The 111,304-nt window shown below is 68.6% G+C and carries 109 protein-coding genes, 1 tRNA gene and 1 pseudogene (1 of these 111 only partly in view); 60 read left to right on the top strand and 51 right to left on the bottom strand.

The annotated features are described in order from the left end of the window. The 4 genes and pseudogenes from E3O60_RS18460 to E3O60_RS18455 all read left to right on the top strand — a co-directional run. Window positions 1-457 (top strand): annotated as a pseudogene (locus E3O60_RS18460) (hypothetical protein); the annotation flags it as partial. A 46-nt stretch (window positions 458-503) separates the two neighbouring features. Continuing rightward, a tRNA-Ala gene (locus tag E3O60_RS06445) sits at window positions 504-579 on the top strand. A gap of 156 nt (window positions 580-735) precedes the next feature. Further along, entirely contained in the window at window positions 736-1,149 is a 414-nt protein-coding gene (locus tag E3O60_RS06440; RefSeq protein ID WP_134481302.1) for an ankyrin repeat domain-containing protein, read from the top strand. 120 nt (window positions 1,150-1,269) lie between these two features. Then, a complete protein-coding gene (locus E3O60_RS18455) occupies window positions 1,270-2,049 on the top strand; it encodes a hypothetical protein (protein ID WP_088456995.1) in 780 nt (259 codons plus the stop codon). On the opposite strand, the gene E3O60_RS06425 is transcribed toward E3O60_RS18455, so the two are convergent. Both E3O60_RS06425 and E3O60_RS06420 read right to left on the bottom strand, forming a co-directional pair. Continuing rightward, window positions 2,046-3,050, bottom strand: a complete 1,005-nt coding sequence (locus tag E3O60_RS06425; protein WP_088456994.1) for a hypothetical protein — start codon at window positions 3,048-3,050, stop codon at window positions 2,046-2,048. The two genes, E3O60_RS18455 and E3O60_RS06425, sit on opposite strands and share 4 nt — an antisense overlap. After that, on the bottom strand, window positions 3,035-3,238 hold the full coding sequence (locus E3O60_RS06420; protein ID WP_134497529.1) for a hypothetical protein: 204 nt from the start codon (window positions 3,236-3,238) through the stop codon (window positions 3,035-3,037). The genes E3O60_RS06425 and E3O60_RS06420 overlap by 16 nt, the downstream gene beginning before the upstream one ends. Window positions 3,239-3,431: 193 nt before the next feature. Here E3O60_RS06420 and E3O60_RS06415 point away from each other — a divergent pair, with 193 nt between their 5' ends. Further along, entirely contained in the window at window positions 3,432-4,568 is a 1,137-nt protein-coding gene (locus E3O60_RS06415) for a hypothetical protein (protein WP_088456992.1), read from the top strand. Between the two features lie 427 nt (window positions 4,569-4,995). Then, entirely contained in the window at window positions 4,996-5,241 is a 246-nt protein-coding gene (locus tag E3O60_RS06410) for a hypothetical protein (RefSeq protein ID WP_088456990.1), read from the top strand. Between the two features lie 57 nt (window positions 5,242-5,298). Here the strand turns inward: E3O60_RS06410 and E3O60_RS06405 are convergent, their stop codons facing one another. The 3 genes from E3O60_RS06405 to E3O60_RS06395 form a co-directional block, all read right to left on the bottom strand. Further along, on the bottom strand, window positions 5,299-6,834 hold the full coding sequence (locus E3O60_RS06405; RefSeq protein ID WP_166788863.1) for a threonine/serine exporter ThrE family protein: 1,536 nt from the start codon (window positions 6,832-6,834) through the stop codon (window positions 5,299-5,301). A 67-nt stretch (window positions 6,835-6,901) separates the two neighbouring features. After that, window positions 6,902-8,044 carry an acyl-CoA dehydrogenase family protein gene (locus E3O60_RS06400; protein WP_174845051.1) on the bottom strand — a complete coding sequence of 381 codons (1,143 nt, stop codon included), beginning with the start codon at window positions 8,042-8,044 and terminating at the stop codon, window positions 6,902-6,904. Window positions 8,045-8,102: 58 nt separating this feature from the next. Then, on the bottom strand, window positions 8,103-9,047 hold the full coding sequence (locus tag E3O60_RS06395) for a DUF4349 domain-containing protein (protein ID WP_166788960.1): 945 nt from the start codon (window positions 9,045-9,047) through the stop codon (window positions 8,103-8,105). A 163-nt stretch (window positions 9,048-9,210) separates the two neighbouring features. On the opposite strand from E3O60_RS06395, the gene E3O60_RS06390 reads away from it, so the two are divergent. The 3 genes from E3O60_RS06390 to E3O60_RS06380 are packed head-to-tail and all read left to right on the top strand — an operon-like array spanning window position 9,211 to window position 11,352. Continuing rightward, complete coding sequence (locus E3O60_RS06390; protein ID WP_088456986.1) at window positions 9,211-9,423, top strand: hypothetical protein; 213 nt, start codon at window positions 9,211-9,213, stop codon at window positions 9,421-9,423. A gap of 23 nt (window positions 9,424-9,446) precedes the next feature. Then, window positions 9,447-10,319 (top strand): alpha/beta fold hydrolase, encoded by an 873-nt coding sequence (locus E3O60_RS06385; RefSeq protein ID WP_198415695.1) that lies wholly within the window; start codon window positions 9,447-9,449, stop codon window positions 10,317-10,319. A 46-nt stretch (window positions 10,320-10,365) separates the two neighbouring features. Continuing rightward, window positions 10,366-11,352, top strand: a complete 987-nt coding sequence (locus tag E3O60_RS06380; RefSeq protein WP_088456985.1) for an aldo/keto reductase — start codon at window positions 10,366-10,368, stop codon at window positions 11,350-11,352. 72 nt (window positions 11,353-11,424) lie between these two features. Here E3O60_RS06380 and E3O60_RS06375 read toward each other — a convergent pair whose 3' ends face one another. After that, window positions 11,425-12,243, bottom strand: coding sequence for an aldo/keto reductase (locus E3O60_RS06375; protein ID WP_174776716.1), 819 nt, complete (start codon window positions 12,241-12,243; stop codon window positions 11,425-11,427). A gap of 124 nt (window positions 12,244-12,367) precedes the next feature. Here E3O60_RS06375 and E3O60_RS06370 point away from each other — a divergent pair, with 124 nt between their 5' ends. Continuing rightward, window positions 12,368-13,288, top strand: coding sequence for an SDR family oxidoreductase (locus E3O60_RS06370; protein WP_088456983.1), 921 nt, complete (start codon window positions 12,368-12,370; stop codon window positions 13,286-13,288). A 68-nt stretch (window positions 13,289-13,356) separates the two neighbouring features. Here the strand turns inward: E3O60_RS06370 and E3O60_RS06365 are convergent, their stop codons facing one another. After that, complete coding sequence (locus tag E3O60_RS06365; protein ID WP_134497525.1) at window positions 13,357-14,565, bottom strand: MFS transporter; 1,209 nt, start codon at window positions 14,563-14,565, stop codon at window positions 13,357-13,359. Window positions 14,566-14,636: 71 nt separating this feature from the next. Between E3O60_RS06365 and E3O60_RS06360 the strand changes: the two genes are divergently transcribed. After that, the gene (locus tag E3O60_RS06360) at window positions 14,637-15,524 is read left to right on the top strand and encodes a sulfurtransferase (RefSeq protein ID WP_088456981.1); all 888 of its coding nucleotides are present in this window, start codon (window positions 14,637-14,639) and stop codon (window positions 15,522-15,524) included. Window positions 15,525-15,727: 203 nt separating this feature from the next. Here E3O60_RS06360 and E3O60_RS06355 read toward each other — a convergent pair whose 3' ends face one another. Next, window positions 15,728-16,594, bottom strand: a complete 867-nt coding sequence (locus tag E3O60_RS06355) for a PhzF family phenazine biosynthesis protein (protein ID WP_134497523.1) — start codon at window positions 16,592-16,594, stop codon at window positions 15,728-15,730. Window positions 16,595-16,650: 56 nt separating this feature from the next. Between E3O60_RS06355 and E3O60_RS06350 the strand changes: the two genes are divergently transcribed. From E3O60_RS06350 to E3O60_RS06315, 8 genes are all read left to right on the top strand, one after another. After that, on the top strand, window positions 16,651-17,730 hold the full coding sequence (locus E3O60_RS06350; RefSeq protein WP_088456979.1) for an iron ABC transporter permease: 1,080 nt from the start codon (window positions 16,651-16,653) through the stop codon (window positions 17,728-17,730). After that, the gene (locus E3O60_RS06345) at window positions 17,727-18,794 is read left to right on the top strand and encodes an iron chelate uptake ABC transporter family permease subunit (RefSeq protein ID WP_240632250.1); all 1,068 of its coding nucleotides are present in this window, start codon (window positions 17,727-17,729) and stop codon (window positions 18,792-18,794) included. Before E3O60_RS06350 ends, E3O60_RS06345 begins: the two co-directional genes overlap by 4 nt. Then, entirely contained in the window at window positions 18,794-19,660 is an 867-nt protein-coding gene (locus E3O60_RS06340) for an ABC transporter ATP-binding protein (protein ID WP_088456978.1), read from the top strand. Before E3O60_RS06345 ends, E3O60_RS06340 begins: the two co-directional genes overlap by 1 nt. 69 nt (window positions 19,661-19,729) lie before the next feature. Next, window positions 19,730-20,758: an iron-siderophore ABC transporter substrate-binding protein gene (locus E3O60_RS06335; RefSeq protein ID WP_134497521.1), complete on the top strand. Its 1,029-nt coding sequence runs from the start codon at window positions 19,730-19,732 to the stop codon at window positions 20,756-20,758. A 226-nt stretch (window positions 20,759-20,984) separates the two neighbouring features. Next, window positions 20,985-21,881, top strand: coding sequence for an ABC transporter substrate-binding protein (locus E3O60_RS06330; RefSeq protein WP_134497519.1), 897 nt, complete (start codon window positions 20,985-20,987; stop codon window positions 21,879-21,881). Window positions 21,882-22,099: 218 nt separating this feature from the next. Beyond that, complete coding sequence (locus E3O60_RS06325) at window positions 22,100-22,996, top strand: ABC transporter substrate-binding protein (RefSeq protein ID WP_088456975.1); 897 nt, start codon at window positions 22,100-22,102, stop codon at window positions 22,994-22,996. Window positions 22,997-22,999: 3 nt separating this feature from the next. Then, window positions 23,000-24,040 carry an amino acid ABC transporter permease gene (locus E3O60_RS06320; protein WP_088456974.1) on the top strand — a complete coding sequence of 347 codons (1,041 nt, stop codon included), beginning with the start codon at window positions 23,000-23,002 and terminating at the stop codon, window positions 24,038-24,040. Window positions 24,041-24,081: 41 nt separating this feature from the next. Then, window positions 24,082-24,834 carry an amino acid ABC transporter ATP-binding protein gene (locus E3O60_RS06315; RefSeq protein ID WP_133159708.1) on the top strand — a complete coding sequence of 251 codons (753 nt, stop codon included), beginning with the start codon at window positions 24,082-24,084 and terminating at the stop codon, window positions 24,832-24,834. Between the two features lie 67 nt (window positions 24,835-24,901). Here E3O60_RS06315 and E3O60_RS06310 read toward each other — a convergent pair whose 3' ends face one another. After that, on the bottom strand, window positions 24,902-25,279 hold the full coding sequence (locus tag E3O60_RS06310; protein ID WP_088456972.1) for a DoxX family protein: 378 nt from the start codon (window positions 25,277-25,279) through the stop codon (window positions 24,902-24,904). Between the two features lie 128 nt (window positions 25,280-25,407). Here E3O60_RS06310 and E3O60_RS06305 point away from each other — a divergent pair, with 128 nt between their 5' ends. After that, the gene (locus E3O60_RS06305; protein WP_088456971.1) at window positions 25,408-25,887 is read left to right on the top strand and encodes a MarR family winged helix-turn-helix transcriptional regulator; all 480 of its coding nucleotides are present in this window, start codon (window positions 25,408-25,410) and stop codon (window positions 25,885-25,887) included. 185 nt (window positions 25,888-26,072) lie between these two features. Here E3O60_RS06305 and hrpA read toward each other — a convergent pair whose 3' ends face one another. Continuing rightward, window positions 26,073-30,062 carry an ATP-dependent RNA helicase HrpA gene (gene hrpA / locus E3O60_RS06300; protein WP_134497517.1) on the bottom strand — a complete coding sequence of 1,330 codons (3,990 nt, stop codon included), beginning with the start codon at window positions 30,060-30,062 and terminating at the stop codon, window positions 26,073-26,075. Window positions 30,063-30,216: 154 nt separating this feature from the next. Between hrpA and E3O60_RS06295 the strand changes: the two genes are divergently transcribed. From E3O60_RS06295 to pnuC, 7 genes are all read left to right on the top strand, one after another. Next, window positions 30,217-30,804 (top strand): hypothetical protein, encoded by a 588-nt coding sequence (locus E3O60_RS06295; protein ID WP_134497515.1) that lies wholly within the window; start codon window positions 30,217-30,219, stop codon window positions 30,802-30,804. Continuing rightward, window positions 30,804-31,100, top strand: a complete 297-nt coding sequence (locus tag E3O60_RS06290; protein WP_088456968.1) for a transcriptional regulator — start codon at window positions 30,804-30,806, stop codon at window positions 31,098-31,100. The genes E3O60_RS06295 and E3O60_RS06290 overlap by 1 nt, the downstream gene beginning before the upstream one ends. Continuing rightward, on the top strand, window positions 31,097-32,011 hold the full coding sequence (locus tag E3O60_RS06285) for an ABC transporter ATP-binding protein (protein WP_088456967.1): 915 nt from the start codon (window positions 31,097-31,099) through the stop codon (window positions 32,009-32,011). Before E3O60_RS06290 ends, E3O60_RS06285 begins: the two co-directional genes overlap by 4 nt. Then, on the top strand, window positions 32,008-32,835 hold the full coding sequence (locus tag E3O60_RS06280; protein ID WP_240632249.1) for an ABC transporter permease: 828 nt from the start codon (window positions 32,008-32,010) through the stop codon (window positions 32,833-32,835). Before E3O60_RS06285 ends, E3O60_RS06280 begins: the two co-directional genes overlap by 4 nt. 89 nt (window positions 32,836-32,924) lie before the next feature. Continuing rightward, on the top strand, window positions 32,925-33,758 hold the full coding sequence (locus E3O60_RS06275) for an aldo/keto reductase (RefSeq protein WP_088456966.1): 834 nt from the start codon (window positions 32,925-32,927) through the stop codon (window positions 33,756-33,758). Window positions 33,759-34,009: 251 nt separating this feature from the next. Beyond that, window positions 34,010-34,591, top strand: coding sequence for an FMN reductase (gene msuE / locus E3O60_RS06270; RefSeq protein ID WP_088456965.1), 582 nt, complete (start codon window positions 34,010-34,012; stop codon window positions 34,589-34,591). Window positions 34,592-34,680: 89 nt separating this feature from the next. Beyond that, window positions 34,681-35,346, top strand: coding sequence for a nicotinamide riboside transporter PnuC (gene pnuC, locus E3O60_RS06265; RefSeq protein WP_088456964.1), 666 nt, complete (start codon window positions 34,681-34,683; stop codon window positions 35,344-35,346). Between the two features lie 197 nt (window positions 35,347-35,543). Here the strand turns inward: pnuC and E3O60_RS06260 are convergent, their stop codons facing one another. Both E3O60_RS06260 and E3O60_RS18450 read right to left on the bottom strand, forming a co-directional pair. Next, the gene (locus tag E3O60_RS06260) at window positions 35,544-36,272 is read right to left on the bottom strand and encodes a hypothetical protein (RefSeq protein WP_134497513.1); all 729 of its coding nucleotides are present in this window, start codon (window positions 36,270-36,272) and stop codon (window positions 35,544-35,546) included. A 60-nt stretch (window positions 36,273-36,332) separates the two neighbouring features. Next, the gene (locus tag E3O60_RS18450) at window positions 36,333-36,494 is read right to left on the bottom strand and encodes a PLDc N-terminal domain-containing protein (RefSeq protein ID WP_166788959.1); all 162 of its coding nucleotides are present in this window, start codon (window positions 36,492-36,494) and stop codon (window positions 36,333-36,335) included. A gap of 231 nt (window positions 36,495-36,725) precedes the next feature. On the opposite strand from E3O60_RS18450, the gene E3O60_RS06250 reads away from it, so the two are divergent. Together E3O60_RS06250 and E3O60_RS06245 are read left to right on the top strand one after the other, a co-directional pair. Next, entirely contained in the window at window positions 36,726-38,603 is a 1,878-nt protein-coding gene (locus E3O60_RS06250; protein ID WP_134497509.1) for a thioredoxin domain-containing protein, read from the top strand. Between the two features lie 467 nt (window positions 38,604-39,070). Next, entirely contained in the window at window positions 39,071-40,888 is a 1,818-nt protein-coding gene (locus tag E3O60_RS06245) for a stealth family protein (RefSeq protein ID WP_134497507.1), read from the top strand. Here the strand turns inward: E3O60_RS06245 and E3O60_RS06240 are convergent. Both E3O60_RS06240 and E3O60_RS06235 read right to left on the bottom strand, forming a co-directional pair. Further along, window positions 40,818-41,756: a phosphodiesterase gene (locus E3O60_RS06240; RefSeq protein ID WP_103478597.1), complete on the bottom strand. Its 939-nt coding sequence runs from the start codon at window positions 41,754-41,756 to the stop codon at window positions 40,818-40,820. The genes E3O60_RS06245 and E3O60_RS06240 overlap by 71 nt on opposite strands. Before the next feature lie 157 nt (window positions 41,757-41,913). Next, on the bottom strand, window positions 41,914-42,123 hold the full coding sequence (locus tag E3O60_RS06235) for a hypothetical protein (RefSeq protein ID WP_088456958.1): 210 nt from the start codon (window positions 42,121-42,123) through the stop codon (window positions 41,914-41,916). A 125-nt stretch (window positions 42,124-42,248) separates the two neighbouring features. Here E3O60_RS06235 and E3O60_RS06230 point away from each other — a divergent pair, with 125 nt between their 5' ends. The 7 genes from E3O60_RS06230 (at window position 42,249) to E3O60_RS06200 (ending at window position 50,381) form a co-directional block, all read left to right on the top strand. Beyond that, window positions 42,249-43,085: a phosphatase PAP2 family protein gene (locus E3O60_RS06230; protein ID WP_134497505.1), complete on the top strand. Its 837-nt coding sequence runs from the start codon at window positions 42,249-42,251 to the stop codon at window positions 43,083-43,085. 109 nt (window positions 43,086-43,194) lie between these two features. Then, window positions 43,195-44,451, top strand: a complete 1,257-nt coding sequence (locus E3O60_RS06225) for a type III polyketide synthase (protein WP_241980243.1) — start codon at window positions 43,195-43,197, stop codon at window positions 44,449-44,451. Window positions 44,452-44,454: 3 nt separating this feature from the next. Beyond that, complete coding sequence (locus E3O60_RS06220; protein WP_241993215.1) at window positions 44,455-45,222, top strand: class I SAM-dependent methyltransferase; 768 nt, start codon at window positions 44,455-44,457, stop codon at window positions 45,220-45,222. After that, entirely contained in the window at window positions 45,215-46,381 is a 1,167-nt protein-coding gene (locus tag E3O60_RS06215) for an NAD(P)/FAD-dependent oxidoreductase (RefSeq protein WP_134497503.1), read from the top strand. Before E3O60_RS06220 ends, E3O60_RS06215 begins: the two co-directional genes overlap by 8 nt. A gap of 134 nt (window positions 46,382-46,515) precedes the next feature. Then, window positions 46,516-48,147 carry a methyltransferase gene (locus tag E3O60_RS06210; RefSeq protein ID WP_241993214.1) on the top strand — a complete coding sequence of 544 codons (1,632 nt, stop codon included), beginning with the start codon at window positions 46,516-46,518 and terminating at the stop codon, window positions 48,145-48,147. 250 nt (window positions 48,148-48,397) lie between these two features. Next, complete coding sequence (locus E3O60_RS06205; protein WP_134497501.1) at window positions 48,398-49,834, top strand: NAD(P)/FAD-dependent oxidoreductase; 1,437 nt, start codon at window positions 48,398-48,400, stop codon at window positions 49,832-49,834. 277 nt (window positions 49,835-50,111) lie between these two features. Further along, complete coding sequence (locus E3O60_RS06200; protein ID WP_104162633.1) at window positions 50,112-50,381, top strand: hypothetical protein; 270 nt, start codon at window positions 50,112-50,114, stop codon at window positions 50,379-50,381. A gap of 25 nt (window positions 50,382-50,406) precedes the next feature. On the opposite strand, the gene E3O60_RS06195 is transcribed toward E3O60_RS06200, so the two are convergent. Next, entirely contained in the window at window positions 50,407-51,177 is a 771-nt protein-coding gene (locus tag E3O60_RS06195) for a Pr6Pr family membrane protein (RefSeq protein WP_134408068.1), read from the bottom strand. 61 nt (window positions 51,178-51,238) lie between these two features. Then, window positions 51,239-51,508, bottom strand: coding sequence for an acylphosphatase (locus tag E3O60_RS06190; protein WP_370028157.1), 270 nt, complete (start codon window positions 51,506-51,508; stop codon window positions 51,239-51,241). 171 nt (window positions 51,509-51,679) lie between these two features. Between E3O60_RS06190 and E3O60_RS06185 the strand changes: the two genes are divergently transcribed. Further along, entirely contained in the window at window positions 51,680-52,243 is a 564-nt protein-coding gene (locus E3O60_RS06185; protein ID WP_134408067.1) for a hypothetical protein, read from the top strand. A 93-nt stretch (window positions 52,244-52,336) separates the two neighbouring features. Here the strand turns inward: E3O60_RS06185 and E3O60_RS06180 are convergent, their stop codons facing one another. Then, window positions 52,337-53,359, bottom strand: a complete 1,023-nt coding sequence (locus E3O60_RS06180) for a LacI family DNA-binding transcriptional regulator (RefSeq protein ID WP_134497499.1) — start codon at window positions 53,357-53,359, stop codon at window positions 52,337-52,339. 138 nt (window positions 53,360-53,497) lie between these two features. Here E3O60_RS06180 and E3O60_RS06175 point away from each other — a divergent pair, with 138 nt between their 5' ends. From E3O60_RS06175 to E3O60_RS06150, 6 genes are all read left to right on the top strand, one after another. Then, the gene (locus E3O60_RS06175; protein WP_134497497.1) at window positions 53,498-55,561 is read left to right on the top strand and encodes a beta-galactosidase; all 2,064 of its coding nucleotides are present in this window, start codon (window positions 53,498-53,500) and stop codon (window positions 55,559-55,561) included. Beyond that, the gene (locus E3O60_RS06170; protein WP_088456948.1) at window positions 55,558-56,499 is read left to right on the top strand and encodes a carbohydrate ABC transporter permease; all 942 of its coding nucleotides are present in this window, start codon (window positions 55,558-55,560) and stop codon (window positions 56,497-56,499) included. The genes E3O60_RS06175 and E3O60_RS06170 overlap by 4 nt, the downstream gene beginning before the upstream one ends. Then, window positions 56,496-57,410, top strand: a complete 915-nt coding sequence (locus tag E3O60_RS06165; RefSeq protein WP_165787860.1) for a carbohydrate ABC transporter permease — start codon at window positions 56,496-56,498, stop codon at window positions 57,408-57,410. Before E3O60_RS06170 ends, E3O60_RS06165 begins: the two co-directional genes overlap by 4 nt. Before the next feature lie 100 nt (window positions 57,411-57,510). Then, on the top strand, window positions 57,511-58,842 hold the full coding sequence (locus tag E3O60_RS06160) for an ABC transporter substrate-binding protein (protein WP_134497495.1): 1,332 nt from the start codon (window positions 57,511-57,513) through the stop codon (window positions 58,840-58,842). 261 nt (window positions 58,843-59,103) lie between these two features. Next, window positions 59,104-61,203 (top strand): alpha-galactosidase, encoded by a 2,100-nt coding sequence (locus tag E3O60_RS06155; RefSeq protein WP_134497493.1) that lies wholly within the window; start codon window positions 59,104-59,106, stop codon window positions 61,201-61,203. A 208-nt stretch (window positions 61,204-61,411) separates the two neighbouring features. Further along, complete coding sequence (locus tag E3O60_RS06150) at window positions 61,412-62,527, top strand: NmrA family NAD(P)-binding protein (protein WP_166788775.1); 1,116 nt, start codon at window positions 61,412-61,414, stop codon at window positions 62,525-62,527. A 19-nt stretch (window positions 62,528-62,546) separates the two neighbouring features. Here E3O60_RS06150 and E3O60_RS18700 read toward each other — a convergent pair whose 3' ends face one another. The 3 genes from E3O60_RS18700 to E3O60_RS06130 all read right to left on the bottom strand — a co-directional run bounded on the left by E3O60_RS18700 (window position 62,547) and on the right by E3O60_RS06130 (window position 65,322). Further along, window positions 62,547-63,206, bottom strand: coding sequence for a PepSY domain-containing protein (locus tag E3O60_RS18700; RefSeq protein ID WP_194087777.1), 660 nt, complete (start codon window positions 63,204-63,206; stop codon window positions 62,547-62,549). A gap of 111 nt (window positions 63,207-63,317) precedes the next feature. Beyond that, window positions 63,318-64,652, bottom strand: a complete 1,335-nt coding sequence (locus tag E3O60_RS06135; RefSeq protein ID WP_241993213.1) for a cell wall metabolism sensor histidine kinase WalK — start codon at window positions 64,650-64,652, stop codon at window positions 63,318-63,320. Continuing rightward, window positions 64,645-65,322, bottom strand: coding sequence for a response regulator transcription factor (locus E3O60_RS06130; protein WP_088456943.1), 678 nt, complete (start codon window positions 65,320-65,322; stop codon window positions 64,645-64,647). Before E3O60_RS06130 ends, E3O60_RS06135 begins: the two co-directional genes overlap by 8 nt. A gap of 299 nt (window positions 65,323-65,621) precedes the next feature. Here E3O60_RS06130 and E3O60_RS06125 point away from each other — a divergent pair, with 299 nt between their 5' ends. Beyond that, window positions 65,622-66,545, top strand: coding sequence for an ABC transporter ATP-binding protein (locus tag E3O60_RS06125; protein ID WP_241993212.1), 924 nt, complete (start codon window positions 65,622-65,624; stop codon window positions 66,543-66,545). 1 nt (window position 66,546) lies between these two features. Further along, window positions 66,547-67,788 (top strand): ABC transporter permease, encoded by a 1,242-nt coding sequence (locus E3O60_RS06120; protein ID WP_134497491.1) that lies wholly within the window; start codon window positions 66,547-66,549, stop codon window positions 67,786-67,788. A gap of 73 nt (window positions 67,789-67,861) precedes the next feature. Here the strand turns inward: E3O60_RS06120 and E3O60_RS06115 are convergent, their stop codons facing one another. Beyond that, on the bottom strand, window positions 67,862-69,298 hold the full coding sequence (locus tag E3O60_RS06115; protein WP_241979968.1) for a PLP-dependent aminotransferase family protein: 1,437 nt from the start codon (window positions 69,296-69,298) through the stop codon (window positions 67,862-67,864). A gap of 111 nt (window positions 69,299-69,409) precedes the next feature. Between E3O60_RS06115 and E3O60_RS06110 the strand changes: the two genes are divergently transcribed. Together E3O60_RS06110 and arsM are read left to right on the top strand one after the other, a co-directional pair. Then, the gene (locus tag E3O60_RS06110) at window positions 69,410-70,249 is read left to right on the top strand and encodes a pyridoxamine 5'-phosphate oxidase family protein (protein WP_198415694.1); all 840 of its coding nucleotides are present in this window, start codon (window positions 69,410-69,412) and stop codon (window positions 70,247-70,249) included. A gap of 226 nt (window positions 70,250-70,475) precedes the next feature. Then, entirely contained in the window at window positions 70,476-71,240 is a 765-nt protein-coding gene (gene arsM, locus E3O60_RS06105) for an arsenite methyltransferase (RefSeq protein ID WP_134497489.1), read from the top strand. 144 nt (window positions 71,241-71,384) lie between these two features. Here arsM and E3O60_RS06100 read toward each other — a convergent pair whose 3' ends face one another. The 4 genes from E3O60_RS06100 to E3O60_RS06085 form a co-directional block, all read right to left on the bottom strand. Then, on the bottom strand, window positions 71,385-72,173 hold the full coding sequence (locus tag E3O60_RS06100; RefSeq protein ID WP_088456939.1) for an alpha/beta fold hydrolase: 789 nt from the start codon (window positions 72,171-72,173) through the stop codon (window positions 71,385-71,387). A gap of 32 nt (window positions 72,174-72,205) precedes the next feature. Beyond that, complete coding sequence (locus E3O60_RS06095; RefSeq protein WP_134497487.1) at window positions 72,206-73,900, bottom strand: alpha-amylase family protein; 1,695 nt, start codon at window positions 73,898-73,900, stop codon at window positions 72,206-72,208. Continuing rightward, window positions 73,897-74,877, bottom strand: coding sequence for a TIGR03885 family FMN-dependent LLM class oxidoreductase (locus E3O60_RS06090; RefSeq protein ID WP_134497485.1), 981 nt, complete (start codon window positions 74,875-74,877; stop codon window positions 73,897-73,899). Before E3O60_RS06090 ends, E3O60_RS06095 begins: the two co-directional genes overlap by 4 nt. A 240-nt stretch (window positions 74,878-75,117) precedes the next feature. Continuing rightward, window positions 75,118-76,326 (bottom strand): MFS transporter, encoded by a 1,209-nt coding sequence (locus E3O60_RS06085; protein ID WP_088456936.1) that lies wholly within the window; start codon window positions 76,324-76,326, stop codon window positions 75,118-75,120. Window positions 76,327-76,734: 408 nt separating this feature from the next. On the opposite strand from E3O60_RS06085, the gene E3O60_RS06080 reads away from it, so the two are divergent. After that, complete coding sequence (locus E3O60_RS06080; protein WP_133159700.1) at window positions 76,735-77,535, top strand: nuclease-related domain-containing protein; 801 nt, start codon at window positions 76,735-76,737, stop codon at window positions 77,533-77,535. A gap of 93 nt (window positions 77,536-77,628) precedes the next feature. Here the strand turns inward: E3O60_RS06080 and E3O60_RS06075 are convergent, their stop codons facing one another. Further along, window positions 77,629-78,114, bottom strand: coding sequence for a DUF2809 domain-containing protein (locus tag E3O60_RS06075; protein WP_088456935.1), 486 nt, complete (start codon window positions 78,112-78,114; stop codon window positions 77,629-77,631). 121 nt (window positions 78,115-78,235) lie between these two features. On the opposite strand from E3O60_RS06075, the gene E3O60_RS06070 reads away from it, so the two are divergent. Next, window positions 78,236-78,811: a dihydrofolate reductase family protein gene (locus tag E3O60_RS06070; protein WP_088456934.1), complete on the top strand. Its 576-nt coding sequence runs from the start codon at window positions 78,236-78,238 to the stop codon at window positions 78,809-78,811. A gap of 127 nt (window positions 78,812-78,938) precedes the next feature. Here E3O60_RS06070 and E3O60_RS06065 read toward each other — a convergent pair whose 3' ends face one another. The 5 genes from E3O60_RS06065 to E3O60_RS06045 all read right to left on the bottom strand — a co-directional run bounded on the left by E3O60_RS06065 (window position 78,939) and on the right by E3O60_RS06045 (window position 84,320). Next, window positions 78,939-81,251 (bottom strand): bifunctional diguanylate cyclase/phosphodiesterase, encoded by a 2,313-nt coding sequence (locus tag E3O60_RS06065; RefSeq protein WP_166788958.1) that lies wholly within the window; start codon window positions 81,249-81,251, stop codon window positions 78,939-78,941. A 257-nt stretch (window positions 81,252-81,508) separates the two neighbouring features. Next, window positions 81,509-82,489 (bottom strand): hypothetical protein, encoded by a 981-nt coding sequence (locus E3O60_RS06060; RefSeq protein ID WP_134497481.1) that lies wholly within the window; start codon window positions 82,487-82,489, stop codon window positions 81,509-81,511. A gap of 2 nt (window positions 82,490-82,491) precedes the next feature. Continuing rightward, window positions 82,492-82,842, bottom strand: coding sequence for a GntR family transcriptional regulator (locus E3O60_RS06055; RefSeq protein ID WP_134497479.1), 351 nt, complete (start codon window positions 82,840-82,842; stop codon window positions 82,492-82,494). A gap of 138 nt (window positions 82,843-82,980) precedes the next feature. Next, window positions 82,981-83,280: a CDGSH iron-sulfur domain-containing protein gene (locus E3O60_RS06050; protein WP_134497477.1), complete on the bottom strand. Its 300-nt coding sequence runs from the start codon at window positions 83,278-83,280 to the stop codon at window positions 82,981-82,983. Beyond that, entirely contained in the window at window positions 83,277-84,320 is a 1,044-nt protein-coding gene (locus E3O60_RS06045; RefSeq protein WP_241983581.1) for an iron-containing redox enzyme family protein, read from the bottom strand. Before E3O60_RS06045 ends, E3O60_RS06050 begins: the two co-directional genes overlap by 4 nt. A gap of 293 nt (window positions 84,321-84,613) precedes the next feature. Here E3O60_RS06045 and E3O60_RS18730 point away from each other — a divergent pair, with 293 nt between their 5' ends. Continuing rightward, the gene (locus E3O60_RS18730) at window positions 84,614-85,507 is read left to right on the top strand and encodes a MerR family transcriptional regulator (protein WP_134408057.1); all 894 of its coding nucleotides are present in this window, start codon (window positions 84,614-84,616) and stop codon (window positions 85,505-85,507) included. Between the two features lie 162 nt (window positions 85,508-85,669). Here the strand turns inward: E3O60_RS18730 and E3O60_RS06035 are convergent, their stop codons facing one another. Genes E3O60_RS06035 through E3O60_RS06020 form a run of 4 tightly spaced genes read right to left on the bottom strand, consistent with a single transcriptional unit; the run spans window position 85,670 to window position 89,602 of the window. Continuing rightward, window positions 85,670-86,479, bottom strand: a complete 810-nt coding sequence (locus E3O60_RS06035; RefSeq protein WP_103461775.1) for an ABC transporter ATP-binding protein — start codon at window positions 86,477-86,479, stop codon at window positions 85,670-85,672. Then, a complete protein-coding gene (locus tag E3O60_RS06030; RefSeq protein WP_134408056.1) occupies window positions 86,476-87,531 on the bottom strand; it encodes an iron chelate uptake ABC transporter family permease subunit in 1,056 nt (351 codons plus the stop codon). The genes E3O60_RS06035 and E3O60_RS06030 overlap by 4 nt, the downstream gene beginning before the upstream one ends. Next, window positions 87,528-88,529 (bottom strand): iron ABC transporter permease, encoded by a 1,002-nt coding sequence (locus tag E3O60_RS06025; RefSeq protein ID WP_241993211.1) that lies wholly within the window; start codon window positions 88,527-88,529, stop codon window positions 87,528-87,530. The genes E3O60_RS06030 and E3O60_RS06025 overlap by 4 nt, the downstream gene beginning before the upstream one ends. 44 nt (window positions 88,530-88,573) lie before the next feature. Beyond that, the gene (locus E3O60_RS06020; RefSeq protein WP_134497473.1) at window positions 88,574-89,602 is read right to left on the bottom strand and encodes an iron-siderophore ABC transporter substrate-binding protein; all 1,029 of its coding nucleotides are present in this window, start codon (window positions 89,600-89,602) and stop codon (window positions 88,574-88,576) included. A gap of 243 nt (window positions 89,603-89,845) precedes the next feature. On the opposite strand from E3O60_RS06020, the gene E3O60_RS06015 reads away from it, so the two are divergent. From E3O60_RS06015 to E3O60_RS06000, 4 genes are read left to right on the top strand one after another with little or no spacing between them, the layout of a single operon-like run. Continuing rightward, window positions 89,846-90,814, top strand: a complete 969-nt coding sequence (locus E3O60_RS06015) for a hypothetical protein (protein WP_134497471.1) — start codon at window positions 89,846-89,848, stop codon at window positions 90,812-90,814. Continuing rightward, window positions 90,811-91,194: a GntR family transcriptional regulator gene (locus tag E3O60_RS06010; protein ID WP_103430130.1), complete on the top strand. Its 384-nt coding sequence runs from the start codon at window positions 90,811-90,813 to the stop codon at window positions 91,192-91,194. Before E3O60_RS06015 ends, E3O60_RS06010 begins: the two co-directional genes overlap by 4 nt. Window positions 91,195-91,203: 9 nt before the next feature. Continuing rightward, window positions 91,204-92,169, top strand: a complete 966-nt coding sequence (locus tag E3O60_RS06005; protein WP_134497469.1) for a TIGR03557 family F420-dependent LLM class oxidoreductase — start codon at window positions 91,204-91,206, stop codon at window positions 92,167-92,169. Then, on the top strand, window positions 92,166-92,843 hold the full coding sequence (locus E3O60_RS06000) for an HAD family hydrolase (protein ID WP_088456920.1): 678 nt from the start codon (window positions 92,166-92,168) through the stop codon (window positions 92,841-92,843). The genes E3O60_RS06005 and E3O60_RS06000 overlap by 4 nt, the downstream gene beginning before the upstream one ends. A 97-nt stretch (window positions 92,844-92,940) precedes the next feature. Here the strand turns inward: E3O60_RS06000 and E3O60_RS05995 are convergent, their stop codons facing one another. From E3O60_RS05995 to E3O60_RS05990, 3 genes are all read right to left on the bottom strand, one after another. Beyond that, the gene (locus E3O60_RS05995) at window positions 92,941-93,438 is read right to left on the bottom strand and encodes a hypothetical protein (RefSeq protein WP_198415693.1); all 498 of its coding nucleotides are present in this window, start codon (window positions 93,436-93,438) and stop codon (window positions 92,941-92,943) included. Window positions 93,439-93,644: 206 nt separating this feature from the next. Next, the gene (locus E3O60_RS18440; RefSeq protein ID WP_166788957.1) at window positions 93,645-93,782 is read right to left on the bottom strand and encodes a hypothetical protein; all 138 of its coding nucleotides are present in this window, start codon (window positions 93,780-93,782) and stop codon (window positions 93,645-93,647) included. Window positions 93,783-93,786: 4 nt separating this feature from the next. Further along, a complete protein-coding gene (locus E3O60_RS05990; RefSeq protein ID WP_134497467.1) occupies window positions 93,787-94,338 on the bottom strand; it encodes a hypothetical protein in 552 nt (183 codons plus the stop codon). Between the two features lie 47 nt (window positions 94,339-94,385). Between E3O60_RS05990 and E3O60_RS05985 the strand changes: the two genes are divergently transcribed. Both E3O60_RS05985 and E3O60_RS05980 read left to right on the top strand, forming a co-directional pair. Continuing rightward, window positions 94,386-94,976, top strand: a complete 591-nt coding sequence (locus E3O60_RS05985; RefSeq protein WP_134497465.1) for a MarR family winged helix-turn-helix transcriptional regulator — start codon at window positions 94,386-94,388, stop codon at window positions 94,974-94,976. Beyond that, complete coding sequence (locus E3O60_RS05980) at window positions 94,973-95,902, top strand: NmrA family NAD(P)-binding protein (RefSeq protein ID WP_088456917.1); 930 nt, start codon at window positions 94,973-94,975, stop codon at window positions 95,900-95,902. Before E3O60_RS05985 ends, E3O60_RS05980 begins: the two co-directional genes overlap by 4 nt. A gap of 68 nt (window positions 95,903-95,970) precedes the next feature. On the opposite strand, the gene E3O60_RS05975 is transcribed toward E3O60_RS05980, so the two are convergent. The 3 genes from E3O60_RS05975 to E3O60_RS05965 form a co-directional block, all read right to left on the bottom strand. Then, entirely contained in the window at window positions 95,971-96,588 is a 618-nt protein-coding gene (locus tag E3O60_RS05975; protein WP_088456916.1) for a hypothetical protein, read from the bottom strand. 88 nt (window positions 96,589-96,676) lie between these two features. After that, window positions 96,677-97,459 (bottom strand): DUF4386 family protein, encoded by a 783-nt coding sequence (locus E3O60_RS05970; protein ID WP_166788956.1) that lies wholly within the window; start codon window positions 97,457-97,459, stop codon window positions 96,677-96,679. Window positions 97,460-97,563: 104 nt separating this feature from the next. Then, window positions 97,564-98,304 carry an alpha/beta fold hydrolase gene (locus tag E3O60_RS05965; protein ID WP_134497461.1) on the bottom strand — a complete coding sequence of 247 codons (741 nt, stop codon included), beginning with the start codon at window positions 98,302-98,304 and terminating at the stop codon, window positions 97,564-97,566. A gap of 73 nt (window positions 98,305-98,377) precedes the next feature. Here E3O60_RS05965 and E3O60_RS05960 point away from each other — a divergent pair, with 73 nt between their 5' ends. Then, on the top strand, window positions 98,378-99,073 hold the full coding sequence (locus E3O60_RS05960; RefSeq protein ID WP_134497459.1) for a YafY family protein: 696 nt from the start codon (window positions 98,378-98,380) through the stop codon (window positions 99,071-99,073). An 89-nt stretch (window positions 99,074-99,162) separates the two neighbouring features. Here the strand turns inward: E3O60_RS05960 and E3O60_RS05955 are convergent, their stop codons facing one another. From E3O60_RS05955 to E3O60_RS05930, 6 genes are all read right to left on the bottom strand, one after another. Then, entirely contained in the window at window positions 99,163-99,951 is a 789-nt protein-coding gene (locus tag E3O60_RS05955; protein ID WP_134497457.1) for a class I SAM-dependent methyltransferase, read from the bottom strand. Between the two features lie 9 nt (window positions 99,952-99,960). Then, window positions 99,961-101,499 carry a bifunctional diguanylate cyclase/phosphodiesterase gene (locus E3O60_RS05950; protein ID WP_134497455.1) on the bottom strand — a complete coding sequence of 513 codons (1,539 nt, stop codon included), beginning with the start codon at window positions 101,497-101,499 and terminating at the stop codon, window positions 99,961-99,963. Between the two features lie 39 nt (window positions 101,500-101,538). After that, entirely contained in the window at window positions 101,539-101,910 is a 372-nt protein-coding gene (locus E3O60_RS05945) for an STAS/SEC14 domain-containing protein (RefSeq protein ID WP_134497453.1), read from the bottom strand. A 398-nt stretch (window positions 101,911-102,308) separates the two neighbouring features. Beyond that, entirely contained in the window at window positions 102,309-102,677 is a 369-nt protein-coding gene (locus E3O60_RS05940; RefSeq protein WP_134497451.1) for an HNH endonuclease, read from the bottom strand. A 114-nt stretch (window positions 102,678-102,791) separates the two neighbouring features. Continuing rightward, a complete protein-coding gene (locus E3O60_RS05935; protein ID WP_088456908.1) occupies window positions 102,792-103,850 on the bottom strand; it encodes a magnesium and cobalt transport protein CorA in 1,059 nt (352 codons plus the stop codon). Between the two features lie 335 nt (window positions 103,851-104,185). Continuing rightward, entirely contained in the window at window positions 104,186-104,866 is a 681-nt protein-coding gene (locus E3O60_RS05930) for a TetR/AcrR family transcriptional regulator (RefSeq protein WP_134497449.1), read from the bottom strand. Between the two features lie 134 nt (window positions 104,867-105,000). On the opposite strand from E3O60_RS05930, the gene E3O60_RS05925 reads away from it, so the two are divergent. Continuing rightward, entirely contained in the window at window positions 105,001-105,498 is a 498-nt protein-coding gene (locus tag E3O60_RS05925) for a DUF6326 family protein (protein WP_134497447.1), read from the top strand. Window positions 105,499-105,610: 112 nt separating this feature from the next. Here E3O60_RS05925 and E3O60_RS05920 read toward each other — a convergent pair whose 3' ends face one another. The 3 genes from E3O60_RS05920 to E3O60_RS05910 all read right to left on the bottom strand — a co-directional run bounded on the left by E3O60_RS05920 (window position 105,611) and on the right by E3O60_RS05910 (window position 107,689). Further along, window positions 105,611-106,264 (bottom strand): class I SAM-dependent methyltransferase, encoded by a 654-nt coding sequence (locus E3O60_RS05920; RefSeq protein ID WP_134497445.1) that lies wholly within the window; start codon window positions 106,262-106,264, stop codon window positions 105,611-105,613. A gap of 94 nt (window positions 106,265-106,358) precedes the next feature. Further along, on the bottom strand, window positions 106,359-107,159 hold the full coding sequence (locus E3O60_RS05915; RefSeq protein WP_134497443.1) for a hypothetical protein: 801 nt from the start codon (window positions 107,157-107,159) through the stop codon (window positions 106,359-106,361). Between the two features lie 236 nt (window positions 107,160-107,395). Then, entirely contained in the window at window positions 107,396-107,689 is a 294-nt protein-coding gene (locus E3O60_RS05910; protein ID WP_134497441.1) for a DUF4287 domain-containing protein, read from the bottom strand. 391 nt (window positions 107,690-108,080) lie between these two features. On the opposite strand from E3O60_RS05910, the gene E3O60_RS05905 reads away from it, so the two are divergent. Together E3O60_RS05905 and E3O60_RS05900 are read left to right on the top strand one after the other, a co-directional pair. Beyond that, the gene (locus tag E3O60_RS05905) at window positions 108,081-108,401 is read left to right on the top strand and encodes a nucleotide pyrophosphohydrolase (protein WP_134408020.1); all 321 of its coding nucleotides are present in this window, start codon (window positions 108,081-108,083) and stop codon (window positions 108,399-108,401) included. A gap of 76 nt (window positions 108,402-108,477) precedes the next feature. Then, the gene (locus E3O60_RS05900; protein ID WP_370448634.1) at window positions 108,478-110,169 is read left to right on the top strand and encodes a DNA/RNA helicase domain-containing protein; all 1,692 of its coding nucleotides are present in this window, start codon (window positions 108,478-108,480) and stop codon (window positions 110,167-110,169) included. Window positions 110,170-110,321: 152 nt separating this feature from the next. Here the strand turns inward: E3O60_RS05900 and E3O60_RS05895 are convergent, their stop codons facing one another. After that, on the bottom strand, window positions 110,322-111,304 hold the 3' portion of the coding sequence (locus tag E3O60_RS05895; RefSeq protein ID WP_134497437.1) for a DNA cytosine methyltransferase. The gene runs 115 nt beyond the window's last position; 983 of the gene's 1,098 nt are visible here — the last part of the coding sequence; the start codon falls outside the window, past its right edge; the stop codon is at window positions 110,322-110,324.

Here is a 111,304-nt window from a genome sequence, read left to right as displayed (position 1 = left end):
CCCGCGCGCTGCAGCGGATGCCGACGCCGCTGCCGCCGGCCGTCGCGCGCCCGCCGGCGCCCGCGGCCAGCGTTTCGAGCCCGTGCATTTCGTCGACGAGGCCCCCGTCGTCCAGCCCAGCCCGTGGACCCCGCGGCCGCTGCCCAAGCCCCTGCACCTGTCGCCGGGCTCGATCGCCCAGGCCGCGATGGCGTCGGTGGATGCCGCCGCCCAACTGCGCCAGGCCGCCGCCGAAGCCGAACTGCAGCGTCGCGCGCTGGCCATGGCCGAGGCCATCGCCCCGTCCGAGGTCACCCCGATCACCCGCCCGGTGGTGGCCCGTGGCAGCGCCCCCGCCGCCAAGACCGCCCCGCAGGCGGCGCCGAGCCGGTTCGCCAAGATGGGCATCATCGGTGACACCGAACCCGGCATGACCGACCTTGACGCGGTGCTCCGCCGCCGCCGCGCCGTCGGCTGACGGTTCGAAGGCGCCGCACTCGCGTGATATTGTAAATACGCAGTCTGGGGCTATGGCGCAGTTGGTAGCGCGTCTCGTTCGCAATGAGAAGGTCAGGAGTTCGAATCTCCTTAGCTCCACCACTGAAACAGAAGGACCGCGGCCCCCGGGCTGCGGTCCTTCTGTGTTGGTGTCAGCATCCGCGGCAGTGTGCCGCGCCGTTAGAATTGGGCACTGCCGGGACCGGCCGAGCCGCAGGGGCCCGGCGGTTCCTGTGTCTGAGACGACCGGAGACGACCATGACAGCCCAGCAGGACCAGCCGGCGGCCCAGCCGCCCGCAGCCGTCGTTGAAGGCGTCTTCGAGCTGGCCCGGGACGGCCGCACCGGCCCGCTGGGCGAGATGCTCGACGCCGGCGTGCCCCTCGACCTGGTCAACGGTCGAGGCGACAGCCTGCTGATCGTGGCCGCGTACGGGCAACACGGTGAGACTGTGCGGGAGCTGCTGCGACGCGGCGCCGACACCGCCGTGGTGAACACAATGGGACAGACGGCACTGGCCTGCGCCGTGTTCCGGGGCAACGAGCCGATTCTGCTCGACCTGCTGCAGGCCGGCGCCGACCCGGATCTCGGCAGCCATTCGGGCATCCAGATCGCCGACCAGTTCGCACTGCCGCGGATGCGCGCGGTCATCGAAGCGCACACCGGCGCCTGACTCGGCCACCACGCTCCCGCAACTCAACGCGCCCCTCGCCCGGGGAGGCGCCGCCGCCGCTGTCGGTCGTCGTTGCTACCGTGACGGTCAACGACACGAGAGCGGAAGCCGGGCAACGGGATGAATGAGGAAGCGACACCGGCGGGAACCACCGTGCGGTTCCACTGCGGGCACGGCGCGGATGCGGCCGAGGCGCGCGTCACCCTGCAGCGGCAGTGCCCGCTGTGCATGCTGCTCGCGGAGACCCGGCGCTCCCGGGACCAGCTGCTGCACCGGGTGGCCCCGAACGGACGGGCCGCCCTGGCGCGGGAAACCCGCATCGGGGCAAGCTACGAGTGGATCTGCAGCCGCGGGCACTCCCGGTACCAGGCCAGCGTGCGGGAGACCCTGACCGGCCCTGGCTGCCCCAAGTGCGCCCGGAATGCGCGGGCCCCGGCAGCCCGGTACGAGGGCGGCGTGCCGTTCATGAAGCCCGGGCTGAAGACGCGCACGTCGCAGGCGGAACAGAAGCTGCGGATGCTGCTGGGTGAGCGCATCGCTCTGCCGCACCGGGTGAACGCGATTCGGATCAACCGCACCTTCTACGGCAAGCCGGAGGTGTGGCCGGACATCATCATCCCCGCCGTCAAGGTCGCGATCGAGTACGACTCACCCGGCCGCGACAAGACCGCGCACCGCGGCCTCAAAGTGGTCTCCGACCGGGAGAAGGACGCGGCTCTGGAGGAGGTGGGCTGGGCGGTGATCCGAGTGCGTGCCGACGGCCTGGAGTCGCTCGGCCCGCACAGCATCGTCACGGCGGGGGTGACAGCGGCACTCGTCGACGAGATCCTCGTGATGCTCGCCCTGATCCGTGGCGAGGGCGCGGTGGCTGCGCTGCAGAACCAGGGACCGGGAGGCTAGCCCGAGCCGGTCTGGGTCGACCAGTACGTGTTCAGTGCCTTCAGGAGACGGATGGTCTCCGGCGTCTCATCGGACCTCGTCTGCTCGAAACGATCCGACCCGGCAGCGGCTGTCACCGTGAAGAGCTCGGGCTGATCGAAGACCTCGATCGGGGTACTCGAGGTCTTCCAGAGGCCACCGGCAATGACCGCGTCCACGATCTGCCGCCCGGCTTCCTCGTCGTAGTTCACGGGTCCGAACCCCAGGATACCGCCGCTCCCAGCACTGACCGAGATTTTGTCGTCTTCGGCTCGCGTGGCGTTGGCGGCGAACATCGCTTCCGCTGTACTGATCTGAGCGTCCACCGTGCCGTCACCGTTGAGGTACACGGATGCCCAGTCGTGGCCGACCCGGATCTCCTCGATGAAACCGGGTCGGGGTTCGGCATCGATCGTTGCCACTATCGAGCGGAACAGCGCGGGGTCGGAGACGCCGACCAGGATGACGTTGTCCGCCACCGAGTAGGAGGCCACGCCGGCCGTGGCGTCGAATAGGGCGAACAGCGGATCCAACTGAGGGGTGTCGGCGGTGACGGAGTATGGCGAGCCGTCCTCGGTCTCGACGCTGAACTCGATCGCGGAGTACCGGGGATCGGAGGCCAGCTGCTGGATCCGGGCGACCATCGCGTCCATGCTCGTGTCGTCGGTGACCAGCACCTGCAGTTTCGTGCACAGTCCCAGTCGGATCGAGGTGATAAGGGGATCCGGCAGGAGCCTGTCGAATTCGGCGAGCAGCGCAGCCGAGTTGTCGCACTGCTCTGATCCCTCGTCGATCATGAAATAGGACGTGTCAGCGTCATCCCCGGCATCGGCGCGGAGGGTGAGCGGACGATCCGGGGTGCCCGCGTACTCCTCGAACAGCGTCGTGACGTCGGCCTTCGATCCGTACAGGGTGGCGAACGACCGATTGACGTAGGCGGTGGACACCCGGTCGTCGTCGAATGCGGTCAGGGCCAGGTCCACCAGGTGGGACGTCTGGCGGAATCGCGGATGGTCCCCTCGACCTCCGGATCACACATCGCGGAGCATCCGGTCAGGGAGATGTCCGAGGACTCGATGATCTGGCTTTTGCTGAGCCATCTCTCGGCAGCGTTGCCCTGGATGGAGCATCCGGTGAGGCCAACGGCTGCCAGCGCCACCAGGGCGACCATGGTTGTGAGTGTGGTGCGATTTCGAGTGCGGATGGAGCCCCCTTGTTCATGCGCGCGAGTCAACGGTATCGCCAGCGATCGCAGTCCGCTGACACCCTTATGGGAAGTCAACCGAGTGGTTAGAGTGGCCGGAGAAGAGGCTCACGGTCGAGCGGGGGCGGCACGTGGGCACCCGGATCAAAGGAGCCCATTCGTGCTGCACACCGACATACCCACCCGAGACGACGTCGACACCCTCGCAACGGTGCGCAAACATCCGTGCGTCTCGATCTACCTCAGCACCAGCCCGCTGCCCCAGGAGTCCGAAAAGGCCAGGATGGAGCTGAAAAACCGGCTGACGGAGGCCGTGCAACAGCTGCGCGATGCCGGCACCGACAAGGGACCCATCGAGGAACTGCAGGAAACCCTCGACGACCTCATCCAGGACTCGGATTTCTGGCGGTCACTGTCGTACAGCCTGGCGATCTTCGCCACCCCGGACAGCGTGCGGACCTTCCGGCTGCCAAACCGGCTCGGCGGGGCGCTGGAGGTCTCGGACCGGTTCTACGTCAAGCCGCTGCTGCGCGCGGTCACGTTCCCGCAGGCCGCTTTTGTGCTCGCCCTCGCGCAGAACTCCGTGCGGTTGCTGGAGATCAGCGCGGAAAGCCCGGTCTACGCGGTTTCGGTGCCCGGGCTGCCCAGCGACGTCGCCGACGCGGTCGGCTTGCCCTCGATCAACGGCCGCACTCAGGACAGCCACATCATGGGCGGCCGCATCCAGGGCGCCGAAGGGCAGAAGGTGCGGATGCGCCAATACGCGCGGGCGATCGACCGGGCGCTGCGGCCGGTGCTCAGCGGCGTGGACCTGCCATTGATCCTCGCCGCCGCCGAACCCCTGGCCGGCATCTACCGCTCGGTGAACAGCTACCCCAACCTCACCGAGGCGATCATCCCCGGCAACCCCGAAGAGACCCCGGACGAGGAGCTGGGGCGGGCGGCGCGCGGCATCCTGGACGACCTCTACGCGGCGGAGCTGGACGGACTCAAGGACCGCATGGCCCGCCGGGCCGCGCACGGCCGGGCCGTCACCGACCTCAGCGACGTGGCGCGAGCCGCTACCTACGGCGCGGTCGACACTCTGTTCGTGGACATCGACCAGAGCGTGCCGGGGCTGGTCGACGAGGAAACCGGGGCGGTCACCCTGAGCGCGGAGGACGACGCCATCACCTACGGTGTCGTCGACGAGATCCTGCGGCGGGCGCTGCTGTCGGGGGCGGAGATCTTCGCGGTGCGGGCTGATGACATGCCCGGCGGCGGTGCTGTCGCCGCGGGGGTGCGTTTCATGGTCTGACGCACACGAAACCGGTGCCGCCTGCAGGCAGGCGACACCGGTGAGGTTCGTGCGCCGGGCGCGTTGCGCCCGGCCGGAGACGAATTAGCGCTTGCGGGCTTTTTCGGTCTCAGCGGACTTGAGCTGCTTGTCGGCGCGCTTTTCCTTCAGGGACTTGCCGGCGACCTTCTTGGTCGCATCCTTCTTGGGTGATTTGTCAGCCATGTGTACTCCTTCGACCTGAACCTGGGCGGCACGGATGATCTGACCCTACGCGGGTTCGGCACAAAGGGCATCTTGAGACGAGGGCGTGCCTGAACGCCGCCCCCGACGCGGCCCGATTGGGGGCCCCTGCGGGGCCTGTGCCTTTGGAGGGTGTCGACGTAGGCTGTCTGCGATGAGGCTCCTCGTCGCTGGGACGAGAAGTCGTACGGAGAGCCGGGAGATCATGAGCGCACAGGAAACGTACAAAGCAGTGCTATTCGGTCCGAACGTGATCGGGTCCGGCACCGAGATTGAACTGCATTTCGCCAACGGGGAATACCAGGACGTGGTGGTGCTCGAAGCCGTCGAAAACGGCCAGACAATCACCCGCACCTACCGCAAGGGCCGGGAGACCGAGGAACCCATCCCGTACCGATTCGTCGACGAAGACGTGTCTGATGAGACCGCGGTGGGGGATGTGCCCAACTAGCCGGTCGGACCTGCACACCGGGAGCAGCGCGGGAAGCGCTGCCGCCGGTGTGCCGGGCTAGATGCGGGCGCCCGGCTTGGAGCTGCGGCTCAGCCGCACGGGCAGTGCCATCAGCGGACCCACGAAACGACGTTGCAGGCTGCGGCCGGGGCCCCACACGTACTGCACGATCAGCTGAGCCAGGATGGCGCTGGCCGCCAGGGCTACCGCGATCGCACCGGCGGTGAGCAGGTTGAGCAGCCCGTTGATATCGCCGTCGGCCATCTGCAGCAGCCCGCGGAACAACGCCAGGCCAGGCACCAGGGGAACCAGGGCGCAGACGACGATCACCAGGGGAGGGGTGCGCACGAGGCGTGCCCCGACGGCCGCCAGGAGCCCGGCACCCATCGCCGCCGCGCCGGAGGACCAGACCAGGCCGAACCCGGCATTGCTGGCGGCCAGGTAAACCGCCTCGGCCACGGCGCCGAGCAGGCAGACGACCCAGAACGCCCGCCACGGCACCTGGGTACCCAGGGCGAAGCCCGCCACGATGACCACCGCGGCGACCAACTGGATTGCCACGACACCCAGGGAGGCGGGCACATCCGCGCTGATCCCCAGGTCGAGGCCGAACCGGGCCAGGACCAGCGAGGAGCCGGCCACACCGGCGACCAGACCACCGGTGATGAGGAGGGCCTCGATGAGCCGCGCCGTGCCGGTGAGGTAGAACCCCGACAGGGTGTCGTGCACCGCGCCGAAGGTGGTCACGCCGGCCAGGAGCATGATGATGGTGGCGACCACGACGAGGGACGGACTGGCGCCGGGATCGATCAGGGGCACGATTGCGGCGAAGATCGGACCGATGGCCCCGCCGACGACGGTTTGGTAGAACAACGGCACCCGCCGTTTGTCGAGCGCGGTGGTGAGGAAGTCGATCACGAATCCGGCGACGAACGCGGCAATGATCACGACCGGGCTGCCACCGAAGAGCGCGGCGGCGCCGGCGCCGACGAGACTCCAGCCGATCCGACGGTACAGCAGCGTCACCTGCGGCTTCGACGAGACGATCGTGGCCAGGCGTTTGCGGGCCTCCGGAACATCCGTGGGCTCTTCGATCAGGTCGGCGATGAGCTCCGACGTGGCGGTGAGCTTGGCGTAGTTGAGGGTGCGGTACTTGACGTCCCGGCTGCGGGAGATGGATTCGTGGGTGGACTGGTCTTCGTGGGTGAGCGTGATGATCGTGTGGGTGATGTTCGCCTCGGTGCCGCGCAGCCCGTACGCGCGAGTCAGCGCGAGCATGGCCGCCGTGGCGTCTTCCGCTCCGGCGCCGGACGCGAAGATCACCTCGGCCAGCCGCATGGTGAGGTCAAGCACCGACCGGGTGTACGCGGCGATGTCGATGACCGGGACCGCGACGGTGGAGGTGCTCGGCGCATCCTCGTAGGCGCGCACGGCGGCGATGCCCGTGGCATCGGCGCGCAGGATCGGGATGCTGGTGGTGACCGGGCGCGGGGTGGTGGGGTGCGGCGCCCGGTAGGGCTGCTTGGGGATGGGTGCGGTCGTCGCGGCGACGGGCACCGGTTTGGTGTTCGTGGGGAGAGAGGAGGGGGGCACGGCAGTCAACTGGACAACTTCAACACTTCGAGGATCGGTGATGCGGGGAGGGAATGTGCGCGGCTGCTCAGTCATCGAGCGGGCCGAGCCAGGCGGTGGCGACGGTGGCGTGGGCGGAATCAGCGGTCGAGGGGTGGAACAGCCCGGCCAGCACGTCGCGGTACAGCCGGCCGAGTTCGTCGCCGGTGAAGTAGCTGGCGCCGCCGTTCACCCGCAGCATCAGGTCCACGACCTCCTTGGCGCTCTCCACACTGCGGTGCTTGAGGCCGGCGAGCCTGGCGAACCAGAACGGGCCGTGGTCGACGAGGGTGTCGACGTCGCGGGCCAGCGTCTGAATCTGGGGGTATACGGCATCCAGCAGCAGGGCCGCCTCGGCGATACGGCGACGGATGTCCGGATCCTGCGCGAGAGGTCGACCGTTGTTCTTGGCCGAGCGGCGCCGTTTCACTGCCGCAACCCCGAGTTCCAGCGCCCGCTGGGCGATGCCGGTGTACACGCTCGAGAGCAGAATCTCGAAGGTGGCGAAGATACCGAAAATCAGCGGGTCGTTGACCGGTCCGGGCGGGAGGGTGCGCACCACCCGGTCGGCAGGGGCGGAAGCCCCGTCCAGCAGGGTGGTCTGGCTCTGGCTGCCGCGCATGCCGAGGGTGTCCCAGTCGTCCTTCCGGGTGATGCCGGGGTCGGCGCGGTCGAGGAACGCCCACACGATCAGCGGCCGGGCCGGATCGGAGCTGTCCAGGCCCATGGTGCCCAGCTGGGTCCAGACCGGGGAGAGGGAGGTGAAGATTTTGGTGCCGGTGAACCTGTAGCCACCGCCTTGCTGCGGTGCGGCATCCGTCGACGAGCCGAACAGCACCAGGTCGTTGCCGGGTTCGCTGACCCCGAAGCCGAAGATCGCGCCCTGCGCGGCCTCGATGAGGACGAACTCGAGGGCGGTGTCGCCCCTGTCGTGCATGGCCTTGGCGACACCGGTCCAGACCAGGTGCATGTTCACCGCGAGGGCGGTGGCCGGGGCGTGCGCGGCCAGCCGGGACTGCTCGGCAGCCAGCTGCGGCAGGGTGAGGCCCAGGCCGCCGAAGCGGGTGGGCACCAGGGCACGCAGGTAGCCGGCGGCGGCGAGTTCGGCGACGTCGTCGAACGGGAAGGTGTTGGCGGCGTCGTGCGCTGCGGCACGGGAGCGGATGCGGCCGAGTAGGGCGACGTCGAGCACCGCGCCGGAGGCGGGGGAGGTCGGTGCGGGGCGGGAAGATTCGGTCACACCTGCAAGCCTACGTAGCCTTTTCCTTTCGCGTGGCCAGACGCACGATGAGAAAGACGATCCCGCCGGCCACCGCCAGGATGGCGAGCCAGGGCAGGGCGAATCCGACGCCGACGAGGAGGGCGCCGAGCGCCGTCACCAGGGTGTTCCAGCCGGCCACGACGCCGGTCCAGAAATTATCGGGGGCGCCGGGGGCGACGGTGCCGGTGGAGTACAGCTCGAGGCCGATGGTGGAGTACTCGATCTGGTCGGTGAGGTAGTCGCGCTGGGACTGCATGCCCTCCAGCTCGGCCTGGCGGGATGAGAGTTCGCTCTCGATGGCGATCAGGTCGGTGGTGGTCGTCGCCTGCGACATGAGGGCCAGCAGCCTGTCGACGGAGGTGCGCAGCGCCGTGATCCGGGCGTCCAGATCCTGGCTCTGTTGAGTGACGTCGGAGGAATTCAGGGACACGTAGTTCACGGTGCCGAGGGCCCGGAGCGCGTCGAGGGTGCGGTCGAGGTCGCCGACGGGGATGCGCAGCGACAGGTTTGCGCTGGCGGACTGGTTCTCCGTTTCGGGGGTTTCGGTGCGGCTGTCGACGCGGCCGCCGGCCTCTTCGACGATCATCGCGGCGTTCTCGGCCGACCGGATCGGGTCGGCCACGGTGAGTGACACCGATCCCGTCGTGATCACCGAGCGATCGGCGGTGGTGGCCTCGCCCGCGGCATCCTCCACGACATCCCCTGCGACGACCTCGCCCGGCGCGGGCAGTTGGCCGGGCACGGTGCCGGAATCCATCGACTCGGAGCGGTAGCCGGAGTCGCTGGCACTCTGCGAACCGAGGGAGGTGCAGCCGGCCAGGAGCAGCCCGATGATGGCCAGGCCGCCGGTCACGCCGACCCATGTTCTCAGGCGGCGGGGCCGCCGTGCCTGGACGCCCTGCGCCACACCCTGGGTCTCCGTGCTGTTGCTCATGGGCCAACTGTAGGGTCGGGCCGTATCCGCTATCTGGATGGTTTCTGGGAGTCGGATCACAATCGAGTCTCGACCTTGGGCCGCGTCGTACGCTCGAAGTGGCGCCGGTTTCTGCGGCGCCGTTGTACGAAAAGACTGTTCAGTTCTCGCTCTAGGAGGAACCATGGGATTCGCAGACGACGCCAAAGACGCCCTCGCGGCCACCGGCCAGAAGATCGGACGCGCGGCGGAAGACACCAAGGAGCGCGTCTCAGACAAGCTCGACGAAGCCAAGGCCGACGCCGAGGTGAAGAAGGCCGAGGCCGAGGTCAAGCACGCCGAGGCCGAGCGGGACTCCACCAAGGCCAAGAACGACTACAAGGAAGGCCTGCGCTAGCCGCGGCCGCCGGGGGCGGCGCCGTGGCCGCGGGCCGCGGACGCTGGGCGGCGCTGACGGATGCGTTCCGTCGGCGCCGCGCTCCGCACCTGTTCATCCAGACGGACACCGGCAGCGGACCCGTCGTGATCCTGGTGCACGGCATCGCGTCCACCGCGGTGACCTTCCGCAAAGTCGTGCCGATGCTGGCCCCCGGGCACCGGGTCATCGCCGTGGACATCCTCGGCCACGGCGCCTCGCCGGCGCCCCCGGACTGCGAGTACACCCTCGACGACCATGTCGCGGCGCTCGCCGCGACCATCCGGGCGCTGAACCTGCGGGAGCCCTTCGTGCTGGTCGGGCATTCGCTCGGCAGCTTGATCGCCACCCGGTACGCCGCCGAGCTCCGCTGGTACACCCGACCAGGCCTGCGGGTCTCCCGCCTGGTGCTCGTCGGGCCGCCGATTTATCTCTCGCCCGCCGACATCGGCGACCCGTGGGTGCGCGCCAGGGTCACCGCGTACCTCCGGGCCTACGAGTTCCTGCGGTCGAACAAGGACTTCACCCTCGCCAACGCGGCGGTGCTCGGCCGGCTGCTGCCCAAGGGCATCCTGGAACTCACCGAGGACACCTGGACCCCGTTCGTGAAGTCGCTGGAGCAATGCATCGAATCGCAGACCATGGTGAGCGACATCGCCGGCCTGCGCATCCCCGTCGACCTGATCTACGGAGCGCTGGACGCCTTCGTGGCGCCGGGCAGCCTGCGGGTGGTGGAGCGGATGCGGCACGTCACCACCCACCGCGTGGAGGCCAACGATCACATCGTGCGCCGCCGCATCGCGAAGGTGCTGGTGAGGGTGATCGACGGTTTCGGTGCACCCGCGGCGGAACCGGCAGCAACCAGAGTGACGCGCTGACCTGCGGCCTCCCGGCAACGCCGAAGCGCGTGGTTAGGCTTGACATATGGATACACGAACACTGGGCAGAACCGGCCGTACCGTCTCCGTCATCGGACTGGGCACCTGGCAGCTGGGTGCCGACTGGGGCGACGTCACCGAGGCCGACGCCACCGCCGTGCTCGCCGCCTCCGTTGAGGCCGGCGTCACCTTCTTCGACACCGCGGACGTCTATGGCGACGGGCGGAGCGAGCAGATCATCGGGCACTTCCTCGAGCACGGCGCCCCCGGCGTTGACATCACCGTGGCCACCAAGATGGGCCGTCGGGCCGAGCAGCTGCCGGAGAACTACGTGCTCGCGAACTTCCGCGAGTGGACCGAGCGGTCCCGCCGAAACCTCGGCACCGAGACCCTCGACCTGGTGCAGCTGCACTGCCCGCCGAGCGCGGTCGTCGAATCCGGCGAGGTTTACGACGCACTGGACACCCTCGTCGACGAGGGCGTGATCGCCAACTACGGCGTGAGCGTGGAAACCTGCGAGCAGGCGCTCGCAGCCATCGCCCGGCCCGGCATCGCCACCGTGCAGATCATCCTCAACGCGTTCAGGCTCAAGCCTCTCGACGAGGTTGTGCCGGCCGCCCGCGCCGCCGGGGTGGGCATCATCGCCCGGGTGCCGCTGGCCAGCGGGCTGCTCACCGGCAAGTACACCCGGGAGACCACCTTCGCCGAGAACGACCACCGCAATTACAACCGCGACGGCAGCGCATTCGACGTGGGCGAGACCTTCTCCGGCGTCGACTACGAGACCGGCCTGATCGCCGCGACCGAGTTCGCCGCGCTGGTGCCGGAGGGCCTCACGCCCGCTCAGGCCGCGCTGGCCTGGGTGGCGCAGATCGACGGGGTGTCCTCGGTGATCCCCGGTGCCCGGTCGGTGTCGCAGGCGCAGGGCAACGCGGCCGCCGGCGCGGTGCCGCAGCTGCCCGACGAGTTCATGGTCGGCGTGCAGTCGATCTACGACCGCCTCCTGCGCGAGTCCATCCACGAGCGCTGGTAGGTCCCGTCCGCGAACTATGAGCTAAGCACCTTCCCACGCGCTGGGAGGGTGCTTTTCTCAAAGTTCGCGGGCTTAGCCGAGGTCGTCGGGGTCTTTTCCGGTGCGTTCGCCCGCGTCCAGGGCCGCGATGGCGGCGTGGTCGGCGGCATCCAGGGTGAAATCGAAGACGTCGAGGTTCTCGCGGATGCGCGACGGGGTCACCGATTTGGGGATCACCACGTCGCCGAGGTCGAGGTGCCAGCGCAGCACCACCTGCGCGGCGGACTTGCCGTGCCGGGCACCGATGGCGTCGAGGGTGTTGTTGCCGATCGCGCGACCGCGGGCCAACGGCGACCAGTCCTCGGTGAGGATGCCGTGCGCGGCGTTGTACGCGCGTACCTCGGTCTGCTGCAGCCACGGATGCAGCTCCACCTGATTGACGGCCGGCACGATGTCGGTCTCGGCCAACAACCGGTCCAGGTGGTGGGTGTGGAAGTTCGACACCCCGATCGAGCGGGCGCGACCGTCGGCCTTGATCGTCTCCAGGGCGCGGTAGGCGTCGACGTAGCGGTCCTGCCGCGGCGCCGGCCAGTGGATCAGGTACAGGTCGACGTAGTCCAGGCCGAGCTTGGCCAGGCTCTCATCGAACGCGCGTAGCGTCTCGTCGTAGCCGTGCCGGTCGTTCCAGACCTTGGTGGTGACGAAGACCTCGGCGCGGGGGAGGGCGGCGCGGGCCAGTCCCTCGCCGACGCCGCGTTCGTTCTCGTACAACGCCGCGGTGTCGACGTGCCGGTATCCCGCTTCCAATGCGATCTGCACGGTGCCCGCCGCCAAGGCATCCGGGATCTTGTAGACCCCGAGCCCGAGTTGGGGGATGGTGTGGCCGTCGTTCATCAGAAGCGTGTGGTCCATGCCTTTCATTAAACCCCGTGGCCCGCCCGGCCCGCCCCTCGCGAATTGTGAGCTGAGCCTCGAAAGTCTCGGAAACGTGGTGCTGACTCACGGCTCGCGGGCTGGCGGGGCCTAGTCTCGGGGGATGGAACCCGCACTGCACGGTAGGACGGCGCTCGTGACCGGGGTGTCGCGGCGCAAGGGCATCGGGTACGCGGTGGCGGTGCGGCTGGCCGAGCTGGGCGCCAGCGTCTTCGTGCAACACTTCGCTCCGCACGACGACGCGCAGCCCTGGGGCGGTGACGACCTCGACGCGGTGCGGGCCGGTATCCGTTCGGCGCTGACCGAGGGCGCCGTGTTCGGTGACGTGAGCGCCGACCTGGCCGAGCCGGATGCCGCGACGCTGGTCATGGGCGCGGCCGTCGGCCTCACCGGGCGGGTCGACATCCTCGTGGCCAACCACGCCCGCAGCGGCGGCGACGGCTCCATCTTCGATATGACCGCCACGATGCTCGATGGGCACTGGCAGGTCAACGCTCGCTCCACGTTGCTGCTCACCCGTGCCTTCGCCGAGCAGTTCGGCCTCACGGCCCGCCCGGATGCTGCCGGGTCGGATGCGGCCGGCCCGGTCGGTGCGGCTCAGACGCCGCGGCGTCCCGGCGAACGCGGCGATCCGGCCGCCGCCGCCATCGACGAGTTCGCCACGGGGCGGGTGATCTGGCTGACCTCAGGTCAGATCCACGGGCCGATGCCGGGCGAGGTCGCGTACGCGGCCAGCAAGGCGGTTCTGGCCGGGCTCACTCCCACCGTGGCCAGCGAGCTGCTGGTCCGCGGCATCCTGCTCAACACCGTCAATCCCGGTCCGGTGAACACCGGCTATCTCGATCCGGAGACCACCGACCGGCCGCTGGACGGCATGCTCGAGTACCTGCGCACCCTCCCGTTCGGCCGTTTCGGCGAGCCCACCGATCCCGCCCGCCTGATCGCGTGGTTGTGCACCACGGAGGCCCGCTGGCTGGTCGGCCAGGTTCTCACCAGCGACGGCGGTTTCAGCCTCGCGAACTGAGAGAAAAGCCCCAGGAACTCGAGTCTCTAGGGGCTCAAATCACAGTTCGCGAGGGAGGGAGAGGGAGGTCAGGAGACCTGGATGCTGATCGGCTCGGTGTCGGGGATCGGGCTCGCGTCGCGTCCGCGCAGGTCGGGGTGCCAGCGGCGGCCGAGCGCGGGGATGATCGTACCCAGCGCCGCGAACCCGGCGGCCACGTAGATGGCCGCAGCCGCCCCGGAGTGGTCGATCGCGAACCCGGCCAGGGCCGAGCCGAGTGCCGCGCCGATGAGCTGGCCGGTGCCGATCCAGCCGTACGCCTCGGCGGTGTCGCTGAACTTCACGCTCGCCGAGACGATGCCGAACAGCACCGCGAACGCGGGCGCGATGCCGATGCCGGCCAGGACGAGGGCCCCGGAGAGCCACCAGAAGTTCATCCACAGGCTGGCCAGGGCCAGGCCGCAGGTGACGATGAGCATCCGCGATGCCAGCGCCCACGGCCCGATCGGCAGGTGGCCCAGGGCGAGACCGCCGATGAGCGACCCGATGGCGAAGATGCCGAGCACCCAGCCGGCGTTGGCGCTGCCGTGGCCGAAGACGGCCACCACCCCCGCCTCCAGGGCGGAGCAGGCCGCGAGGAGCATGAAGCCGACGATGGTGCTCAGCAGCACCGCCGGCTTCTTGAGCACAACGCCGAGCTTGCGCCGGCTGCGGGGGATGCGCACCCGTCCGACCTCGGGCAGGACCACGAACCAGATGCCCCCGGCCACGAGGAAGAACGCGGCCAGCAGGATGCCCGCTATGCTGCTGACCTGGATGGACACGAAGGTGGCGATGACGGGGCCGAGCACCCAGATGATCTCCTGCGCGGAAGCATCCAGGGAGAACAGCGGCGTGAGCTGGCGGGAGTTGACCACCTTGGGGTAAATGGTGCGCACGGCGGGCTGGATGGGTGGCATCGACAGCCCGGCGATGAAGCCGACGATCATCAGCCCCACCACGGGCAGTGGCACCAGGGCCATCGTGACGATCGCGGCGGTGCAGATCACCATGGTGGTGATCAGGACCGGGCGCATGCCCAGGCGGCCCATCAGCCGGGACGTGAGCGGGCCGGCGATGCCCTGGCCGATGCTCATGGCGGCCAGAACCAGGCCGGCGGCGGCGTAGGAGTCGAAGAGTTTTTCGATGTGGATGAGGAACGCCAGCGAGAGCATCCCGAACGGGAATCGGGCGGTGAGCTGGGCTGCGATGAGTCGGGCCACGCCGGGGGTTTTCAGAAGGGTCCAGTAGCTGCTCACAACCGTCTAGTCTATGGCCGAGGCGAGCTTCCCAGCGCAGCGGGGGTTATCCGCCCGGCTAACGTGAACGGGTGCACACATTGATTTCGGCGGCCGATCTGGCCGCGTTCCTCGTCGTCGGCCCGGCTCCACGTATCCTCGACGTGCGGTGGAAGCTCGGCGGCCCTCCAGGCCGTGCCGAGTTCCGCCGTGGGCACCTGCCCGGCGCCGTGTATGTGGACCTGGACTCCGAATTGGCGGGACACGGCGAGCCGGCCGACGGCCGGCATCCGCTGCCCGCACCGGCCGACCTGCAGGCCGCCGCGCGCGGCTGGGGTCTGAATGACGGCGACACCGTCGTGGTGTACGACGACCTGGGCAACATGTCGGCCGCCCGCGCCTGGTGGCTGCTGCGCCACGCCGGGGTGCGTGACGTGCGTCTGCTCGACGGCGGCCTGGCCGCCTGGCGCGCCGCCGGGCTACCGGTGGTGGCGGGGGAGGAGCCGGTGCCGGCCGGTTCGGTGACACTGACCCTCGGCGCCCTGCCTGTGCTCGACGCCGATGCCGCGGCCGCGCTCGCGCAGGACGGCGTGCTGCTGGACGCACGGGCCGCCGAACGCTACCGGGGCGACATCGAACCGATCGACCCGCGCGCCGGCCACATCCCGGGCGCGGTGAGCGCTCCGACGGGCGGCAACCTGGATGCTGAGGGGCGGTTCCTGCCGGCGGCGGAGCTGCGGGCCCGGTTCGAGGCGCTCGGGGTGCCCGGCCGGGAGGCTGGCGGTGGACCGGAGACGCCCGGCTACGACGTGGGCGTGTACTGCGGCTCCGGCGTGACGGCCGCGCACCAGGCGGTGGCGCTCACCCTCGCCGGGTTCACTCCGGCGCTCTACCCCGGCTCCTGGTCGCAGTGGTCGAACCTGCCCGGCCGGCCGGTTGCGACCGGGGACGCGCCCGGCGGGACATCCGCCCGCGGGTAGATCCCTCTCGCCGGTTCGGCAGCGTCGCGGCCCGGTTTGGTCCTGGCGGCCCGCAGTACCTCCGGCGGCACGTGTTACACCGCGTGCCGCCGGGGCTGGCGCGTGCCGCGAGGGCTGGCGCGTGCCGCGAGGGCTGGCGCGTGCCGCGAGGGCTGGCGCGTGCTGCGAGGGCTGGCGCGTGCCGGGGCTGTCCCGCCGCGCGGCTAGGCGATCCGGGTCGCGGTACCGCTCACCACGATGCCGCCGGCGACGGGCACGTCCACGAGCAGCAGGCTCGGCCGGTTCACGTGCCGGCCCTGGTGGATGACCACCCGCGCCGGCGGCATCACCAGCCCGAGCTCGCGCAGGTAGCCGCCCACCGCGGCGGCGGCCGAGCCGGTGGCCGGGTCTTCGCTGAGAGTGCCGACCGGGAACAGGTTGCGTGCCTCGAACTCGCCGACGCCCAGAACCGACAGGGTGGTGACGGTGCCCGCCCAGCCGTGGGCATCCATCAGACGGCGCATGGCCGCCGGGTCGAAGGTGAAGGCGTCGAACCCGGCCTGATCGGCGAAGACCAGCACCGGATGCCAGTTGCCCGCGAAGGCCTGCAACGGCGGGTACTCCGGATGCAGCGCCGCAACCGAGACGCCGAGCAGCCCGAGCAGTTCGGTCAGCACCTCGGGCGCGATGGCCCGCACCTCGGGCTCAACGCTGGTGAAGGATGCGGCCAGGCCGGCATCCGTGGTGCGGGTCTCGATGATGATGGTGCCGACGCTGGTGTCGAACGTGAACGGGCCGACACCGTCCCGGCCGGCCAGCGCCACGGCCGTGGCGATGGTCGCGTGCCCGCAGAACGGCACCTCGGCGACGGGGGAGAAGTAGCGCAGCCGGCTTCTGCGCGGATCGCCGTCCACCCCCGGCACCGTGATGAACGCGGTTTCGGCGTAGCCGACCTCGGCGGCGGCGGCCTGCATCGCCGCGTCGTCGAGGCCGCTCGCGTCGAGCACGATGCCGGCCGGATTTCCCCCGCCCGCCGCATGGGTGAGGGTCGGATCGGTGAAGGCGGCGAAACGCAGCACGGGCACGGTCATGGGTTCATACTGCCAGCGTCGGTGACTGCTCAGGTCGAGGCTGTCATACTTAGGTAATGCTTACCTCAGCGGCTCCGGGGGCGGGTGCGCCTGCCCGCGGCTCTGTCGTGCCCGCGGCCGGGAACGAGCTGCGGGTACCGCGCCGCCGTCAGCTCGTCGGACTGGGCATTGCCGTGCTCCTGTTGGCACTCGCCGTGGCCGCCTCCCTCGTGGTGGGCAGCCGGTCGATCCCGCTGGGCACCGTGCTCGAGGCGCTGCTGCGCCCCGACCTCGGCATCACCGACCACACCGTGGTGCTCGACCTGCGGGTGCCACGCACCGCCATCGGCCTACTCGCCGGCCTCGCACTGGGCCTGGCCGGCGCCCTCATGCAGGGCATCACCCGCAACCCGCTCGCCGACCCCGGCCTTCTCGGCGTCAACGCCGGCGCCTCGCTCTTCGTCGTCGCCGGAATCGCCTGGTTCGGCGTCACCTCGGCGCTCGGCTACGTCTGGTTCGCCTTCGCCGGCGCGTTCGTGGCTGCCGTGATCGTCTACGTGGTCGGCTCGCTCGGCCGCGAGGGCGCCACCCCGGTCAAACTGGCGCTGGCCGGCACCGCGCTCACAGCCTCACTCACCTCGCTGATCACCATCGTGCTGCTCAGCGACCCGGCCGCCTTCGACAAGTACCGGTTCTGGTCGGCCGGCTCCCTCGTGGCCCGCGACCTCGGCTCCACCCTGCAGCTGGCCCCGTTCATCGGCCTCGGGGTGCTGCTCTGCCTGCTGGCCGGGCGGATGCTCAACGCGCTCGCCCTGGGCGACGACCTGGCCCGCGGGCTCGGCCAGAACCTCGTAGCGGCCCGCATCGTCTGCGCCGTCGCCGTGGTGCTGCTTTGCGGCTCCGCCACCGCCATGGCCGGACCGATCGTGTTCGTGGGCCTGGCCGTGCCGCACATCGCCCGCCGTTTCACCGGCCCGGACTACCGCTGGATCCTGCTCTACTCCGCGGTGCTCGGCCCGGTGCTGTTGCTGGCCGCCGATGTGCTCGGCCGGGTCATCGCCCGGCCCGGCGAGATCGAGGCCGGCCTGGTCGTCGCGTTCCTCGGCGCCCCGATGCTCATCGCCCTGGTGCGCCGCGTGAAGCTGGCCGGTCTGTGAGCGCCACCGTGACGACATCCACCCGGGCCGTAGCGGATGCCGCCCCGCTCGCGCTGGCCCGCACCCTGCGGCACCGCCGGGAACGCCGCATCGTGCTGGTCCTGGCCGTGCTGGTACTGCTGGTCGCCGCGATGAGCCTGATGGTGGGCGCATACAACCTCAGCGTGCCCGACCTGCTGCGCACCCTGGTGGGCCAGGGGTCCAGCAGCGAGAACTTCATAGTGTTCAAGCTGCGGCTGCCTCGGCTGACCCTGGCGGTCCTCGTCGGCGTGGCCTTCGCGATCTCCGGCGGGCTGTTCCAGACGGTGCTACGCAACCCCCTGGCCAGCCCCGACATCATCGGCGTCACCGGTGGTGCCAGCGCCGCGGCCGTGTTCGGCATGCTCGTGCTGGGCCTGGGCAGTGTCGCCACCTCGTTCATGGCGTTCGCCGGCGCCATGGTCGTGGCCGCCGCCATCTACCTGCTCGCCTGGCGCGGCGGCGTCGTCGGCTACAGGTTCGTGCTCATCGGTGTGGGCGTCGCGTTCATGGTGCAGGGCCTGCTCGGCTACCTGCTCTCCCGAGCCGACCTCCGCAACGCGCAGGACGCCCTCACCTGGCTGGTCGGCAGCGTCAGCGGCGCCCGCTGGTCCGAGATCGCGGTCCTCGCCGGGTTCCTGGCGGTGCTGCTGCCGGCCATCGGGCTGCTCGCCGGGCGGATGCGGATGCTGCAGCTGGGCGACGACACCGCCAGCAGCCTCGGCGTGCGCGCCGAACGCTCCCGGCTGGCCCTGCTCGTAACGGCCGTGGCCCTCGCGGCCCTCGCCACCGCGTTCGTGGGTCCGCTCGCGTTCATCGCCTTCGTCTCGGCACCCATCGCCCGACGCCTCGTCGGCACCGGCAGTCTGGCCCTGCTACCGGCGGCCCTGATCGGCGTGCTGATCACCACCGTCGCGGACTTCACCGCCCAGCACCTGCTGCCGGGCTCACTCGAACTGCCGGCCGGCATCATCACCGGCGCGATCGGCGCCCCCTACCTGCTCTGGCTGCTCGCCACCCAGAACCGAATCGGAAAGGGCGCCTGATGCCCCAGCCCACCGGCCAGCCCATCGCTCAGCCCGCCGCCCCGCACGCCGCCGAGTCGGCCGCATCCGCTCGCCACGCCCTCACCGCCACCGGCCTCAGCCTCGGCTACGACGGCACCCGCATCGTAGACAACCTCGACCTCGCCATCGAACCCGGCGCGATCACCGTGATCGTCGGCGCCAACGCGTCCGGCAAGTCCACGCTGCTGCGCGGCCTCGCCCGGCTGCTGCCGCCGCAGGCCGGCACCGTCACCCTCGACGGCCGGAACATCGCCGGCCTGCCCAGCCGTCAGGTCGCCACCGTCGTGGGCCTGCTGCCCCAGCAGCCCATCGCCCCGGAGGGCATCGGCGTGGCCGACCTCGTCGGCCGCGGCCGGTACCCGCACCAGGGCTGGTTCCGGCACTGGTCGAGCACCGACGACGCCATCGTCGCCCAGGCCATGGCCGCCACCCAGACCCTCGAGCTGGCCTCCCGGCGCATGGAGGAACTCTCCGGCGGGCAGCGTCAACGCGTCTGGATCGCCATGGCGCTCGCGCAGAAACCCGACATCCTGCTGCTGGACGAACCCACCACCTTCCTCGACGTCACCCACCAGGTGGAGGTGCTCGACCTGCTGCACGAGCTCAACCACGAGCAGGGCACCACGGTGGTGATGGTGCTGCACGATCTGAACCTGGCCGCCCGATACGCCGACAGGCTTGTCGTCATGCGGCACGGGCGCATCATCGCCGAGGGCCCCCCGGCCGAAGTGCTCACCGAGGCGGTCGTGCTCGAGGCCTTCGGGCTCACCGCCCACGTCATCGCCGACCCGGTCTGCGGCTCACCCCTGGTTGTGCCCATCGGACGGTTCCACGGAAGCGTCTGACCCGCTATATTAGGTGAGGCTACCCTAAACATCGGCGGTCATTTCCGCCCCTCAGAACCGGAGTTACCTGTGCCCAGACGTCTGACCACCGTGCTCGCCGCCACCGCGGCCATCGCCGCCCTCACGCTCAGCGGATGCTCCGCCTCCGACTCCGACGGCGACGCCGGTTCGGATGCCGCGGCCGGCGGCGCGTTCCCCGTCACCATCGAGCACGCCTTCGGTGAGACCACCATCGACGCCGAGCCCACCCGCGTGGTCACCTGGGGCTGGGGTAGCGCCGACGACGCCATCGCCCTGGGCGTCGTGCCCGTCGCCATCCCCTTCCAGGCCTACGGCGGCGACGAGAACGGTGTGCTGCCGTGGATCGCCGACGCCCTGGACGAGCAGGGCGCAGACGTTCCCACCGTGCTCTCCGACTCCACCGAACCCCCCTTCGAGGAGATCGCGGCCGCCGCGCCCGACGTGATCCTCGCCGCGTACTCCGGCATCACCGAGGAACAGTACGAACTGCTCAGCGACATCGCCCCGGTCGTGGCCTACCCCGACGAGCCCTGGTCCACCGACTGGCGCGAGCTGATCGAGATCACCGGCACGGCCCTGGGCAAGTCCGACGAGGCCACCACCCTGCTCGCCGACATCGACGACACGATCGCCGAGAAGGCCGCGGCGCATCCGGAGTTCGACGGCAAGACCGTCGCCCTGACCTCCGACACCGCCGGCGTGTTCTACGTCTACACGGATGCTGACCCGCGCGTGACCTTCGCCACCGAGCTCGGCTTTGAGAGCGCCCCCAGCGTCGCCGAACTCGCCAACGGCGAGTCCGACTTCTTCTACACGATCAGCTACGAGCAGCTCGACAAGCTCACCAGCGACGTGATCGTCAACTTCGCCGCCACCCAGGAGGAATCCGACGCGTTCCTGAACGCCGGCTACGCGCAGGTCATGCCGCAGGTGCAGAACAAGGCAGTGGCGTCGCCGGTCGGCGCGGCCTTCGTCGCCTCGGTCTCCCCGCCCACCGGTCTCTCGCTCACCTGGGGCATCGACGACTACGTCGCCCAGCTCTCGGTGGCCGCGTTGGCCGCCGACGCCGCGAAGTAATCGCGGACGGTAGCGAGGGCGACCGGGAGCGAGGGCAGCCTGGAGCACGGGCTGTCCGGAGCACGGTAACCTTGACCTGCCTCCGTTTCGACTGATTTCGAAGCCGAGATCGTACGAGCCGTACCCCAGCGCAGGGGTGTCTCAGGTTCACTCCAGTCGTACAATCCACGGAGCGCTCAGTCGACTCGATCCTGTGAAGCGTCGAGACCCAGGAAAAGGTTGTGCCATGCGCGCTAGATACGTATTCCCCGCCCTCGCTGCCGTGGCGGCACTGATGCTCACCGGATGCGTCGACAATTCGACTCCGGCGGAGTCCGGGTCACCCGAGGGCAGTGCCGCTGCGATCACGAAAGACGACGCGGCAGCGGCACTGGTCCCGGCTGAGGTGGCCGATCGTGGCACCCTGCTCATCGGAACCGAACCGACCTACGCGCCGAACGAGTTCAAGAACGAGGCCGGCGACCCGATCGGCTGGGACATCGAGCTCGCCGCCGGCATCGCCGCCAAGCTCGGCCTGACGCCGACGTTCCAGGTCGCGAAGTTCGACAACATCATCCCGAGCGTGGCCGGCGGCAAGGCCGACATCGGAGCATCCTCGTTCACCTACACCCCGGAGCGCGCGGAGCAGGTCGACTTCGTCACCTACTACAACGCCGGCATCCAGTGGGCGTCGGTGACGGGCACTGACGTCGACCCTGACAACGCCTGCGGCCTGAAGGTGGCCGTGCAGACCGCCACCTTCGAGGACACCGATGAGGTGCCCGCCAAGAGCGAGGCCTGCGTTGCCGCCGGCAAGCCGCCGATCGACAAGCTGAAGTTCGACACCCAGGCCGACGTCGCCAACGCTGTCGTGCTCGGCCAGGCCGACGCACTCAGCGCCGACTCCCCGGTCTCGCTGTACGCGATCGCCCAGACCGGCGACAAGTTGCAGCCGGCCGGCGTCACCTTCGATGAGGCCCCGTACGGCATGGTCGTCGCCAAGGGTTCCGAACTCACCGCCGCCGTGCAGTCCGCCCTGCAGTCGATGGTGGATGACGGCAGCTACACGGCCATCCTCGATGCCTGGGGTGTCACGGACGGTGGCGTGGACGAGATCACGATCAACGCAGCCGCGAACGGCTGATCCCCTAAGTTCTCGCTGACCTGGGGCATCGACGACTCCGCCGGAGTGCCACTGCGCAGGACCCACTAGCCTTGACAGGCGTCGTTTGGGCTGTTCCCGAACCGATATCGCCAGGCCGTTCCCCCAGCGCAGGGGTGTATTAGGCTCACAGCAGTCGTACCGTCCACTGCCATTCAGTCGATCCGACACCTCGACGCCCCAATGAAGAAGGTCGTGCCATGCGCGCTAGATACGTACTTCCCGCCCTCGCCGCCGCCGCCGCGCTGATGCTGACCGGCTGCGTTGACAACTCGACGCCCGCGACCAGCGGCTCCGACGCCAGCAGCGCTCCCACGCTCGAGGTCGACGACGCGGCCGCAGCCCTGGTGCCCGCCGAGGTCGCCGACACCGGCACCCTCGTCATCGGCACCGACCCGACCTACGCGCCGAACGAGTTCAAGAACGAGGCCGGCGAGCCGATCGGCTGGGGTGTGGAAATCGCCAGTGGCATCGCCGCCAAGCTCGGCCTCGAGCCGGAGTTCCAGGTCGCCAAGTTCGACAACATCATCCCGAGCGTCACCGGCGGCAAGGCCGACATCGGTTCGTCCTCGTTCACCGACACCGTCGAGCGGCAGCAGCAGGTCGACTTCGTCAACTACTACACCGCGGGCATCCAGTGGGCCTCTGCGGCGGGTAAGGATGTCGACCCCAACAACGCCTGCGGCCTGAAGGTCGCCGTGCAGGCCACCACCTTCGAGGACACCGACGAGGTGCCCGCCAAGAGCGACGCCTGCGTGGCCGCCGGCAAGCCCCCGATCGACAAGCTCAAGTTCGACACCCAGGATGCCGCGACCAACGCGGTCGTGCTCGGCCAGGCCGACGCGCTCAGTGCCGACTCCCCGGTCACCCTGTACGCGATCTCCCAGACCGACGGCAAGCTGCAGCTGGCCGGCGAGACCTTCGATGTGGCCCCGTACGGCATGGTCGTGGCCAAGGGCTCCGAGCTCACCGTGGCCGTGCAGGCCGCGCTGCAGTCCATGGTCGACGACGGCAGCTATCAGGCGATCCTCGACGAGTGGGGCGTTGCCGACGGCGGCATCGATGAAATCACAATCAACGCAGGCGCGAACGGATAACCCATGAGTACCACGCACCCGTCCGGCCCGGCGGCGGGCTCGAGCCCGCCGCCGCGAGACGCCGTATCCACCTCGGAGCCGATCAAGGCCATCCGGCTGCGACACCCGTGGCGTGTGGTGTTCGCCGTGTTGCTTATGGCGATCTTCGCTCTTTTCGTCATCGACGCGGCGTTCCGCCCGGCGTACGACTGGCCGGCGGTGGGCAAGTACCTCTTCGACCGGCGCATCTCGATGGCCGCCCTGGTGACGATCCAGCTGACGGTGTTCTCGATGGTGATCGCGATCATCCTCGGCGTGATCCTGGCCGTGATGCGGCTCTCACCCAACCCGGTGGTCAAGAGCGTGGCCTGGTTCTACCTGTGGATCTTCCGCGGCACCCCGGTTTACGTGCAGCTGACCATCTGGGGCCTGATCTCGCTGATCTACACGAGCATCGATATCGGTATTCCCTTCATGGACCCCTGGGTCTCGTTCAGCACCAACGCAGCACTGAACACCTTCACCCTGGCCATCATCGGGCTGGCGTTGAACGAAGCCGCGTACATGGCCGAGATCGTGCGCGCCGGCCTGCTCTCGGTCGACAAGGGCCAGGAAGAGGCCTCGATCGCTCTCGGTATGAGCTGGTCGCAGACGATGACCAGGGTCATCCTGCCGCAGTCGATGCGGGTGATCATCCCGCCGACCGGCAATGAGGTCATCTCGATGCTGAAGACCACCTCCCTGGTCACGGCGGTGCCGTTCAGCCTGGAACTGTTCACGAGGTCGCGAGACATCTCGGCGGAGACCTTCAACCCGATCCCACTGCTGATCGTCGCGTCGATCTGGTATCTGTTCTTCACCTCGATCCTGATGGTCGGCCAGTACTTCCTCGAGAAGCGCTTCTCCCGCGGAGTGGGCGACCGGCAGACCGACAAGAGCGACCCGGCGCCCAGCACGGGCGCGATCACCGGTGTGGTACCCGTGATCGGGTCGGGCCAGCCCACCGTGGTGCTGCCGCCGAAGACGGATGCGTCGGGCACGATCGGCGACGGAGGAGCACGATGAGCGCGACGACAGTGGGGCCCGCGACAACCGTTGACGTGCCGATGGTGCTGGCCGAGCAGGTCACCAAGAGCTTCGGCTCGAATGAGGTGCTCAAGGGCATTACCCTCGAGGTCAAGCGCGGCGAGGTGATGTGCCTGGTCGGGCCGAGTGGTTCGGGCAAGTCCACGTTCCTGCGCTGCATCAACCACCTCGAGGTGCTTTCGGCCGGTCGGCTGAGCGTGGACGGTGAGCTGATCGGCTACCGCGAGTCCAACGGCAAGCTTTACGAGATGGCGCCCAAGGAAGCATCGAAGCAGCGCCGGGACATCGGCATGGTGTTCCAGCGGTTCAACCTGTTCCCGCACATGACTGCGCTGCAGAACGTGATGGAAGCGCCGCTGCGGGTCAAGGGACTGCCCAAGGCGAAGGTGGAGTCGACCGCGCGCGACCTGCTGGCCCGGGTGGGCCTGGCCGACCGCGCCGACTACTACCCCGCGCACCTCTCCGGTGGCCAGCAGCAGCGGGTGGCGATCGCCAGGGCGCTGGCGATGGAGCCCAAGCTGATGCTCTTCGACGAGCCCACCAGCGCGCTGGACCCGGAGCTCGTCGGCGAGGTGCTCGACGTGATGAAGGGCCTGGCCAAGGAAGGCATGACCATGATCGTGGTGACCCACGAGATGGGCTTTGCCCGCGAGGTCGCCGACTCCCTGGTCTTCATGGACGCCGGTGTCGTGGTCGAGTCCGGTCTCCCGTCGGAGGTCCTGGCCAACCCGCGGCACGCCCGCACCCAGGCGTTCCTCTCCAAGGTGCTCTAGCCTCCCCGAACCGTGAGAAAGGCCCCAGAATCTCGACGATTCTGGGGCCTTTCTCACAGGTCGCGGGCTAAAAAGCGTAGGGGCCGAAGCGGGTGATGGCCACGACGAGAGCGAGGATACCGAGGATCACGCTGGGCATGGTCTCCTTGGCGCCGTCGCCGGCACGCACATGCCAAACCACGGCACCGATCATGATCACGGTCAGGCCGGCCGCGGCGATCGGCACCAGGATCGGGGCGATGCCGGTGACCGCGGGCAGGATCAGGCCGAGGCCGCCGAGCAGCTCGGCGAGACCGACGAGCTTGACGCCGGCATCCGAGTAGTCGTTGGTCCACGCCATGCCGTTGGCGGCCAGCTTGGCGCGCGGTTGTGCGACCTTCATGAGGCCGGCACCGATGAAGGCGACGACGATGACGACGGTGATGATCCAGATGGCGATATTCATGGGAACTCCAGGGTTGGCGTCGGGCCGGAAGCGCCGAACGACGGTTGTTGCGGGGGAAGTAGTTGCTGTGTCAAATAAACTAGCGTGAACTACTTTCGGCGTCAAGTAAATCTGGGTAGAGTGGGCGGATGGACGAACCGGAATGGTTGAACGCTGAGGAGCTGACCGCATGGAAGGCCTTGGCGGAGGTGCTCTTCCTGCTGCCCGCGGCTTTGGAATCGCAGCTCCAGCGGGATGCTGACCTCGCGATGGCGGACTACATGGTGCTGGTGATGCTCTCGGAACGGGACGACCACTGCATGCGCATGAGCGAGCTCGCGGCATCGGCCAGCACCTCGCAATCGCGGCTGTCGCGCATCGTGGCGCGCCTGGAGGCGGCGGGTTACGTCACCCGCGAGATGGCGCCGGATGACCGCCGTGCCGTGCTGGCCACCCTGACGGAGTCGGGTCTGGCCAAACTCGTGGCGGCCGCGCCCGGCCACGTGGCCCAGGTGCGCCGCCTGGTCTTCGACCGGCTGACGCCCGCCCAGGTGCTTTCGCTCACCGACATCGCCCGGGCCCTCGCCCACCCCGACGACCACGCGGCTTGCGACGGCCCGCCTCGCTGAACGAGCTTGTCTGTGGAACGCCCCGCCTCGCTGATCGAGCTTGTCGAGATCCCGTGAGCTGGAGTCTGAACGCAGGTATTGTCACCAGGTCTCGACAAGCTCGACCGGCGGATGGCGCGGGACGCGTGGGCGTCGCGGGGTCTCGACAAGCTCGACCGACGGTGGGGTGCGACTGCGAGACGGCGTTAGGAGGCGAGGACCTTCTGGATGCGCTGGAGGGAGACCGACTCCGCCGCGCGCAGCTCCTGGGCGAAGAGACTGATGCGCAACTCCTCGATCATCCATCTCGCCCGAACCAGGTTGGCCGCTGAGTCGGCGGGCAACGGGATGCGTCCGCCTGCGTCCGCGAAGCGGGCCGTGGCGGACTGCACCTCGTTCATCCAGACCCTGTCGCGGTTGGGGTTGTCCAGCAGCTTGTCGATGCGCGCGCTGATGCCGCCGAGGTAGCGCGGCAGATGCCGCAGCTGGGCCAGGCCGGTTGCGCTGACAAAACCGGGGTAGACCAGCCCGTTCAGCTGCTCGCGGGCATCCGTGAGCGCGGCAAGCAGGGCCATGCTGGTGGAGGCCTTGAGCGCTTTGTCCGCGGCGCGGGACGCCGTGAGGATGCGGGCGACGAGCCCGACGGTCTCGAACATCGAGTCCATCACCACGCCGGAGACCCTGTCGCGGATGGTGTCGAACTCGGCCTTCATGAAGACCTGGCCGTCGGGCCGCACCCTGTAGAGCACGTCGTCGACGGCGGCCGCGAGGCAGTCGTCGAACAGGGCCTGGGTGGAGCGGTAGGGGCTGGTGGCCAGCGAGAGCTTCTCGCCGCCCTTGAGGTGCTGCTGCACGTACGCCACCGGCGACGCGGTCGCCAACAGCAGCAGCCGGCGCACCCCGCCGGGCAGGGTGCGGGCCTGCTCCTCGGCGGTGCTCATCATGCGGATGCTCACTGACGTGCCGTCGTCGATCAGGGTGGGGTAGCCGCGAATGGTGTTGTCACCCTGCTTGGTGTCGATGAACCGGGGCAGTTCGATGAAGTCCCAGGTGGTGAGGCCGCTGCGTTCGATGGCGTTCTTGGGTGTGGCGGCCGAGGCCTTGGCCACGGACTCGCGCACCTTGTTGCCCAGGCGCCGCTGGAGCTCGGTGAGGTCCTTGCCGGAGGCGACGGAGCGGCCGCGCTCGTCGACGACCCTGAAGGTCATCCGCAGGTGCGCGGGCACCCTGGAGAGGTCGAAGTCGCGCACGGTGACGGGCACGTAGGTGAGGCGCTGGATGAGGGCGGCGAGGGTTTCGGCGAAGGAGGGGTCGGCGTCCTGGTCGCGATTCGAGGCATGTCCCGGGGTCTCGACAAGCTCGACCGAGGATCGAACCACGCCGGGGGCGGGGGGCAGCTCGGCGAGGAGGCGCACGGCCCAGTCGGCGGCGGGCACCACATTGCGGCGGATGGCCTTGGGCAGCGACCTGATCAGCGAGGTGACCAGGTCGGCGCGGAGGCCCGGCACCTGCCAGTCGAAGCCGGTGGGGGAGACCCGGGCGAGGAGCGCGAGGGGTACCTGCACGGTCACGCCGTCGTCCTCCTCGCCGGGCTCGAACCGGTAACTCAGTGCAAAACGCTGGTCCCGCTGCTGCCAGGCCGGCGGGAAGAGCGATTCGTCGATCTCCGGCGCATCCTCGGGTACGAGCGCCTCGGCGGTCATGGTGAGCAGGTCCGGCGTCTCGGCGCGGGCGACGCGCCACCAGGTTTCGAAGGTGCGGGTGCTGTGCACGTCGGCGGGGATGCGGCGGTGGTAGAACTCGAAGACGGCCTCGTCGTCGAAGAGGATGTCGCGGCGCCGGGTGCGCTCCTCGAGCTCGGCGAGCTCCTTGCGGAGCGCGGTGTTGGCGCGGTCGAACGCGGTGACCCGCTGGTCGACCCGGTCCAGGTCCCACTCGCCGTCGACGAGGGCGTGCCGGATGAACAGCTCGCGGGCGTAGGCCGGGTCCACGCGGGAGAACTGCACGCGGCGGCGCGGCACAATCGGCACCCCGTACAGGGTGACCCGCTCGTAGGCGACCACGGCGCCCTGCTTCTTCTCCCAGTGCGGCTCGGAGTAGCTGCGCTTGCAGAGGTCGCCGGCGAGCTGTTCCGCCCAGGCCGGGTCGACGACGGCGTTCATCCGGGCGAATAGCCGGCTGGTCTCCACCAGCTCGGCGCTCATCACGGCGTTGGGCTGCTTCTTGGCCAGCGCAGAGCCGGGGAACAGCACGAAGCGCTGCTGCCGGGCGCCGATGTAGTCCTTCTTCGCCACGTCCTTCAGGCCGATGTGCGAGAGCAGGCCGGAGAGCATCGACCGGTGGATACCGTCGGGGTTCACACTGGGGTCGCCGATGTGCAGGCCGAGCGGCTTGGCCAGCTGGCGGAGCTGCTTGTAGACGTCCTGCCACTCGCGCACCCGAAGGTAGTTGAGGTACTCGTTCTTGCACAAACGCCGAAAAGCGCTCGAGCCGAGCTCCTTCTGCTGGTTCTCCAGGTAGTTCCAGAGGTTCAGCAGCGACAGGAAATCGCTGGTGGGGTCCGCGAACCGGGCGTGCTTCTCGTCGGCGGACCCGCGGCGCTCCAGCGGTCGCTCGCGCACGTCCTGGATGGTGAGGCCGGCGACGATGGCCATCACCTCGCGGCTGGTGCCCTGCACCTTGGACTCGATCACCATGCGGCCGAACCGGGGATCGATGGGCAACTGGGCGAGCTGCTGGCCCACCCTGGTGAGGGTGTGCGTTCCGGCCGTGACGGCCATCCGCCCGCCCTGCGGCCCACGACCGCCGCGCCCGCGGCCACCATCGCGGCCACTGGAGCGGCCGCCGGCCTGGCTCGGGTCTTCGGTGGGGGTGCCCGTGGGCGCCACGGTGGCCTTGACCGCGCCGAGCTCGGTGAGCAGGTCGAGGCCGTCCTTGATGTTGCGGGAGTCCGGCGGGGTGAGGAACGGGAACTGCGCGATGTCGCCCAGGCCCAGCGAGATCATCTGCAGGATCACCGCGGCGAGGTTGGTGCGCAGGATCTCCGGCTCGGTGTACTCCGGGCGCCGGGTGAAGTCCTCTTCGCTGTACAGCCGGATGGCGATGCCGTCGCTGGTGCGGCCGCTGCGGCCGGAGCGCTGGTTGGCGGAGGCCTGCGCGATGGCCTCGATCGGCAGCCGCTGCACCTTCGAGCGCACGCTGTACCGGCTGATCCGGGCGGTGCCGGCGTCGATGACGTAGCGGATGCCCGGCACGGTGAGGCTGGTCTCGGCCACGTTGGTGGCCAGCACGATGCGGCGCCGCACGCCGGCCACTGTGGAGGGCTGGAACACCCTGTGCTGGTCGGCCGACGAGAGCCGGCCGTACAGCGGCAGCACCTCGGTGGGGCTGGTGCGGTCGCGGGAAGCGAACTTGCCCTGCAGGGCATCGGCCGCGTCGCGGATCTCGGTCTCGCCGGAGAGGAACACCAGCACGTCGCCGTTGGACTCCTGCTCGAGCTCGTCGAGCGCGGCGGAGATGCCCTCGATGTAGTCGCGGTCCACGCTGGGCGCGGCATCCGTGATCTCGTCGTCGTCGTCGATCGCGGCCTCGGCCACCAGCGGGCGATAGCGGATCTCGACAGGGTAGGTGCGGCCGGATACCTCGATGATGGGCGCCGGGGTGCCGTCGGCGGCCGCGAAATGCTTGGCGAAGCTGGCCGGGTCGATGGTGGCGCTGGTGATGATCAGCTTGAGCTCGGGGCGCTGGGGGAGCAGCTGCTGCAGATAGCCGAGCAGGAAGTCGATGTTGAGGCTGCGCTCGTGCGCCTCGTCGATGATGATGGTGTCGTACTTGCGCAGCATCCGGTCGCGGTGGATCTCGTTGAGCAGGATGCCGTCGGTCATCAGCTTGATGCGGGTGTCCGCGCCGACCCGGTCGGTGAACCGCACCTGGTAGCCGACGAGCTCGCCGACCTCCTGGCCGAGCTCCTCGGCGATGCGCTCGGCGATCGTGCGCGCGGCGAGCCGGCGCGGCTGGGTGTGGCCGATCGACTCCCGGCCCAGCTCCAAGCAGATCTTGGGCAGCTGGGTGGTCTTCCCCGATCCGGTCGACCCCGCCACGATCACGACCTGGTTGTCGCGGATGGCGCGCGCGATGTCGTCGCGGCGCTGGCTGATCGGCAACTCGGGCGGGAAGGTGATTTTCACGGGAATCATTAGCCCTCCATAGTATTGCGTCGCGGGGGTACCCCACTTCGGGTCGAACCGTTGTGGAGCAAACTACTTTGTGTTACAAAGTAGACATGGATGACAACAGGACGCCCGTCACCGCCCTCGATGAGCCCCTGGGGACCCGCGCGAGATGCTCGCGATGCTCGAAGAACAACAGCGGCGGGTGGCGGATTCACAGATTGCGCCCGTCGTCTGGCTGTACTTCATCTGGGGGGTCGCCTGGTTCGTTGGCTTCCTTGCCCTCTGGTCGGGCGATGTGGATGGCAACCCGTGGTTCACGATTCCCGCGGGCGTGGCCACGCCGCTGTTCATCGTGCTGCTGGTGATCTCGATCGTGTCCTCCGCCGTGATCGGCCTGCGCATCAACCGCGGCGTTCGCGGCATGTCCAGCTTCTCCGGCGCCGTCTACGGGCTGTCCTGGTCGGTCTGCGGCACCGCCTTCGGGCTGCTCGGCACCGCCCTGATCAGCCACGGCATGTCCACCGACCTCGCCAACCTGTTCTTCCCGTCCGGCTTCGCGCTGATGTGCGGCACCATTTATCTCGGTGGCGCCGCGCTCTGGCGGGACAAATCGCAGCTGGTCCTCGGTCTGGTCATGCTGGTCGTCGGTGCGGCGGCCCCCTTCGCCGGGTCGCCCGGCAACGACCTGGTCTTTGCGCTCGTCGGTGGTGGCGCCTTCCTCGTCACGGCCGCCGTCATGGCCGCGCGCCTGCGCCGGAACCGCTGATGGACGAACTCGACCCGGTGATCCACGCATCCGCCCGGCTGAAGATCACCGCCACCCTGGCGACCCTCGAGGTGGGCGACCAGATCGCCTTTCCCCGGCTGCAGGAGCTGCTCGGTATGACCGCCGGCAACCTGTCCACCCACCTGCGGAAGCTCGAGGACGCGGGCTATGTTGACGTCGTCAAGTCCCACCAGGGCCGCAGCCCGGTCACCTACCTGGCCCTGTCGCGCACCGGCCGGCGCGCGTTCGAAGACTACCGAGAAGCCCTGCGCGGGCTGTTAGGGGAATCCTCATGAGCGTTCTCGCCCGGCTCGATCACGTGACGCGGCGTTTCGGCGACGTGCTCGCCGTCGACGACGTGAGCCTGGACATCCACTCGGGCAGCATCCTGGGCCTGCTCGGGCCCAACGGCGCCGGCAAATCCACCGTGCTCACCATGCTGCAGGGGCTGCGAAGGCCCAGCAGCGGCACGGTGTCGTTGTTCGGTGGGTCGCCGGGCGACTACCGGATGCGCCAGAAGCTCGGTGGCACCCCGCAGGAGACCGCGCTGCCGCCCACGCTGCGGGTGGGTGAGGTGATCGACTTCGTGGGCCGGCACTTCGAGACCCCGCTGTCCACCGCGGCCGTGGCCGAGGAGTTCGGGTTGGCGGAGCTGCTGAAACGGCAGACCGGCGCCCTGTCCGGCGGCCAGAAGCGCCGGCTCAGTGTGGCCCTCGCGTTTGTGGGGCAGCCGCGCCTGGTGCTGCTGGACGAACCGACCACGGGCCTGGACGTGGATGCCCGCCGCACCCTGTGGGACGCCGTGCGACGCCAGCACGAGCGCGGCGCCACCGTGGTGGTGACCAGCCACTACCTCGAGGAGATCGAGGCGCTCGCCGAACGGGTGGTGGTGATGGGGCACGGCCGGGTGATCGCCGACGACACCGTGACCGCCGTGATCAACCAGGTCTCGCTGCGTCAGGTGCGCCTGGTCACCGACCAGCCAGACCGGGTCAACGGGCTGCCCGGAGTGGTGGGCCACGAGCAGGCCGACGACGGCGCGACCACCTTCTACGCGAGCGACAGCGACCGGCTGATCGTGGAACTCGTGCGCTCCGGCATTCCGTTCTCCGGCCTCACCGTTCGTGGCGCCACCCTCGAAGAGGCGTTCCTCACCCTCACCGGGGCGACGGATGCCCCCACCGCCCAGAAGGAGATGAACCGATGAGCACCCACATCCCCGCTCCGGTCGGCGCCACTCCCGGCACGCCCGGCCGCACCCCGGTTCTGGGCGGCCGTACGGGCATCCTTGCCCTCACGCTGCTGCACGCCCGCATCATCCTCGTCGAGACGTTCCGCATCCCGGCCGCCCTGATCGGGTCACTCGTGTTTCCCGGGCTGTCGCTGCTGTTCTTCGTGGTGCCGCAACGCGCCATCGCCGACAACCCGGAGTTCGCCACCCAGGCGGTGATCGCGCTGAGCGTGTTCGCCTTGATGTCGAACTCGCTCTTCAGCTTCGGCCTGAACATCTCGGCCAACCGGGAGCAGCCGTGGGACCCGTACCTGCGCACCTTGCCGGTACCGGGCGTCTCCCGCGTGCTCGGGCAGATCTGCTCGACCGGGCTGATGGGCCTTGCGTCGATCCTGCCGGTGATCGCGATCGGCGCTCTGTTCACCGCGGCGGAGGCATCCATACTGGGCGTTCTCGCGGGGATCGTGGCGCTGGGCATCTCGGCGCTGCCGTTCATGTTCATCGGCATCTCGATCGGCTACTCGATGTCGTCCAAGGCCGCGATCGCCGTGGTGCAGATCGTGATGTTCGGCCTGGCGTTCGCGGGTGGGTTGTTTCTGCCGCCGTACCTCTTCGCGGACTGGCTCGACACCCTGTCGATGTTCCTGCCGTCGCGGCAGGCCCGGGAGTTCGTGATCTGGGCCGTGCAGGGCGGCGAGCTGGAGCCGTGGGTGTGGATCGGCATCCTGGTCTGGACCGCGGGCACCTTCGCCCTGGCCCTGCTGCTCTTCCGCCGCGACGAAGGCCGCCGCTACCACTGAGTCGCAACAGTCAGCCCCGGAGAGCGCGCTGATTACGCTCTCGGCGTGCGTGACGTGCGCGGGCGGTGGCGGTTCCCTAGGCTCAGTGGATGACGAATTCCGTACCCACCATCACCCTGAACGACGGCCACACCATCCCGCAGCTCGGCTTCGGGGTCTTCAAGGTCGATCCGACCGAGACCACCCGCATCGTCACCGACGCCCTCGAGGTGGGCTACCGGCACATCGACACCGCCGCCGTCTACGGCAACGAGGAGGGTGTCGGGCAGGCGCTGGCGTCGTCAGGTATCGACCGCTCGGAACTGTTCGTGACCACGAAGCTGTGGAACGACAAGCAGGGCACCCAGTCGGCGCTGGATGCGTTCGATGAGAGCCTGGAGAAGCTCGGCCTGGACTACGTCGACCTGTACCTCATCCACTGGCCGGCACCGGCGAACGACAAGTTCGTGGAGAGCTGGAAGACGCTCGCGAAGATCCGCGAGTCCGGCCGGGCCCGCTCCATCGGCGTCTCGAACTTCCTCGTGCCGCACCTGGAGCGACTGATCACCGAGACCGACGTCGTGCCGGCGGTCAACCAGATCGAGCTGCACCCCGCCTACCAGCAGACCGAGATCACGGCGTTCGCCCGCGAGCACGGCATCCACATCGAGGCCTGGGGCCCGCTCGGCCAGGGCAAGTACCCGTTGCTCGATGAGGGCGTGGTCACTACCGCGGCCGAGGCGCACGGCAAGACGCCCGCCCAGGTGATCATCCGCTGGCACCTGCAGACCGGCAACATCGTCTTCCCCAAGTCCAACCGCCGCGAGCGGATGGCGGAGAACTTCGACGTCTTCGACTTCGAACTCAGCCACACCGAGCTCGCCACCATCTCGGCGCTCGAGCGCGGCGGCCGCGTCAGCGCGCACCCCAACGAGGTCAACTAGCCTCACCGGGCTCCGCTGACGTGCCGCAAACGGCCCCTTATGCTCGTCGGAGGCGGCCGTTTGCGGCATCTCAGCGGATGACCCTGCGCCCACTTGCGAGAAAGTGCCCCTGTGCAGCGTCCGAAGGGACACTTTGCGGCAACTCGGCACGCACGCGTTGCTTCGCGGGCGGCGGATGCGCACCGGCTCGCGTCTTACGCCGTGTGTCAGCGCGGCTGGCGGCATCCGGCGGCGGCATTTAGCGTCGGAACATGTCGTACACCCTGAACGTCGTCGCCGTTTCCGGCAGCCTGCACGCTCCCTCGAAGACCACCGCCCTGGTGCGGGCGATCCTCGACGCGCTCGAACGCGAGCTCTCGATCCACGTGCACCTGATCGAGCTGAGCCGGGTCGGCCGCGAGTTCAGCGGGGCGCTTCGCCGGGACGAGCTCTCCGCCGCGGCCGAGGACGACCTGCGACGCATCGAGGGCGCCGACCTGCTCATCGTGGCGTCGCCGGTGTACCGGGCCTCCTTCACCGGACTCTTCAAGCACGTCTTCGACTTCGTCGAGCAGTACTCGCTCGTGGACAAGCCGGTGCTGCTGGCCGCGACCGGTGGCAGCGACCGGCACGCGCTGATCCTCGAGCACCAGTTCCGGCCGTTGTTCAGCTTCTTCCAGGCGCTCACCCTGCCGTTGGGGGTGTACGCCAAGGACTCCGACTTCACCGACTACCGGGTGACCAACGCCGAGCTCAACGAGCGCATCGATCAGGCGATTCACCGCGGGCTGCCGCTGGTGCGGGCCAGCCTGCCGGCCAACCTCTCGGCTGATTCGGCCGCCATCGTCTGGTGACGCTCCGGGCGGCCGCGGAATAGACCCGCGCGCAAACGCCTTACATTGGGACGTGCACGGATGCGACCCATCCGGGAGAGAAGTGTCCTGTGTCCCTGATCGATTGGCTCTTTGACGCCCAGCTGCAGATCGGCAGCCAGACCATTCTCTGGCGCGAGATCATCGGCAACGTCTTCGGCATCGCCAGCGCCGTCGGCGGGATGCGCCGCAAGATCTGGGCCTGGCCGGTGGGCATCGTCGGCAACGCCCTGCTGTTCACGGTGTTCCTCGGCGCCGTCTTCGGCACACCCAACCCGGTGAACCTGCTCGGTCAAGCCGGCCGGCAGGTGATGTTCATCATCGTCTCGATCTACGGCTGGGTGCAGTGGTCGCGCAGCCGCTCGGTCGGCACCGTCGCCGTCGCCCCGCACTGGGCCGGCACCCGGGCGCGGGTGGGCCTGGGCATCGGCCTCGTCGCCGGCACGCTAGTGCTCACCCCGATCTTCCGGGCGCTGGGCTCGTTCGAACCAGTCTGGGCCGACGCCTGGATCTTCACCGGGTCGCTGCTGGCCACCTACGGCATGGCCCGCGGTTGGACGGAATTCTGGCTGATCTGGGTGGCCGTGGACATCGTCGGCGTGCCCCTGCTGATCAGCGCCGGCTACTACGCCTCCGCGATCCTTTACCTCTTTTATGGCGCATTCACCATCACCGGCTTCGTGATCTGGACCCGGGTGCAACGCCGCCGCGCGCTCGTGGAGCGGGCCCTGGCCTGATCCCACCCTGCAGCGCCCGCGAGAGCGGCCCTGTGGTTGCCTGGCTCGGCTGAGGTAGCCAGAACGTCGCTTTCGCGAGGTCGTCCATCCGCGAAAGCGGCCGTGTGGTTGCCTCGGCCGGGGCGAAGTGACCACATGGCCGCTTTCGCGAGGTCGTCCTTCGAGCGCATGCGGGTGCTCGGGCGCCGTGGGGACGGTCAGCCGGCGGGGCGGGGCGGGGCGGACGACCGGCGCCGGAGCTGCTTGGGCCGGCCGAGGGCCACCAGGCCCAGCACCGGCGCGATGAGCAGCTGCAGCGCCACGAGGGGACCGAACGAGGCGAACACCACGGTGAGCACTGCCGTCGCGGTGCCCAGGATCAACACGATCACCAAAAAGACGGTGCGTCCGGTGCGGGCGAAGGCGACGGATGCCAGTCCCAGCGGCACCAGCCGCAGCCACAGGTCCGCCTGGGACTGGGGCAGCGGCCCGCCGATGACCGAGATCGTGGCAGCCAGCGCGTACAGCGCCGTCCACACCCAGAACAGCCATGGACCGGCGGGCTGCACCGGCTGGTACGGCTCGTCGGCCGCCCAGCCCGGCGGCGTACCCGTGGCAGGTCCCCGGCCGGTCCCGGCCCACTCCCCGCCCGAGCCGAAACTCGAGCCGGAGCCCGCCCCTTCGCCGGTCGGCCGGGGTCCGGCGGATCCGGGGGAGCGGCGCATCCGCTCGGCCTCGACCTCACGCAGCACGGCCCGGGCCTGGGTGAACCTGTCGAACCGGGCGGCCGCCGCGGCCAACTCGGCGGGTGTTGCGGCGGTCAACAGGTCGGGATGCGAGCGCTGGGCCTGGTACCGGAACGCCCGCTCCACCTGCTCCAGCTCGGCATCGACCGCAACCTCGAGGAGTGCCGCCGCCTCGACGGGGGTCATCGTGCGTTCGGTCATGTCGCGCAGACGGTCACGGGACGGCGGCGGGTGCTCATAGGCCGATGGGCGGATGCCCGGTCAGCGGCGAGGCCGTTCGGGCGCGGGTACTGGTGGGTGACCGGTCGGAGCGCCGATCCGGCGGCGAAACGGGACCTGGCCCCAGGACAGCCAGACGAAGGCGCCCAGGATCGGGAAGGCCAGGATGATCAGCACCCAGAGCGCGCATCCGGTGCCAGACATCGGGGTGCGAAAGAGCGAGCCGAAACCAGGAGAACGGCGACGGCGACCAGGGCAATCGTGCCAATGCCCAGCAGCAGCGCCCACAGATCCATCGTGCCCCTTCGTCGCATCCAGTCTCACAGCAGCCCTCCGACTCGGCAACCCTCTCCGCGTCCAGAAGTGCGGTGCCCGCCGGCGTTCGGATATCGCCGCGACCAGCCGGAACGGAGGTTGCCGGGTCACAATGGAGCCATGCCGAATCGCCTCGCCGACGCCATCAGCCCGTACCTGCGCTCGCACGCCGAGAACCCGGTCGACTGGCATCCGTGGGGTGTGGCCGCCTTCGCCGAGGCCCGCCGGCGCGACGTGCCGGTCCTGGTGTCGATCGGCTACGCCACCTGCCACTGGTGCCATGTGATGGCCCGCGAGAGCTTCAGCGATCCGGCGCTGGCCGCCTATCTCAACGAGCATTTCGTGAGCGTCAAGGTCGACCGGGAGGAGCATCCGGATGTCGATGCCAGCTACCTCGCCGCGGCCGGCGCGTTCACCCAGAACCTCGGCTGGCCGCTGAATGTGTTCGTCACCCCGGCCGGCCGGCCCTTCTTCGCCGGCACCTATTCGCCGCCCACGCCGATGCCGGGGCATCCGGCGTTCCGTGAGGTGCTCAACGCCGTCACGGATGCCTGGACCAACCGCCGGGACGCCGTCGAAGACAGTGCCGCGGGCCTGGCCGAGGCGCTCGCCCAGGCGGCGCCCGCGGCGGTGGGGGAGATGCCGGACCAGGCCAGAGTCGCCGACACCGTCGCCCGGCTGGCCACGGCGGAGGATCCCGTCTACGGCGGTTTCGGCGGTGCTCCCAAGTTTCCCGCCGCGCCGACCCTGGGCCTGCTGCTCGACCGGGCCGACGGCCGGGAGCTGGCGCTGCGCACCCTCAAGCGGATGGGTGCGTCGCCGCTCCGGGACCCCGTCGAGGGCGGTTTCTTCCGCTACGCCGTCAACCGCGATTGGAGCGACCCGCACTACGAACGGATGCTTTACGACAACGCGCAACTTCTCGAGCTGTACACCCGGGCGTGGATGCTCACCGGTGAACGCTGGGCCCGCATCGTGGCCGAGGGCCTCGTCGGGTTTCTCGGCGCGGTGCTTCAGCTACCCGATGGCGGTTTCGCCAGCGCCCAGGACTCGGAGAGCACCGTCGACGGGGTGCGGGTGGAGGGCGGCTACTACGCCCTCGACGAAGACGCCCGCCGCGGCCAGGCCCCGCCGGCCCTGGACGCCAAGGTGCTCACCGGCTGGAACGGCCTGGCGATCGGCGCCCTCGCACTGGCCGGGCACGCGTTCGCCGACGATGCCGCGCTGCACCTGGCCCGACGTGCGGCCGACAGGCTGCTCCAGGCGCACCGCCGCGCCGATGGCGCCCTGGTGCGGGCCTCCATCGACGGTCGCCTCTCGGCCGCGGTCGCGACACTGGAGGACTACGGCATGTTCGCCGGCGGCCTCCTCGAGCTCGCCACCGCCACCGGAGAGGTACGGTACGCGGTCGTGGCCGGGGAACTCATCGACCGGACCATGCCCGGCGACGGTTCGACGGCCGGCCGTGAACCCGGAATGACCTTCGCCGCCCCGGAGGGCGCCGATCCGGTGCTCACGGCGCAGGGACTCGACCTCGCCACCGACCCCTCCGAGGGCGCCTACCCATCCGGACTCACGGCCATCGCCAGCGCGGCCTGGCGGCTGCACCTGCTCACCGGCGCCGGCCGCTATCGCGACGCGGCCACGGCCGGGATGGTGCGGCTGGTCGGATCCGGCGACATCAACCCGCTCGCGTTCGGCGCCGCCCTCCGGCTGGTCAACGGGCTCACCACGCCGGTGGAGCAACTCGTCGTCGTCACCCCTGACGGAGCCTCGGAACGGCCCGTCACCGCAACGGCCGGTTCGGCTCTGCTGGACGCGGCCCGGCGTCGCACCGGGGTCGTCGCCGTGGTCACCGAACGGCAGGGCGCCGCCTTCGCCGCCGCCGGTTTCGAGCTGTTCGCCGACCGCACCACCCGCGACGGCCTGCCCACCGCATACCTCTGCCACGACTTCGTCTGCCGCCTGCCCAGCACGGATGCCGCCGCGCTCGGCTGAATCGCCCCATCCGCCGCCCCCGCCCCATGCAACTGGTGCCCGTGCGGACAACTGCGCCCGGCGCACCGGGCACAGTTGTCCGGAACGGGAACAGTTGCCGGCCGGGCGAGCACACCGACGAGACCAGGCAGGCCGGTGCCACCCTGGCCACCGCTTCCCGGATGATCACCCACGACGCGTTCGATCGCCGGCACCACGGCCTGACCACGCCGCCGCCGTCCGCGCCGGTCACGCCCCGGCCGCCCCGGCAACGTACACTAGAGCAACGTCACTATTCCCAGCGGGCCCCTTGCCCGGCCTGGACCGGTGCGTGGATGCCCGGGAGACCCGGGCGCATACTCCGGGGCCTGGCGCATCGATGCCCGCCCTGAGCAGATCGCCCGTCGCTTTTCCCGCACAACCGCTTGGCACCCCGCAGTCAGCCCTGCATCCGTTACCGCTCCACGTATTTTTCTCCAAGGAGGACCATGGCACGCTTTGACCGCACCGATTCCACCCGACACTCTCACATCGCTGCCGGAACTGGCTTCTCTGAGGCCCCGGCGAACCCGGTCGATGAACCGGCTCCGGACACCGCGTCCATTCCCCTCCTCTCGCTGAGCAGCGAACCCGAGCTGGTGCTGCGCTCCCTCGACGACCGCACCCGCCGTTTCGACCGCGAAGACGTTGTCGTGCGAAAGGGCGAGATCGCCCTGATCAACGGGCACTTCACTCCGCACGAGTCCAGGGTCAGCGACCTGCTCGCCCTGGCCGACGCCCTCGACACCGCCGGCATCGACTACCTGCTGGTGCGCGGCGACCACGACCGTCCGGTCATCGCCGTGAACCGCAAGCGTCGCAAGAAGATCAGCCGCGTCCTGGCCGAGGCCTTCGCGAACACGCCCTTCTACCTCAAGCCCCTCGACGGCGACCTCGCCCGCCCGGCTCTCGCCGCCGACGGCGCCCTCGCCGCCCTGGGCACCTCCGACGTCTTCAGGGTCTACCAGCCGCGCATCGAACCCATCGGCCGGCTCCGCTACGGTGCCGAGACCGCGTTCCAGCTCGAGCTGTGGCGGTTCGGCGAAGACGAGATCGTCGCTCCCGTCGAGAATGCCCTCATGCGCCGCCGGCTGCCCCGGTCCGAGGCCCGAGAGACCACCGTCGAGCTCTTCGGCCGCACCTGGCGCACCCTGCAGAACATGTTCGACGACCTCGTCAGCGACATCAGCTTCGACATCGACCTGGTCTTCTCCTGGGTTGACGGGTCCTCCAGCGACTTCCAGAAGGCCCGCGCCCTGCGCATGAACGGTTACGTCGCCGGCGCCGGCGACGATTCGGATGCCCGTTTCCGGCAGATCGATGAACTCAAGTACGCGTTGCGGAGTGTCTACATGTTCGCGCCGTGGGTGCGCCGCATCTTCATCGCCACCGACTCGCCCGCTCCCGAATGGCTGGTGGACCACCCGCGGGTGACCATCATGAACAGCGAGGACTTCTTCCCCGACGTCTCCGTTCTGCCCACCCACAACTCGCACGCCGTGGAGAGCCAGCTGCACCACATCCCGGGTATCGCCGAGCACTTCATCTACTCGAACGACGACATGTTCTTCGGTCGTCCGGTGGGACCTGAGCTGTTCTACTCACCCGGCGGAATCACCAAGTTCGTCGAGGCGGCGACCCGGATCGGCCTGGGCGACAACGACCCCAGCCGCAGCGGGTTCGAAAACGCCGCGCGGGTGAACCGGGCGCTGCTGCGCGAACGGTTCGGCAAGGTCACCACCCGGCACCTCGAGCACACCCCGGCACCGCTGCGCAAGAGCGTCATGGCCGAGCTCGAGGCCGAATTCCCCGAGGACTTCCGACGCACCATGGCCAGCCGGTTCCGCTCGGCCACCGACATCTCGGTCACCAACTCGCTGTACCACTACTACGCGCTGGCCACCGGCCGGGCCGTGGAGCAGACCCAGGTTCGGTCGCTGTACGTCGAAACGACGCTCAAGCTGGCGCTGCGCCAGATGAACAAGCTGCTCAAGCGCCGCGACCAGGACATGTTCTGCCTCAACGACGGCAGCTTTCCCGAGATCAGCGACGAGGTGCGCACCGAGGCCGTCACCGACTTCCTCGAGCGATACTTCCCGATCGTGGCCCCGTGGGAACGCGAAAGCGTCATCGCGGCCAGCCAGCACGGCGAGGACACCCTCATCGAGAGTGCCCTGGGCCTGGGAAACGGCGACGTCAGCGCAGAACCTGGATCGGCCTGGTCATTGGCGGCTCCCGGTATGCGGGCAGACTCCCCGCAGGCATGATCTCGATGCCGGAGGCGGCCAGGCGGCGGGCGCTTTCGGCGGCGTCGATGTAGTCCAGCGGCTCGAAGTCGCCCAGCGGCACCACCGAGTGCAGCACGGTGTCGGCGTAGACGTGCACGAGGTTGAACGCTCGCGCGCCGTCGCGGCCACGGGTGCCGCCGACGGGAACGTTGAGGTCCTGGGTGTAGCAGGTGGCCGACGCCACCGACACCGGGATGCCGGCGAACGTGGCGGTGGACGAGTAGTGCAGGTGCCCGGCCAGGATGCTGCGCACATCCGTGCCGCGCAGCACGTGAGCGAGGCTGGCCTGATCGCGCAGCTCCACCGCCACCGACAGGTCGAGCATGCTCGGCACCGGCGGGTGGTGCATGGCCAGGATGGTGCCGTCCGGCGCGGGGACGCTCAACTGCAGGCTGAGCCACTCGAGCTGATTCTCGGTGATCTCGCCGTAGTGGCTGCCGGGCACCGAGGTGTCCAGGGTGATGATGCGCAGCCCGCCGATGAAGTCGACGTGGTCGATCGGCGCCTGACTGGGTTCCTCACCGAGGAGCTCGGTACGGAAGTTCGCCCGATTGTCGTGGTTCCCCATCACCCAGATGACCCTGGCGCCGAGGCGCTCCGCGGCGGGTTCGACGATGCCGCGCAGCTGCGCGTAGGCGTGCGGCTCACCCTTGTCGGCGAGGTCACCGGTGATGATGATCGCATCGGGTCTGCCGCCGGATGCCTCGACATCCGCGACCAACCGCTGCACGTGTGCGGCACTGTCCACGCTGCCGTAGAGACGATTGCCGTCTGCGAGCAGGTGCGTGTCGCTGAGGTGGAGAAGGAAATAATCCGGCCTGGGGTATTCGGCCGTTCGAACGCTCACGGAGCTTCCATTCGTTTGGTACTTAGGCACTTTACGGGGATTACGCTGCGGATGCTACAAGACCAGTCGATCAGAGAATCATGAACATAGCGTGTCCAACACGCGAAAAGACGGGACCCTGAGGATAAATCCTCAGGGTCCCGTCTCGTGACCTGTCTCAGGGATGCGTGAGCCCGGGCTCCGTGACCGGCAGCACCGCTACGGCGCCCTCGTCGTGCTCATACGGTTCGATGGTGTCGTGGTCCGCGGCCGCCGCCCGGCGCCGCTCCGACTCGAAGTCGCCCTCCAGGCCCGGGTACCCACCGCGGTCGAGTGAGCGATCCGCGCCGCGCGTGGACCGTTCCCGCCTTGTCTGCCTACCGAACATATTCCGACGATACGCCGCAGAATCACCATGTCAAGAGGCAACCTGAGCGTGGCTCAGCACCTGACGCACATGTGTTGTGCACCGGGCTTTCACGGTTCACCCATGCTGCCGTGGGAAGCTAGAGAGTGCCCTCGATCTCCCGCCTCACCCCCACCCGTTACATCGGCGCAGCGTTGCTCTGCGTCGTCGCGTTTGTGGCGTTGTACCTCTTTTTCGTGCGGGATGTCGCCGGGCAGGCCATCGATCAGCTGGCCTTCAACGGGGCCGAGGACGGCTCAACGGGCACCACGGTCACCCGGCAGCTGCTCGACATGATCCCCTCGGTGATGGTCGCCATCGGAGCAATCGTGAGCCTGATCATCGCGACAGTGCGACGCGCCTGGTTCCCGCTCGTGGTCGCCGTGAGCGCCGCGATGGTGGCCGTCGTGACCACTCAGCTGCTCAAGAACGTGATCCTCACCCGCCCGGAGCTCGGTGTGGACGGCTACGTCCCCAACTCATTCCCCTCCGGGCATACAACGGTGGCGGCGGCATCCGCGTTGGTGGTGTTCCTCGTCGCCAGCCCGCACACGCGGTGGCTGGCCGGCACCATCGGGGCGGCATTCGCGGTCGCGGCCGGGGTATCCACGCTGGTGAGCCTGTGGCACCGGCCCAGCGACGTGATCGCGGCGCTGCTCGTCGTGGCGTTCTGGGGCTGCGTCGCCGGGGCCGTGCTCACCCGGTCCGGCGGCCGACAGCGCACCGCACGCACCCCCACCCCGGCCAGGGTGGGCCTGAAGCTGCAGACCGGGATCGCGGTGCTCGCCGGCATCGTCACCGCGGTGGCCGCGGGTATCGGCGCCACCGGGGCGTTCGGCATCTCGGATGCGCCGGTGGCCTATCTCGGCGCGGTCACCGCGATCGTCGCGGTCGGTTTTGTGCTGGCCATCACCGCCACCCGCCTCTTCGACCGCCTGCCGTAGCGGTCGCGGGCGGGAGCCCGCGGCCGGGAGCCCATCTGCCGCCGCATCCGCCGCGCGCCTCGCCGTGCAGGGGGATGTGCCTACGGCGCGGTGCGTGTAACACTGGGGCATGGCCGTCACGCTGAGAGCGCTCCAGACCGTTGTTCCGCCCACCGTCCTTGTGCAGGAGCAGGTCAGGGACATCTTCGCCGCCCAACCTGGCCTCAGCCGGCTGGCGCAGCGGTTGGTGACCGCATCCTTCAACCTGTCGGGGATCGACACCCGGCATACCGTGATCGAGGAACTCACCCTCGACTCGCAGGCGCCCGAGCCGCAGTTCTTCGACGCCACCACCCAGCGGCTGCTCGTGCCCGGCACCCGGGTGCGCAACGAGCTGTACATCGAGCAGGCCACGAAGCTGTTCGTGGAGGCCGGCCGGCGTGCGCTGGCCGCCTGCCCGGGGCTGGACGCCGGTGACATCACCCACGTCGTGACGGTCTCCTGCACGGGCTTCTACGCGCCGGGCCCTGACTACATGCTGGTGCGCGAGTTGGGCCTGGCGCCGTCCACCCAGCGCTACCACCTCGGATTCATGGGTTGCTACGCGGCCATGCCGGCGCTACGCACCGCGAAGCAGTTCGTGCTGGCCGATCCGTCCGCCGTGGTGCTCGTGGTCAGCGCCGAGCTGTGCTCGCTGCACCTGCGCACCTCCAACGACCCCGACACCATCGTGGCGTCGTCGCTGTTCTCGGATGGCGCGGCCGCCGGCATCGTGAGCAGCCGTGCGCCGGTCGCCGGCGAGACCGCCCTCAACCTGGACCACTTCGAGACCGTGATCACGCCCGTCGGCGAGGGCGACATGGCCTGGAAGATCGGCGACGAGGGCTTCGAGATGGTTTTGAGCTCGTACGTGCCGCACATCATCGACGAACACATCGAGTCGGCCCTGGCGCCGCTGTTCGGCCGGGACGAGTCGCTGACCCTGGCGCTGGCGGCGGGCGTGGTGGCCGAGGCCGACGCCGTGACCGTGCAGGCACAGGAGCAGCAATCGCAGTCGGTGGACGGCGGGGCGAGTCCCGGCCAGGTGCTCACGGCCGCGACCCCTGGTTCGGCTCTGAGCACCGCCATCGCGCACTGGGCGATCCACCCCGGCGGGCGCAGCATCCTCGATAAAACCGAGGCCAAACTCGGCCTCACCGAGGCGCAGCTGGTGCCGTCGCGGGAAACCCTGCGCACCAACGGCAACATGTCCAGCGCCACCATCCTCTTCGTCATGAAGGAGATCCTCGAGGGCGCGGCCACCGCCGACGGGGACCGGGTCTGCGCGATGGCGTTCGGGCCGGGTCTGACCGTGGAGTCAGGCCTGATGACAGTGCAGCGCGGCTGACCCGTGCTCCCGAGGCTCCGCGAACGGGCGGTCGACGCCGTCGAGATCATGGACGATCCGCACTGCGACGCCGAGACGCTGCGGCGCACCTACGCGAACTTCCGGTACGTCAACGCCGTCGTCTCCGGGCTTCGGCACACCTACCGCCGCGACATCCGACCGCGCCTGTCGGCCGGCACCGAGACCAGCCTGCTCGACATCGGCTCCGGCGGCGGCGATGTGGCCCGGTCGCTGGCCCGCTGGGCCGTGCGCGACGGGCTGCGCCTGAGTGTGACCGCGATCGACCCGGATGCCCGCGCGCACGCCTACGCGGCCGGCCGGCCGCCGTTGCCCGGGCTGGAGTTTCGCCGGGCGCTCAGCAGCGACCTCGTGGCCGCGGGGGAGCGGTTCGACATCGTGCTCTCCAACCACGTGCTGCACCACCTCAATGGCGTCGAGCTCGGCGCGTTGCTCGTGGACTCGGAACGGCTCAGCCGCGGCCTGGTCCTGCACGGCGACATCGAGCGCTCCCCGCTGGCCTACCTCGGCTTCGGGCTGGGCACGTGGCCGTTTTTTCGCCGCTCCTACATTCGCGCCGACGGCCTCACCTCGATCCGGCGCAGCTTCACCTGGCGCGAGCTGGCGGCCGTGGCGCCGCCGGGCTGGAGCGTGCACCGGGAGGTGCCGTACCGGCTGATGCTGCGTTGGCAGGCCCCCGCGGTGACCGAACCGCGGCGGGCCGTTTCGACTGATTCGGCCGCACCGGCAGCTGGAAGTCGGGCGCATGCGTGACGTGATCGTGGTCGGCGGCGGCCCGGTGGGCATCCTGCTGGCCTGTCTGCTGGCCGAGCGCGGCGTGGACGTGGAGGTGCTCGAACGGCGTACCGAGCCGTCGATGCTCGCGCGGGCCATCGGCATCCACCCGCCGTCGATGCGGGTCCTGCGCCAGGCCGGCGTGGCCGAGGAGGTGCTGGCCCGGGCAGTGCGCATCGAGACCGGCAGCGTGCAGAGCGGCGGCCGCACGCTGGGGCGGCTGTCGTTCGCGCAGACGACGGGGCGGTTCCCGTTTGTCGTGGCGCTGCCGCAGTACGAAACCGAAGCTGTGCTGCGGGCGCGATTCCGACAGTTGCGGCCGGACGGTCTGCGCTCCGGCGTGGCTGTGGGCATGCTGCACGATCGCGGCTACCACGTGGACCTGATCGCCGAGCCGAGTGCCGACAGGGCCGGGGATACCGGCGACAACGGGCTCGAGATCGTGGGGACGGCGCGGTACGTGGTGGTGGCCGACGGCGCCCGCGGACAGCTGCGCGATGCCGTCGGCATCGCCTCCCGGCCGCTCGGCGGCGGGGACACCTACCTGATGGCCGACTATCCGGACACCGGCGAACACGGCAGCGAGGCCGTTTTATTCTTCGAACGAGGCGGCGTCGTCGAGTCGTTCCCGCTGCCGGGCGGCCGGCGCCGCTGGGTGGCGCTGACGCCGACCCTGATGGAGGATGCCTCGCTCGAGGACCTGACGGCCCTGGTCCTCGGTCGCACCGGGGTGCTGCTGCCGGCCTCCGACGCCGTGCCGAGCTCGTTCTCGGTGCGGCAGCGGCTGGCCGCCACGATGGTGCAGGGCCGGGTGCTGCTGGTGGGGGATGCGGCGCACGAGATCAGCCCGATCGGCGGGCAGGGTATGAACCTGGGGTGGCTCGACGCGGTGGCGTTGGCGCCTGCGCTCACGCACGCGCTCGCGCAGCCGATCGAGGCCCGGGTGACGCTCGCCGGCTACGACCGCCGCCGGCGGCGCAGCGCCCGCATTGCCGCCAGGCAGGCCGGCTTCAACATGGCGATGGGCCGTCCGGCACGCGGACTGCGGCTGCGGCTGCGCAACGTGATCGTGCGGGTCCTGGCGACACCGCCGTTGAACGGCCTGCTCACGCGGGCGTTCACGATGCGCTGGCTCTAGCCGGCTTCCTGGTCCAAGGATCACGTCCACGTCGTTGGTCGAGCTTGTCGAGACCTGGTGACCCGGTCCCTAGGTCGCGCCCACGGGTTGGTTGGGTCGCGTAGGCCGGGCCCGGCGTGCAGTTGAATAGAGGGGTGACTGCACCTCTGATCGACCTGCTCCGCGCCGACCTCGCCGCCGCCAACTTCTCGGTGACCGCCCTGACCGGGCTGTGGGGCATCGAAGCGGATGCCGCCCTGCGCCGCAATCAGCGGGTGCCGGCCCTGCGGGCGCTCGCCAAGCTGCGCGCCACCCTCGCCGTGCCCGAACCCAACGTGGTGCTCGCCCAGATCTTCGTGCTCGGCCTACCCGTCCAACGGGCCGAGCTCGCGGCGGCCCTGCCGTCCCTCGGCGTGGACGGCGCCGAGCAGCTCGGCCTTGTCGCCGCCCGCCCCGACGAGGCCGCCACGCAGCCCGGCCCCGTCGCCGACCTTGTCGCCCCGGCGGACCCGGCACTCGGCCCGGCACAGGTGGCGCCGCTGGTGGACCTGCGGCCGTACAGCTTCGTGGACGCGCACGGCGCCGGCAGCTGGTGGATCACCTCGGACCTGGGCGAACTGGCGCTGGGGCATCCGCTCGGCGAAGACCACGTGCTCGGCGTCGGCGGTGCGTCGCTCACCCTGAGTGCCCTGATGATCCCCACCGCGGTCGACAGCGCGCTGGACCTCGGCACCGGCTGCGGCATCCAGGCCCTGCACGCCGCCAGACACGCCACCCGGGTGGTGGCCACCGACATCTCCGAGCGAGCCCTCGAGCTCGCGGCGCTCAACGCCCGGCTGAACGGCGTCGAGAACATCGAGTTCCGGCTCGGCAGCCTGTTCGACCCCGTCGCGGGGGAGCGGTTCGACCACATCATCTCCAACCCGCCGTTCGTCATCACCCCACGGGTGGAGGGTGTGCCCAGCTACGAGTACCGCGACGGCGGCATGGTCGGCGACGCCCTCGTGGAGGCCGTGGTGCGTGGCGCCGCCGACCACCTCACCCCCGGCGGGGTGGCCCAGCTGCTCGGCAACTGGGAGTATCACGACGACGACGCCTTCAACAGGCTCACCGGCTGGCTGGCGAGCCCGGCGGAGACCGCGCTGGACGCCTGGATCATCGAGCGCGAGGTGCAGCCGCCCACGGGCTACGCCGAAACCTGGATCCGCGACGGCGGCACCCGCCCGGACACCCCCGACTTCGACCGGCTCTACGGCGCCTGGCTCGACGACTTCGAGGCCCGCGGGGTGCGTCAGGTGGGCTTCGGCTACATGCTGCTGCGCCGCCCGACGGATGGCCGCCGCCGGGCCGCCGCACCGACCCGCCCCCGCCTGCTCCGGCTCGAACGGCTGCCGGAGGCCCTGGGGCACAACCCGGCCGGTATCGGCCACCACCTTGCCGAGTGCCTGGCCGCGCACGACTGGCAAGCCGGGCTGGATGACGACGCGCTGTCCCGCAGCACGCTCACCGTGGCATCCGACGTCACCGAGGAACGGCACTTCTGGCCCGGCCAGGAGGATCCGACGCTGATGACCCTGCACCAGGGCGGCGGCTTCGGCCGATCGGTTCCGCTGGATACCGCCCAGGCCGCCCTGATCGGCGCCTGCGACGGCGAGCTTCCGGTGGGTGCGATCATCGACGCGATCGCCCAGCTGCTCGACGCCGACGCGGCCGCCTTGCGGGCCGAGCTGCTGCCCCGGGTGCGCGGCCTGCTCGACGACGGCTTCCTCGAGCCGCCCGCCGCCTAGCCACGGGCGCCCGCCGGACCCGCCCGCCCGACCCGCCAGCCCCACACCCAGCGGCGCTAACTGTTGCCGAGGCGGACATTTGCGCCCGGTGCGCCGGGACCATTTGTCCGGAACGGGAACAGTTGCTGCTGAGGGGCCCCACCCGGCGCGCCCCGACCGCGGCCGAACCGGGCGGCCACGGCCTGAGGTAGCGTGAGGGGTACCACTTCGAGGGGCCGAGAGGAGTGCGTCACCTGACGCGAACACAGCGATGCAACGTCGGACCTTCCTGATCAGCTCCCTTTCCGGGCTCTCCCTGCTCGCGCTCAGCGGATGCGTGCCGCCCAAGCCCACGCCGACGGGCTCGCCCACTCCCTCCGCCACGCCGGCGCCGTCCCTGGTGCCGCAGCCCCAGGACATGCTGCGCAGCTCCTGGTCCGACGACCCGTTCGCCCGCGGTTCCTACAGCTTCGCGGCGGTCTCCTCAACGCCTCAGCAGCGCGAGGACCTGGCCGAACCCATCCTCGACAGGCTCTTCCTCGCCGGGGAGGCGCTCTCAGACACCGCCCCTGGCACCGTGCAGGGCGCCCGCGGCTCCGGCCAGCGCGCCGCCAGGGCCCTGGCGGACGTCGCCGAACCCGGCGAGCGGGTGGCCGTGATCGGCGCCGGAGCTGCCGGCGTCGCCGCCGCCCGGCTGCTCACCGACGCCGGTTTCACCGTGCTCGTGATCGAGGCCCGCGACAGGCTCGGCGGCCGCATCCACACCGTCACCAGTGGCTCCTGGCCGATGCCCGTTGAACTCGGCCCGTCGTTCATCGTCGCCGGCAGCACCAACTCCCTCGACGAGGAGTTCACCGGCCTCGAGGTCTCGCACGCGCCCTTCACCCCGACCCCGGAGGCGCGAACCCCGGCCGGCATCGTCACCCCGGTCTCTCCGGTCGGAGCCGACGCCGTCACCGCGGCGCTGGCCTGGGCCGCCGCGCAGGTCGAAGACACCTCCCTGGCCAAGGCCCTCGTCGCCAACGGCTCCGCCACACTGTCCATGGCGGATGGCGAAGCCGGGGTCTCCGACGCCGACTGGCTGGACTACCAGCTCGCCACCTCCACCACCCTGGAGTCCGGTGCCCCGGCCGAGGAGATGTCCGGCTGGTATGCCCCCACCCCGGCGACGACCGCCGCGGACGACATCCGCATCGTGATCGGCGGCTACGGCGCGCTGCTCGACGAAGACGCGACCGACCTGGACGTGCTCTTCTCCAGCGTGGTGACCCGGGTGGCGTACACCGATACCTCCGTCAGCCTGCGCCTGGGCACCGGCGAGTCCCTCACCGTGGACCGCGCGATCGTGACCGTGCCGCTGGGCGTGCTCAAGAGCGATGTCATCGAATTCGACCCGCCCCTGCCGTTCGCGCACCGAGGCGCGATCGCCGCGCTCGGGATGGGCGCTCTCGACAAGATCTGGCTGCGCTTCGAGGAGCCGTTCTGGGACACCGACGCCGCCCTGTGGACCACCGTCGGAGACGACACCCTCGACTTCAGGGTCTGGGTGAACATGATGCCGATCACCAACGAGCCGATCCTGGTGGGTTTTGTCAGCGGCGAGCGGGCGTTGGGGCTCGCGAAGTCCGACAACACGGAGTTCACCGACGCCGCGTTGCGCAGCCTGGAACCGTTCGCGGTCGTCGCCACGGCCACCCCGGCGCCCTGACCGGCCCTTCTGTTTGGGGCTCCGGGCGGAGTGATTCGCCGTCGGAACATTAACGAGCAAAGCTCAGAGTTCCGGTGTAAGCTCCACGAAACGTCTAGTCGGTGAAGGGGCCGCCCATCTCAGGGACACCCCCACGGGGAGATCCAGTCGTTTCCGCACTGGACGTGCCGACGGAGTCCGGGTGGGTGCTTTTCGCCGTCGGTCATCGGGTGCGGTCGCGATCCTGGTGTCCCACCTGCACCGCGGCCAATGCCAATTCTGATTGACCGTGTGAAACATGTATATTCTGACAAGTCTTGATTCAGTGTCGCTGCTCGACTTCGACACCAACCTGCCCTGCGAGGGCAGCCACCACCACCGGAGCCTGAGCGGCCACGCCGCCGCCGAGCCCGGCGCTTACATGGTGATCTCCCCGTGCTGCGGTCCCAAGGTGATCCAGTGTTCGCCACGGGTCTCGGCGATGCAGGCCTCCGGCGTGCTCTACTGCGGCACCTGCGAGTCCGAGCACCTCACCAGCCAGTACACCTTTCTCCCCGTCGAGCAGTAGCGGGTCGGGCGCGGCCGGGCCGGTTCTAGTTGGGCACCGATGACGCGCGGTCGCCGCGCGGGCGGGGACGCCAACTGAGCCGCGACGTGGCCACGAGCACCGCCGCGATGCCGAGGAACAGCAGTACGGCGATCAGGCAGTAGAACGCGGTCTCGAGCGGGCCGCTGACCTGGGCCGGGTCGAGGAAGAAGTACGGGTACCAGCCCACGAACGAGCCTCGCACGAACGTGAAGATGCCCCAGGCGATCGGGTACGGCAAGATCCAGCGCAGAAAACGCCAGGACAGCCGGGCCTTGCCGGTATCGGTCAGCCAGTCCAGCAGCGCCAGGGTGGGGATGTAGAAGTGCAGCACCTGGCTCGGCCAGGGCACCTCGATCGAGTAGTCGCGCGATGACGACTGGATGACGATGGTGAGGAACACGATTCCGGAAACCAGGATGTACGTGGTCACGAGCGCCCGGAACACGTCCAGCCACTGTGGGTCCTTCGGCTGCCGGAACGCCACGATCGCGCCGAGCACGAACGCGATCACCGCCGCGATCGCACTCTGCACCGTGAAATAGGTGAACACGTTGTACGCGGCGAAGGTGGGGAACAGCAACACGTACTCGTAGTTGCCGATCAGCCCCGCAATCCCGGCGACGGCCAACAGTAGCCGGCCGATGCCGTAACTGGACCGCATGGACAGGCGTTTGCGCGCGCGGAACGGCTCGCGCGCCTGTGGTTCCTCCCGTTGCGGAGAGGATTCGCGCACCGTCGATCCCGTCCGGCCGGGACCGGATGCCTGCGCGCCCATACTCCCACGGTACGCCAGAGTGCCGGTCGCCCGCGGCCATCATCGGCATCGCTGTGGGTTGCTACAGGCGGATGCTGAAACTCGCCTCGCCGTGTTCGGCCAGGTCGGTCACCTGCACCGATTCCACGCTCGCCGAACGCGGTCCGGTGTGCAGCCAGGCCAGCATCCGTTCGATCGCGTCGTCGTCACCCTCGATCTCGGCTTCGACGGCGCCGTCGGACCGGTTGCGCACGAAACCGCCCAGGCCGAGGGTGCCGGCCTGCGCCTCGGTGTAATACCGAAACCCCACGCCCTGAACCATCCCGTTGACGATCACTCGCTTGCGACTCACGCTCCCCATTCTGGGCGCACGCCACCGCCTCGACAACCCCGCCCGCCCGCGCGGTGGGCCGCAACTGTTGCCCATCCGGACATTTGCGCCCGGTGCGCCGGGTGCAATTGTCCGCAGCGGCAACAGCTGCGTGGGGGACACGTAACCGCACCGGGGCGGTACCGTCGAGCCATGACCTCTTACGAGTGGGCGCGGGCCGAGTCAGCGGATGCGCCCGTCGCGGTGCTGCTGCCCGGGGTGAACTACTCGGTGCAGGCCCCGGTGCTCTATTGGTGCGCCACGCTGCTCGCCGAGCGCGGCTGGCACGTGCAGGCCGTCGACTGGTCGGTGGACGACGAGGCGCTCGCGCATCCGCTGCCCTTCGTGGAGCGGGCCGCGGCCGACGCGTTCGACGCGAGCCCGGCGAGCTCGCGAAGGCTGGTCGTGACGAAATCCTTCGGCACCTACGCGCTGCCCTGGGCCCGGCGCGCGGGGATCGCCGGGGTCTGGCTGACGCCGCTGCTCACCGAGGAGCCGGTGCGCCGGGCGCTGTCGGAGGCGACCGCCGCGGACCTGGCCGTGGGCGGCGAGCTGGATGCGTTCTGGCGGCCCGACACGGTCCGCGGCACCGCGGCACAGCTGCTGTCGGTGCCGGGGGCGGGTCACGCGCTGACGCTGCCGGGAGACTGGCGGGGTTCGCTCGACCTGCAGGCCGGCATCCTGGCCGAGATCGCGCGCCACCTCGACGACGGTTAGCCGGACACTATCGCCGCAACAGTTGGGCCCGCGGAGTCTCGACAAGCTCGACCGACGAATAGGGTTGGCTTCTCGAGATCGACCCGCCGGCGGTCAGGCGGAGTCGCGCCAGACTATTTGGGTGTCGAGCAGGATGCCGCCGAGCTCCGGCGCCTCACCGCGCAGCTGGCTGAGCACCGACTCGGCCGCGCGCTGGCCGAGGCCGTTGGCGGGCTGGCGCACCGTGGAGAGCAACGGCTGGCATCGGAGTGCCCAGGCGCTGTCGTCGAAGCCGACGATGCCCACGTCGCCCGGCACGCTGCGGCCGGCCTCACGCAGGGCGTTCAGGGCGCCGGCGGCGATCACGTCGGAGGCCGCGAAGACCCCGTCGATCAGCGGGTCGCGGGCCAGCAGGGCGCGCATGCCGTCGCGGCCGTCGGCGTAGGTGTACAGCGGCACCGGGGCCACCAGCGCGGGGTCGAACCGGTCGCCCAGGGCGTCCGTGAATCCGGCCAGCCGGTCGGCGCCGGAGTCCCGGTCCAGGGCCGCGGCGATCATGCCGATGCGGCGGCGGCCGGTGCCGATCAGGCGCTCGGTGATGGCGCGGGCCGCGGCGCGGTTGTTGATACCCACGTACGGCAGGTCGCGCAGGTCCTGCGGATGCCCGACAAACGCCGCCGGCAGGTCGAGCCGTTCGATTACCCGGGTGATCGGGTCTTGTTCCCGGGCCGACACGACGACGACACCGTCGACGAAGCCACCGCTGAGGTACCGCGCCACCCTCTCGGTGTCGCGCTCGGACTCGATGACCAGGCTGACCATCTGGTAGTCGGCCAGGGAGAGCGCCGAGTTGGCGCCGAGCAGGATCTCGCCGATGTTGGGGTCTTCGAGGAACAAAGAATGCGGCTCGTGCACGATCAGGCCCACGGCCTGGGAGCGTTGCATGACGAGGTTGCGGGCGGCGGTGTTCGGCACGTAACCGACCTTCGCGATGGCCGCCTCGATGGCCAGACGAGCCTCGGCCGACACGTAGGGTTCGTTGTTCACCACCCGGCTCACGGTGCCGCGGGACACGCCGGCCTCCGCGGCGACGTCGTGGATTGTCGCACGCTTGCGCCGCCCCGGAATTGTCACCATTCGATAACTGTACCCGTCCCCGAGCTTGACATCGTGGGCAGGCTGTACTTACTCTGTGTACGTTCACAGACACTCAACGGGGAGTCATTTGCTCCTCGATCTGTGCACGTTCACAGACGTAGCATGAAGCAGGAGCAGATGACCACGCCAGTAGCCACCCCGGCCGTGACCCGTCAGGTCACCCCGACGACACCGTTCGTGCAGAACGGCATCGCCTACGGCTGTGACTACAACCCCGAGCAATGGGGTCCGGAAGTCTGGGCCGAGGACGTGCTCCTCATGCAGCAGGCCGGCGTCGACCTCGTCGCGATCAACATCTTCGGCTGGTCCGCCCTGGAGCCGGCCCCGGGGGAGTACGACTTCACCCTGCTCGACACCATCGTGGACCTGCTGCACGCTCACGGCATCCGGGTGAACCTGGGTACCGGCACCTCGTCGCCGCCGCCGTGGTTGACCACCCTGCACCCCGAGATCCTGCCGCAGACCGAAGACGGCACCACCCGCTACCCCGGCGGTCGCCAGGCCTGGTGCCCCAGCTCGCCGGTGTTCCGCGAGCACGCGCTGCGCCTGGTCGAGCAGGTCGCCAAGCGCTTCGGCGACCATCCCGCCGTGGCCCTCTGGCACGTCTCCAACGAACTCGGCTGCCACAACGCGCTCTGCTACGACGACGACACCGCCGCCGCGTTCCGGCTCTGGCTCGAGGCCAAGTACGGCACCATCGCCGCCCTCAACGCCGCCTGGGGCACCAGCTTCTGGAGCCAGCGTTACACCGACTGGGCCGAGGTGCACACCCCCAGGCTCACCCTCTCCAGCCGCAACCCCGGCCAGGTGCTCGACTTCCAGCGGTTCAGCTCCGACGAGCTGCTGGGCTACTACAAGGCCGAAGAAGCCGTCATCCGCCGGCACAGCAGCCTGCCTGTCACGACGAACTTCATGGTCGCCGCGCACATTCGCAACCTCGATTACTGGTCCTGGGCATCCGCCGTTGACGTGATCGCCAACGACCACTACCTCGATCACCGCCTCGCCGACCCCACCACCGAGCTGGCCTTCGCCGCCGACCTCACCCGCGGCCTGGCCGGCGGCGGCGCGTGGCTGCTGATGGAGCAGGCCACCAGCGCCGTCAACTGGCAGCCGCTGAACCTGGCCAAGACGCCGGGGGAGCTGACCCGCAACTCGCTGGCCCACGTGGCCCGCGGCGCCGAGGCGATCTGCTTCTTCCAGTGGCGCGCCTCCCAGCAGGGCTCGGAGAAGTTCCACTCCGCACTGGTGCCGCACGCCGGCACCGACACCGTTCTCTGGCGTGAAGTCGTTGAGCTGGGCGCCACCCTCGACAGGCTCGACGAGATCATCGGCACGCGCGTCGTCGCGGATGCCGCGATCCTGTTCAGCTGGGAGGCCTGGTGGGCCGGCGACGGCGAATCCCGGCCGTCGCAGTCGGTGACCTACCTCGAGCAGGTGCACGCCGCGTACACCGCGCTGCACAGGCTCGGCGTCACCGTCGACATCGTCTCCCCGGATGCCGACCTGGCCGGCTACAACCTCGTCGTCGTGCCCGCTCTCTACCTGGTCACCGACGCCCAGGCCGACAACCTGTCCGGTTACGTCGCCGCCGGTGGCCACACCCTGGTCACGTTCTACAGCGGCATCGTCGACGAAGACGACAGGGTGCGCCTCGGCGGCTACCCCGGCGCGTTCCGCGACCTGCTCGGCGTGCGCGTCGAAGAGTTCGTGCCGCTCCGCCCCGGCACCACCGTGGGCCTGGGCGCCCCGATCGGGCTGGCGGCCGGTGCCGCCGGGACCCTGTGGACCGAACGCCTGCAGCTGACCGGCGCGGAGGCCGTGGTGCACTACACCGACGGCGCCCTGCCCGGTGTGCCCGCGCTCACCCGCAACCGGCACGGCGCCGGCACCGCCTGGTACCTGGCCACCGCGCCAGACGCCGACACCTACCGCGACGTGCTCCGCACCATCGCCGGGCACGCTCACGTCACCGCGGTCGGTCCGGAGGGCGACGGCCTCATCGAGGTCATCCGCCGCGCCGCGCCCGGCCGCTCCTACCGCTTCATCATCAACCACGGCGACACCGACCTGGAGGTGAGCGCGGCGGGGGTCGAGCTCATCACCGGCGCCGACATCGCCCGCACCCTGCGCGTACCGGCCGGAGCCGTTCGCGTTCTCAGAGAGGACACCGCATCATGAGCGCACCAGCCCTTCCGGCCGCGGATGCCCGGCGTGCGGGTTCCCGCAGCCCGGCGCCCCGGCCCCGCAAGATCAAGGTCTCGCACCCGGGGGCGATCGCGATCTTCATCGTGCCGTTCGCCATCCTGTTCACCCTGTTCTACCTGCTGCCGATCGGCTACGCGATCTACCAGTCGCTGCTCGTGGTGGAGCGCGACGGCACCTTCGGCAAGGCCACCGAGGTGTTCGGAGGCCTGACCCAGTACATCCTGGTGTTCCAGAACGGACCGTTCTGGGAGTCGATCACCCGGGTGCTCGCCTTCGGTGTGGTGCAGGTTCCGGTGATGCTCGGCCTGGCGCTGCTGTTCGCGCTGCTGCTGGACAGCCCGCTGCTGCGCGGCAAGCGCTTCTTCAGGCTCGCCTTCTTCGTGCCGTACGCCGTGCCCGGCGTCATCGCCGCGATCATGTGGGGCTTCCTCTACTCACCCAACCTGTCGCCGTTCACGGCACTGACCAGCAACGTCAGCTTCCTCTCCGCCGACCTGGTTCTCTGGGCCATCGCGAACGTCGTCACCTGGGTCTACGTGGGCTACAACATGCTCATCATCTACTCGGCACTGCTGGCCATCCCCACCGAGATCTACGAGGCCGCCCGCCTCGACGGCGCCGGGCAGTTGCGCATCGCCTGGTCGATCAAGATCCCGCTGATCATGCCCGCGATCGTGCTCACCGGCATCTTCTCCATCATCGGCACCCTGCAGCTGCTCGCCGAGCCGCAGGTGTTCCGCTCCTTCAGCTCCGCGGTGACCAGCACCTTCACCCCGAACCTGATGGTCTACTCCACGTCCTCGATCCCCAACGTGAACCTCGCCGCCGCGTTCAGCGTGGTGCTGGCCCTGGCCACCTTCGTGCTCTCGTTCTCGTTCCTCAAGTTCACCCAGCGGAAGGAAGGCAAATGAGCGCCCTCACCGAGCCCGTCGCCGTCCCGACCAAGCGCGCGATGCGTCGCGCCGAGAACACGCCGAAGGGACCCAAGGAGAGCCCGCTCTCCCGCGTCGGCGCGATGACCGTGATGCTGGTCTTCACGCTCTACTTCCTCATCCCGATCTGGTGGCTGTTCGTCGCCGGCACCAAGAGCAGCTCCCAGTTCACCAGCACCAACCCGCTCTGGTTCGCCGACTTCAACCTGTTCGCCAACATCGGAAACCTGATCGCCTACCGTGACGGCGTCTTCCTCAAGTGGATGCTCAACAGCGCCCTCTACGCCGGCGCCGGCGCCCTGCTGGCCACCCTGTTCGCCGCCATGTGCGGTTACGCCCTGGCGAAGTACCGCTTCCCGGGCCGGGAACTCCTGTTCAATATCGTCCTCGGCGGGGTCCTCGTGCCCGCCACCGCGCTGGCGCTGCCGCTGTTCCTGATCTTCAGCCAGGTCAGCCTCACCAACACCTTCTGGGCGGTGTTCCTGCCCAGCCTGGTCAGCCCGTTCGGCGTGTACCTCACCCGCATCTTCGCTTCGGCCAGCGTGCCGGACGAACTGATCGAGGCCGCCCGCCTGGACGGCGCCGGCGAGGTGCGCACCTTCTTCACCGTCTCGGTGAAGCTGATGTTCCCCGCCCTGGTCACGGTGTTCCTCTTCCAGTTCGTGGCCATCTGGAACAACTTCTTCCTGCCGCTGATCATGCTCCGCGACGAGACCCTGTTCCCGGTCACCCTCGGTCTCTACGCCTGGAACTCGCAGGTCAACCAGATCCCCGAACTCCGCGGCTACGTGCTGATCGGCGCGCTGCTGTCGATCATCCCGCTGATCATCCTGTTCCTGCTGCTGCAGCGTTTCTGGCGCAACGGCCTCGGTGCGGGCAGCGTCAAGTAACCCCCTCGACTCCTTCCGACTGTTCACCCGGCTTAACCCCGCACCATCCGTGTCACCCTGCACCACTCCTTTTCAGCGAACACCCCAACAAAGGAAAACAATGCGAATCACCAAGAGAGCGGCCACCGTTGCCCTGCTCACCGCAGCCACGGTCGCCATGACCGGCTGCTCAGCCTCCGGCACCTCCAGCGACAGCGCCGACGCTGCTGCCTGCGAGCCCGCCGAGGGCAAGGTCGATCTGACCTTCACGTCCTGGATCCCCGGCATCGAAGAAGTCGTCGACGTCTGGAACGAGGCCAACCCCGACATCCAGGTGGCCGTGCAGACCGGCCCGAACGGCAACGGCGGCACCTACGCCAACTTCTTCAACCAGCTCGAGGCCGGCAATGCGCCCGACCTCGGCCAGATTGAATACGACGCGCTGCCCAACTTCCGCGTGCAGGACGGCCTGGTCAACCTCGCATCCTGCGACGGTGTGATGGACGCCAAGGCCGACTTCGTCGACTGGACCTGGGGCCAGGTCAGCTTCAACGAGGACGACGCCGTCTACGCCATCCCGCAGGACTCCGGCCCGATGGCCATGTTCTACCGGGCCGACCTCTTCGAGGCCAACGGCATCGCGATCCCCACCACCTGGGAAGAGTACGCCACCGCCGCCGAGCAGGTGCGGGCCACCGGCGCGTACATCACCAACTTCTCGCAGAGCGACATCAACCAGTTCGCCGGGCTCGTCTGGCAGGCCGGCGGAACCTGGTTCGGCAACGACGGCGAGAACTGGAACGTCGACCTCACCGGCGACGAGTCGATCTTGGTGGCCGACTACTGGCAGGACCTGATCGACCGGGACCTCGTCTCGACGCAGCCGCCGTGGACCACCGAGTGGGACAACGCCTACAACACCGGCGCGGCCTGGACCTGGAACTCCGCAGCCTGGGGTGCGAACTCCATCGCCAGCGGTGCGCCCGACACCGCTGGCAAGTGGGCCGTGGCCCAGTCCCCGCAGTGGGAAGCCGGCGATGAGGCCAGCGGCAACTGGGGTGGCTCGTCCACCGCAGTGTTCACCGGCTCCGAGCACCCGTACGAAGCCGCGCAGTTCGCCCTGTGGCTGAACAGCTCGAGCGAGTCGCTGACCATGCTCAACGAGGCAGCCAACCTGTACCCGGCCGCCAAGGCCGGCCTGGACCTGCCCGTGCTCAAGGAAGGCGTGGAGTTCTACGGCAACCAGCCCATCTACGACGAGTTCGCCGCCGCCTCCGGCCAGGTGTCGAGCGACTTCGTCTGGGGTCCGACCATGACCCAGACGTACAACGACGTCTCGGATGGCTTCAAGGCAGCCGTCAGCGGCAACGGCACCCTCGCCGAGGCCCTGACCACCGGTCAGAGCGCCACCGTCGACGCGCTCAAGGCGCAGTCGATTCCCGTCAAGGAGTAGCTGACCCGCTTTGCCCGTTACCCCGTACCGCCCGGTGCCTTCTCGCGCCGGGCGGTACGGTCGTGTGTGACGCGTGCGGATGCCTCGGCGTCGTGCCCGCCGCGTCGGTCGAGCTTGTCGAGACCTGGTGACTTAGTCTGTGGTTCGTTGGGCTGTCGGCTCACGGGGTCTCGACAGGCTCCACCAACGATCGGACGCCGTCCGCAGGTCCGCGTGCGATGTACTCAAACTCCTCCTTCATCCAACGAAGAAAGCAGTGTCATGATCCACCACCTCCGTGCCGCGGGCACCAGCCTTGTTCTCGACGCGTCCGGCAGCGGCACACCGGTGATCGTGCACTGGGGCGCCGACCTCGGCGAGCTGCCGGCGGCGGACCTCGCCGCGCTGGCCGCCGCGAGTGTGCCGCCCGTCGGCCCCAGTTCCCTCGACGTGCCGCTCCGCCTCAGCCTGCTGCCCGCCCTCGCCGAGGGCTGGAGCGGCCGGCCCGCGCTCGGCGGGTTCCGCACCGGCACGGGCACCCTCGACCCGGCGCTGGCGCTGGTGGCGGTGCACGAGGGCGGCGACAACACGCTGGTCATCGAGCTGGCGGATGCTGACGCATCCGTCACCGTCTCGACCGAGCTCGAACTCACCGTGCAGGGTGTGCTGCGCCTGCGGCACACCCTCACCAACAGCGGCGCCGGCACCCTCGAACTCGCCGGCCTCGATGCGATCCTGCCGGTGCCCGACCGGGCGGCCGAGCTGCTCGACTTCACCGGACTGTGGAGCCACGAACGGCGGCCGCAGCGCAGCATCCTCGGCCAGGGCGTCTGGAGCCGGGAGTCCCGGCACGGCCGGCCCGGCCACGACGACTCCTACCTCACCGTGGCCGGAACCCCCGGTTTCGGCTTCCGCCGTGGTGAGGTGTGGGCGGTGCACCTGGCGCACAGCGGCGACAAGGTGGTCTGGGCCGAACGCAGCGCGCTGGGCCACGCCGCCCTCGGCGCGGGTGAACTGCTCGCGCCCGGCGAGCTGAGCCTGGCCGCGGGAGCGAGCTACACCAGCCCGTGGACCGTGGCGGTGTACTCCGACGCGGGCCTGGACGGCCTCAGCGCCCGGCTGCACCCGTGGATCCGATCCTGGTCGACGATCACCGGCCCGCGCCCGGTGCTTCTGAACACCTGGGAGGCCGTGTACTTCGACCACGATCTGCCCACCCTGAGCCGCCTCGTCGACGCCGCCGCGCAGGTCGGCGTGGAACGGTTTGTACTCGACGACGGCTGGTTCTCCGGCCGTACCGACGACCAGCGAGCCCTCGGCGACTGGTTCGTCGACGCCGACAAGTGGCCCGAGGGCCTCCACCCGCTGATCGAGCGGGTGCACGCGGCCGGCCTGGACTTCGGCCTTTGGGTGGAGCCGGAGATGGTCAACCCCGACTCCGACCTGGCCCGGGTGCACCCGGACTGGCTGCTCGGCTCGGCATCCGCCCCCACCTGGCGCGGCCAGCGGGTGCTCGACCTGGCCAACCCGGATGCCTTCGCCTGGTTGCTCGAGCGCCTCACCGCGCTGTTGGCCGAATACCCCATCGCGTACCTCAAGTGGGACCACAACCGGGACCTGCTCGGCGGCTCCGTGCACCGGCAGACCGCCGCTCTGTACCGGCTGATCGACGCCGTGCGCGCCGCGCAGCCGGGCCTGGAGATCGAGTCCTGCGCGTCCGGCGGCGGACGCATCGACCTGGGCATCCTCGAACGGGTGGACCGGGTCTGGACCAGCGACACCAACGACCCGCTGGAACGCCAGCAGATCCAGCGCTACACGAGCGTGCTGGTGCCGCCGGAATACCTCGGCGGCCACCTCGGCGCCGCCACCGCGCACACCACCGGGCGTACCTCGGCGCTGGGCTTCCGGCTGGCCACCGCACTGTTCGGCAGTGCCGGCATCGAGTGGGACATCACCCAGGCATCCGCCGTCGAGCTCGACCAGATCGCGGCCTGGATCGCGATATACAAGGAGCACCGGGCGCTGCTGCACAGCGGCAACGTTGTGCACGCCGACGGGTCGGACCCGGCGATCGAACTGCACGGCGTGGTGGCCACGGATGGCTCCGCCGCCGTGTTCGCGCAGGTCGCGCTGGCCGCGCCGCGCACCGCGCTACCCGCCCCGATTCGGTTTCCCGGCCTGGACCCCGCCCGACGCTACCGGGTGCGACCGTTGCTCGTAGGACCGGTGCCGCGCACCGTGCAGACCGTGCCGCCGGCGTGGCTGGCTGCCGACGCGGGGGAGCTGGTGCTCACCGGCGCCGTGCTCGCCGAGGTGGGCCTGCCCGCCCCGCTCCTCACCCCCGAGCAGGCGGCCCTGTTCACCCTCGACGCGGTCTGACCGCGCCCTGAGCATCCGCGAAAGCGGCCATGTGGTCGCTTCGTGGGTGTCGTGGCAGCCACACGCCCGCTTTCGCGTGGGGGTGGATGCGGGAGTGGGTCGGGGTGGATCCGCGAGAGCGGTTATGTGGTTGCTTCGAGGGGGTCGTGGCAGCCACACGCCCGCTTTCGCGGAGGATGTGGGGCTGGGCAGCACTAACGTAAGGGGCATGACCGAGCAGACCTCGTCGCCGCGGCGCACAGTGCTGACGGGCGGGATCCTGGTCACCGGGGCCTCCGGCACCGTGGGGCAGGCCGTCGTGGATGCCCTGGCCGAGGCGGGCGAAACCGTGATCGCCGGCATGCGGGACCCCCGCGCGTGGATCGCCGAGGGCGCCCGGCGCGCCAGCGGCACCGCGGCCGGCCAGCAGCCCGCCGGGCCCGGCACTGCACGGATCGGCACAGCCCGACCCGGCAGTAAGCCGCTGCGGGCGCCCAACCAGAAGCCGGCACGCAACCCGGCCCACAAGCCGGGCGGCCTTCCCACCTCGCCGCCGCCCGGACGCACGGTCGGCGCGGCCGACGCATCCGCGGCCGCAACCGGCACAACCGGCGGCGGCGGGGCCATCGTGCGCGCCTTCGACTTCGCCGACCGCAGCACCTGGGCGCGCGCCCTCGCCGGCGTCGACAGGGTGTTCCTGCTCGTGCCGCCCACGATCGGCAACGTGGGGCGCACCCTCATCCCGTTCATCGACCAGGCGATGGAGGAGAGCGGAGTGCGGCAGATCGTGTTCCTGTCGGCGCCCGGTGTGCGGTTCGACACCCGGTCGCCGCATCACGTGGTGGAGCAGTACCTCAAGCGCACCCGCACGCCGCACACCATCCTGCGGCCGAACGTGCTGATGCAGACCCTGTCCACCCTGTACCGCGACGACATCCGCCTGCGCAGTGAAATCGTGCTGCCGGCCGGCGGGGCCAGGGTCGCGTTCGTCGACGCGACCGACGTGGGCCGCTGCGCCGCCCGGGTGCTCACCGAACCCGGTCATCTGGGCAAGTCATACTCCCTGGCGGGGGAGGAGTCGCTGAGCTTCCCGCAGGTGGCGGAGAGTCTCACCGAGGTGCTCGGTCGGCCCATCCGGTACACCGCCACGACCGAGGCCGAGTTCGCCGAGCTGGCGGCGAAACAGGGTGTGACCGGACCGGACATCGCTGCGCAGGCGAGTTGGTATCGGGCGGCGCGCCGGCGGCTGACCGCACTGCCGAATCGCGGCATCCGCCGGCTCACCGGTCGGCCGGCGACCACGCTGCGCGGTTTCATCGAGGACCACCGCCAGACCTGGCTCTGAAACGCCAGGACCGCCGGGGCTATGCGGTCGGCGCGCCGTCGACCTTGAGCACCGCGAAGGCCGCATCGAGCTCGACGTCGACGTCCTGACCGTTCTCGAGGGTGATCTCGACCTCGTAGGCGTGGTCGAAGTCGTCACTGCGCTCGACCTCGGTGACGGTGCCGACGGTGCCGGCGGGCAGGGTGGCGAGCGCCGCGGCCGAGGCGGCGTCGCGGTCGGCGTCGGTGACCGGGGTCATGGTGGCCGAGTCGTCAGTGCCGGTGCCGTCGGTGGCCGAGTCGTCGCTGCCGGTGTCGTCGCTGCGGCCGTCACCGTCGTCAGAGCCGGAGCCGGAGTTCGAGCCACTGCCGGTTCCCGGCACCGAGGTTGCGCCATCCGCGGGCAGGCCGTCGACCCAGAGCACGGCGAACTTCTCATCCAGCGCCACGTCGACATCGGTCCCATCGGCGAGGGTCACCTCCACCTCGTAGGCGTGCGGGTCGTTGTCGTCGCCGGACTCGGTGTCGGTGACCGTGCCGCTGCCCACGGCATCCAGCGCGGCGGCACTGGCCTTGTCGAGGGCGCTGCCGGTGAGCGGGCCGTCAGTTTCGAACGGGTCGGCGATGGCCAGGCCGGCGCCGCCCACCACGAGAACGGCGGCAACGGCTGCACCGGTGATCCAGATGGTCTTCTTCTTCATGGTGTGTCCCTTGTTCGTGAGTGCCACGGCTGCCGTGGCTGATAAGCCCACTGTGCCAAGCCACCGCTGAAGCCAGGCTGAAGCCCGCTGAAGGCCGCTTCAGAAACGAGGTCAGGCCTCGGCAACAGCGGGCAGGCGCACCTCGAACCGGGCGCCGCCCAGAGCGCTGTCGACGATGCGCACGGTGCCGCCATGCGCCTGCACGCTCTCCCGAACGATGGCCAGGCCCAGCCCGGTGCCGCCGGACGCCCGTGCCCGGGATTCGTCCAGCCGCACGAAGCGCTCGAACACGCGGTCGCGCTCGCCGGGCGGCACCCCGTGGCCGTCGTCCTCCACGGTCAGCAGCGCCAGCCCGTCGACCAGGCCGAGCGACAGGCTCACCCGCCCGGAGGCGTGTTGGGCGGCGTTGTCGACGAGGTTCCGCACCACCTGGCCGAGCAGGTTCTGGTCACCGTGCACCCGGGCCGCACTCACCCCGGTGCTGTCGATGCTGAGCGCCATGGTGTCGCGCAGCCGGCGGGCCTCGGCGAGCATCAGGTCGTCCAGGTCCACGGCCGTACCGGTCGTCGTGGCACTGCGCTCGGACACCCGCGCCAGCAGCAGCATCCCCGCCACCAGCCGCTCCAGCCGGTCGCCCTCGTCGAGAACGGCCTCGGACAGGTCGCCGAGGTTGACCCTGTCGGGATGCGCCTGGGCCACCTCGGCGTACTGGCGCAGCGACGCGAGCGGGGAGCGGAGCTCGTGCGAGGCATCCGAGACGAACTGCCGTTGGGCGCGCTGGGAGGTGTCGAGCCTGTCGAGCATGCTGTTCATGGTGTGCGCGAGCCGGCCGATCTCGTCGTCGCGGCCGGGGTCGTTGATGCGGCGCTCGAGGTTGGTGGCAGTGACGGCGTCGACCTCCCGGCGCATCCGTTCGACAGGGGCCAGCGCCCGGCTCACCACGATCCAGGTGAGCAGCGCGACGATCCCGGTCAGCAGCGGCACGGCTCCGGCCAGCAGCACGCCGACCGTGGCGACGGCCTCGTCGACGTTCTCCAGCGAGCGGCCGGCGACGACGGTGGCGTCGTCGTGGTCTTCGGCCACGACCAGGTAGTCGGTGTCTTCGTCTGGTACCCGGATGGTCTGCGCGTCGTCGTCGCCGTCGATGCCCAGCTGCCGGCCCTCGAGCGCCTCGCTGGCGGCGAGGAGCGTGCCGGAGCCGTCGGTGATCTGGAAGAGCACGTCGTCATCGTCGGCGTCGAGGCCGCTCAGACCGCTGCCGGTGTCGAGCTCGGTCTCGATCTGCTCGAGGTCGCGTTCCACGGCCGTGTGCAATTCGTCCAGCAGCACACCGCGGAGCACCAGCGCGAACACGACCGCGCCGCCGACCAGCGTTGCGGCAACGATCGCGGTGGACACCAGGGTGATCCGGCCGCGCAACGACCGGCCGCGGGCCCGCTTAGCCACCGTTGGCCGCCAACCGGTAGCCGGCACCGCGCAGGGTCTCGATCGCGGCCCGGTCGAACGGCCGGTCCACCTTGTTGCGCAGGTGCCGCACGTACACCTCCACGATGTTGGGGTCACCCTCGAAGTCGAAGTCCCAGACGTTGTCGAGCACGTCACGCTTGCTCACGACGGTGCCCCGGTTGCGCATGAGGTATTCGAGCACCGCGAATTCCCGGGCAGTGACGTCAACGGATGCGTCGCCCCGGCTGACCCGGCGGGTGGCGGGGTCGAGGTGCAGGTCGCCGGCGCGCAGCACGGTGGGCCTGGCGCTGGTGCCGCGGCGGATCAGGGCGCGCATCCGGGCCAGCAGCACGGCGGAGGAGAACGGTTTGGTGAGGTAGTCGTCGGCGCCGGTGTCGAGGGCCTCGACCTGGTCCCACTCGCCGTCCTTGGCGGTGAGCATCAGGATCGGGGTCCAGTTCTGCTCGGCCCGCAGGGTCTCGCAGACCCTGTAGCCGCTCTGGCCCGGCAGCATGATGTCGAGCAGGATGACCGCGTACTCGTTCTCGCGGGCCAGCCAGAGCCCATCCGGACCGGTGCCGGCGATATCGACCGCGAAGCCCTCGGCCTCGAGGCCGCGCTTGAGCCCGGTCGCGAGCCGCACCTCGTCCTCCACCACCAGCACGCGCATCCGGCCCCCTCGTCAGTAGGTCGGCCGCACGGCCGCCGCTGCCAGTCTGGCCGATGCCGCTGAAGGCAAGCTGAAACTGCTGTGACCGGCCCGGATGCTGCTGGATCGTCGGTCCTGGGCGGTTCGTTCGCGGACTTCCCGCCTTCGTTGCGGAGACGAAGGCGGGAAGTCCGCAAATGAGTGGGCGCCGTGACGTGGGTGTGTCCCGCCGGTCGGCCTGTCCTCACGGCTCGATAAAAATCTGCTGGTCAAGGCGGGGTTATCTGCGGAGGAGCCCAGCCCGGCGCTAGGGTGTTGGCATGACGTCTGCAGCAGAGTCTCTGGTTCACATCGACCATTTCCGGATGGATTTCGCCGGCACCACGGTCATCGAGGACCTCTCCTTCGATGTGCAGCGCGGCGAGACGTTCGGGTTCCTCGGGTCCAACGGCTCCGGCAAGACCACCACGCTGCGGGCGCTGCTGGGCATCTACCTCCCGACTGCCGGCATCCTGCATATCGATGGGCGCCCGTTCACGCCGGAGTCCGGCATCCGGCTGGGCTATCTCCCCGAAGAACGTGGACTCTATAAGAAGGAATCCGTTCTCCCCGTGATGACGTACTTCGGCCAGCTCAAGGGTCTGAGTAAAAAAGCCGCGGTGGCCTGGTCGACGAACTATCTCGAGAGGGTGGGGCTGGGGGATAAGGCGAAGGTCCGGGTGGACAAGCTCTCCGGCGGTCAGCAGCAGAAGGTTCAGCTCGGTGTCACGATCATGAACGACCCGGAGCTGCTGATCCTGGACGAGCCCACGAAGGGGTTCGACCCGGTGAACCGGCGACTGCTGATGGACATCATCGAGGACCAGAAGAAGGCCGGTGCCACGGTGCTGATGGTCACTCACCAGATGGAGGAAGTCGAGCGGCTGTGCGACCGGGTGATCCTGTTGAAGGGCGGCCGGGCGGAGGCCTACGGCACAATCCCTGAGGTGCAGAACCAGTACGGCGGCACGATGATCCGGGTCGGCTACTCCGGCGAGATACCCGCATCTGGGCACTACGAGATCAGCCTCCGCGACCGCAACTACGCCGAACTCACCCTCATCGGCACCGTCGATGAGGCCTTGATCTTGCGCGACCTGGTCGATGCCGGCGTTCTGATCCGGAGTTTCACCACGAGCAAGCTCTCGCTCGAGGAGATCTTCGTCAGCGTCTATGGCGACCAGAACGAAATGGCAGGTGCCTGAGATGGGTCAGCACAATCTCCGTACGGTCATCGGGTTCGAAGTGGGCCGTACCCTGGGCAAAAAGAAGTTCTGGGTCATCACCCTGCTGGTGCCGATTGCGATCGGCATCGTGGTGGGCCTGGTGACCCTGGGCAACACGTCGTCGATGAGTGACATCGATGCCCAGTCAGACGCGAAGCTCACCTTCACCTACAGCGACGCATCCGGTTATGTCGACCCGGCCGTGGCGGCAGCCTTGGGCGGTACGCCGGTCACGGATGACGCATCCGCGATCGCCGACGTGAAGGCGGGCGAGGAGGACGCCCATTTTGTGTACCCGGCGGACCCGGCCACAACCCCGACCCAGGTGTATGGGATCGACAAGGGCCTGTTCGGCAACGGCGAGTATGACGGTGTCGCGACCCAGGTGCTGATCACCAGCGCCCAGGACCAGATCGGGGATCCGGCGCTGACAACGATGGCGCAGGGCGACGTGTCGGTGACCTCCACCACCTACACAGACGGGGAGGAAGCGGCCGGGTTCATGGGCGTGATCCCGCCGCTGATCTTCCTGGCGATGTTTTTCCTGACCTTCACCCTGCTCTCCAACCAGATGCTCACCAGCACCCTGGAAGAGAAGGAGAACCGGGTCACGGAGATGATCCTCACCACCCTGAACCCCACCGCCCTGATCAGCGGGAAGATCATCTCGGTCTTCATCGTCGGCTTCGTGCAAGTGCTGGTATTCCTCGTGCCGGTGGCGGTCGGTTACCTGTTCTTCCGCACGTCGTTGAACCTGCCGGAGGTGGATCTCGCCAGTTTTACCTTTGATCCCGGCCAGATGATCGTCGGCGCGCTGCTGGCCCTGGGCGGGTTCGCCCTGTTCACGGGCACCGCGGTCGCGATCGGGGCGGTGATGCCCAACGCGAAGGATGCCGGCGGCTGGTTCACCGCGCTGATCATCCTGATGATCGTGCCGCTCTACTCGGTATCGCTGGTGCTGTCGGATCCGCACAGCGCCGTCGTGCAGGTGTTCACCTACTTCCCCTATTCGGCGCCGATCACCGCGATGCTCCGCAACGCGTTCGGCTCCCTCGCGGGCTGGGAAGCGGCCATCGTCATCACGGAGCTGTTCCTCCTCAGCGCTGTCGTGCTGCAGCTCGCGGTGCGGCTGTTTCGGTACGGGTCCATCGAGTACACGAACAGGGTGTCGTTCAAGACCGTGTTCGCCGGGCGCACGGCCAGGAGCCTCGCTCGGGGCTGAGTTCCTCGTGGCCGCACCACTCAGTTGCGGACTTCCCCCTTCGTTGCGCTGACGAAGGCGGGAAGTCCGCACATCAACTCGCGGTCGGCGCGGTGAGGAGCCCCACGAGCACGTCGAGCGCCCTCCCCAGCTCGAGATCCGTCGGGGTGCCGTAGCCGAGCACCAGGCCGTGCTGCCCTCGGGCTAGAACCGCGTAGTCGGCCAGCGACGCGACCCGCACCCCGCGCGCGGCGGCCTGCGTGACGAGAGCGGAGGCATCCGCCCCGGTGTGCACCACCACATGCAGCCCGCCGTCGAGGCCGGTCAGCCGCACGCCGGGCAGCGCGCCGAGCCTGCCGATCACCAGGGCGCGGCGGTGGGCGTATTCGCGGCGCACCCTGGTGACATTGCGGGCCAGGCCGCCGCTGTCGAGGTAGCGGGCGAGGGCCGCCTGCTGCACCCCGGAGACCGACGGGCCGAGGTCGTCCCGCACCTGGCGCAGCGCCGCACCGAGGGGCCCGGTGGCCACGATGTAGCCGCAGCGGATCCACGGGGTGACGGTCTTGGAGAAGCTGCCGACCAGCGCGACTCGCCCCGACCCGTCGAGGGTGGCGAGGGCGGGCAGCGGCATCGCGTCGAAACGGAACTCGCTGTCGTAGTCGTCCTCGATGATCACGGCATCCGTGGCCCGCGCCCAGTCGAGCAGATCGAGGCGACCCTGCACCGAGAGGCTGCTGCCCAGGGGGTACTGGTGGCTCGGGGTCACCAGCACCGCGTGCGGCCTCGGCGCGAGGGCGGCGAGCTCGGCCAGGTTGATGCCGTTCTCGTCGGTGTGCACCGGCCGGATGAGGGCGCCCACCCGGCGCAGCACCCGCCGGGCGGTGGGGTAGCCCGGGTCCTCGACGGCGATGTGTGGGGTGAACCTGGGTGGGTCGGCCGGAGCGGCATCCGCGGGGGTCGCGAGAGCGAGTCCGATGCCGGCGAGGGCGTCGCTGGTGCCGGCCGTGACGATCACGTCAGCCGGCTGGCAGGCCAGGCCGCGGGTTCGCCGCACGTGCTCGGCGATCGCGGTGCGCAGCTCGAGGGTGCCGTTCGCGGGCGGTGAGTCACTGCGACCGGACGCCGACACGGCGGCGCGCCAGGCGGCGGTCCAGGCCGGGTCGACGAGGGTGCGGGTCGACGGATGCCCGGGGGTCAGGTCGAGGAGCGGCCGCGCGCTGGGTAGGCCGGCCGGAGGGGTCGCCGGAGGTTTTGGCGATGGGGTCCCGGTTGGGGGTCGCTCCACCATCACCCGGGTCGCCGAGCCGGGTCGGGCCAACAGGTAGCCCTCGCCGGCGAGCTGGTCGTACGCGGCGACGACGGTGCCGCGCGACACCCGCACCGAGGCGGCGAGGGCGCGCGTCGAGGGTAGGGCCTCATCGTGGCGCAGCGTTCCGTCGAGGATGGCCCGCCGGAGGGCCGTGGCCAGCTGCGCCGCGAGGGGGAGCGTGGCCCCGCGGTCGAGCAGGATCGGCAGCTCGTGTGCGTTCATGATCGGTCCTTGTTCTTGTGGTGCTCCGGGGCGCCGCGGCGCCAACTGGTCTACTCGTCGGCGCGATAGGTGGCTCTGTCGTTGATCCACTGTGTCCCCGATCCTAGTAGCATGCCCCACACCAGCCAGCCCCACGAAGACTCGAAAACCGAATCGTCACCTGCGGGCCTCGCCGCCGTCGCGCTGCCGGGAGCCCGGCCCGACGCCACGTTGCCGGCGCCAGACGTGCCTTCGGCGGACCTGCCCATCACCGACCGCACCCGCGTCACCCGTTCCCCCGAGCGCCAGCGCACCGACCGCGCCGAGCTGTACCGCATCCTGGACGACGCCCTGGTCGCCCACGTGGCGATCGTGCGCGACGGCCTGCCGCTGGTGCTGCCGATGGGTTTCGGCCGCGGCGGCGATGCCATCTATCTGCACGGCTCCACCGGCAGCGGAATCTTCCGAATGATGGCATCCGGCAGCCCGCTCTCGGTCACGGTGACCCACCTCGACGGCCTCGTGTACGCCCGGTCCCTGTTCGACAGCTCGATGAACTACCGCAGTGCCGTGGTGTTCGGCACGGCCACGATCGTCGCCGACCCGGCCGAGAAGACCGAGGCGATGCGCATCGTCTCCGAACACCTGATGCCCGGCCGCACGGCCGAGGTGCGCCCGATGACAAAACGCGAACTGGCCGCCACGCTCGTGCTGCGCCTGCCGCTGGACGAGGTCAGTGTGAAGGTGCGCGCGCACGGTGCTTCCGAGGAGCCCGATGACGGCGAGGACCGCGCCGTCTGGGCCGGCGTGCTGCCGCTGCGGCTGACCGCCCTGGCGCCGGAGACCTCGCCGCTCACCGCACCGGGCACGCCGGTCTCGGCCGCGGCGACCGCGTACGCCGCCCGCATTGCTGGCGCGGCCGATGCCGCTGCCGCCCAAGCGGAGCCGGCCATGGCTGCTCGGATGCCATAGCCGGTGAGCGGCGCCGGCGGCGCGCATCCGGCTCAACTGTGCCCCGTGCGGACAATTGTTACCGGCGCACCGGGTGCAATTGTCCGCACCGGCAACAGTTGCGCGGCGGTGTCAGCTGGCGCCCGCGCCCGGCACGCTGCGGCGCGGTCGGATTGACGCACGTCGATCCTCCCTCCATACTGACTATATCGACATCCGTCTATATCAACCAGGGATGGGACCACGTATGACTGAGAAGACCGCGACCGAGAAGTCCGCCATCACCGAGCAGGTACGAGAGCGCTACGCCGCGCAGGCCCTGCAGGTCACCGATGTGAGCAGCAGCGGCTCCTGCTGCGGCACGCCGCTGGAGACCAGCGCCGTTTTCGGCTCGGTGCTGTACACCGGCGCGGAGTCCACCGAGGTGCCCGACGAGGCGATGCTGGCCAGCATCGGCTGTGGCAACCCGACCGCGGTGGCCGACCTGCGCGAAGGCGAGACGGTGCTCGACCTCGGCTCCGGCGGTGGCATCGACGTGCTGCTCTCCGCCCGCCGGGTGGGCCCCACGGGGTTCGCCTACGGCCTCGACATGACCGACGAGATGCTGGCCCTGGCCCGCGCGAACGCCGCCAAGGCCGGCGCCACGAACGTCGAGTTCCTCAAGGGTTTCATCGAAGAGATCCCGCTGGCGGATGCGGCGGTCAACGTGATCATCTCCAATTGTGTGATCAACCTCTCGGCCGACAAGAACGCCGTCGTGGGCGAGATGTTCCGGGTGCTCACGCCCGGCGGCCGGCTCGGGCTCTCCGATGTGGTCGCCGAGAACCAGCTCAGCGAGAGCGAACGCATCGAGCGCGGCTCCTACGCGGGGTGCATCGCCGGGGCGCTGTCCGACGAGGAGTACCGTGTGGCGCTGGCGGCGGCGGGCTTCACCGACATCAGCGTGGACTTCACCCACGAGGTGGCCCCGCAGATGCACGGTGCCATCATCAAGGCCGTCAAGCCGAGTTAGCCGGCTGCCGTCGCGCCCGGTCGTTGGTCGAGCTTGTCGAGATCTGGTGAGGGGCGTGTGTGTCGTGGTTGCGTCGACAGGGTTGGCTCGCGGGGTCTCGACAGGCTCGACCGGCGGGATGGTCGCGCCCGTGTGTAGGCGCGCTCAGTCGGAGCCGGGCAGCCCCAGGAACTCGATCGCGGCATCCCGGAACGCCCGGGAGGTCGGCGCATTGAAGTGGTTGCGGCCGGGGATCTCGAAGAACGCGGCCCGCGGGGTCGCCTCGGCCAGGGCGCGGGACGCCTCCAGGATGCGGTCCTCACTGCCGGTGGCGAAGAGCACCCGCTGCTCGGGCGCATTAGCCGCGTGCGGCTGGGGGCCGTCGCGCATCCCCTCGACCAGCGCGATGAGCGCTTCGAGGTCGTTGTCGCGGATGGCGCCGGCCATCTTCAGGTAGGCGGCGGTGAGTTCATCCGTCACCGGCACGCCGTCGCGCACCAGAGCCCGCGCCTGGTCGACCCGGAACCGGGTGAGCGGGTCGCCGTCGGGGATGCCGCCGAACACGGCGCGGTCGATGCGGGTGGGCATGAAGCGGGCGGCGTGCCAGCCGACCCGGGCGCCGAGCGAGTAGCCGACGTAGTCGACCTCGTCGAGCATGAAGGTGTCGAGCACGGTGAGCACGTCGGTGACGAGCAGGTCCATCGAGTACGCGTCGGCGGAGTGCGGCTTGTCGCTCTGGCCGTGGCCGCGCTGGTCGATCGCGATCACGTGGTAGCCCTCGCGCACCAGGTCGCGGATCCAGCCGGTCGCGTGGAAGTTCGCCAGGGCGCTGGACGCGAAGCCGTGCACCGCGAGCACGGTGGGAGCGTCGGGGTCGCCGAACTCGTAGGTGGCGATCTGCACGTTGTCGGGGGCGATGACGGTGCGGGCGGGCGGGGCTGGGGGAGTATGCATCGGTTCTATTCGACCACATGGCCGGGCCCGGGTCAGCCGAGTCGGGTGTCGGCGTCACTGGTGATGCGCAGCCACCGGTACCCGTACGGGTCGAGTCGCAGCGTTACCTCGCCGTCGTCGATTGGCGTGACGCCGTTGTGCAGCATGTCCACCAGCCGGGAACCCGGAGCGACGTCGGGCAGCGTGAGGGCGAGCTCCACGGGTGCGTTCGCGAAGTTGTGCACCGCCAGCATCGAGCCGATGTCCGCCCGCACAAAGTGGGCGAACACCCGGTCGTCGCCGTGCTTGAGGATGGTCAGGTCGCCCCAGCCGATCTCGGGGGAGTTGCGGTAAGCCTGAATCAGGGTGCGCATGAAGTGCGCGAGCGAGTCCGGGTCGCGGCGTTGAGCGGCGGCGTTCACCCACTCCGGGCCGAACGCTCCGGTGACAACCGGCGTCACGAGCTGATCGGCGGGCGCTCGCGAGAACCCGGCGTTGGGCCCGTCGGTCCATTGCATCGGTGTGCGCACCGCGTACCGGTCTTTCACCGCCAGGTTCTCACCCATGCCGATCTCCTCACCGTAGAACAGCACCGGCGCGCCCGGCAGCGAGAACATCAGGCTGTACGCCATACGGATGCGCCGCGCATCGCCGCCCAGCATCGTCGGCAGCCGGCGCCGGATTCCCCGGTCGTACAGCCGCATGTCGGGGTCGGGCGCGAACGCGTCGAACACCTCCTGCCGCTCGGCGTCGCCGAGCTTGTCGAGGGTGAGCTCGTCGTGATTGCGCACGAAATTGCCCCACTGGCAGTCGGCGGGCAGCTCCGGCCGATCGGCCAGCGCTGTGGCCAGCGGCCGGGAGTCTTGCCGCACCATCGACAGGTAGATGCTCTGCATCACGACGAAGTCGAACTGCATCTGCAGTTCCCGCCGCTCGCCCGCACCGAAGTAGGCGAGCTGCTCCTTGTGGCTGAGATTCACCTCGCCGAGCAACATGGCCTCGCTGTTGCGCCGGGCGAGGAACCCGGAGATATCGGCGAGGTAGTCGTGCGGGTCGGGCAGCGGTTCGTCCGAGGCGTCCGCGTCGGAGTCCTCGCCGCCGGCCTCGGATTTGGCCTCGATAAGGAACGGCACCGCATCTACCCGGAAGCCGGACACGCCCAGCTCGGTCCAAAAACCCACGATGCGGGCGATCTCGTCGCGCACCGGAGGGTGCGCGATGTTGAGGTCGGGCTGGTGCTTATAGAAGTTGTGCAGGTAGTACTGCTTGGTCTTCTTGTCGAACTCCCAGATGCTCTTCGCATCATTCGGGAACGCGGAGGGCTGGTCCTTGGTGGGCGGGTCGTCGCGCCACACGTAGTAATCCCGGTACGGCGATTCCGTGCTCGAGCGGGACGCGAGGAACCACGGATGCTGGTCGGACGTGTGGTTGATCACCAGGTCCATCACCACCCGGATGCCGCGGTCGCGGGCGGTGCGGATGACCTCGACGAATTCGCCGAAGTTGCCCAGCCGCGAATCGATCGCGTAGAAATCGGTGATGTCGTAGCCGTCGTCCCGGCCCGGGCTGGAGTTGAGCGGCATCAGCCACAGGCAGGTGATGCCGAGCTCGGCGAGATAGTCGATGCGCTGGGCCAGGCCGCGCATATCGCCGCAGCCGTCGTCGTTGCTGTCGAGGTAGCGTTCGACGTCGAGGCAGTAGATCACCGCGTTCTTCCACCAGCGGTCGCTGGTGTCCGAGATCCTCATGCCCCCACCGCCTTCGCCGTGAGCGCACTGGTGAGTTGGGGCAGCACCCGTTCGCCGAACGCATCCAGGAATCGCTGTTGCTTCCGGCCCACGTGGTGCAGGTAGATGTCGTCGAAACCCAGGCCGGCCAGCTCGGCCAGCTTGTCGGCGTGCCAACCCAGGTCGCTGTTGATCAGTACGGATGCCCGCAGATCCTCCGCGGCGACGTGCTTGGAGATCTCGTCGAAGTTCTCCGGGGTGTCGATGTCCCACGGCACGGGTGGGTCGAAGGCGTTGGTGCGCCATTGGTCGTGCGCGATGGCGAGGGCTTCTTCGTCGGTGCTCGCCCAGCTCAGGTGAATTTGCAGGGACCGTCGGCCGGTGCCGCCGGCCTGCTCGTACGCATCCAGCACCCGCCGGAGTTTCTCGGGCGGCTGGGCCACGGTGACCAAGCCGTCGGCCCAGGAGGCCGCCCAGCCGGCGGTCTCCGCCGACACGGCCGCGGCCACCAGCGGCGGCGGGGTGTCCGGCCGGCTCCACACCCGGGCCCTGTCGACGCTGACGTGGTGATCCAGGCTGACCTCCTCGCCGTTCAGCAGAGCCCGCATCACCTTTACGCACTCCTCCAGGCGGGCATTGCGCAGGTCCTTACGCGGCCAGTGTTCGCCAGTGATGTGCTCGTTCACGTTCTCGCCCGAGCCCAGCGCTGCCCAGAACCGGCCGGGGTACATCTGGCCGAGCGTGCCGATCGCCTGCGCGATCACGGCCGGGTGATACCGCTGCCCGGGGGCGTTCACCACCCCGAACGGCAGGTCGGTCGCTTCCAGGGCTGCGCCCAACCACGACCAGGCGAAACCGGACTGGCCCTGCCGCACGCTCCACGGCGCGATGTGATCCGAGCACATCGCCGCGGTGAAGCCCACCTCTTCGGCATGTTTCACCGCGGCCAGCAGTGCGCGCGGGTCGATTTGCTCGTGGGATGCGTGAAATCCGATCACGGCCGTGCCCTTCTCTGGGGAACTGCCCGCGGCGCCGACGGCTCGGGACTGGTTGCACCATGCAAGCAGACCTCGTCGGCCGGTTCAAGCCCCCGGCTTCGTGGCCCGCCCGGAGCTCACTGCCACACCGGGCGAAGTATCCCCGTCGTCGGTTGCCGGCCGAGTTGCCGCATACTGCCCCTTCCGGCCCGCTGAATGGGCACCTTCCGGCACGTCGCGGGTGCCGGTGCCAGGCGGGCGCTACAGGTGGTCGTGCTCGGCGTGCGCGCGGGGCACGACGGGCACCGCCAGTGCCGGGAAGACCGCCGCCACCGCGAACGTCAGCGGGTAGCCGACCACCCCGATCAGGGCGCCCATCAGCGGTCCGACCAGGGACGCGGCGACGAACTGGCCGGTGTTCTGCACTCCGAGGGCCTTGCCCGACCAGCCCGGTCCGGCCATCTCCGCCACCGATGTGAACGCCAGTCCGTTCGGCGCCACGGTGCAGGTGGTCGCGAGCACGAACACCACGGCGGCGGCGCCCCAGTGCGCGGCATCCACCGCGGCCAGCACCAGCAGCACGCTCGCCACACTCACCGCCACCCAGCGCAGCGGTCGCACCCGGCTGCCGACCCTGTCGCTGACCACGCCGATCACGATGCGCCCGATCGCGCCCACGAACTGCGCGGCGCCCACCAGCACGCCCGCGGCGAGGGCATCCCAACCCTGGTCGCTGACCAGCCAGACCAACCCGAATGTCGAGATGGTGAACTGCGGCACCACCAGCAGAACGGATGCCGCGTGGATCCGCCAGAGGAACCCGCTGGACCGGTACGGGTTGCCGGCTCGCACGGACGGGGTGCCGGCGCGCGGGGCCGGCCGGGGCGGGTTGGCCAGGCCGATCGCGCACGCCACGGCCAGCACCGCGGTGAGCGCGAACGGCACGAACAGGGCCGCGCCCACCCCGGCATCCGCAGCGATCACCGGGATGGTCACGGCCGCGACCGTCACGCCCAGCGGCTGCGACATCTGCCGGATGCCCATGGCCAGGCCGCGCTTGTGCTTGGGGAACCAGCCCACCACGATGCGTCCGCTGGCGGAGTTGGTGCTCGCCGACGCCATGCCGCCCAGCAGCAGGAACACGCCCAGCGCGAGGTATCCGTCGGCGAGGATCGCGCCGCCGGCCGCGAGGGCGGTGAGGATCAGGCCGCCGGTGATGACCCATTTCTCGCCGATGCGGTCGGCCAGGGCGCCCCAGAGGATGAGGGTGAGCACCATGCCGAAGGTGGGGATCGCGGCGAGCAGCCCGGCCTGGGCCAGGGAGAGGCCCCGCTCGGTGTGCAGCAGGGGGATGAGGAACGCGGGGGCGCTGACGAAGACGGTGCCCGCCGTCTGTGCGGCAACGCCGAGGGCGAGCACGACCCAGGCGCGGGCGCTGATGGTCGGTGTCGCGGCGGTGGCGGTGGCCATGGGGTCTCCTCGGTGTTCCTGCCATTTTGCCGGATGCCGCGCTCGCCGCTCGCCGGCGCTCGCCGCTGCACCGGGCCAACTGTTGCCGAAACGGACTTCTGCACCCGGTGCGCCGGACGCAGATGTCCGCACGGGCAACAGTTGTGCGCGCCGGCGCGGGTTTGCCGCGCGGCGGGCCGGGCGCACGCTCATCCGCTGTGCGCCGCCACCCACAATGGGGGTGCCGCCGGGGCCTGTCCGGTCGCTAACCTCGAACCACCGAACGTGGTGGGTGCCCCGCCCGCACCGCTCCCTGGATGGTCTGCACGCCCCGAAGCGGCGCACATCCGTGTGGTGGTCCCGGCGCGACCGCCCCGCCCACGCGGTCTCCCTGGCGCAGCCGCGTCCGGGCGCGTCCGAAGGAGCAACGTGACCCTGCACCCACCCGCGATGCGCAACCGCATCGCTGCTCAGCTGGTCATCGAACACCTCCTGTCCCGCCAATCCGCGGTGCCGCCGCGCACCAGGGTGGCCCGACTGTTCGGCCAGTCGCCGCTCTGCCCGGAGAGCGTGAGCTGGTACCTGGGCGCGCAGGGCGAGATCACCGTCGGCAAGATGCTCGCCACACTGCCCCCCGACTGGACTGCTTTCCACGCCGTGCCGATCGGTAAGAACGACACCGACATCGACCACATCCTGGTGGGCCCCGGCGGCATCTTCACCATCAACACCAAGCACCACTGCGGCAAACACATCTGGGTGGGCACCCGCACCGTCACCGTCTCCGGCCACAAGAAGGCCTACCTGCCCGCCGCCGAGCACGAGGCCGAACGGGTCACCACGGTGCTGCGTGAGCGGATGCCGCTGGTCGCGCCGGTGCAACCGGTGATCGCTCTCGTCGACCCCAAGCAGATCACCTTCCGCGACAAACCCGTGCAGGTGAAAGTGCTCGATGCCCGCTCCCTGCGCCGGTGGCTGCTCAAGCTGCAGCCGGTGCTCAGTGAGGACGAGATCGCCGAGGCCGTGGTGATCCTGGACAGCCCGGCCACTTGGCGCCAGCATCCGACCCCGGCCCCGGCGGATGTGATGACCCGATTCGCGGCGCTCGACGGGCAGGTGCGTCGGGCCCGGGTGCGCCGGGTGTTCTGGGCCGCCACCGGAACGACGGCGCTGTGCGCGGGCTCGGTGGGCGGAGTGCTGCTCGCGGCGCAGGCCCTGCTGGCCGGCTGAGGCGGCGCGAAACCGCGAATGCGGCGTCAGTCCGGCCGATATCGGATGGTCAGGTCGGCGTGAGCCCGGCCGCTAACGGATACTCGGCCGGCGTCAGTCCGGCTTCCGCCAGGTGCTCACGGCCGTGGCCGCGAGCACACCGACGACGTAGGCGACCAGGTCGAGGGCGTTGAACGTGGTGCCGAGCAGGTACCGCACCGGCGCGAAGAGCTCGGCGAGGCTGCTGGGCACGCCGGTGAGCTGTAAGAGCTCCACGGCCACGCAGATCAGGATCGCGACGGCCGCCACCTGCCGGCTGGGCGTACGGACCGCGATAATCGACACGATCAGGTACACCAGGACCGCATAGAGCGCGTCGCCGACGAAATCGCCGACGATGCCCTCGGTCAAGAAGTGCACGACCAGACCGGTGGGCACTATCAGCACGCCGATCGCGGCCAGCTTCAGCCGGCGGTTGCGGAAGCCCAGGTTCCGGGCACCCTGGGCGGCCTCGGAGTCGCCCATCGCCTGCGGGTGCTCGTCGTCCAGGAATTCCGGCTGCAGGTCACCCCCGTGCGACATGTGGTGCGTCCGATCCATATGCTGACCGTACCGTGTGCCGAAGCGTCGACGAAAGCAGGATGCGTTCGAATGGTTTGCGGGTGGACCGGCAGCAGCCGCACCCCTCGCCTGTGTCGGCGGCCACTGCTACCGTGCTGGCATGACCCCCACCTCTGAGTCGGGCGGCGCCGTCCCGCCCCTGATCGGCTGCGTGTTCGTGGGCACCAGCCTCGACGGCTTCATCGCCCGCGAGAACGGCGACTTCGACTGGCTCGTCGCCGCCGGGGACGCCCTGGGCGAGACCGGCTACGACGAGTTCTTCGCCAGCGTCGACGCCCTCGTCGTAGGCCGTGCCACCTTCGACACCGTGCGCGGCTTCGTCGACTGGCCCTATACCGGCAAGCGGGTGCTCGTGCTCAGCCGCACCCTGCTGCGCAGCTTCGACGCCGAGGACGAGCCGGACACCACCGCACACGCCACGCTCGACGACGTGATCGCCACCCTCGTCGCAGAGGGCCGCCGCCGGGTATACGTCGACGGTGGCCGCACCATCCAGAGCTTTCTGCGGGCCGGGCTGATCCGCGAAATCACCATCACGCGCGCCCCGGTGCTGCTCGGCACGGGCATCCCGCTGTTCGGCCCGCTCGACGGCGACGTGCACCTGCGGCACGTGGGCTCCCGCGAGCTCGGCGCGGGCTTCACCCAGTCCAGCTACGAGGTGCTGCCCAGCAGCTAGCGGATGTCTCGTCGGTCGAGCGTGTCGAGACCTGGTGACCGGATCTGCGGGCCACAGCCTCGCGTGGGGCTGTCGGCTTGTGGGGTCTCGACAAGCTCGACCAACGGGTGGGCGCCTTGAGGTTGGCTTACGGGGTCTCGACGGGCGCGACAGGCTCCACCAGCGGGGGAGTGCCGGTGCGGGCCAGCCACTCACGCAGCTCCGCCAGCGGCACAGCCGAGCAATACAGGTGCCCCTGCACCGCGTCGGTGCCGATCTGCGCCAGCAGCTCCTGCTGGTCCAACCGCTCCACACCCTCGGCGATGGTGTCGATGCCCAGCTTCGCGCTCATCTGCACGATGGCCTCCACCACCGTGCGGTCCACCGAGTTGCTCAGCGCACCGGACACAAAACTCGCGTCGAGCTTGACCACCGAGATCGGCAGCGACCGCAGCGTCGCCAGGGACGAGTACCCGGTACCGAAGTCGTCGATCGCCACGCGGATGCCGTGGGCGGCGAGGGCCTTCAGCCGGTCCACCGCCGCGATCGACTCCAGCACCACAGTCTCGGTGAGTTCGAGCACCAGACGTTGGGCGGGCAGCCCGCTGTCGGCCAGGCACCAGAGCACGGAGTCCACGAAGTGATCGCTCTCGAGCTCCCGCGCGGAGATGTTCACGTTCACCGTCATCGGCACGCCCGGCCGGACCTCCGGCCAGGTCGCGGCATCCGTGCAGGAGCGCCGCAACACAAACGCGCCGATGCCCAGGATGGCACCGGAAGTTTCGGCCAGCGGGATGAAGTCGCACGGCATCAGCATGCCCCGCTCCGGATGCCGCCACCGCACGAGTGCCTCGGCTCCGGTGCAGTGCAACTCGGGCAGGGACACGATCGGCTGGTAGTGCACCTCGAGCTGGCCGCCACCGGCGGCCCGGCCCAGCTGCCGCTCGAACGACACCAACGCGGACTCATTCTGCAGAAGGCCCGGCTGGAACAGCTGTACCTGGCCCTTGCCGTGGGCCTTGGCGGCGTACATGGCCACGTCGGCCTGGTGTACGAGCTCATCGAGGTTGGCGCCGGGAGCGGCCGTGGCCACCCCCACGCTGGCGCCCACCCGGCAGGGCCGTCCGTCCACGATGATGGGCGCGGCCAGCGACCCCACCATGCGTTGCGCAATCGCCTCGGCGGCGGCAATCGTGGTGCCGGTGAGCACCACCGCGAACTCGTCTCCGCCCAGCCGGGAGCAGATGTCCTGCGGCCGGGTGCAGTTCCGCAGCCGCTCGGCCACCTCGGTGAGCACGGCGTCGCCCGCACGGTGCCCCATGTGGTCGTTGACGTCCTTGAAGTCGTCAAGGTCGAGGAACAACACGTGCAGACCCTCGGTGGTGTCGGTGCGAGCGAGGAGGGCACCGAGCTGGGAGGTGAAGGAGAGCCGGTTGTCGAGTCCGGTGAGGGTGTCGTGCTGCGCCTGCGCGGTGAGCTGATGGTGCGAGCGGCTATTGCGCAGTGCCAGGTTCACCTGGTTCACCAGGCTGCGCACCGACAGAATGGTGCCCTCGGGAATCCGCTTCGGCGCCCCGACGAGCAGCCACGCGTCCTCCTCCTGCTCGGTGAGCGACACGCACTCCCAGAGCAAAGGCAGGCCTGCCGCATCGTCGAGCGGGCCGGTACGCATGATTTGCGCGTCGCCGTTGGTCCCGATGGTCCGCAGCACGTCGCCGGGAAATGACGTTGGCGGCGGCACGATGAAGTCTCCGGTGTGGGCTCCGACCAGCAACAGCTCCTCGTGGCGCACGACCTTGACCACCCGTAACCCGGGGGTGGTGGCACCGAGCTCGCCGGCGGTGGTCCAGGAGAGAAGGCGGATGGCGTTGGCGTCGGTCATGCCGAGCAGCCTGGAGCCGGTCTCGGTGAGTGCCTTGTCGCGTTCGATGGCCCAGTCGTTGGCCTGCAGCACGGTGCGCAGCTGTTCCGCTACCAGGATAATGAGCAGCATGATGGAGATAGTGGCGGCCTGGCGAGCCATGTCGGGGGCGGTGGGGTGCCCAGGCGTCAGCGGCCAGAGCACCGTGATGGTGAGCACCGCAACCGTGTAGAGCGCGCCGCGAATCGCGGACCGCCACGACGTGCCGTAGAGGGTGCGCAGCCAGGCGGCGGCGAAAAAGACCGGGGCTGCCGCCAGAGGCACCGGCCCGGCCAGGGCGAACGCCGTGAGAGCGAGGGCATCGAGAACCTCGAGGGCGAACGGCACCCGCTGCCGCATCAGGCTGTATATCCACGAGCTGATCAATGCAACTGTGGACACGGATGCCAGCAGCAGGTCCAGCCGGCTTGCGGTGACGTTGGGGATGATGCCGGGCAGGCTGAACACCACCGACAGTAGCGCCAACCAGGTGAAGAGCCACCGAGTGCCCTCCAGCACTCCAGCGGGTCGGTCCAGCAGCGCGGATCCGAACGTGGTCATCCTGTGACCGGCTCTGTTCAACGTGGATCGTTCCCCGACTGCGACCATCTGACTGCTTTCTTTGGATCGTGTCGGAGCAGCACCTGGTGGCGGCGGCGACACATACCTTGAACGTACCAGTGAGTCGCTCTCACTCTTGACGGATGACGGTGCCCGAGCCGTGCGGGTTGCGGCACCGCCGTCACTCAATTGCGGACATCCCCCCCTTCGCGGGCGCTGCGACGGCGGGAAGTCCGCAAATGAGAATGCAGACGTGGTCAGCGCGCTGCGAGGGTGGTCAGCAGCGCGGCCGGCCGCTCGGGGTCGGGCACGGTCACGGCGAACAGGGTGCCGTTGTGTCGCTCGACGACGATGCCGGGGCCGCTCGTGAGCACCACGGCCGAGCGGCCGGGCAGGATCCGGTAACCCCAGCCGCCCCACTCGAGCGGACGGATGGTCTCGGCCCGCGCCGAGGCGACCTGGTCGAGGGCGATCTGCTTGATCGGCAGCCGCAACAGGCTCGAGACCACCCGCAGCCCCCGACGGTCCACGCTGACTCGCAGCCGGGCGAAGGTGAGGCAGATGCCGGCCGCCAGCAGCAACGTGAGGACCCCGCCCGTGCCGGCGCCGTCCTCGAGGATGCTGAAGACTGTCAGTCCGACCGCGCCGATTGCCAGCCCGCCGGCCAGCCAGAGGAACATCGGCACGGTCACGGTGGTGAACCAGGCGCCGGACTCGGTGGCGCCCAGCGGGACCGAAGTCGGGCCGGCGGTTGCCGCCAGCTCGCGGCGGTGCGGGCGGCGCGGTGACAGCGCGAAGGGGATCAGCCCGTAGCCGAGGGCCAGCACCGCGAACAGCGGCCAGGCGCCCGCCTCCGGTTCGGCTGAGCCGGTGGCGATGACTAGGCCGGCGACCACCAACCAGACGCCGGCTGCCAGACCCGCGGCGCAGCCGGCCGCGAGCACCAGGCCACGACGGATGTCGGCCGCGGCGTCGGAAAGGGCGACCAGCCCCGCCAGAGCGGCGAGGAGCGCGATGGTGCCCGTGATGCCGATCATGACCTCGGTGCCGGCGGTCGAGGTGATCTCCGCGCCGTTCCACTGCTTGGGCAGCACGGCCGGCAGCCGGTCGTACCAGAGCGTGGCCGTCAACGAGATGGCGACCACCGGCAGCCAGAGCGTGGCGGCGGCGAACCGTTCTCGCCCGGTGGCGTGCGGGGTGAGCGCGGGTGTGGCCTCGGGGATGGTTCGGGTGGGCATGGTCAGCCTCTCGTCTGGATCAGGGTGAGGACGTCGGGCAGGGCGACCCCCATTTTGCGCGCCTCGGCGAGCAGCGCGTCGGCGAGTTCGACGAGGCGCACGGTGCCGGCGCCCGCATCCGCTCGCACAGAGGCGCCACGGCCCTGGCGCATCTCGAGGATCCCGTCGTCGCGCAGCTGGGCGTAGGCGCGCAGCACCGTGTGCATGTTGATGTCGAGCGCGCTGGCCAGCTCCCGGGCCGGCGGCAGCCGGGTGCCCGGCGCGACTGTGCCGTCGGCGACGCCGGCTCGCACCTGCACGGCGAGCTGCTCGGCAAGCGAGACCGTCGAGGCCGGATCCACACGAAACAACATGTTTGCAATGTTAGTAGAACAATGCCGTTGTGTCGAGGGCTGCGGCGGCTGGCGCACCTCTCAGGAGGTCTCGACAGGCCCGACCGACGAGCAGGCGATCAGGCGATCAGCCGGTCGGACGATCCGACGATCGGCCGACTAGGCGGACAGTGGCGGCTGCGGAGCCGGCGGTTCCTGCTCGGTCTTGAACCCGATCGCCTTGTGGCTGCCGTCGCAGAAGGGCTTGAGCGTCGACACCCCGCAGCGGCACAGCGCCACGGTCTTGCGCCGCGGCGGGATCACCTCGCCCGACGGCGTGCGGATCTCGAAGGTGCCGCGCACCAGCAGCGGACCATTCGGGTACGCGGTGATGCTCACGGGCTCGTCCGCACCGGCAGCGGGCTGATCTGCCCACTGGTCGTCCCACCGAGTGGCGGGCTGCTCGTCGGGCTCGGTCATGCCGGCAGGCTCGCGGAGTCCGCGACGCGCAGCGCCGACGTGCCGGCGGTCCAGGCATCGAGCTGCTGGGTGCCGGCCAGGCCGTCCACGAAGAGGCCGGACGCCGCCCCGAAGAACACGTCCTCGAGCAGCGCGGGTTCGTCGGTGGCCAGGGAACCGGCCAGGTCGCGGGCCGCGATCTGCTCGTGCACAGCATCCGCTTCGACGTGCTCGTCGAAGTAGAAGGTGACGTCCTTGTCGTAGCCGAGCCGACGGAAACCGTTGCCGTAGAGCCGGTTGGGCTGGGACGAGGTCATCTCGAACGCGGCGAGGTGCCCGGCGATGGCGCCGCGCAGCCGGCGGTGGGAGCCGAACATCGTCATCATGTTGCTGGAGGCCAGCGTGATCGCCGGCACCACGTCGACGTAGTGACCGTTGGTGGCGTCCAGGCCCACGCCGCGCATCGTGCGGGCGAACAGCTCAGAGTGCATGCGGTCGAACCGGCCGCCGCCGTACTCGTCGGCCTGAATCTCGACCAGCGCGGCCTTGGCCCGGCTGCGCAGGCGCGGGATCGCCCAGCTGTGCGGGTCGGCCTCCTTGAGCTGGTAGATCGAGCGCAGGATGAGGAACTCGTGCGCCTGCTCGTCGGTGGCCTTCTTCGCCATGTACCGCGAGACGCTCGGCCCGGTGTCTGACCCGGTGAGCTCGAACAGGGCGGCGGCGACACTCTCCACGCCGGGTGCGGGCAGCTCGGGCATCGGGGCGCGTTCGCGCAGGGCCTTCTCAAACTCGAGTTCGATGCCGGCGCAGAGCGCGAGCACCTCGGGGTGCCATTCCCAGTCGTCGTCGACGCCGCGCAGGCCGCTGTAGCGCAGCTCGTAGGCCAGGAACAGGGCGGTCTGCAGGTCATCATTCTGCAGGATGTCGGCGGTTTCGCCCAGGGCTGCGGCGGTGAGCTCGCGCAGCGTTGTGGCGAGGTCAGTCTCGGCCGCAGTAGGAGAAGTTTTCAGGAGTTCAAGCAGGGCGGCGCTCACCGGACCTCGGGACTGGGGGATTCTCACGTGCCATACCTCGCTCTTATCGACCGGCTCGCACGCCCGAGTGGCGGCGCGGCCAGGGAGTGACCATAGCAGGGGAGGTTGGGAAGGACCCGAGGCTGAAACGGGTTTCGGGGTCCTCCAACGACTCGTCGCCCGTGCTCGTCGCCCGTGCTCGTAGAGACCGCGCGACCCGACCTCGGGAACGTCCCCCTTGCGTCGGTCGAGCTTGTCGAGACCCCGCCGCCGGCTTGACCTCGCCCCAGGGGCGACGCCCATGATGGGGAGACACCCATCAACCCAGAGCCAGGAGCACCATGACCGATGACCTGACCGCCGGCGAATTCCAGGCGATGACCGGACTCACCGCCAAGGCACTCCGGCTCTACGCCGAACGGGGGATTGTGACGCCGGCGTGGGTCGACCCCGGGTCGGGGTACCGCTACTACGCCCGGCAGCAGCTCCAACACGGCGCGACCGTCGATCTCCTGCGCCGCGCCCAGGTGCCGCTGGCTGAACTGGCCTCGGCACCGGACTTCCCCTTCGACCGGTGGCGGCAGACCGTGGCGCTGCGGCGGCACCTGGAGGACTTCTCCCTCGCCGTGGCCGAGAAGATCAGCACTTTCGACGCCGACGACTTCATCGCCCACAGCACTCCCGCCGCCGCCCAAGACTGGGTCGGCATCATCGTCGATCTCGACCTCCCCGAGGATGCCGAGGGCCGCGTCGAGACCTTCACCGGGCTGGCCGTGGACATGCCCGCCATCGAGGTGGGCCTGCGCGACGCACTGACTGACCTCGGGGCAGAGCCGGCCACCGTGTGCTGGACCGCGGTGCCCGACACCGGAGTCCGGAACGCCAGCGGGCAGATGCTCCTGGCCCGCTCCGGCGGGGCCGGCCTCGACTCGGCCGCCCTCGCGCGCATCGAGAAGGCCGTGCACGCGAGCACCGGGAGCACGGTCACCGCGGTGGCCGGCACTCTGCCGCGCCGCGTCGAGGTCACGTTCGCCGCTGCATCCGCCACCGAGCCGACCCCGGTCGACGAGGCCGCCGCCGGAAACCTGCACCTGCTGGCCTTCGAGGAGCACCGCGCCCGGCACCATCTGACCGCGATCCGGCCCACGGCCCGGCAGGTTGTGCACGGGCCGTCGTTGTTCACCGGCGACGGTGGCGGTGCTCCGATGAGCGTCTTTGACGTGCAGCCGGGGTGAGTGCGGGGGCATCCGTGCCGGCTGGCCTGGCGCAACGGATGCCCGATTCGCGTTATGCGGGCACGGCGCCGCTATGCGCGTGGCGCGCCACCCGCATAGCGGCGCGTGACCCGCATACCTTGGGCCGACCGTGGCCTCGACGAGTTCGACCCCGAGAGAGCGCTAGACCGGCACCACCACGTTGTGCCGCCCGATCGGCAGCATCATCGGGCGGCCCGACGTCGGGTCGACCAGCACCCGGCTCGACAGCCCGAAGACCGCCTGCACGGTCTCCTCGGTGAGTACCTCGTGCGGCTCGCCCACCGCGTGCACCCGGCCATCCGCGAGGGCGATGAGGTGGTCGGCGTACCGGGCGGCGAGGTTGAGGTCGTGCAACACCATCACGATGGTGGTGCCGCGGGCCCGGTTGAGGTCGGTGAGCAGGTCGAGCACCTCCACCTGGTGGCTCACGTCGAGGAACGTCGTCGGCTCGTCGAGCAACAGCAGGTCGGTCTGCTGGGCCAGCGCCATCGCGATCCACACCCGCTGGCGTTGCCCGCCGGAGAGTTCGTCGACGGACCGGTCAGCCAACGACGCGGTGTCGGTGGCATCCAGCGCAGCGGCGACGGCCTCGTCATCGAGAGCGCTCCAGCGGGAGAACATCCGCTGGTGGGGGTTGCGGCCCCGGCCGACCAGGTCGGCCACGGTTATGCCCTCGGGCGCGATCGGCGACTGGGGCAGCAGCCCCATCGTGCGGGCCAGCTCCTTGGCGGGCATCCGGTGCACCTGGGTGCCGTCGAGCAGCACCTGGCCACCCCGCGGCACGAGCAGCCGCGACATCGAGCGCAGCAGGGTGGACTTGCCGCAGGCGTTCGCGCCCACGATCGCGGTGATCCGGCCGGTCGGCACGACCAGGTCGAGGCCGTCGATCACGGTGCGGTCGCCGTAGCCGAGGGTGAGGTTCTCCACCGTGAGGGTATGAATGAGTGTCACAGGGAGCCTCCGGCGCGGTTGGTGCGGATGATGAGGTAGATCAGGTACGGCGCCCCGAGCACGCCGGTGACGACGCCCACCGGGAACCGGGTGCCGAACGCGTACTGACCGGCGAAGTCGCCCACCAGCACGAGCAGTGCGCCCACCATCCCGGCCGGCACGAGCAGCGAGACGCCCGGCCCCACGATTCGCGACGCGATCGGCCCGGCCAGGAACGCCACGAACGCGATCGGCCCGGCCGCCGCGGTCGCGAACGCGATCAGTCCCACCGCGGCGACGATCAGAATCACCCGAGACCGCTCCACCCGCACCCCCAGAGCGGATGCGGTGTCGTCACCGAGCTGGCTCATCGACAGGTTGCGGGACTGCCCGAGCAACACCGGCGCGAGCACCACCAGCGCGGCCAACACCGGCAGGGTCTGCGCCCAGGTGCTGCCGTTCAGGCTGCCGGTGAGCCAGCGCATGGCCACCTGCAGGTCCCACTCGGCGGCCTGGGAGAGCACGTACGCGGTCATGCTGTCGAGCATCGCGGCCACACCGATACCGATCAAAATCAGCCGGGTGCCGGCCACGCCGCCCTTGTACGCGAGCGCGTAGACGGCCAGCGCCACGGCCAGCCCACACACGATCGCGACCACCGACACCGCGGTCGAACCCAGCCCCAGCACGATGATCGCGAACGCGGCCGCGGCGCTGGCGCCCGAGCTGATACCGATGATGTCGGGGCTGGCCAGGGGGTTGCGCAGCATGGTCTGGAAGGTCACGCCACCCAGCCCGAAACACAGCCCGGCCAGCACGGCCAGGGTCGCCCGCGGCAGCCGCAGCCGGCCCACGGTGAAACCGGCGCCGGGAACGTCCTGACCGAGCATCACGGCGAGCACCTCGGCGGGGGAGTAAATGGTCTGGCCGACCATGAGGCTGACGAGGTAGCCGACGGCGATACCCAGCGCCAGCACGGTGATCACCCGGCGACGACGGATGCCGCGGCGCGCGCGGCTGCGGGCCACCGCATCCGCTGTCGACAGCGGCTTCACGGCAATGGCGGCGCTCACAGCTCACGCACCTTGCGTCGGCGCACGATGTAGATGAAGAACGGGGCGCCGATCAGGGCGGTGATGATGCCAACGTCGATCTCGCTGGGCCGCGCCACGATGCGGCCGAGCACGTCGGCGCCGGTGAGCAGCGCGGCGCCGAGCACCGCGGAGAACGGCAGCAGCCAGCGGTGGTCAACGCCCACCAGCAGCCGGCAGGCGTGCGGCACGACGAGGCCGACGAAACCGATCGGCCCGGCCACGGCCGTGATCGAGCCGCACAGCACGACGGCGCCAAGCGCGGCGGCGGCGCGGGCCACGGCCACGCGTTCGCCCAGCCCCGCGGCGAGGTCGTCGCCGAGCGCGAGCGAGTTCAGCGCCCGGGCGGAAAGGAAGCAGAGCACGAAGCCCACCAGGAGAAACGGGGCCACCTGGCGGATGCTCTCCATCGTGGCGCCGCCGACGCCGCCGATCTGCCAGGACCGCACCCCGCCGGCGATGTCGTTGCGGGGCAGAACCACGGCGGTGACGAATGAGGCCAGCGCCGCGGAGGTGGCCGCACCCGCCAGTGCCAGTTTGAGCGGGGTGGAGCCGCCGCGGCCGAGCGACCCGATCGTATAGACGAACACGGCGGTGATGCCGGCGCCGACGATCGCGACCCAAATCATCGACGAGGCGGACGTGAGCCCGAAGTAGGCCATGCCGCTGACCACGGCCAGTGCCGCGCCCACGTTCACGCCCAGGATGCCCGGGTCGGCCAGCGGGTTGCGGGTCACGCCCTGCATCACCGCGCCGGACATGCCCAGGGCGGCCCCGGCGACCACGGCCAGCAGGGTGCGCGGGATGCGGGTGGCCACCGCGGCCCGGTCGAAGCCGTCGGTGGCGCCACCGAGCGCGGCGAGGATGTCGTCCCAGCCCACCGCGCGGGAGCCGATGGTGATCGAGGTCAGCATCAGCAGGGCGAGTACCCCGAGCGCGGCGAGCAACCACAACGACCGCAGCCGCTTCGGGCGTCGCACGGTGGCAACGCTCGAAGCGGCTGATGAAGCAGTGGTTGTCGAGGTCACTTAGCGTTGTCGGCCGCCGCGGCGAGCAGGGCGGCGTAGTCGTCGAGGATGTACGAGATCGACAGCGGGGTGGGGTTCGCGGCGGTGCCCATGGGGCCGTCGCCGGAGAGGTTCACGATGGACTTGTTGGCCACCGCGGGAATCTGCGACAGCAGCGGGTCACCCTCGAGGGTGGCGACCAGGTCGGCACCGCCGTAGGTGACGATGAGGTCCACGTCGCTGAACGCATCCGACTGCTCGGCGCTCACGGTGAGGGAGTACTTGTCGGTGGCGTCGGAGGCCTCGATGATGCTCGGTGCGCTCTCCATACCGAGGTCGTCGAAGAACATCGTGCGGGTGTCGTGGGTGGTGTAGAAGCTGACCTCGCTGAGGTCGGCCTCGTCCACGTGGGTGAGGAACATCGCGGTCTTGCCTTCGAGCGACGGGTACTTCGCTGCGGTGGCGGCGATCTCGGTCTCGAGCTCGGCGATGAGGTCGTCGCCCTCGGCGGCCATGCCCATGCCGGCGGCGTTCTGCGAGATCATGTCGCGCCAGGAGGTGCCCCAGGCGGTCTCCGGGTAGGCCACAACAGGTGCGATGGCGGTGAGGGTGTCGTAGTCCTCCTGGGTGAGGCCGGAGTACGCGGCCAGAATCACGTCGGGCTTGGTGTCGGCGACGGCTTCGAAGTCGATGCCGTCGGTTTCGTCGAACAGTACGGGGGTCTCTGCATCGAGCTCGTCGAGCTTCTCCTTCACCCAGGGCAGCATGCCGTCGGTGTCGTCGTCGCCCCAGGTGGCGGCGGCCATGCCCACGGGTACCACGCCGAGGGCCAGCGGCACCTCTTGGTTGGCCCAGTTGACGGTGGCGACGCGCTCGGGCTTGGCCTCGATGACGGTCTCGCCGAAGGCGTGCTCGATGGTGACCGGCGTGAAGTCGCCGGATGCGGCCTCGGCGGTGTCGGCGGCGGGGGAGGTGGAGCAGCCGGCCAGGCCTAGGGTGAGCACGGCGGCGGCCGAGAAGGCAATGAGAGTGGATGCGCGGGGCATGGTTTTCCTCGTGATCGTGATGCAGGGGTCAGGGACGGACCGGCGGCAGCTGTGATGCCGCACCCGTCGGCCGTGCGCAGAGGTCCAGTCCGGCGCGGTCGTAAGGGTTGCCTAACCTTACCAGTGCGTTCGCATGCAAAAGCAAGTCGTTTCTGCGTCGGTCGACTCGACCGGACGGCGCTGTATCAATCACCTGACACAGCTGATACTGTATTGACCACTTGGTACAGAAGGGTGCCGCTTATGGGTTTCATCCCGCTCGTCGTCATCATCGCCGCGTTGGCCCTCGTCTGGCTGGCGGTCGCTCGGCTGCGTTCCACCGAGGCGTTCCGGCGCGTCACCGTGCCGGCCGGTTTGGCGCCCAGCCTGCACGCTGCGCGGCGCGCCTTCCGGCGTCGTGCAGCCCTCGCGACCACGGCGGCGGTTGTGGTGGGTGCCCTGGCCCTTGCCGTCGACCACGCGATGCCCGCCGGCTACGACCTGGTTTTCCTCCTGGTCCCCGCCCTGATGAGCCTGGCCGGCCTGCTCGTCATCGCCGCCCTGCCCGGGGTGCCGGTGGCGGAATCCGGTAGTCAACGCAGTGCCGACCTCGCGCCGCGGCACCCCTGGAGCTTCGCACCGGCCTGGGCGCGAGTGCTGCCGGCCACTGCCGGGGTGCTGTTGCTCGGCATGATCGTCGCCTTCGGACTCACGTCTGAGGCGGCCGAGGACGGCCTGTTCCGCGCCATCCGCATCGACAGCGGCGCCTACAGCAGCACCGCGACCCCGTACCCCGGCTGGTACTACGGCGTGCCCGTGCTGCTCGTCACCGTGGCCCTCGCGATCGCGGCCGCGACGGCACTGGCGCGGGTCGCCGCATCCGCCCGCCCCACCCACACGACACTGCGCGAGGCCGACCAGGTGATGCGACTGCTGATCACCCGGGTGATCGTGAAGCTCACCACCGGCACGTTCATCGTTTATCTGGGCGGGCTGATGTTCATGGGCGGCAGGGCGATGAGCGCGGCGAGCGGGCAGTGGTTCGACGGCAGCTACGCCGAGATCGAACCGTGGTTCACGGTGGCGCTGACCCTGTTCTGCGTCGGGCTCATCGTGGTGGGCATCGGTGTGGCTCTGCTGCTGCTGGCCGTATTGGATGCCGTGACGCCGCCGTTCACCGTGCGCCCTGCGCCCAGCACCCTCCAGCCCGCCGGACCGACCACGCGCGCATGATCACCATCGACGAGGCCAGCCCCACCCCGCCGTTCGAGCAGATCAGACAGCAGCTCGCCGACGAGATCCTCTCCGGCAACCTCGCGCCCGGCGACAAGCTCGCCTCCGTGCGCCAACTGGCCGGCGACCTGCGGCTCGCCCCCGGAACCGTGGCGCGCGCCTACTCGGAGCTGGAATCCGATGGTCTGCTCGTCTCCAACCGCTCGGGAACCCGGGTGCGCGATGTGACGCCCCTGCCCGCCGAGGCCCGAGCGGCCGCGCGTGAGTACATCGCCGCGCTCGGCGGGCTCACCCTCGCCGACGCCATCCGTGCCGTGCGGGTGGAGTGGACCGAGCCGATGCCGCCGCAAAGGCTTGCACCGGCGCATCCGTCTGCGTAGCGTCGAAGGATGAAAATCGGATACAAGCTGATCGCTGAAAGCTTCGGACCCCAAGAACTCGTTCGCCAAGCCGTGCGCGCCGAACAGGCCGGCTTCGATTTTGTGGAGATGAGCGATCACTTCCACCCCTGGGTGGAGGCCCAGGGCCATTCACCCTTCGTCTGGAATGTGCTCAGCTTCATCGCCGCGAAGACCACCACCCTCGAACTCGCCACGGGTGTCACCTGCCCGAGCGTGCGGTACCACCCGGCCATCATCGCGCAGGCCGCCGCCACCCTGGCCTTGCTCTCCGACGGCCGGTTCACCCTCGGTGTCGGCTCGGGCGAGCGCCTGAACGAGCACATCGTCGGCCGCGGCTTCCCCGGCATCCACGAGCGGCACGCCACCTTCAACGAGGCGCTGGACATCATCCGGCTGCTCTGGAAGGGCGGCTTCCAAAACTATGACGGCAAGTACCTCAAGCTCGAAGACGCCCGCATCTACGACCTGCCCGACGTGCTGCCCACCCTGGCCGTCGCGGTGAGCGGGCCCAAGTCCGTGGCCCTCGCCGCCGAGCACGGCGACGGCCTGTTCGCCACCGAGCCCAAGTCCGACCTGGTCACCGGCTACCGCGATGCCGGCGGCACCGGCCCGCTCTACGCCGAGGCGCCGCTCGCCTGGGCGCGCACCGAGCAAGAAGCCGTCACGGCCGCCCACCGCACCAATGCCTGGGCGCTGAGCGGCTGGAAGGTGATGAGCGAGCTGCCGAACCCGGTGAACTTCGAGGCCGCGGCCGCCACCGTGCGCGAGGACGACATCCGCGAGCAGTTCGCCTGCGGCCCCGACGCGGTGCGACACCTCGAGGTGATCGGTGAATTCACCGAGGCCGGCTTCGACCACATCGCCCTCATGAACGCCGGCCCCGACCAAGACGGCTTCTTCGACTTCTTCGAAAACGACCTCCGCCCCCGACTGCTCGACGAAAGCACCCGATGACCACACATGCGCCCCAGGCCGTGCTTTTCGACATCGACGGCACCCTGGTCGACTCCAACTACCTGCACGTCGATGCCTGGCATCAGGCCTTCCAGACCCTCGGCGTCGACGTCGAGGCCTGGCTCATCCACCGCTCCATCGGGCAGGATGCCGGTGAGCTGTTGACCTCGTTGGTGGGGGAGAGGGACGAGGCCTGGATCACCCGCGCCAAAGACCTGCACGCCGAGAACTACAAGGCGCTCGCCCCGCGGCTCAGGCTGCTGCCGGAGGCCCGGTCACTGCTCGAAGCCCTGAACGACGAGGGCATCATCGTGGTGCTCGCCACCTCCGCGCCCGAGGATGAGCTGGAAGTCCTGCTTGATCTCATCAACGCCGACGACGCCATCCATGCCACCACCAGCTCTGACGACGTGGATGTGGCCAAGCCCAACCCCGACATCGTGCGAGTGGCGCTCGACCGTGCCGGTGTCGAAGCCCACGAGGCCGTCTTCGTCGGCGACTCGGAGTGGGACATCAAGGCCGCGTCCAGCGCGGGTGTGCGCTCGTTCGGGGTGCTCACCGGCGGCATCGCCGGAGAGCTGCTCATACAGGCCGGTGCCGAGAGGGTCTTCGCCGGCCCGGCCGACTTCCTCGACCGGCTCGACGAGATGGGCTGGATCGAATTGGCGGGCTGAATCGATCTCGATGCCACGCCCCTCGCCGTTGGTCGAGCTTGTCGAGACCCCGCGGGCCGACCGCGTTCGCAACCAACGGCCGCCCCGGGCCTGACGGCTACGCGCGCCGAAACGTCATTCGCCAGTTCGTCTCCCACGACAGGCCCGCATCGTTCGAAAACGCCTGCTCCCACGTGGGCTGAAGCCCGGTCGCATCCCAGATGAAGCGCACGCGGATGGGCACTCCCTCCAACACGTCCTCCGCCAGGAAGGTTCCGATACCATCCCTGAACGCTCCGCGCACGGGCGTATCGAGTTGCGTGGGGTTACGTCCGTCGAGCCACCAGATGCTCCACTCGCCATCGGCGACGGAGTAGGAGCGCAGCGCCACCGCATGAAAGTCGCCCGACGGATGCCTAAGGAGGTTGTCCTCGAGGTTGCCGTGGCCACCGAGGATTTTGTTCGTGGAGGAGAGCCCCTCGAATGCCGTCCAGGTGTCGGCGCCGACGAAGATCCCGTCCAAGCGTTCGTGGTGAACGGTCCAGTCGCCGATGACGAAGTCGAAGTCGGACGGCGCGGGGTGGGAAGCGGTGGAGGAGATGAGCGGTCCGTTCAATCGGTGGCGCAGAACTCGGGCAGTGCGACTGCACTATCGACGGCTGCGACGAGCGGATGCTCGATGGAAACAACCCTTCCAGCAGCGATGGTCCTTTGCTATGGCCAGTTGTGGGAAGGACCGCCGGACCGGTTCCGGTCGAGCCACCGACCGTCCCATTCTCGTGCCGTTCTGGGGCCCCAGCCCCGGCCGGGCCCGGGAGCGGGTCAGGGCGAGTAGAAGAGCGACACGACCCCGCCGACCATCAGCAATCCGAACGTGATCACCCCGATGAGCTCACCCGCGCCGAGGCTCATCCGCAGCCGCCGGCCGGGCCTGGCCACCCGCCGCGAACCTGAATTCACGCCGTCAGTCGAGCGCGACAGAACCCAGTGCGGGGAAGTCGGGCGGGGTGTAGTCCATGACGGTGAGCGAACGGATCTCCGGCATGTCCCACGCGCCGGGAACCTCAATCTCTTGGGTCGTCGCGTCCGGATCGATCACGGCAATTTCGTAACCGCCCTCGGCGGAGCCCCAGTACCCGTCCGCATCCTGAACCAGCGCGTCTTCCTTCAGATACAGACGCAGGTCTGACGCGTCTCCGATGTGGAAGTCGTCCAGCAAGACCCAGACGGACCCGTCACTACGGCGCTCAATGTCGACGGTGCCCTCAGTGGCCGTTGCTTGCGAGACGAACTTCCCGCTGAGCGGCAGCTGCTGTTCGAACGCGCTGAGATCCGACGCCTGGTCATCTGCCGAATCTGTCGCAGAGTCGGAGGCGGTAGCCGGAGGCGGCGAGACCGCATCTGCAGTCGATGTGCATCCGCTCAACACCAACGCGACCGGAAGCCCAACCACGCCAACCCATCGAAGTCCCCATGTTTGCCCCATGCTGTTCACCCTAGAGGTCGGTGCCTCCACAGATACCTTCTGGCCCTGAGATGATCTGAAACTGATACGATCTATGCATGCACGCATCACTCCCAACCTCGCCCACGGATGCCGCGGCGCAGATCGACTGGACCGCCAACGGCATCGAGACCGAGTTGGGCTGGTCGCTCGCGTTGATGTTCCATGGCTACTCCCGGGCCGGCAGCGTCGCCGTGGCCGATGTCCCAGGCGGTCCCCGCGGCTACCAGGTGCTCGTGGCGATCACGACCGAAGAGCCCACGTCGCAGCTCGCGCTGGCGCACCGGCTCGGCATCGACAAGACCGCGATGACCTACATCATCGATGCGCTCGAGACGGATGCGCTCGTCGAGCGTCGCCCCGATCTGCGCGACCGGCGCATCCGTCAGGTGCACCCCACCGAGGCGGGCCACGCGCTGCTCCGCACGGCCCGCGTGGCTCTCCGCACGGTCGAAGGCGCCCTGATGGGCGGCCTGTCCACCGACGAACAAACCCAGCTGCGGCAGCTGCTGGCCAAGGCCGCTCTCGGCGCCGGCGCCACCGCGGCCGCGCTCCCCGACACCAACTCCGACCTCAACCTTCCGGTGCCCGCCCCGGAGCGATCCCACCGCCGCCCCAAGCCCACCACAGAAACCGAGACCCGCCCATGACCACATCCGTTCTCGTCGCCGGCGCCACCGGCGACCTCGGCCAGCGCATCGTGCGCGAACTGCTCACCCACGACACCCGCATCCGCGTGCTCACCCGAGCGGGCAGCGCCTCGGCCGCCGGCCTCTACGCCGCCAACGACCGCGTCGACATCGTCACGGCCGAGTACACCGACCATGCGGCGCTCACCCAAGCCGTCTCCGGCTCCGACGTTGTCGTGTCGGCCGTGAGCGGCACCCGACCGGTGATCGTGGATGCGCAGCGCGCGCTGCTGGCCGCGGCCGTGGCCGCCGGCGTGCCCCGGTTCATCCCCTCGGACTACTCGTCGGATTACCGCCAGATTGCGCTGGGCACCAACCGCAACTTCGAGCTGCGCCGCGAGTTCGCCGCCGACCTCGACGCGGCCCCGATCAAGGTCACCTCCGTTCTCAATGGCGCGTTTGCCGACATGCTCACCGGCACCGCGCCGATGATCGCATTCGGTCGCCGCAAAGTCATGTACTGGTCCTCGGCCGACCAGATCCTCGACTTCACCACCAAAGACGACGTCGCCCGGGTGGTGGCTCTCGTCGCACTCGACCCCGACGCGCCCCGGGTCGTGGAGATCGCCGGCGACCGGGTCACCGCGCGGAGCGTGGCCCAAACGATGTCGGAGCTGACCGGCACCAAATTCACGCTGCAGTGGGCCGGCACCACCGGCACCCTCTCGGCGATGGCCAAGGGCGTGCGGCGCCTGTCGAAGAGCGAGGATGCGACCTTCCCCGCCTGGCAGGGCATGCAGTACTTCGTGAGCATGTTCAGCGGTCAGGCCCAGCTGCACCACGTCGACAACGACCGCTACGGCGTCCATGCCTGGACAACAGTGCGGGACGTGCTCGCCGCGCACCTGGCAAGCCAGCCTGACGTCGCTGCGGCAGCCGGCAAGTAGGTCCGTCCCTTGCACGCAATGCTTCTGTGAACGAGAGCGGGGGAGCGCGCGAGAACACCCCTAACGGATCAGCCCAGGCTTGAACCGCGGGGAGGCGCCGGGCGGCGCGTACGCAGGTTGATGCGGAACTCGGCGTCTGGCGGAATTCCCTCCAGGTCGACCGGAACGACATCGACGTGCCGATCGGACCGTGCCGTCGCGCGCTCCAGCACGCGCTCCTGCACGTCGTCAAGGTCGATTCGCCCGCCGCCTTCCAGCTGCACCACTCGATGAGTGCCCACCACCCGGCCCTCGTCATCAAAGATGGCGAGATCCCGACTGTAGGTCACCTTGGCTTCGCTGCCCGCTCCCGCACTCAGGTCGTGGATCAGACCGAACGCCGAAGCGGTCACCACGCCGTCGACCTGCAGCTGGAACGTGAGATGGTCCGTCGTGAGCCAGACGTTGTTGTCCGTCTCTTTGTTAGGGTTCGGGATCCCCCAGATTCCGCTGGGAGTATTCACCGTCTCGATATAGGCCAGCGCGTATTGCTGACGAAACATTTGGAACCTGTCACCGTCCTGCAGGTGAACGGAGCTCAATTGGATGTGAGCCAGAATCGGGAGGGTGGGGAACTTCGCCTCGTGCGTGGCCCAACCCAGACCTCCCCGCCGAACCAACCAGACACCGTAGAACACATGGGACATCCGAGGACTCCTTCCGAGGCGTGCCACACCGACACGGCGGAACATAGCGCCGTGGTTTTGTGCGGTCAAGCCCCCGCTTCGACGTAGCTCACGGCACCGAATCGACAGGTTTCCGCTTGCGGATGGGGCGGGACGTGACCAGCAGCACCACCCCGAGCGCCAGCCACCACAGCATGGACAGCGGAATCAGAGCCACCGAGCCCAGCCAGAAAATCTCGGGCAGGTCGAGACGTGCTGCCGTCAGGATCGGACCAGCGACCACCACCACAAGCCGGAGGCCGGTGACGATTCCCAGGACGCACAGCCAGATCGGCAGGGCACGGGAGCGCGCCCCGGCGACACTGATGCCCACGGTCCAGACACAGAGCGTGAGGAGGCTCGCTTGGGCGAAACCGTGGATTCCCAGCGTCTGAATGGTGAGGTAGGCGGACTCACCCCAGCTGCTGTTCATTCCGTCGATGTAGAGCAACGGCCCCACCGACAAACGCAACACCCCGTGCATGAAGAGAAACGCCGCCGACAGGACTCCGACCGCGCTCAGGCTTCGGCGCGTGATGCTGCTGGCGCGGGGTGCGAGCGCATCCGAGACGGCGAAACTCGCCACCACGAATGCGAGAGCCATGGTGACAAGTGCGACCCCGGCCAGAGGGTAAAACTGGGGGTACTGGCGCAGGTAGTCGAGGCTCACCGCGGGGTTGTCGGTGTCATCGAAGCCGAGCACCGGTGGCAGCAGCTCGAGGGTGAACCAGACGATGCCGCCGAGCCCGGCAATGACCACCGTGATTCCACCGGCACGCAACGCTGCCCGATTGGTGTTCGCGGCGATCCCTGCAGCCGCGGTCCCGCTGTTGTCTTCGTTGGATGCGCGCACGGTGCGTTCCTCTGGGTGGCTCCGCGCTGGCAGTGATGGCGAGCCGGTCACGGATCAGTGATGCCCGGAATGGTACTCGCGAGGTCGGCCGCGCGCATGCGGGCTCAGTCGATTCGAGATGCCGCCGACTGAATGGTCTTGGCGAGGTCGCCGGGGCGGCTCCACATCGGCCAGTGCCCTGTCGGGAGGTCGACGACGTCGAGGTGCTCGAGGTTCGCGACCTCGGCGAACATGGCATGGCCTGCTCGGGCCAGCTCCAGCACCTGCGCGCTCGGGAGCGAGCAGCACACCAGGGTGGTCGGGACCGTGCGACGGGCGTCGTTTGTGAGCTCGACGGGCTGACGAAGCACGGGGCCGGGCTCAGGCACCGCCCGGGCCCGAAAACGCTCGAGGACCTCTGCGCTGAGGCCTTCGAGGCTCGCCTGCTGGGCGAGAACGTCGAACGGCGGCAGCGGAAGCTCCTCCATTCCCTCCGGGAGGTCGGGGGCGTAGACGCTTCCCGTCGCCACGGGGCCGGAATCGACCCACACCACCCGATGGACAAGCTCAGGGTGCCGGTCGAGGACGAGGCTGACGGGGGCGTTTGCGCCACTGTGAGCGACGATGATCGCGGGCTGATGCTCAGAGTCATTGAGTCGAGTGATGACGTCCAGGATCGCTGCGGCCTGATCGTCGAGGGTCTTCGCCGCACGCTCAGGATCGTCCCCGTCGAGACCGGGCAGAGTCAGCGCGATTGCCCGAGAGAGGTCGGTCTTCAGGTGTTCAAGAACTTCATCCCACGCCCAAGCGCCGAGCCAGTGACCGGCGATGAGAATGATGGTGGGACTGCTCGATGTAGTTGTCATGTCACTACTCTCGTAGGCACTACCGGCAGGTGTGTGTCACTATTTATGTCATGAATTTGCTGCGGGCCGAACGGTGAAGCGAACAGAACGACTCCATGCGTTGACCGAGATGCTACGCCGCAACGGATCGCGGGGTTGCTCCGCCGAGCGGCTGGCGAGAGAGTTCGAAGTGTCGGTGCGCACCGTCAAGAGAGACCTCGCTGCGCTGGAGAACAGCGGCGCGCCTCTCTGGTCGCGCCCAGGTCCGGGCGGCGGCTACGGATTGGCCATAGGCGCGTCCCTGCCGCCGGTCAGCCTGTCCCCAGCGCAGGCCGTGGCGCTCATGGCAGCCGTGTCCGCTGCGTCCGATGCCCCCTACGCCGATCTGGCCGCAGCCGGCATCAAGAAGATCCTGGACGTCCTCGATCCCCGAACCCGAGCACGAGCCGACGAGCTGGCCGGCCGAGTGTGGGTCAACGCGCCGCCCTCCGCTTCACGAGCAATCAGATCGGCACTGGAGGAAGCGATGGCCGAGCAGCGAGTACTCCGTCTTCGTTACACATCGGGAGACGGGACCACGACCACACGCGACGTCGAACCCGTGCTCTTCGCCTGCACGAACGGCCAGTGGTACCTGGTCGGGTGGTGCCGACTGCGTGACGCAATGCGATGGTTCACCGTGTCTCGCATCGAACGGGCCAGCGTAACCAAGACGGCCTGCGGCGGCCATTCGATCCAAGAGGTCGGAGAGCCTCCGGCGAGTGCCAGAGCGGTGCACGAGCGGGGCTGAGCAGAGAAGGAGCCACAGGGCTAAAACGACACCCGCGGACGGAGTGGAGCGGGGACTGTCACCAGCGATAGCCGCTCACGGCGAGGTGTTTAGGCGCCGGCTAATAGAGCGAAATATCCCGGAACATGCTGCGAATGGCCGTTGGCGTTCATAGGAGTCACTTCGATGTGTGCCGGCCCGTCGGCGATCAAGTGCCAGTCCGAGTCCGGGAAGGTGTTGTGCCGTTCCTGCGTGCCAAAATGTCCGGGGCGGGGCAGGTTTTCCAGCGCCCTTTGCAATTGCCGTGGCATGCTTCGCCGGGTGGCGCCCAGCTCTTGCAGGTAGGCGAGACTGCTTCCGGGAAAGTTGGTTTCGGCTAGGAATACCCGGCCGTTCTTCCCGACAACGGTGCGTAGGTTGGTAGCCAGGCTGGCTTGCTGGTCTGGTTTCAGCACATGAAAAACTCCGCGAACAAAAACGTTGGCAGGCCCCACTGACTCCAGCAGGTGCTCTCCAGCACCAGGTTCCGTTGCATCCATAGCCAGGAACTCAACGTTGTGGAGGCCTGCGGCTTCCCGCCTCGCTAGCGCGATGGCGCCGACCGATACATCAATGCCGATAGCCCTCGGGAAAAGACCAGCAAGCCAGCGGGTATTGGTTCCGTTGCCACATCCAATGTCGATGACGGGAAGAGCCGGATTGAAATGGCCCAGGACGGCGTCGGTGTACTGCTCGAGCTCGGTCTGGGATCCGGAGTCCCACAGCACGTCTCCCGAACGGCCGGTGGTGCGGATTCCGCGCCAGTACCCGTCCCACGCCGCTGACGGGTCCTTCGGTGCCCGGGAGGTGAGGCGCACTACCGATGGGACAAGTAGCATTTGCTCCCAAAGCTTTGACATGCTCTCACTCTACTGAGGGTGCGCGAGACTCCTGAGCCTCCCCAGAACCATCTCGGGCGGTAGCGGGCGGTCATAGAAATAGCCTTGTCCGTATAGGCAACCCATCGTCTGCAGCAGAATCGCCTGTTCGGCGGTCTCAATGCCTTCGACGATCGCCTTCAGGCCCGCCGAGTAAATCAGTTGGAGAATGGCAGCAACGAATTTTTGCTGCTGAGGGTCCGATGCCATGTCCTGGATCAGGGAACGGTCGACTTTGACCGTGTCTGCTGGAAGCGTTCGGAGATAGCTGATGGACGAATAGCCGGTGCCGAAGTCATCAATTTGCAGCCCCACACCGAGATCTCGCAGCTCGCCCAAGACCTGTTCTTCCGCCGTTCCCTTCGACATCAAGACCGTCTCGGTGATCTCCAGAACCAATCGCGGCGGAGCCACATGATTCCTAGCGAGCGTCTCCCTGACATCTTCCAGCAGGTCACCGCGCAGCAGTTCGGCGGCGGAAAGATTGATGTGTAGGCAGAAGTCTGTGAGCTCAGGCTCGGTTTCGCTCCAGCGTCGCAACTGGGCGACTCCTTCGTGAAGCACCCAACGTCCTAATTCCAGAATCAGGCCGGTTTCTTCCGCGATGGGAATGAAGCTATCCGGCATGATGAGTCCGCGCACCGGATGGTGCCACCGAAGGAGGGCTTCGAAACCTATGACTGTTCCTGAGGCTAATTCAACCACCGGCTGGTAACGCAGCGCCAGCTCGCCGCCGGCGACGGCGTTACGAAGCTCGGCTGTGATGCGTGAGCGTTCACGGACAGAGTCGAGCATGTCGGGGTGGAACAGCTGGATGTTGTTGCGGCCATGCGCCTTCGCCTGGTACATGGCGATGTCAGCATCCCGAATCAGCGACTCAGCTGGATGGCCCGGCGTGCCGATACGCACCCCGATGCTGGCCATCGCCCAGACGGTTTCGGTTCCAACCTGCACGCTGTCCTGAAGCTGCGCCGACGCCCGGTGCGCAATATTCAGGACTTCCTCTTCCGTCGCTTCGATGATGAGGATGGCGAACTCATCCCCACCCAGACGTGCCACGGTATCTACGGCCCGTACGGCGCACTTGAGGCGCCGGGCAACCTCGATCAGTACTGCGTCACCGGCCCCATGGCCCAGAGCGTCATTGACGGCTTTGAAGGAATCCACGTCCAGCACCAGCACAGCCGGGAGTTTTCCACTGTCCGTGCTGGCCAGGATTGCCTCGTTGATTCGCTCGTTGAGCAGGGTTCTATTCGCAAGGCCCGTCAAGTCGTCAGTCTTTGCCATCTGTTCCAGCTCGGCCTGAGTTTGCCGCAGCATGGCGGTACGGTCAGAAACCTGCTGTTCCAGATTCGAGTAGATGTAACTGAGTTCCTCGGCGAGGAGGTTGACGCCGGTGATCACAGCGTCGATGTCATCCCTCAAGTCAGACGGCTCTATCCGCGCGTCCAGGTCGCCGGCAGCCAACCGTACAACACCCTCCACCAACTGCTGCAAACGAGGGTCATCGGCGTCGTCTCCCGAGCTCATATCACCCCAAGACGCACTCTGCGCAGCGCTTCTGCACGCTTAGCCACCGGCAGTAAGCCATTGCATGGCTTCGCTGCGCGAGGTAAAGAATTTGGTCGGACACGGCGGAATGTGCACACCGAGAAAGAAATTCGCCAAGACTCGGTCAACAGGTGATTTGCCCAGAAGAGCAATGCGCGAGGCGCTGCAGGGAATAGACCACACGGACCTGGCCTCTCGGCTCACCGACCCGACCGCTGCCATATCGACGAGCATGCCCCGACGTTCGTTCCCGCACGCGTCGTTAACTTTCGCCATCGCGCGGTGGGCATCTTCGATCTGAATGTGAGCCCCGGGCTGCCAGCGCAGATGGAGAATTCCATCGACCGTTTCGAGAGTCTCTTTTGCGCCGTCTGCAGCGACCGGACCCATTGCAACGTCCTCCCCCGGGCACGCAGCCGAACCGTTCAGCCACTCCTCAAAGCTACTCGTGTTCAGGTGCTTATCAAATCAATCCCCGACCAATATTCACGGCAGTGTCATCGACGGCGACGACAGCTTCGCATCGGGCACCAGCCGAGCCTGGGTCGCGTGCCGCTGAAAGGTATCAGCCACGGGTTTGCGTCGCCGGGCCAGGCTCCCCGACGGCGGCTTCGGTACCTGCCCGGCGGCAGCGGGCCGGCCCCCGCCCAGCTCCATTCAGCAGGTCTAAGGTGCAAGCCATAGCCGGCAGAGAGCGTCCGCCGATCGTGGCCCCACGAACCCCCGAAGAGGCAACCTATGGCAGAGAGCGCCCACCCGGGGCCATGCGCCCAGGAGCGTTGGCAGCCCTAACCTGCAGAGAGGAGCGTCGGCAGTATCGTCGCGTAACGGAGCAGGAACGCGCGCTCGTCGAGATGCTTGCGCCGGAGCCACCCGGTGACTTCGTTGTTGTGTTTGCTCGCGTTGCAGGACGGGCAGGCGGGAACCACGTTCTCGAGGGTGTACCGGCCGCCCCGAGAGATCGGCATGATGCAGTCACGCTGCAGGGCCGGGCTCTCTGCTTGGCAATATGCACACCCTCCCCAAGCGGCGAGGAGGTCAGCCCACTGTGACGCGGTGAGGTCGTTGTCGACGCGGGCGAGCCGTCGTTGCCGGCGCTTCGCGTAACGCGCACGCGCTGCGGGTGAAACGGCTGAGAACTTGCGGCGAGGGGGCACGACTAAACGGTACTCCGGCCGCGCGCGGTCATCCGTTCGCTCGTTCGCTTCGGAAGGGTGCGCGACGAACCAGCCAAGCCTTCTTCGGCGCCCCGTACGGTTTCGGAGCCAGCCTTACAACCACTTCCGCCGCTTGAAGATCCCCCACAGTCCCAGCCCCATCACCCCCATCGCCGCCACGGCCACCGGGTACCCGAACTGCCAGTGCAGCTCCGGCATGTTGTCGAAGTTCATCCCGTAGATCGTGCCTACCAGCGTCGGCGCGAACAGGATCGCCGCCCACGAGGAGATCTTCTTCACTTCCTCGTTCTGTGCCAGGCCCACCTCCGACAACCGCCGGGTCTCCTCATTCTGCGCCAGCCCGGCCTCAGAGAGGCGACGCATCTCGTCGTTCTGCTGCTGCGTCACCAGGGTGGCGTGCACGGTGAGCGCGTTCTCCAACAATGCCCGGAATGAGGCGGCGTGCTCGGTGACCCGCAGCACGTGGTCGAGCACGTCCCGGAACGAGCGCTGCAGCTCCACGTCCACCTGGTACTTCTCCGAGCCGCGAAGCAGCGCCTCGAGCATGCCGCGCAGCGGCCCGGTGGCGCGCTGGAAGTCGATGACCTCGCTGAGCAGTTCGTAGATGCGCCGGGACACCGACGGGTCGCCGCCGAAGAGCTGGTTCTCGATCTCGTCGATGTCGTTCTCCAGCCCGGCGACGACGGGGGAGTAGGCGTCGACGACCTCGTCGAGCACGGCGTGCAGTACTGCTTCGGGTCCGAGCGCGAGCAGGGCCGGGTTCTGCTCCATCCGCCGGCGCACGTTGGCCAGGTCGGGGTTTTCGGCGTGCCTCACCGTCACCACGAAGCCCGGCCCGATGAACACGTTCACCTCGCCGAACTCCACTCGCTCCTCGGCGTCGAGGTACCAGGCGGGCCGCAGCACCACGAAGAGGGTGTCGCCGAACCGCTCCAGCTTGGCCCGCTGGTGGCCCTTGAGCGCGTCTTCCACGGCCAGCGGATGCAGCGAGAACTCGTCGGCAACGCTGCGGATCTCGTCCGCATCGGGCCGGTACAAGCCGATCCAGGCCATTCCCTCGCACTCGCGCAACTGGCGGTACGTCTCGTCGAGGCTGTGGGGGCTTGAGGTGCGCTGCCCGGTCACGTAGATGCCGTTGTCGATGAGTGCCATGGTCCTACTCCGTCGTTCGGTCGACGAGAGCACGTGAGCAAGCCGGAGGTGACTAGGCAGACGTCGGGATTCGACCGTGTACCAGAGGTCACCTCGCAATGGAGGTTCAGTTGCGCGCCACTCCCAGCGCGACGCCCGGCCTAGAAGGTCAGAGCGAAAACGACGATCGCCGAGGGAGTGGAGCGCGGACTATCACCAGCCATGGCCGCTCACCTGCCTTCGATCGAAGATTGTCGTGGCCCTGCGTGGGCCTCGGATACCGTAGCACCCCAGGGCGTCGAGATTGGAAATCTGACTTGTGACGAGCGCTTATGGGTAGCGCTGACTCAGCCCCATCAGGGATGCGTTACCCGCCCAGGTAGCGCGGGGCTCGCGTCGGCGACTCGACGCCCCAGGCCCTCCAGCAGCAGCTCCAACCCATAGTCAAACTCGTCCGCGAACGCATAACCGCCCCCGCCGAACAGCTCGGCGCGCGAGCGCGCAATGTGCGGATACAGCTCCGCCGGCGCCGCGACCTTGACGGCGAACGCCTCCTCGGCGCCGTCCCCCGGTTCGAAGGGCAGGCTCGTCTCGGTCAGCGCGAACCCATACACGTAGGCGTCGATCGCGGAGAACGCGTGTGTCGCGAGCGCGGCGCTGAAACCCTCGGTCATGAGCACGCCGAGTAGCCGGTCGTGGTGCTGCAGCAGCGCCGGGCCGGGATTGGGGCGCGATTCCATCATCCCCAGCGCCCACGGATGAGCGGTGAGCACCGACCGTGCCGATCGTGCCCGGGCGGTGATCGCCTCTCGCCAGCTATCGCCGACCTCGGGCATTTCGATCCTCGCGAACACCCAGTCGGCCAGGTCATCGAGCAGCGCCTCCTTGCTCGGCACGTGATGGTAAAGCGACATCGCCTCAACGCCGAGAACCTTCGCGACACTGCGCATACTCACGGCGGCGACCCCCGCGCCATCAGCGACGGTGGCGGCGGCGTTGATGATCCGATCCCTGCTGAGCGGTGTGCGCGATGCCATAGATCCATTCTTGTGCACTTACGGACGTAAGGCTAGCATGGCTCTCATCCTTACAACCGTAAGGACAGAAAGCGCCCGCGGTCGTTGTCAGCGATCGTGGACCAACCATCCTCACCACAACAACGGAGTACCTGATGAAAACACGTCAACACACCACCACCACGCTGGAAGACCAGCGGATCCCAGTGCAGGCCAAGCTCGCAGCAGCCTGGACCAGCTTCATGTTCCTCGTCATATACATCGACTACTTCCACCTCTACCAGCCCGGCGAAATCGACGAAATCCGGGGCGGCGACATCTTTGCGTTCGAGATCAGCGGGACATTGATTTCAATTTTCTTCGCGCTCATAGCGATCCCGACCCTGATGGTGCTGCTCTCCATGACGCTGCCCGCCCGGGTGAACCGTGCCACGAACCTCGTCGTTGCCGTGCTTTTCATCCCCATCTGCGTGTTCAACGCGGCCGGGGCGTCCTGGGACTGGGCCTTCTACTACGGCTTCACCATCGGAGTCGAGGTGCTGATCCTGGCCTTCATCCTGCGCTCCGCCTGGACCTGGCCCCGCACCGCACCGCCGGCAGACATGGCGATGAGCCCCGAGCTTGCGGCCATTCGCATCAAGCAGAACGATTGAACGGGGTAGGTAGTGCCCGTGCCGCTTGGAACCAGCTGCCGCGGTGCCGCGGTGGGGGCTCCGTGGGTGTGGCACACCGACTACTACTGGGCGGTAGGGGCCTCCACGGCCCCTACCGCCTACTTTCCACCTGGCTGGTGTCTGGCAACGATCTCGCGGCATCCGCTCTGGCGGAGAGGCAGGCGCGGATTACGCCGTGAGGCCGGTGCCCGGGACCGGTGCGGGTGTGGGTCTCGATGATGTCGTAGTGAGCGGCGCGGAGTTCGTCGCTCAGGGCGGCTACGGGCCATCGATACGCCGTCGTGATGGCGTGCTCGAACTGCTCGACCACCGGGCCCTCGAAGAAGCCGAGCAGAAGCTCGCCGCCCGGGCGAAGCACACGCTCGAACTCGGAAAGCGCATCCCGGAGTGATTTCGGCTCGTGGTGAATGAGGGAGTACCAGGCGAGGACGCCCGCAACCGTGCCGGGCGGTTCCGGCAGCGCCCCGATGTCGCCGATCGCGAAAGACACTTCCGGATAGGCCTGTCGGGCGTGGTCGATGAAGCCCGGCACCAGGTCGACACCTCGAATCCTCACCCCACGCTCGGCGAGATGCCCGGTCCACTGCCCGGGGCCGCAGCCGGCATCGATCAGTGGCCCGTCGAGCCGATCTGCCCACCCGGTGACAAGTTGCAGGTCCGATGGATGCACCGACGTGATCAAGCCCAGGTGCTCCGCATACTCCGCCGCACGGCGGGCATACGCGGCTCTGATCTCGGGTGGCATACCTCCGAGCCTAGGATGCTCCGCGCCCTCTTCACTCAGCCCAGGGCGTGCGCCCGGGGCTCGACCAAGCCGCAGCATCCCGGCTCTTTCAGGATTAGAAGCCGATCCAGTCGCCGTTCGAGTCCAGCTCGTAGTCGGCAACGCTCGCCTCGATGATGGTGAGGGTGCCGCTCTTCATGACGGTCATCTCCACAGAGGCGAACGCGTCGATTGTGCCGTCGGTCTCGATGGGGAAGTCGAACTGATCTGAGCTGCCGTCGTCGAGCGGATCGGAGGCGCACGACTGCACGAACGTCAGGGTCTTGGAATCGTCAGATACGTACTTTCCCGGCTCGGGGTCGGCGGCGTCGAGATCATCGATGGGAGTCGCGTCCAGCGCCGACCACGCCGGCTTAGCGGAATACGGCGCCTGCTCCAGGTTGGCAACGATCTCTTCCACCTCCGCGGCGCCGCCCGGGGCGCTCGCCTCGGCTTCCTCCACGGTCTCGACGCCGAACTGCCGCATCAACACACTTTCGAGTTCGGCTTCGCCCTCGGCGGCGTATTCCTCTTTCGTCATCGACGGTCGGCTCAGCGCGTCGAGGCCATCTCCGCGATAGTCGATTGCCAGGTCGACAGCGCACGACTTGGACGAGTCCAGTTCGCGAGCTTTCGCCGTCACCTCGCCCACCAGCAGCCCGTCGGCATCGGATCCCGCGGCCTCGACGAGGGACTGAGGGATGCGGATGACCAGCTCGCCTTCGGAGCCGTAGGCGGGGGTCTGAAACTCGAACACCCCGGCCTTGGGGGCTCCGTCAGAACTTGCATTGTTGTCGACGCCATCGCCGGTCGATGCGGTGGAGCAGCCCGCAAGCAGCAGAGCTGTCGCTGCCGCCAACGTGGTGGCGGCCAGCATGGATGTTTTGTTCAAAGTCTGCATGTATACCCGCGCCCGGATGCCGGACGCGTTCCCCCTTGTATCCCCCGTGGCGATCCGCCGCTCCACCCGGAACGGCCGCCAGAGTCGATCCTATCGAGAGAGAGTGCCCAGCTTGTGGCTGGGCGAACGGCCTCGACTCACCGCCCAGCAGGCCGAGATCAGCGAGACGTCGGTCAGTGTCGGCCGCCGGCAGTGCGGCGGCTTGGCGTGATTCAGCTCTCGCGCTTGGCGAGGCCGTCGAGTCGCAGCGTCGAGGACTCGTCCCGGTGGCTGCCGTCCGAGCCCACATGCTTGTCGGGGACCGCGCCGTCTGCGCCGTTTTTCAGGACTCCGTAGAGCGCCATGGCGTGCCCGCGTCCGACGCCGTAGTCGTCGCGGAGCCAGGCGACCACCTCGCCGGCCTTCGTGGTCGCATCGAAACCGCGGGCGCCGGCTTCGTCGAGTAACTCCTGTGGCGTCTTGCCCGTCTTCGTTTCGATCGCGTCGAGGTAGGCCTGGTATGACATTGCTGTTCCCTTCCGAGCCGTCGGTGCCGTTTCGTTAGAACTCTAGCCGTCGATCTGCTGCCGCTCGAGGGGCGTAGATTCAGCAGTTTGCTCCGGGAGACCGAGCCTGGTGCACGCTACGACGAAGCAGAAGATCCAGGCCAAACGATCAGGGCCAAAATCGATCCTCTCGGAGGGAATGGAGCGGACTATTGCCAACCATGGCAGCCGCTCACCCGCGTTCGATCAAAATGTGTCGTGGCCCAGATCGGGCGTTGATACCGGATCGCTAACGTGGATACAGAATGGGCCGAAATTGCCCCTCTTGGACGGCCCTTCGGGATGGTTGGCCAGCAATTCTTCACGTCCCGCGCGCAAGGTCAGTACCAGGCCCAACTGCTAGGTTGGCCAAATGGTCGATCAGTCAATCCGGCAGGAGATCGCAGCTTTCGTAGCGGAGCGCGATTGGGCACAGTTTCACACTCCAGAGAACCTTGCAAAGAGCATCTCCATCGAAGCCAGCGAGCTTCTGGAGTGCTTTCAATGGAACGCTGACGCGGACATGGATCGAGTGCGTGAAGAACTCGCCGATGTCCTCACCTACTGCATCATGCTTGCTGACCGCATCGGCGCGGATCCTGATCAGATCGTTCGCGACAAGCTCGTGACCACGAGAGCGAAATACCCTGCCGACAAGGCTCGGGGGCGCAGCACCAAATATGACGCCCTTTAAGATCGAGCGTCTGAACTTCACTCAATCGGCCATCTCGGCTTGGACCCCAGGCGACCACCGCAATACAAACTGGCCCGTGGTTTACGTCCTGGATGATGCGAGCGCCAGTGCCACCCGCCGGACCACGCGGGGCGGTCCACTAAACGACGTCTATGTTGGCGAGTCCAGAAACGCCGTGGCGCGGATGCGGCAGCATCTAGTCACCCCAGACAAAAGACACCTCAGCACCGTCAGGGTCATCATTGACGAGTCCTTCAATAAGTCGGTTTGTCTCGACCTAGAGTCGTACCTCATCCGGATGCTCGCAGGCGACGGTTCCTACCGCGTCCTGAATCGGAACGATGGAATCACCGAATCGGATTACTTCGATCGAGACCGCTATCAAGCCTCGTTTTTGGAGGTGTTCGATCAGCTCAGGCGAGATGGGGTCTTCACTCGGAGTATCCCGGAGATTGAAAACAGCGATCTCTTCAAGCTGTCGCCTTTCAAGGCGCTGACGTTGGACCAGGCAGTCGCGGTTGAGGGCATCCTCGAGGGCCTGTTCGAAGACCTGGGTTCTGGAGCCACGAGCACAACAATCGTGCAGGGTGAACCCGGCACTGGTAAGACCGTTGTCGCCATTTACATGCTGAAGCTGATCGTGGACATTGCTAATTCTGTTCCGACTGAAGACCCTGATAGCGATTCTCTCTTTTCCGAGTTCTTCGGCGGTGAATACAAGAAACGCCTTTCCGGAATCCGAATCGGTCTTGTGGTTCCCCAACAGTCGTTGCGGAACTCGATCAAGAAGGTGTTCAAAAAGACGCCGGGATTGAAGCCCGACATGGTGATGACGGCGTTCGAGGTCGGGGAGTCAGACGAGCACTTTGACCTTCTGATCGTCGATGAATCGCACCGTCTGAATCAGCGAGCCAATCAGCCTTCAGGCGTACAAAACAAGAAGTTCAAGGTCATCACGGAAAAGCTCTTTGGCTCTGATGACAAAACGAAGACCCAGCTCGACTGGATCCGGGCCAAGAGCACACACCAGATACTCCTGCTTGATCCCGCCCAGACCGTCCGGCCTGCGGATCTGCCTCCCGAAGTCCTGGCGAATCTCGTGGTGAGTGCACGCGCTGCGAATCGTCACTATCCACTAGCTACCCAAATGCGGGTGCGAGCTGACGCAGACTACGTCGGGTACGTCCGACGCATACTCACGCAAAACGCCGAGGGCGTTTCGATCCAGCCGCGCCCCGAAACGTTCGAAGGGTACGACCTTCGCATGTTCGACAGCGTCGCCGACATGCATGGGGAGCTCCGTCGCCTGGATGCCGAGGTGGGCCTTTCGCGATTGCTGGCCGGATTCGCTTGGGCCTGGAAGACCAAGACTGATAAGACCGCGTACGACATTGAACTGCCGGGCGTTCAGCTTCGGTGGAACGGTACGCAAACTGACTGGATCGCATCCTCGACGTCGCTGGATGAAGTGGGCTCCATCCACACCGTGCAGGGGTACGACCTCAACTACGCGGGGGTCATCATCGGACCCGATCTCCGCTACGACGCTGCCACCGGGCGAATAACCGCCGATCGGGCCCATTACTTCGACAAAAAGGGCAAGGAAAACAACCCGGCCCTTGGCAAGTTCTACACCGATGACGACCTGCTGCGGTTCATAACCAACATTTACGCCGTCCTGCTGACCCGCGGAATCCGGGGCACCTTTGTCTACGTGTGCGATCCAGCTCTTCGTGAGCACTTGAAGCAATTCATACCGAACGTTTAGCTACGCCGAAACGCGGGTGGCGGTGTTTGTGTCGGCCGGGCAACCAGCTGGGTCCGATCGCCTACGCGACGGGCCCGCTATCATCTCTTCCGCGGACCCCGCAGTGCACTTTTCTCTTGGTCTGCCACGCCATGGACGGCACAATTTCACAGCTACATGACTTCGATGAGTAGCCGGCCGATCGCGGCGCCTAGGGGGACGGGAACAGCATTGCCGACTTGCCGTGCAATGTCCGTGCGAGAACCGACGAAACGGTGGTCCTGACCAAACCCCTGAAGTAGTGCTGCCTCATAGTGAGTAATCGCGCGATCTTCTACCGGATGGATGTATCGACCTTTTTCGGGCTTGAAAAATTCGGTACGGATAGTCACGGATGGGCGGTCCCAATGCAAACGCCCCATCACATCGCCAGCCCCCGTCTTGTGCTTCACCCAACACGGAGACATCAGCTCCGGATATGGCTCGAGATTCCGGCGGTTTCCTCCGGGAGGAATGACTGCGAATCGCTTGAGCGAGAGATCTCTATAGTTGCGACTCCAATGGAGATCACGAACGCTGAAGGAGCCCGCGAACTTCTTCCCCCGGAATCGTGTCTGATTGACAGCAAAGACATGGTCTCGATCCGGAATGCGCGGGACACACCGGAGAGCGTCAGCGACCGTGACGTGGGGGAGTAAGCCCGTGCTCTTTGGTGTGGCTGAATGAGTGGGCTTCGGGAAACCGGGAAAGCCGAGGCTACGGCGATATCCAATGATCACGGCTCGACGCCGTGCCTGCGGCGCGCCAAAATCGGCTGCATTCAGTATTGCCGACTCAAAACCGTAGTCCGCGAGCATGCCTCCCTCTTCGGTTTCCCCCTTGAAAAGCAAATACTGCGGGGACTTCTTGAACTCGGCGACGTTCTCGACGACGAAATACTTCGGCTCGGCCAAGCGAATGGTCCGCGCGTATTCCTTCCAAAGGGAGTTCCGCTCATCCTCGATGTTCTTCTTTCCAAGGCTCGAGAACCCTTGGCATGGCGGCCCGCCAATGATGAGGTCAGCCTTGGGCACGGGCTCCTCATCCAGCCATGTCTTAATATCACCCGCATAGACGAGATCCGGTCCGTAAGTCGCTTCGTAGGATGCGGCCGCGG

This window comes from Cryobacterium sp. TMB1-7 (genome assembly GCF_004402435.1).
In the GTDB taxonomy this organism is placed as follows: Bacteria; Actinomycetota; Actinomycetes; order Actinomycetales; family Microbacteriaceae; genus Cryobacterium; species Cryobacterium zongtaii.
The sequence above is the reverse complement of the archived record's forward strand: the minus strand, read 5'-3'. Positions and strand labels throughout refer to the sequence as shown.

Bases quoted from the DNA above. Each gene is read 5' to 3' on its own strand.
- E3O60_RS06440 (WP_134481302.1), top strand. From the start codon at position 736: ATGACAGCCCAGCAGGACCAGCCGGCGGCCCAGCCGCCCGCAGCCGTC.
- E3O60_RS18455 (WP_088456995.1), top strand. From the start codon at position 1,270: ATGAATGAGGAAGCGACACCGGCGGGAACCACCGTGCGGTTCCACTGC.
- E3O60_RS06420 (WP_134497529.1), bottom strand. From the start codon at position 3,238: ATGGTCGCCCTGGTGGCGCTGGCAGCCGTTGGCCTCACCGGATGCTCC.
- E3O60_RS06410 (WP_088456990.1), top strand. From the start codon at position 4,996: ATGAGCGCACAGGAAACGTACAAAGCAGTGCTATTCGGTCCGAACGTG.
- E3O60_RS06395 (WP_166788960.1), bottom strand. From the start codon at position 9,047: ATGAGCAACAGCACGGAGACCCAGGGTGTGGCGCAGGGCGTCCAGGCA.
- E3O60_RS06390 (WP_088456986.1), top strand. From the start codon at position 9,211: ATGGGATTCGCAGACGACGCCAAAGACGCCCTCGCGGCCACCGGCCAG.
- E3O60_RS06380 (WP_088456985.1), top strand. From the start codon at position 10,366: ATGGATACACGAACACTGGGCAGAACCGGCCGTACCGTCTCCGTCATC.
- E3O60_RS06375 (WP_174776716.1), bottom strand. From the start codon at position 12,243: ATGGACCACACGCTTCTGATGAACGACGGCCACACCATCCCCCAACTC.
- E3O60_RS06370 (WP_088456983.1), top strand. From the start codon at position 12,368: ATGGAACCCGCACTGCACGGTAGGACGGCGCTCGTGACCGGGGTGTCG.
- E3O60_RS06355 (WP_134497523.1), bottom strand. From the start codon at position 16,594: ATGACCGTGCCCGTGCTGCGTTTCGCCGCCTTCACCGATCCGACCCTC.
- E3O60_RS06350 (WP_088456979.1), top strand. From the start codon at position 16,651: ATGCTTACCTCAGCGGCTCCGGGGGCGGGTGCGCCTGCCCGCGGCTCT.
- E3O60_RS06340 (WP_088456978.1), top strand. From the start codon at position 18,794: ATGCCCCAGCCCACCGGCCAGCCCATCGCTCAGCCCGCCGCCCCGCAC.
- E3O60_RS06330 (WP_134497519.1), top strand. From the start codon at position 20,985: ATGCGCGCTAGATACGTATTCCCCGCCCTCGCTGCCGTGGCGGCACTG.
- E3O60_RS06325 (WP_088456975.1), top strand. From the start codon at position 22,100: ATGCGCGCTAGATACGTACTTCCCGCCCTCGCCGCCGCCGCCGCGCTG.
- E3O60_RS06320 (WP_088456974.1), top strand. From the start codon at position 23,000: ATGAGTACCACGCACCCGTCCGGCCCGGCGGCGGGCTCGAGCCCGCCG.
- E3O60_RS06315 (WP_133159708.1), top strand. From the start codon at position 24,082: ATGGTGCTGGCCGAGCAGGTCACCAAGAGCTTCGGCTCGAATGAGGTG.
- E3O60_RS06310 (WP_088456972.1), bottom strand. From the start codon at position 25,279: ATGAATATCGCCATCTGGATCATCACCGTCGTCATCGTCGTCGCCTTC.
- E3O60_RS06305 (WP_088456971.1), top strand. From the start codon at position 25,408: ATGGACGAACCGGAATGGTTGAACGCTGAGGAGCTGACCGCATGGAAG.
- hrpA (WP_134497517.1), bottom strand. From the start codon at position 30,062: ATGATTCCCGTGAAAATCACCTTCCCGCCCGAGTTGCCGATCAGCCAG.
- E3O60_RS06295 (WP_134497515.1), top strand. From the start codon at position 30,217: ATGCTCGAAGAACAACAGCGGCGGGTGGCGGATTCACAGATTGCGCCC.
- E3O60_RS06290 (WP_088456968.1), top strand. From the start codon at position 30,804: ATGGACGAACTCGACCCGGTGATCCACGCATCCGCCCGGCTGAAGATC.
- E3O60_RS06285 (WP_088456967.1), top strand. From the start codon at position 31,097: ATGAGCGTTCTCGCCCGGCTCGATCACGTGACGCGGCGTTTCGGCGAC.
- E3O60_RS06280 (WP_240632249.1), top strand. From the start codon at position 32,008: ATGAGCACCCACATCCCCGCTCCGGTCGGCGCCACTCCCGGCACGCCC.
- E3O60_RS06275 (WP_088456966.1), top strand. From the start codon at position 32,925: ATGACGAATTCCGTACCCACCATCACCCTGAACGACGGCCACACCATC.
- msuE (WP_088456965.1), top strand. From the start codon at position 34,010: ATGTCGTACACCCTGAACGTCGTCGCCGTTTCCGGCAGCCTGCACGCT.
- E3O60_RS06260 (WP_134497513.1), bottom strand. From the start codon at position 36,272: ATGACCGAACGCACGATGACCCCCGTCGAGGCGGCGGCACTCCTCGAG.
- E3O60_RS18450 (WP_166788959.1), bottom strand. From the start codon at position 36,494: ATGTCTGGCACCGGATGCGCGCTCTGGGTGCTGATCATCCTGGCCTTC.
- E3O60_RS06250 (WP_134497509.1), top strand. From the start codon at position 36,726: ATGCCGAATCGCCTCGCCGACGCCATCAGCCCGTACCTGCGCTCGCAC.
- E3O60_RS06245 (WP_134497507.1), top strand. From the start codon at position 39,071: ATGGCACGCTTTGACCGCACCGATTCCACCCGACACTCTCACATCGCT.
- E3O60_RS06235 (WP_088456958.1), bottom strand. From the start codon at position 42,123: ATGTTCGGTAGGCAGACAAGGCGGGAACGGTCCACGCGCGGCGCGGAT.
- E3O60_RS06225 (WP_241980243.1), top strand. From the start codon at position 43,195: ATGGCCGTCACGCTGAGAGCGCTCCAGACCGTTGTTCCGCCCACCGTC.
- E3O60_RS06215 (WP_134497503.1), top strand. From the start codon at position 45,215: ATGCGTGACGTGATCGTGGTCGGCGGCGGCCCGGTGGGCATCCTGCTG.
- E3O60_RS06205 (WP_134497501.1), top strand. From the start codon at position 48,398: ATGCAACGTCGGACCTTCCTGATCAGCTCCCTTTCCGGGCTCTCCCTG.
- E3O60_RS06200 (WP_104162633.1), top strand. From the start codon at position 50,112: ATGTATATTCTGACAAGTCTTGATTCAGTGTCGCTGCTCGACTTCGAC.
- E3O60_RS06195 (WP_134408068.1), bottom strand. From the start codon at position 51,177: ATGGGCGCGCAGGCATCCGGTCCCGGCCGGACGGGATCGACGGTGCGC.
- E3O60_RS06185 (WP_134408067.1), top strand. From the start codon at position 51,680: ATGACCTCTTACGAGTGGGCGCGGGCCGAGTCAGCGGATGCGCCCGTC.
- E3O60_RS06180 (WP_134497499.1), bottom strand. From the start codon at position 53,359: ATGGTGACAATTCCGGGGCGGCGCAAGCGTGCGACAATCCACGACGTC.
- E3O60_RS06175 (WP_134497497.1), top strand. From the start codon at position 53,498: ATGACCACGCCAGTAGCCACCCCGGCCGTGACCCGTCAGGTCACCCCG.
- E3O60_RS06170 (WP_088456948.1), top strand. From the start codon at position 55,558: ATGAGCGCACCAGCCCTTCCGGCCGCGGATGCCCGGCGTGCGGGTTCC.
- E3O60_RS06165 (WP_165787860.1), top strand. From the start codon at position 56,496: ATGAGCGCCCTCACCGAGCCCGTCGCCGTCCCGACCAAGCGCGCGATG.
- E3O60_RS06160 (WP_134497495.1), top strand. From the start codon at position 57,511: ATGCGAATCACCAAGAGAGCGGCCACCGTTGCCCTGCTCACCGCAGCC.
- E3O60_RS06155 (WP_134497493.1), top strand. From the start codon at position 59,104: ATGATCCACCACCTCCGTGCCGCGGGCACCAGCCTTGTTCTCGACGCG.
- E3O60_RS06150 (WP_166788775.1), top strand. From the start codon at position 61,412: ATGACCGAGCAGACCTCGTCGCCGCGGCGCACAGTGCTGACGGGCGGG.
- E3O60_RS18700 (WP_194087777.1), bottom strand. From the start codon at position 63,206: ATGAAGAAGAAGACCATCTGGATCACCGGTGCAGCCGTTGCCGCCGTT.
- E3O60_RS06130 (WP_088456943.1), bottom strand. From the start codon at position 65,322: ATGCGCGTGCTGGTGGTGGAGGACGAGGTGCGGCTCGCGACCGGGCTC.
- E3O60_RS06125 (WP_241993212.1), top strand. From the start codon at position 65,622: ATGACGTCTGCAGCAGAGTCTCTGGTTCACATCGACCATTTCCGGATG.
- E3O60_RS06120 (WP_134497491.1), top strand. From the start codon at position 66,547: ATGGGTCAGCACAATCTCCGTACGGTCATCGGGTTCGAAGTGGGCCGT.
- E3O60_RS06115 (WP_241979968.1), bottom strand. From the start codon at position 69,298: ATGAACGCACACGAGCTGCCGATCCTGCTCGACCGCGGGGCCACGCTC.
- E3O60_RS06110 (WP_198415694.1), top strand. From the start codon at position 69,410: ATGCCCCACACCAGCCAGCCCCACGAAGACTCGAAAACCGAATCGTCA.
- arsM (WP_134497489.1), top strand. From the start codon at position 70,476: ATGACTGAGAAGACCGCGACCGAGAAGTCCGCCATCACCGAGCAGGTA.
- E3O60_RS06100 (WP_088456939.1), bottom strand. From the start codon at position 72,173: ATGCATACTCCCCCAGCCCCGCCCGCCCGCACCGTCATCGCCCCCGAC.
- E3O60_RS06095 (WP_134497487.1), bottom strand. From the start codon at position 73,900: ATGAGGATCTCGGACACCAGCGACCGCTGGTGGAAGAACGCGGTGATC.
- E3O60_RS06085 (WP_088456936.1), bottom strand. From the start codon at position 76,326: ATGGCCACCGCCACCGCCGCGACACCGACCATCAGCGCCCGCGCCTGG.
- E3O60_RS06075 (WP_088456935.1), bottom strand. From the start codon at position 78,114: ATGGATCGGACGCACCACATGTCGCACGGGGGTGACCTGCAGCCGGAA.
- E3O60_RS06070 (WP_088456934.1), top strand. From the start codon at position 78,236: ATGACCCCCACCTCTGAGTCGGGCGGCGCCGTCCCGCCCCTGATCGGC.
- E3O60_RS06065 (WP_166788958.1), bottom strand. From the start codon at position 81,251: ATGACCACGTTCGGATCCGCGCTGCTGGACCGACCCGCTGGAGTGCTG.
- E3O60_RS06060 (WP_134497481.1), bottom strand. From the start codon at position 82,489: ATGCCCACCCGAACCATCCCCGAGGCCACACCCGCGCTCACCCCGCAC.
- E3O60_RS06055 (WP_134497479.1), bottom strand. From the start codon at position 82,842: ATGTTGTTTCGTGTGGATCCGGCCTCGACGGTCTCGCTTGCCGAGCAG.
- E3O60_RS06050 (WP_134497477.1), bottom strand. From the start codon at position 83,280: ATGACCGAGCCCGACGAGCAGCCCGCCACTCGGTGGGACGACCAGTGG.
- E3O60_RS18730 (WP_134408057.1), top strand. From the start codon at position 84,614: ATGACCGATGACCTGACCGCCGGCGAATTCCAGGCGATGACCGGACTC.
- E3O60_RS06020 (WP_134497473.1), bottom strand. From the start codon at position 89,602: ATGCCCCGCGCATCCACTCTCATTGCCTTCTCGGCCGCCGCCGTGCTC.
- E3O60_RS06015 (WP_134497471.1), top strand. From the start codon at position 89,846: ATGGGTTTCATCCCGCTCGTCGTCATCATCGCCGCGTTGGCCCTCGTC.
- E3O60_RS06010 (WP_103430130.1), top strand. From the start codon at position 90,811: ATGATCACCATCGACGAGGCCAGCCCCACCCCGCCGTTCGAGCAGATC.
- E3O60_RS06005 (WP_134497469.1), top strand. From the start codon at position 91,204: ATGAAAATCGGATACAAGCTGATCGCTGAAAGCTTCGGACCCCAAGAA.
- E3O60_RS06000 (WP_088456920.1), top strand. From the start codon at position 92,166: ATGACCACACATGCGCCCCAGGCCGTGCTTTTCGACATCGACGGCACC.
- E3O60_RS05985 (WP_134497465.1), top strand. From the start codon at position 94,386: ATGCACGCATCACTCCCAACCTCGCCCACGGATGCCGCGGCGCAGATC.
- E3O60_RS05980 (WP_088456917.1), top strand. From the start codon at position 94,973: ATGACCACATCCGTTCTCGTCGCCGGCGCCACCGGCGACCTCGGCCAG.
- E3O60_RS05975 (WP_088456916.1), bottom strand. From the start codon at position 96,588: ATGTCCCATGTGTTCTACGGTGTCTGGTTGGTTCGGCGGGGAGGTCTG.
- E3O60_RS05965 (WP_134497461.1), bottom strand. From the start codon at position 98,304: ATGACAACTACATCGAGCAGTCCCACCATCATTCTCATCGCCGGTCAC.
- E3O60_RS05955 (WP_134497457.1), bottom strand. From the start codon at position 99,951: ATGTCAAAGCTTTGGGAGCAAATGCTACTTGTCCCATCGGTAGTGCGC.
- E3O60_RS05950 (WP_134497455.1), bottom strand. From the start codon at position 101,499: ATGAGCTCGGGAGACGACGCCGATGACCCTCGTTTGCAGCAGTTGGTG.
- E3O60_RS05945 (WP_134497453.1), bottom strand. From the start codon at position 101,910: ATGGGTCCGGTCGCTGCAGACGGCGCAAAAGAGACTCTCGAAACGGTC.
- E3O60_RS05935 (WP_088456908.1), bottom strand. From the start codon at position 103,850: ATGGCACTCATCGACAACGGCATCTACGTGACCGGGCAGCGCACCTCA.
- E3O60_RS05930 (WP_134497449.1), bottom strand. From the start codon at position 104,866: ATGGCATCGCGCACACCGCTCAGCAGGGATCGGATCATCAACGCCGCC.
- E3O60_RS05925 (WP_134497447.1), top strand. From the start codon at position 105,001: ATGAAAACACGTCAACACACCACCACCACGCTGGAAGACCAGCGGATC.
- E3O60_RS05920 (WP_134497445.1), bottom strand. From the start codon at position 106,264: ATGCCACCCGAGATCAGAGCCGCGTATGCCCGCCGTGCGGCGGAGTAT.
- E3O60_RS05915 (WP_134497443.1), bottom strand. From the start codon at position 107,159: ATGCTGGCCGCCACCACGTTGGCGGCAGCGACAGCTCTGCTGCTTGCG.
- E3O60_RS05910 (WP_134497441.1), bottom strand. From the start codon at position 107,689: ATGTCATACCAGGCCTACCTCGACGCGATCGAAACGAAGACGGGCAAG.
- E3O60_RS05905 (WP_134408020.1), top strand. From the start codon at position 108,081: ATGGTCGATCAGTCAATCCGGCAGGAGATCGCAGCTTTCGTAGCGGAG.